Here is a 115343-nt window from a genome sequence, read left to right on the forward strand (position 1 = left end):
CGCCCTTTCGATCATGCTCACTTACTCTGCAGCGAAGTGTTTGTGAGGAGCACGCACAGTAACTATAGGAAGCACTGATAAATTCGGTACAACCATCTTGACGCATCTTTTTTGCCCGCACTTCGGCGGAAAATCCTCCACAGAGCACCACTCTGCGTCCGGTTTTCCACCTCGTTCGGACGAAAAAATCTACGCCAATCTGGCAGACCTCATTTTATCAGTGTTTCCTATATTTTCGCACAAGAAAACCGAGACGGCAAGCCCGTCTCGGTTCTGTCCGATCAATGAGAGATGTTACGGAAGTACGACATCAACCCCCAGGTCTGCGGCAGCGGCACAAATATCGGATGGTGGCTCCGTATCCGTGACAAACCCCGACAGGGAATTGAGCGGTGCATAGTCATAGTTGCCGTCCGCAGCGAATTTGCGCGCCTCTGCGAGTACGTAGGAACGCTTGCTGCGTGCGATAATGGTTGCCTTGTTGAGTCCGTCGTCGATGTCGTAGGTGGAGACACTGTTTGCCTTAACGTTGACGCCGACGGCGCCGACAAAGGCAATATCGGGCTTCAGCTTTCCGATGAAGTCCTGCGTCATACCGCCCCAGAATCCGTCACGTCCGCGGTTGATCTGCCCGCCTGCAAAGATCAGCTCGATGCGGGGATTGCGTGCCAGGACGCCGAGCACATCGACCATGTTCGTGACAACGGTCAAATCACGGTCGCTCTTCATGAGTAGTTCTGCAATGGCAAGGTTGCTCGTGGACACGTCGAGGAAGACCATATCCTTGTCATGGATGAGAGAGACAGCTGCCTGCGCGATGCGCCGCTTTGCCTCGACATCCATGTGACGATGACGGCTTACCTCGATCATGTGAACGCTTTGGGTCAGTTTCACGGCACCACCGTAGGTGCGCTTGAGGCGTCCTTGCCGCTCCAGTGACCCGAGATCCTTGCGGATGCAGTCCTCGGTGACTTTGAATTTGGCGCTGAGCTCCTTGACCTTAACCTTGCCGTCACGCTCCACCATGCGGACGATGAGCTCTTGACGCTCCTCCAGAAACATGATATTCACTCCCTTTACGCAGATGAAAATAGAAACGCTCATATATCTGCGATTCAATGTAGCGTCCATCCTTTGCATTCAGTGTAACGCAAAACAGACAAAATAGCAAGACAATTTTATCTATTGAATTAAATTTATAGGAGTGAAATCACCATTTATATTCTATTATAATAAACAAATTCCTGCATTTCGTAGTATTAAATTATGATTATATGGGAATAACAAGAAAAATCCCCCGATCACGATGATTTCCATTGTCCTGTATACAATGTTGATATCGCAGTAGGACGTATCTGATCGGGGGAATTCTTATTCGAAAAAAACCATTCTGTTTACTAATCGAAAGAAGATGCTTTACGCACCGACTTTCAGCTTATCGCGTCCGAAGACGTGGCGATTGAAACCGATCTCTTCCTGTGTCATGCCGAGTGCGAGCCCAACGAGCTGCTGCAGGTGGAGGATGGGCATGTCGGTCTCACCGCGGACCGCGTCGCGTCCCTCGGGTCCGTACATATCGAGCTGCATCTGGCAGAGCGGGCATGGGGTGGCGATGAGATCGGCATCTGCGTGTGCCGCACTTGCGGCGATCTGTCCCGTGACGGTCAGCACGTCGTGCTCGGCGGTGAACTGTGCGTGGAAGCCGCAGCACTTGCGCCCCGCATCGAACCAGACGGGCTCCCCCCCGAGGCGGCGTACGAGACGCTCGAAGGACTCGGGATAGTCGCCTTCCTCATAGTGCATCTGCGGTTTCGGACGCAGAATGTGGCAGCCGTAGTAGCAGGCGACCTTTGTCCCCTGCAGTGCGTCCGTGATCTTTCCGTCGAGCACCTCGGGATGCTCATCGAGGACCCAGAGGAAATGCGTGATGTCGCTCGTCCCCTGATATGCGTACGGATGACCTGCTTCCTCCAGGATGGCATTCACCTTGTCCTTCAGCCCCGGCTCATGGTCGAGTCGGTATTTTGCCGTGCGCAGCTGCAGCGTGCAGGTGTTGCAGACAGTGAGGATGGGGAGTCCCATATTCTCTGCGATGGAGATGTTGCGTGCGTTTATGGCGAGCATGGCGAGGTCGTTCACGCCCTGCCCGTGGGATGCGCCGCAGCACGTCCAGTTCGGGATTTCTTCGATCTCAATGCCGAGCTTTTCGCAGACCTTCTTGAGCGAGGTATATGCCTCGGCTGCCGCGCCGTCGAGGACGCAGCCCGGGAATAGTGCGTATTTCATTATGCGTCCTCCTTATCGGCGTTCTCCGCCGCCTTGACAATGGCGTCGATGGTCTTGATCTCGGGGTTGATGGGATGTTTGGCGAGCGGATCCATCTTGCCGACGTTCATGAGGCGCAGTGCCATCGGCAGGCGCAGGCTCGACATGAGGTATCCCTCGGATTTGATGTTGAGCTTCGACTCGTCAAGCGTGCCGGAGGTCTGGATGTCATCGTAGATCGCCTTTGCGTGGCGCGCACCGACGTTGTCGTCGAGGTGATGCTTAAAGGTTTCCGCCTTCAGCTTCTCGATGGCACCGGCGGGGTCGAGCCCTTTCGGACATTTTGCTGTGCACTCCTGACAGTTGAAGCAGCGCCACAGCCCGGCCTCGATGACGGCCTTCAGATGCTCCTCGGGGCTTTTGCTGCGCGAGTCGGCGACGAGCTTCTCCGCCTTGACGAAGGCAAAGGGATCGAGGAAGTCGTCCTGATTCAGTGTGTTCTTGTTGCACTCGGAGACGCAGGATCCGCAGAGAATGCAGCCTGCGTATTTTTTGTACTTGTTGAAGTCCTCGGGGGACTGGAGACAGCCCGTTTCCGCCGTGAACTCGTCCTTCGGATGGAGGGAGGGTTTTACCTTTTTGAGGCGCGCGTATTTTGGATCCCAGTCGACGATGAGGTCGCGGATCACGCGGAAGTTGCCGAGCGGCTCGATCGTGAGCTCGTCGCTCTGATAGCGTGCCGTGAGGTCGTCAATCAGCACCTCGCAGGAGAGCTCGGCGTTGCCGTTGACGCGCACGGCGCATGCGCCGCAGATGCTCGAACGGCAGGAGCAGGTGAAGGAGAGCGTCGGATCCTGCTGCTCCTTGATGTAGGTCAGTGCGCCGAGAACAGTAAGTCCTGTGGAGCGCGGCACGGTGAACGTGTCCACCCACGATTTGCCCTCGACATAGCGATGGATTTTGAGTGTTGCGTCCATGTCAATACTTCCTTTCCTTTGGCGGATACTTCGTGATGACGACGTCCTTGTACTCCGCCGTGTACTTCCCGTCGGGCTGCTTGTAGATCAGCGTATGCTTGAGGAAGTTCACATCGTCGCGCTTCGGGAAATCGCGGCGCGAGTGTCCGCCGCGGCTCTCCTTGCGTGCCGCCGCGCCCTGCACGATGGCATGGGAGATCTGCAGGAGATTGCCGAGCTCGACATACTGCTCGAATGCTGTGTTGTAGACATGGGAGCTGTCGCCGACATAGCAGTTCTTGTAGTCCTCTTCGAGCGCACGCAGTTCCTTCGATGCCGCTTCGAGCTGCGCACCGTCACGGAACACGCCCGCCTTGTACCACATCGTGTTGACCATGGCATCGCGGATCTCGGGAACCGTGCGGTTCGTCGTGTGCGGACGTGCGGTCACCTTGTCAAAGTGATCCTTCCACTTCGTGCACGCTGCAGCGAGCTGATCCTGTGTGCCCTCGTAGCTGTGTTCCTTGGCGTAAGCGGCGGCACCCTCGCCTGCCGTCTTGCCAAAGACGAGCACCTCGGAGAGACTGTTTGCCCCAAGGCGATTCGCACCGTGGACGGAGACGCAGCTGCACTCGCCCGCCGTAAAGATGCCGGGGATGCGCGTCGCGCCCGTCTTGTAGTCGGCCATCTCAAGGCCTCCCATGGAGTAGTGGCAGGTCGGGCTGATGAGGACAGGCTCCTTCGTAATATCAACGCCCGCAAAACGCTTTGCGAGGTCGTAGACCTGCCCGAGGCGTTCGTGGATGCGCTCGGGCGGGATCTTTGTAAAGTCGAGGTAGACGCCGGCGGTCAGCCCCTCGCCGATGCCGCGTCCCTGTTCGATCTCCGTGGCGATGGCGCGTGCGACAATGTCGCGCGTCGCGAGCTCCATCTTCTCCGGGGCATATTTCGACATGAAGCGTTCGCCGTTCTTGTTGAAGAGCTGTGCGCCCTCGGAGCGGCTGGACTCGGAGAGCAGAACGCCGTTGACGGAGAGACCTGTCGGATGGAACTGCACCATTTCGGGATCCTTGAACGGGATCCCGACGTTCATGCCTGCGACGATGCCGTCGCCCGTCGAGCTGTACGGATTGGAGGTACGCACCCAGTAGGCACGGCCGTAGCCGCCTGTGGCAATGATGATCGTCTTCGCGGGAATGCCGATGAGGTCGCCCGAGCGCATATCCATCGCGACAATGCCCGCGAGTTTGCCGGCGTCCGTCATGCTGATCTCGAGCATCTGGCACTCGGAGATGAAATCAATATTGTGTGCAAGGCACTGTTCGAAGAGTGCGTGCACCATGGCGTGTCCCGCACGATCCTCGAAGTATGCTGCACGCGGATAGGATGAGCCGCCCATCTTGCGCTGATGGAAGTGACCATCCTTCTGACGGTTGTACGGATAGCCCATGTAGTCCATCTCGAAGATGGTTTTGCCCGCGTTCTCTGCGAAATACTCGACTGCGTCCTGATCACAGAGATAGTCGCCGCCCTTGATCGTGTCGAATGTGTGCGACTCGATACTGTCATTAGGGTCGGTGACGCCCGTCACGCCGTTCATGCCGCCCTGTGCCATCGTCGATGCTGAGCGCGTCGGGACGAGCTTCGTCAGGACAGCGACTTTCAGATCCTTGTTCTGAGCTGCCGCGAGTCCTGCACGCATCCCTGCACCGCCGCTGCCGATGACGAGCACGTCATAGGTCACGTCGCCGCGCCGTACCTGCTCCGGGATGTTCTTTCCCCCGCAGCCGAGATAGGCACCGGACATGAGGACAACGCCCGCCGCTGCTGTTCCCTTGATAAAGGTGCGGCGTGAGATTTCCATTGCCATTGCTTTTCCCTCCTAATGATACATAGAATCTATTTCAATTATAAATAAATCCTATAATAGGTTCCTATTTCGTTCTTGGAGAAAGAACTCCTTCTTTTTGGATAAAAGAAGTACTTTACTGAATATTGCGGAGTATAAGGGCTAAAATGGCACAAAAAAACTCCCCTGACGAAGCGGGGGAGGGGGCTATGCGGTGGCGGGCGTGCTGTGAACGGAGGCTGCGTGTGTGCTGCTGCATCAGAACTGACAGTATGCCGGCATTCCCGTGCTTGCGCAGCGCGCGGGATGTTGCTAGAATACAGGTGATATCAGTACTTCCTTAGCTGCGCAGGGCACGGCGTTTGAGGACGTAGTTCCACACGGTGACGATGCTGGCGGCAATGATCTTGGCGAGCATGTAGTAGACGCTGAGTCCGTCGACGAGCCCCCACATGAGGAGCTGGTTGAGGGCAAGTCCTGCGATGCTCGAACCGAAGAAGAGAATTTTCGCGCGGTGCGTTTCGGCGGATGCGCCATGAAAGACGTAGATGAGGCAGAGACGATAGTTGACAAAGACGGAGATGCTGAAGGAGATCCCCGACGAGAGGAGATAGTAGAGCCCTGCATACTCTGTGAGGATGTAGAGCAGCCCGTAGTCGAGCAGGAAGCAGCCGCCCCCGACGAGGAGGAAACGGAGAATTTCATGAAATCTGGATGGCATGGGTCACCTCGGAGGATTGAACTGCGGCGTGAATATCGTCTGCTGTTTCTGCATGCTGCACAGAGGCACTTGCTCTGCTAAGGTTCACTTAGGAACATGGTGCGCTCTTGCTTCGATATATTGGTGCAGAAGGATGATCATACGATATCGCCGCTGAAGAAAGGAATCCTATATATGATACAAAAGTTTTTCCGGTTGTTCAAGTCGCCCCTTGTTCTTCTGCTCGGCATGGCGCTCTTCCTCGGCGGGTGCGGGGGGGATGTGACAGCGGAGGAGACGCGGATCGTGATGGGGACGGTGGCACGTTTGACCGTGCGTGCGGATGAGATCACGTCGCAGGCGGCGCTGCGGGACGGGATGGCGGTACTTACTGCGGTGGAGGAGGATGCGGACGGTGCGGTGCTCGCCCGTGTGGAGGCGGCGGCAGGGACGGGGGGATGGACGGAGGTGCCGTCCGGGCTCTATGAGACGCTTGCCCTTGCGCAGGAGATGGCGCGGCAGTCGGACGGTGCGTTTGATATTACCTCGGGCACGCTGACGGAGCTGTGGGATGCGGCGCGTGCCGCACAGTATCCGCCGACGGCGGAGGAGGTCGCCGCGGCGCGCGCACACGTCGATTGGCATGCGCTTGAGCTGCGAGAGCGTGCCGCTGATGATGGAGAGCACCCGGAGGTACGGCTTCTGCGCGCGGGGATGAAGATCGACCGCGGTGCACTGATCAAGGGCCTGGCACTCGATGGCATCCACAGCACATGGCAAGATGCAGACATCAAAAATGGGCTCGCCGATCTCGGCAGCAGCTCGATTCTCGCGTGCGGCGTGAATGCGGAGGGGGAGCCGTGGCATATCGGCATCCGCAATCCGCGCGGGGAAAGCCGCAGCGATCTCGCTGCGGCGGCGCAGCTCTCGGATGCCATGCTCTCCACATCGGGCGACGATGAGCGGTATTTCCTCTGCGAGGGGCGGCGGTATCACCATCTCGTCGACCCGCGCACGGGCTGTCCCGCAGAGACGGGACTCGCGTCCGTCACCGTCATTCTGCCGCAGAATGCGATGGAGGGGACCGCGTGGGCAGGGCATGAGGGACAGCTCTCGGATATGCTCTCGACGGCAATCTTCGTCATGGGCGCGGAGCGTGGGCGCAGCCTCCTCTCGGAGATTCCGGGTGCACAGCTCATCTTGATTGGGACAGATGGACATGTGATCGAGTGACAAAAAGGCCTGCCATTCGGAAGCGTATTCCGAAGGCAGGCCTTTGCTGCAGAGAAGGTCACCCGATCTGTGTGACGTGGCTGACGTTGAAGCCCTTTGCCGCGAGACGCTCCCTGACTGTCTCCACATCCGGTATGTCGGCGCGGATGATGATGTCGTAGGTGCCGCTCGGCTGGGGGATGGTGACCATGCTGTCGATACTGATATCAAGATCGGCGAGTATGGTGGCAATGTCGCGGAGGACGCCCTTGCGGTCGGTGACCGCGATGGTCAGGCGCGTCTTGCCGCTGTCGAGTCCCATGATGGTGACGAAGGCGCGGAAGATATCCGTGGAGGAGATGATGCCGACGACTTTGCCGATCTCGGAGAGGACGGGCATGCCGCCGATCTTTTCGCGCGCCATGATGAGCGCCGCTTCCTCGATCGTCGTTGTGTCGGTCACGGTGATGACGTTCTTCTGCATGACGTCGGCGACCTTGATCTTCGAGAGCAGGGTGCGCAGCTCAAAGCGGTCGAGCGTGGTTGCTGCCGAAGGCGAGGCACGCAGGAGGTCGCGGTTTGTGAAGAAGCCGACGAGCTTTCCGTGCTCGACGACAGGCAGGCGGCGGAAATGCCCCTTGTCCATGATCTTTGCCGCCTCGTCGATTCCCACATCGGGGGCAATGGTGATGGGGTTCTTGGTCATGCAGTTGGCAACAAACATAATGCTCCTCCTTGCAGGGATGAATTTGTATATTACTGTAATATTCGCGCTTTAGGGCGTGTTTTCCTTCTTTTCTTATCCGCCCAGATAGGCCTTGCGTACCTCCTCGCTCGCAGCAAGATCCTTTGCGGAGCCCGAGAGCGTGATGCGTCCCGTCTCGAGAACGTAGGCACGGTTCGCGATGGAGAGCGCCATATTGGCGTTCTGCTCGACGAGCAGGATGGTCGTGCCCGCCTTGTTGATGTCAACGATGATGGAGAAGATTTCCTTGATGAGGAGCGGCGCAAGCCCCATCGACGGCTCATCGAGGAGCAGGAGACGCGGACGGCTCATGAGTGCGCGTCCCATGGCGAGCATCTGCTGCTCACCGCCCGAGAGCGTGCCCGCCTGCTGGGAGATGCGCTCCTTCAGACGAGGAAAACGCGTAAAGACCATCTCCATGTCGCTCGCGATGCCGTCCTTGTCATTGCGGATGAAGGCACCGAGTTCGAGATTCTCGAGGACGGTCATATCGGCAAAGATGCGCCGCCCCTCGGGCACCTGTGAGATGCCGCGGCGTACGATGTCGTGGGCGCCGAGCCCCGCGATGCCCTGTCCCTCAAAGTCGACGGCGCCGCTCTTCGGAGCGATCAGCCCCGAGATCGTGCGCAGCGTCGTGGACTTGCCCGCACCGTTCGCACCGATGAGGGTGACGATCTCCCCCTGATGCACCTCAAGCGAGATGCCCTTCAGTGCGTGGATCGCACCGTAGTAGACGTTGAGATCCGCGATGCGGAGTATGGGGGTGCCGTTCTGCGGCTGTGTTGTTTCGTTTGCCATGATTATTCCTCCGACCCCAGATACGCGCGAATGACCTCGGGGTTTTTCTGAATCTCGTCCGGCGTGCCGTTTGCGATAATTGCGCCGTACTCGAGCACGTAGATGCGCTCGCAGATGCCCATAACAAGTGACATATCGTGCTCGATCAGGAGAATCGTGATGCCGAACTCCTTCTTCACCCAGCGGATCATCTCCATGAGTTCGATCGTTTCCTGCGGGTTCATGCCTGCCGCCGGTTCGTCGAGGAGCAGGAGGGACGGCTGTGCCGCGAGGGCACGTGCAATCTCGAGACGGCGCTGTGCTCCGTAGGGGAGGTTCTTCGCCTTCTCCTGCGCCATGCCGTCGAGATGGAAGATCTCGAGCAGACGATGTGCCTCCTCTGTGAGTTTATCCTCCTCCGTGCGATAGCGTCCGACGCGCAGTATCGCCTCGATGAGACCGTAGTTCATGTGGCAGTGATAGGCGATCTTGACGTTGTCGAGGACGGAGAGCTCGCCAAAGAGGCGGATGTTCTGGAACGTGCGGGCGATGCCGCGTGCCGTGATCTGGTAGGGAGATAGTCCGACGATACTCTTGTCCTTGAATAGGATTTCGCCTGTCGTGGGATGGTAGACGCCCGTGAGGAGATTGAACGCAGTGGTCTTGCCGGCGCCGTTCGGTCCGATGAGTCCGATCAGCTCACCGTATTTGATGTGCATGTTAAAGTCGGCGACCGCTTTGAGTCCGCCGAAGACCATGGAGACATCCGTTGCTGAGAGCAGGTTTTTTGCCATTATGCTTCTCCTCCCTTCCGAAAGAAGCGGCGCAGCGGCTGCATCGCCGTGACCTCAACGTAGCCGAAAAGGCCCTGCGGACGGTAGAACATGAGCAGGATGAGCGCGAGCGCATAGATGATCATGCGCGCATTCGGGAAGCTCGCGAGAGCCGCCGAGAGGAAGGTCACGACAAGTGCGCCCGCGATCGAGCCCGTCATCGAGCCGAGACCGCCCATGACGACCATGATGAGGATATTGAACGACTGCATGAAGGTAAAGGATGCGGGGCTGAGGATGTACATGTTGTGCCCGAAAAGGCAGCCCGCCACGCCCGCAAAGAATGCGCCGATGGTAAAGGCAAGCACCTTGTATTTCGTCGTGTTGATGCCCATGGACTCCGCCGCGATCTCGTTCTCGCGGATGGCGAGGCAGGCACGGCCGTGGCGGGAGTTCACAAAGTTCTTGATGATGCAGAGCGTGGCCAGCATGAGGAAGAACACCCATGTGAAGTTCGTGAGGTGCGGGATGCCCTTGAATCCTGCCGCACCGCCGACATAGGGAACGTTGATGATGATGATGCGGACGATCTCGCCAAGTCCCAGGGTCGCGATGGCGAGATAGTCGCCGCGCAGACGCAGCGTCGGCAGACCGATCAGTGCGCCGAGCAGTCCTGCCGCAGCGCCGCCCGCGAGGAGTGCTGCCGCAAAGGGCAGGTGGAAATTCGTTGTGAGCACGACGCCGACATAGGCACCGATCGCCATAAAGCCCGCGTGCCCAAGGGAAAACTGTCCCGTGTAGCCGTTGATGAGGTTGAGGCTCGCCGCAAGGATGATGTTGATGCCCGCGAAGATGAGATTGAGCTGCCAGAAGGCGTTCAGCATCCCCGCACTCGTCAGCCCCATGATGACGGCGTAAATGATGAGGGCAAAGACGAGCATTTTGAGATCATTTTTCGTTGATGGATTCATCGTCACCCCTCCTTAGACCTTTTCCTTAACATTCTTGCCGAAGATGCCCGCAGGGCGTATGAGCAGGACGAGAATCAGGATGGCGAAAGCCGCTGCATCGCGGAACATGGAGAAGCCGAGCCCCGAGATAAACGCCTCGACAATGCCGAGAACGATGCCGCCGACGACGGCGCCCGGCAGGATGCCGATGCCGCCGAACACCGCCGCGACGAACGCCTTGATGCCGGGCATGATGCCCATGAGCGGATCGATCGAGTTGTAGTAGATGCCGATGAGTACGCCCGCAACAGCGGCGAGCGCCGAGCCAATGGCAAACGTGATCGAGATGATGCGGTTCGCATTGATCCCCATGAGCTGTGCCGCTTCCGTATCGTAGGAGGCGGCACGCATCGCCTTGCCGATCTTTGTCGAGCGGACGATGTAGGTGAGGATGAGCATCAGCAGGAGGGTGACGCCCATGATGAGCATCTGCTGGCCGCTGATGATGAGCCCGCCGAGGTCAAACGACACGTCGCTGAGTGTGGCGGGGAACGTGCGCGGCGTCGGTGAAACAATCGCCATCATCACGTACTCGAGGAGGAAGGACACGCCGATTGCCGTGATGAGCACGGAAATGCGCGGCGCGTGGCGCAGCGGACGGTAGGCCAGCCGCTCCACCACGACACCGAGCAGGGACGTGACCGCCATGGAGATGAGAATCGCCGGCACAACGGGGATTCCGAGCGTGATTGCGTAGAAGCCGAGGTATGCCCCGACCATGTAGATATCGCCATGGGCGAAGTTGATGAGCTTGATGATGCCGTAGATCATCGTATAGCCGAGAGCGATCAGCGCGTAGATGCTGCCGAGCGAAATCCCGTTGATGAGCTGCTGCAGAATCTGTTGCAGTACCTCCATAGAAAAACCTCCCTGAGATGATGAAAAGAGCCGCAGGATGCGGCTCTTTGAACGTTTCTGTGCAGATTAGTTTGCGCTCGGCATGATCTTTGCGACCACCGCGCGGTCGCCATCCTTATTCTCGAGGATGACTGCCTGCTTGATCGGGTTGTGGTTTGCATCCATCGTGATCGTGCCCGTGCCGACGATGAGGTCCTTTGTCTCCTCGAGGGCTTTGCGCAGCGCCTCGGGATCGTCGGAGCCTGCACGCTTCAGCGCATCAACGAGCAGCTTGCCGGCGTCATAGCCAAGGGCAGCAAAGACGTTCGGCATGTGGCCGTATTCCTTCTGATAGGCATCGATGAAGGGGCGCACTGACTCATCCTTGTCGGAGTAGTGTGTGCTGAAGTACGTGTTGTTCAGCGCATCCGCTCCTGCGAGTGCGGCGACCTTTGGATCATCCCAGCCGTCCGTGCCGATGATGGGTGCTGTGATGCCGATCTCACGCGCCTGCTTGACGATCTTGCCGACTTCCTCATAGTAGGCGGGGACGAAGATCACATCTGCATTCGCCTCGCGCAGACGCGTCAGCGTCGCCTTGAAGTCCTGATCCTTGCTCAGGAATGCCTCGGTCATGAGCACCTTGCCGCCGCCGGCGGTGAAGACCTTCTCAAAGACCTGTGCGAGGCTCTTGGAATAGTCCGTCGAATTGTCGAGGTAGATGACCGCCGTCTTTGCTTTCAGTGTATCGAGGGCAAACTTCGCCATGACATCGCCCTGCTGCGGGTCGATGAAGCAGCTGCGGAAGATCCACTGCTTCACCTGACCATTCTCGACCGTGACGTCCACTGCCGTTGCATCCGGGGCGATGACGGGGATCTTGTTGTCCGCCGCAATCTGTGACTCGGCGATGACGTTTGCGGTTGTCGCAGGGCCTACGATGGCGCGGACATGATCATCGGAGATCAGCTTTGTCGCTGCATTGACGGACTCTGCCGCTTCGGACTTGTTGTCCGCCTCAACGAGGGTGATCTTTTTGCCATTGATGCCGCCGGCATCATTGGCTTCTTTGATCGCGAGCTTCAGCCCTTCGAGCGTCGATGTGCCGTAGTTCGCAGTGTTGCCGGTCATTTCAAAGTTTGCGCCGATGCGGATCTCGTCCGAGTTTGCCGTATTTCCTCCGCAGCCGGCAAGTGCCGAGCCAAGAAGAGCCGTGCCGACGAGTGCAGCGGCAAGACGCAAGGCTTTTCCTCCGAATCTCATGGATATACCCCCTTAGATAATGCCTATGAAAAATATAGTCCACATTATACGGGAGCGCACGCCGTTCGTCAAGGGATACATTTGACAGAGAGGATTTTTCATTGCTATAATAACGGAACTTCATATATATATCTTTCTCACAGCTATGGGGGAAGAGGGATTTACACCAAGGGAGAATAATATGAATGAGAAGAAATTTCCGCTCACGAAGGAGGAGACGCTGCGTCTCATCGAGCGGTACCCGACCCCGTTTCATCTCTACGACGAGGCAAAGATCCGTGCGAACTTCCGCCGTCTGCGCGAGACATTCGCATGGGCGCCGAGCTTCCGTGAGCACTTTGCCGTAAAAGCACTGCCGAATCCGCGCATTGTCCAGATTCTGCATGAGGACGGAGCGGGCACGGACTGCAGCAGCACCCCCGAACTCATCATCTCTGCCGCAGCGGGCGTCAAGGGCGAGGAGATCATGCTCACCTCGAACGATACGCCGTATGAGGAGTTCCAGAAGGCGATCGAGCTCGGTGCCGTCATCAACCTCGATGACCTCAGTCACCTTGACTATATGGCGAAGCACGCCGGCCTGCCGAACCTCCTCTGCTTCCGCTACAACCCCGGCAACCTCGTCGAGGGCAACGATATTATCGGAAAGCCCGTCGAGGCAAAATACGGGCTCACGCGTGAGCAGATGTTCGAGGGCTATCGGCGCGCCCTTGAGATGGGCGTGAAGCGGTTCGGCGTGCACACGATGGTGATCTCTGCCGAGCTGCGCACGGAGGCATTCCTCCTCACGGCACGTCTCATGTTCGAGCTGGCGGCGGAGCTGAAGGAAAAACTCGGCATCCACGTTGAGTTTGTCAACCTCGGCGGCGGCTTCGGCATCCCGTACCGCCCCGAGCAGGACGGCATCGACTATGACGCCGTCGGTGCGGGCATCGAAAGGCTCTATAATGAGATCATGCGCCCCGCCGGGCTCGGCGATGTCGGCATCCGTACGGAGAGTGCACGCGGCATCACGGGTGATGCGGGCTGGCTCGTCTCCACCGTGCTCCATGAGAAGGACACGTACAAGAAGTACATCGGCCTCGACTCCTGCATGGCGAACCTCATGCGACCTGCGATCTACGGCGCCTACCATCATATTACCGTCCTCGGCAAGGAGAATGCACCTGCCGACCACGTCTATGATGTGACGGGCTCGCTCTGCGAGAACAATGATAAATTTGCTATTGACCGCGCCCTGCCGAAAATCGACATCGGAGACATCCTCATCATCCACGACACGGGGGCGCACGGCAGTGCGATGGGGTTCAACTACAACGCAAAGCTCCACTGCGCGGAGCTCCTGCGCCGTATGGACGGCTCCATCGAGCTAATCCGACGCCCGCAGACCATCGACGACTACTTCGCCACGCTGAAATACGAGGGCTCACTGATCAAGTAATTTCATAATAAGAAGGCGCTGACGAAGCTAAAACTTTGTACAGCGCCTTTTTTATATGAATATTTCTCTCTATGCGTCAGCGCAGCACCATGCTCAGGAGGGCGATCTCGACCATGGCGGCGATGCCGAGGACGAGCGTGCCCATCGTCTGGACGCGGTAGCCCTGATCGGGGGTGAGACCGCTGAACTCGGAGACAACCCAGAAGTACGAGTCGTTCGCATGAGAGACGGTCATTGCTCCTGCGCCGATCGCCATGCAGACGAGCGTCGCCTGCAGCGGCGTATCAAAGCCGAGGACGGTGAGCAGCGGTGCGATGATGCCCGCCGTCGTAATCATGGCAACGGTGGACGAGCCCTGCGCGGTCTTGAGCACCGCAGAGAGCAGGAATGGGAAGAAAATGCCCAGACCACCGAACACATCTGCGTGTGCCGAGATGTATTTCACCATGTCGGAGGTCGCAATTACCTTGCCGAGCACGCCGCCCGCCGCCGTGATGAAGAGGATGGGGCCGACGGTCATGAGGCTGTCATTGCAGATGGCGTAGAACTCCTCCGAGCGTCCGACGGAAAAGAGCTGCATCGTTGCGAATACCATGCCGACGCCAAGAGCGATGATCGGCGTGCCGAGGAACCTGATGACCTCGCCGGAGAGCCCGGTCACGCCCGCCATGGTGACAATGGAGGACAGTGCCATGAGAGCAATGGGGACGATGATCGGGGCAAGCGTGCTGAACCCGGAGGGGAGCTTGCCGTAGGAGGCGATGAGCGCCGTATAGCTCTTCGTCACCTCATCGGGCTGCGCCTCGTCCTTCGACTGTACCTTTGTGCCGATCCAGCGCGCATAGAAGTAGCCTGCGATCAGCGGGAAGATCGAGCAGAGAAGACCAAGCCCAATCACCTGCAGGAGATAGTCGCCGATGCCAAGTGTGCTTGCCGCAGCGATAGGGCCGGGGGTCGGCGGGATAAAGACGTGTGAGATAAAGAGTCCCGAGCTCAGGGCAAATGTCATGGCGACGGCGGAGACTGCCGTGCGGCGGACGAGTGCCTTGCGGATGGGGCTCAGGATAACAAAGCCCGAGTCGCAGAATACGGGGATGGAGACGACCCAGCCCATGAGCTGTACGGCGATGACGGGCTTTGTCTTGCCGACGAGGCGGATCATCATGTCTGCGAGCTTCAATGCGCCGCCCGTTTTTTCGAGCACGGTACCGATCATCGCACCAAGGATAATGACGATGCCGATGCTTGTGAAGGTCCCCGAAAAGCCCTGTCCGATGATGGTGGCAAGACCATGCTGCACTGTTCCGTTTTCGAGTTTGTGATCGACAAGCGGGATGCCGGCAGCAAGTCCAAGTCCCAGTGAGACAAGCATGATGGAGATGAACGGATGGATACGCAGCTTTGAGATCATGACGATCATGATGACGATCGCCAGCCAAAAAGCGAAAATCAGCGGTAATCCGGTCATAGCAATACCTCCTTACTGCGAGAAACCGAGAAAACGGTTCCCGTTCAAATAAAATATCAATGCAGTTTTATTTTAATCCTATGAGAAGCGTTTGGCAAGTGTGAAAAAATAAAAAACGGATGCAATTTCCTGCATCCGTCGTCTTTGCTTATCTTGTTTATCCTGTGATTCCGAGGATCTTGTCCAATTTCTCGCGGTCATAGCTGAGGGCGAAGTCCTTGCCGTCCGCCGTCGTCACGGGAACGATAGTGTCGCCGGAGAGCGCCTTGCACTCCGCGAGGGCGGCAGGGTCGTGCTCGATGTTATGCTCCTCATAGGGAATGCCGCGATATTTCAGGTAGTGTTTCACCTTCGTGCACCACGGGCAGACCGTGATGGAGTAAACCTTTACCATGAAGCCCTCCTTATGCGCCGATGAGCTTGTCGATGGCGGGCTGATCAAAGCCGCGCACGTATTCACCGTTGTCGGCGAGGATGACGGGGCATGCAGCCTCGCCCGTGAGCTTCACGAGCTCGTCGTAGGCGGCGGGCTCCTTCTCAATGTCGCGCACCTTGTAGGCGACGCCCTTCTTGTCGAGATACTTCTTTGCCTTCGTGCACCACGGGCACGCGTCGAACGAGAAAACCTGAATCATGGGAATTCCTCCTTGTTGTTTATATCAAATCGTTCATTACTTCTTCAAAGCCGCGAGATACTTCTCCGCGTGGAGGGCGGCGGTCGTGCCGTCGGCGGCGGCGGTCGTCAGCTGGTGGATCTCCTTGACGCGGATATCGCCGGCGGCAAAGACACCCGGGATCTCCGTGCGGCAGTCCTCACCCGCCGGGATGTAGCCCGCCTCCGTGAGGGCGAGCTGCCCCTTGAAGAGCTCCGTATTCGGGATAACGCCGATGTTGACGAAAATCGCATCGACCGGCAGTGTCTCCTTCGCGCCCGTATCCTTGTGCAGGAGATCGACGGACGTGAGCCGATCCTCACCGTTCAGATGTGTGATCTCCGTCTCGAGCATCACTGTCACCTTTGGATTGGCGTAGAGCGCATCCTGTGAGGTCTTATCCGCGCGCAGCTGAGAGCGGTGGATAAGGTAGAGGTGCTTGGCGTACTTCGTGAGGAAATTCGCCGCATCGACTGCCGCGTTGCCGCCGCCCATGACGGAGATCACCTTGCCCTGATACGTGTGCCCATCGCACATGTGGCAGTAGTGCACACCGTGATTGAAGTAGTGAGGCTCCTGCGGCAGCGGCAGCTTGCGGCGGTTCATGCCCGTGGCGATGATGACGACGGGCGTCTCGTAGATGTACGTCTCCGTCTCCACGATCTTCGGCGTGGATTTGAGGTCGACGCGTTCAATGCGGTCGAACTCGTCAATCTCCGCACCGAAATTCGTCGCCTGCTTTTCGAGCGTCCCGATCAGCTCCATCCCGCTCACGCGTTCGAAGCCCGGATAGTTCTCGATGTCCGCCGCCGTGGCGATCTGACCACCGACGAGCGAGTTCTCGAGGACGAGCGTCCTGAGATTCATGCGCCCCGCATAGAGGGCGGCAGTCAGCCCCGCCATGCCGGCACCGATGATGATAATATCCTTTTCGATATGTTCTTTTGCCATAGCTTCATCTCCCTGTGATCCACGACATTGACTTTTTGATTTATTATAGCATGGCTGTCAATAGGGTATTCCTGTTTTTTGGAGAGTCATTGTTAAAAGATGACACAAAAATAGCCCACACTCCACTGTGGACTATCTTTGCTGTGTATTATATTTTAGGAGAGCTTTGGAAACATCCGAGGATGTTTCCTCAACGAAAGCTTGTATAGAATATAGCACATGTGAGAAAGAAAATCAATAGGTATTTGAGAAAAATTTTCAATAATTTTTTAGGGTAAGCGTTTTTTATTTCTCAGCTACATCGAGAGAGGTGAGCGGCGTCCCCGCGGGACTCTCGGCAAGACGCTGCAGGAGCAGGGCATAGAGTGCCTCGATGGGGAGTGTGCCGCCCGAGAGAGCGCCGAGCTCTGCCGCCCGCACACCGACCTCATAGCGGCGGATGTCCGCGCCGCCCTCAATGCACTGCGTTGTGAGGACGACGGTGCAGCCCGCCTCGCGCGCGAGCTGCAGGGCGGGGAGGAAGCTCGCCTCCGCATCCTCTGTGGGGACGCTGCCGAGGCCGTAGCCCTCAATGATGAGGCCGCGGCAGCCCGCCTTGATGCAGGTTGTGACGGCGTCGGGGGACATCCCCGGGTAGAGACGGAGGACGGCGACGCGCCGCTCCAGTGTCCCATGCAGACAGAAGGGGGCAGATGGCGGGACGGGCGCGGCATCGAGGTCGATCTCTGTACGCCCGATGCTGCGGAAGGCATCGTCGGCGAGGGAGTGAACTTTCTTTGCGGCGTTGCCGTGAATGATGCGTCCGCCGAACGCGATCATGACGCCCGCATGTCCGCTGAGCGCAGCGCGTGCAGCGAGGCGCAGATTTGCCCCCGCATCCGAGTCCGCCGTGCCGAGTGGCCGCTGCGCCCCCGTGAGGACGACAGGGCGGTCGATATGCTCGAGCATATAGTAGAGGGCAGCGGCGGTGTACGCCATAGTATCTGTGCCGTGTGAGATAATGATGCCGTCGTGTGCCTGACGACAGTCGGCAACGCACCGGGCGATCCGCTCCCAGTGCGGCGGGGCGATGTTGGTCGAGTCGAGGGCGAGGAGGTCGAGTGTATCCACGGCGGCGTCTTTCACGCCCATCGCAGCGCGCAGGTCATCTGCGGAGAGTGCGGGACGCAGACCGTGTTCCGTTTCCCGCGAAGCAATGGTGCCGCCCGTGGCGATCAGCAGGATTTTTTTCATGGATGCTGCTCCTTTTTCTCGCGACGTCGTGAACGGTAGTCAATCCACATGTGATGCAGGGTCATGAGCGGGTGATGCAGGAGCATGCGAGGTCCGCTCCAGCGCATCACCTCACGGATTTTCTCCCGCATTTCTCGGCTGTAACAGTGGACGGGACAGGCAGAGCAGAACGACTTGACATCCATGCGCGGGCATGCCGTGATACGGCTGCGGGCATAGGTGAGGAGGCGGCGGCAGTCGGGACAGAGCGAGGGCTCGCTCTCAGATGCAGCACTGCGATTCGCGTGATGGTGTCCGCGGCAGTAGATGCCGATCATCATCGACATCACCTCGGCTTCCATCGCGCGTTTTTTTTCGGTATCCATGTAGCGTAACCTTAGCTAGAATATGCCAGAGGCGGGAGGGTATTGCTGCTTGGCAGACGATTGGCAGTGTGTGTACTGTAAGGGTAGCTTTCCTTATAAACTGCCTCAGGAGCAATGTCAATTGCTCCATTCTGCCATGTGAGAAATCCGTGCTCCAAGCGTGCTGTATCAAATACGCTGCGATCGGACAGCGGCGCGAATGCAGGATAGCGTAGAAGTCCCGAAACATCGAAAATACGCTCCTCGCCTGTTGAAAATGTGACGACCATGTAAAGGTCGTCAATGATGCGAAAACCGGTGATGGTCAGATCCTCATAAGGCTCTGAGGCATAGGCAATCCCATCTCGAATATACATGATGTGTCTCCTATCTGAGCGGTTCGATCTTGTCAAAGTGCATCCCGCGTACGGCGTTGTTCCATGCAGCATAGAGTTCATCCTCGTGGATATAGAGCCATGCTGTGAGAAGCTTTAACTGCTTGTCCGGCAGTTTGCCAGCAAGGAGTTCTCCGTCGATGGCGACGGATGCCTTGAAGTCACCGTAGAATACATGAACGTGTGGTTTGTGATGGCGGTCATCATCGAAAAAGATCATCTTGATGACCATACCCATAAAACGACTGAGTTCGGGCATAAGAAAATGCATCTTTCTATATCAATAGTATAAAGCGGTAGCGTGGGGCTGTAAAGCATTCAAGCGTGTGCGCTTTTCTTTTCCTCCTGCGCACGGCGGAATTTTTCGAGCAGATCCATTTTGTGCTCCATTTTGTGGACGAATTCACGTGCGGCAGCGCGATCCGCTTCGTTTGGATGCTCGGCGGCACGCACCCAGCGCTCCTGCGCCTCGGGGCTGTTGTGGGTGTCGTCGGGATCGGATTTCTTGCGTCGCTCGATGAGGGCGGGCGCGAGCTTTCCCTGCGCGGAGAACGTGCCGAGGATTTCGCAGCCCTTTCCGAGGAGGTAGGCGGCACGCGCAAAGGAGGTAACGGCGTGCTCTGAGCCGACGTCCGTTCCGTGCGTCTGGAAGAGGACAACGCGCGCATCTGCGACCTGCGGCAGGTATGCCTTCATGCGGTCGTCGGGACCGCCGCGCCGTATCCAGTAGCCGAGGGCGACAACCTCGTAGGCGGAGAGATCCATTGGTGCGTTCTGGATGGGGAAGAGGTCAGCTCCTGCCGTATCGGCAATCTCCTCGGCAATTGTTTTGGTGTTGCCGGAGGCGGACGAATAGATGACGGCCCATTTTCTCATGTGACGATACTCCTTTACATTTCCCTGCAGTTTGCTAGAATGATAGCTGTTGGAATTATTACAGCACACTTTTGCGTATTGTGCAAGGAAATCAATCACAGGAGGCTATGAGATGAAATATGAGATACGTCATGCGGCGGGACTGCTCTCGACGGGACATGGGATGGTGGACTTCTATGGAAACTTCCTGCCCATCCTCCTCCCGCTTCTCATGACGCAGTTCGGCCTGTCCCTGACGATGTGCGGCGTGCTCGTCATGGTCTCATCGGTGACGACGAATATGCTCCAGCCCGTCATTGGCTGCGTGATGGATCGACGGAACTTCAGCCCGCTTCTCCCATGGCTTGTGCCTGCCGCTGCTGTCCCCGTGTGTCTGGTGGGGTACGTACCGTATACGGCGCTCCTCTTCCTCGTCGTCGCCGTGACGGGGGTCGCGGTCGCGGCCTACCATCCGCTCTCCTCGATGCTCGTCGGACGTACGGCGGCAGAGGGGCGCGGAAACGGGATGATGAGTTACTTCATCGCAGGGGGGAACGCGGGCATGGCGTTTGTCCCGCTGATTCTCGTCGCTTTTCTCGACTGTTTTCCGCTGCGTGCTCTGCCGCTTCTGATTCTTCCGACGATCCTGATCGCTGCGTTGTTTCTGCGCTCGGGGCTCTGTGCCGTCTCCACCCTGCCCGAACACGCCCCTGCCCATCCGTCGAAGCTCTCGCACGTCCTCTTTGCCCGTACGACGGTCACACTGAACCTTGCGATGGGGCTGCGCTGCTGGACGCACGGTGCATTCGGGACGTTCCTCCCGCTCCTCCTCGTCAGCAGCGGCGAGGATACGCACGCGGCGGGGCTGTTCCTTACGATCTTCATGGTCGGCGGCATGATCGGCGGTCTCGTCGGCGGCAACCTCGCCGATGTGCTTTCGGGGCGCAGAATCATCGTGGGGGCGCTCCTCCTCGGGATTCTTCCATGCGCCTACTACTTCACTCATGTTAGTGCAGACATCGTGGGCGGCATCCTGCTCTTTGCCGCAGGATTTATGCTGATGGCACCGCAGCCGAGCTCGATTATCTGGGCACAGCAGGCGCTCCCCGAGAATGCGGGCATGGCGTCGGGGATGATGCTCGGCATGTCGTTTGGCCTCGGCAGCCTTGGTGTCGCGGCGACGGCGGCACTCGGCGACCACATCGGGCTCGCGCCTGCACTCCTCGTCTCTGTCATCGCGCTACCGCTGGCGGCTCTTCTCGCATTCGTGACGCCGGAGCCGGAGTCGGAGCGGGAATAGCTCTATCTTATGAGCTCATGAGGAATGCTGCGGTCATAGCGGACGGCGACGATACTCCGCAGCAGCCTTTCGTGGGGCAGGCATACAACTGCCTGCGTCGGGAAATTTGCACGGCGGATGCTGTCTGTCTTTTTTGCTGCAGAACCTATATGATTTTTTTATGATTTTCATGAAAAATATTGATATCGTTTATCTTCTGAAATATATTGAAAAGTGAATGCGATTCAAGTATCATAAAAGTACCGAATGAGGGATTTCCTCAATAATAAATAACAGGAGGTATATTATGCTGCACAGCAAACATTGGGATGGATTCACAGGCGGCGTGTGGCAGGAGGAGGTCAATGTCCGTGACTTCATCCAGCGCAACTATACACCGTATGACGGCGACGAGTCCTTCCTTGCGCCGCCGACGGATGCGACGAATCGTCTGTGGGCACGCGTGCAGGGACTCCAGAAGGAGGAACGTGCCAAGGGCGGCGTTCTCGACATGGAGACGGAGGTCGTTTCGGGGCTGACGGCATACGGCCCGGGCTATATCGATCCCGCACATAAAGACCTTGAAAAGGTGGTTGGTCTCCAGACAGACAAACCGCTGAAGCAGGCATTTATGCCGTACGGCGGCATCCGCATGGCGGAGGAGGCTCTTGAGAACTACGGCTACAAGGTCAGCCCGAAGCTTCACGAGATCTTTACAAAGTACCATAAGACGCACAATCAGGCAGTTTTTGACGCGTATACGGACGAGATCCGCGCGGCACGCCGCAGCCATATCATCACGGGACTGCCCGACACCTATGGGCGCGGGCGCATCGTGGGCGACTACCGCCGCGTCGCGCTCTACGGTATCGATCACCTCATCGCGTTCAAGCAGGAGGATCTCCTGAACTATGGCGACGGCATCATGAGCGACGATGTGATCCGTCAGCGCGAGGAGGTCGCGGAGCAGATTCGTGCGCTGAAGGGCATGAAGGAGATGGCGGCGAGCTACGGCTTCGACATCGCGCAGCCGGCGCAGAATGCACGTGAGGCAGTGCAGTGGCTCTATTTCGGCTACCTCGCGGCGATCAAGACGCAGAACGGCGCGGCGATGAGCGTCGGACGCATCTCGACCTTCCTCGACATCTACATTCAGCGTGACCTCGCACGCGGCCTCCTCTCCGAGGAAGAGGCGCAGGAGCTGATCGACCACCTTGTGCTGAAGTTCCGTATGGTGAAGTTCGCACGCATCACGTCCTACAACGAACTGTTCTCAGGCGATCCGATCTGGGCGACGCTCGAGATGGCGGGCATCGGCATGGACGGCCGCCACATGGTGACGAAGAATGACTTCCGCTTCCTTCATACGCTTGAGAACATGGGCCCCTCTCCCGAGCCGAACCTCACCGTGCTCTACTCCTCGAAGCTGCCGGAGAAGTTTAAGGACTACGCGGCGCGCATCTCCATCCGTACAAGCTCGATCCAGTACGAGAACGACGATGTGATGAAGCCCGAGTGGGGCGATGATTACTCGATCTGCTGCTGCGTGTCGGCGACGCAGACGGGCAAGGAGATGCAGTTCTTCGGTGCGCGTGCGAACCTTGCAAAGTGTCTCCTCTACGCGATCAACGGCGGTATGGACGAAAAGAGCGGCGTGCAGGTCGGTCCTGCCTACCGCCCGATCCGCACGGAGTACCTTGAGTACGACAACGTCATCATCAAGTATGAGCGCATGATGGACTGGCTCGCGCACGTCTACGTGAACGCGCTGAACATCATTCAGTATATGCACGACAAGTATTACTACGAGGCGGCCGAGATGGCACTCATCGACACGGATGTGCGCCGCACGTTCGCAACGGGCATTGCGGGCTTCTCGCATGTTGTTGACTCGCTTTCCGCGATCAAGTACGCGAAGGTGAAGCCGATCTACAACGACCGCATCGTCGTGGACTACGAGGTCGAGGGCGACTTCCCGCGCTACGGCAACGACGACGACCGCGCGGACGAGATTGCGAAATGGGTGCTCAAGACCTTCCTCTCGAAGATCAAGGCGCGCCACACCTACCGTCATTCCGAACCGACGACCTCGATCCTCACGATCACGTCGAACGTCGTCTACGGCAAGTACACGGGCGCGATGCCGGATGGACGAAGGGCATGGACACCGCTCGCGCCGGGCGCAAACCCGAGCTACGGCGCGGAGTGCTGCGGGCTGCTCGCCTCGCTCAACTCCGTGGCAAAGCTGCCGTACCACTGGGCGCTCGACGGCATTTCGAACACGCAGAGCATGACTCCTGCCTCGCTCGGCCACAATGAGGACGAGCGCGTGCAGAACCTTGTGAGCGCCATGGACGGATACTTCGATCAGGGGGCACATCATCTGAACGTGAATGTGTTTGGGCGCGAGACTCTCGAGCATATCATGGAGCATCCCGAGGATCCCGCCTATGCGAACTTTACCATCCGCGTCTCGGGCTATGCCGTCAAGTTCATCAGTCTGACGCGCGAACAGCAGCAGGATGTGATTTCGCGTACCTTCCATGAGCATATGTAAAGGCAGAATCAGCACGACGGAGAGCTTCGGCTCGGTCGACGGGCCGGGCATCCGCTTCATCGTCTTTGTGCAGGGCTGCCGTTATCGCTGTCAGTACTGCCACAACCCCGAGACATGGGGGCTAGGGGGCGGCGAGGAGCGAACGCCGGCGGATGTGCTGCGGCAGGCACTGCGCTATCGTCCATACTGGAAGGAGCGCGGCGGCATCACCGTCAGCGGCGGCGAGCCGCTGCTGCAGCTCCCGTTTGTGACGGAGTTCTTTCGCCTGGCGAAGGAGCAGCAGGTCAGCACGGTCATCGACACGGCGGGCGGCCCCTTTACCGAGGATGAGCCTTTTTTCAGCGCGTTTCGGGCGCTGCTGCCGCTCACTGATCTCTTTCTCCTCGACATCAAGCACATCGACCCCGCGCAGCATCGTGCGCTGACGGGCACGTCCAATGCACCGGTACTGGCACTCGCGCGGTACCTATCGGAGCAGGGGAAAAGCATGTGGATCCGTCACGTGCTCGTGCCGGGATGGACGACGGATGCCGATGACCTGCACCGGCTGGCGGACTTCATCGGGACGCTGCGAACGGTCGAGCGCGTGGAGGTGCTGCCCTATCATGCGATGGCGCGGCACAAATATGAGGCACTTCATCTGCCGTACCCGCTCGGGGATACGCCCGTGCCGACGGCCGAGGAGATCGCGCGCGCCGAGGCAATCCTGTGCGGGGGAAATGACCTGCCGCGCAGCAGATAAATAATGGAAGCACTGATAAATTCAGCACCGCCATCTTAGCGCATCTTTTTTGCCCGCACTTCAGCGGAAAATCCTCCACAGAGCACCACTCTGCGTCCGGTTTTCCACCTCGTTCGGACGAAAAAATCTACGCCAATCTGACGGACTTCATTTTATCAGCGATTCCATAAAAAAACTGCGGTATGGAGCACGATGCTCTGTACTGCATTTTTTAGCAAAGTGGCGCGCAAACTCGGAAAATCGCTCTCAATTTTAACTCACATCCCATTCTTCATGAAAAATTCAGGTCAAAGTGGGAAAATACCTCCAACAAAGGGGGGATTCTATGCAGTGGAAAAGCATAGGAACATTTGTGAGAAAGAAGCAGAACACGGTGCTCTGTGCGGCGCTGGCGGGCATGATGCTGATGTCCAGCGGCTTCACGATGAACGGCTTGCCGAAGAATATGCACCGCGTGAGTGTGCATGTCGATGGAGAGACGATCAACGACATGACGGTGCAGACGCAGCCTAACGATATTTTTGCAAAACTTGGCGTTACGCTCGGCGAGAAGGACACCTACGAGGTGCAGGAGAGCAAGGATCCGCCGCGTACGGACATCTCCGTACGGCGCGCCGTGCCCGTCACCATCTCCTTCTGGGGCGATACGCAGCAGGTTATGACGAGCGGACATACCGTCGGCGACGTTGTGGCAGAGTATGGCTACAATATGAACGAGGTTGATGTGAACCCCGGTGTTGATACACCAGTCACCGCAAACCTTGCAATACAGCTCACAGAGAATGAGCAGGCGGCGGAGCAGCGGCGCGCGCGTGAGCGCGAGGCCGAACGCGTAAGTCGGGGGATTCCCCGCTATCGTGCAGCCTATACAATGCACGCATCCGCCTATCTCCCGAGTGACGGGGGCGGCAGCGGCATTACGGCGACCGGCATGGCGGCGCGCCGCGGTGTTGTCGCCGTCGATCCGAACGTCATTCCGCTCGGCTCGCGGCTCTATATCCCGGGCTACGGCGAGGCAATCGCTGCGGATACGGGCGGGGCGATCGTCGGCAACACGATTGACCTCTGCATGGAGAGCTATGACGAGGCAATCCAGTTCGGCCGGCGCTCGGTTGAGGTCTACGTCCTCGAGTAACAAAAGAGAGAATCACTGTGGAATTATTCACACAGTGATTCTTTTTTATTGACAAGAAGTGCTTTCAGTGGTACTATTCTATCGTACCATAAAAATTACATATAGAAATTGGATCAAGTGCAGAGGTTTTGCTGTGCAAAGCCTTAATGCTTCATAGGGAATCCGGTAGGGAGATATGATCTCGTAAGCCGGAGCGGTCACGCCACTGTAACAGTGAGCAAATTCGCACGCCAGCGCGAGCCGGCAGTCACTGGGGAAGCCCCCCGGGAAGATGCGAAGGAGCGATGAACTGGAGCCAGGAGACCTGCTTGATTAACAATCACCGATTGACCTGCGAGTGATGGGGATGGAGATTTTGCGGATTCGTTCGCTTGATATAAAGTTTGGCGCAGCCGCGACCAAACGACACGAGAACTGAGTGACGATACCGAAAAAGACCCATTCTGCTGCTGCGGGATGGGCTTTTTCTATGCAAGGCTCGATTCCCTGCGCGATCCTGCGGAGATCTGTGCGCACGTATGGGAACATGCGCAGAGATTTCCCCGGGATGAAGGAGCATTGCTCCTTGGGGAAACATTGCTCATCTTTTCAGTTCTCGTTTTTCCCTCGTGATGAGGGAACGCTCTGAGGGTGGAAGCTCAGGGCGATTTTTTTTAGGGTTAGCAATCGTGTCCAAAACTTGCATTGGTTGCTTTATCATAATGTCAGTTCATCCATTGAACTGACAGAGCCTTCCCGGAATAAATTAAAGGAGGACGTACTATGCCGGAAGAAAAAGAGCGGTCGAGCGACGAGGAACTTCAGAAGCTTCTGAAGAAATCGGCGGATGTTGAGGATTTCCCCGATGTTCCGCTCGATGAATTCACGCCGCCCACGGATGAGGAGTGGAAAGCCGCCTGTGAGGCACTCCTGAAGGGCGCGCCGTTCGAAAAGAAGATGTTCACGAAGACCTATGAGGGGTTCACCTTTGACCCCATGTACACGCGGAAGCATACGGAGGACATCCTGCCGAAGGGAGTTATGCCCGGCATGGGGGACTATCTCCGCGGCGTGGATGCGGCGGGCTACATCGGCAAGCCGTGGGGCATCGCGCAGGCGTGTGACGAGACGCTCCCGGCGGAGAACAACGAACTCCTGCGCCATGAGAACGACAAGGGCGCAACGATCTACCACATTGTGCTCGATACGGCGTCGCGCGCCGGTGTGGATGCGCGTCAGGCGGAGAAGGTCGGCGACACGGGGACGAGTGTGACGACGGTCGAGGACATGCACGTCCTCCTCACGGGACTTGACCTCGCGAAGTTCCCCCTCTACGTCTACACGGGCGCAAATGCCGTGCCCCTGCTCGCGCTCGTCGCGGCGGCACGCCGTGCAGCAGGCGAGGATATGAAGAATGTGCGGGGCATTGTCGGTGCAGATCCCATCGGCACTCTTGTGACGGACGGGAAACTGCCCGCGTCCCTTGACTCATACTATGACAGTCTCGCGGCGGCGGCGCGCTGGGCGACGGTGAACGCACCGCATCTGCGTACGGTATTCGTGCGCAGCGATGTCTACAGCAGCGGCGGAGCGAACGATGTACAGGAGGTCGCGGCAGTTCTCGCCGCGGCGACGGCGTATCTGCGCGCCCTCTGTGAGCGGGGCCTCACGATCGATGCGGCGGCATCGCAGATTGCCTTTGCGTTCTCAATGGGGGCAAACTTCTTCCTGCAGATCGCTAAGCTGCGCGCTGTGCGCCCGCTCTGGGCACAGATCGTGAAGGCCTTCGGCGGGAATGCCGAGGCGCAGAAGATGCGTATCCATGCGCGCCCCGCACTCTTCTTCAAGACCGTTTACGATCCGTATGTCAACATGCTCCGCAACACGACGGAGATCTTCTCGGGGGTTGTCGGCGGCATCGACTCCTTTGAGAGTGCGCCGTTTGATGAACCCATCCGCAAGGGCGATGAGTTTTCGCGCCGCATTGCGCGCAACGTCCAGATCATGCTCCAGGAGGAATTCGGTCTCCTGCAGCCGATCGACCCCGCCGGCGGCTCGTGGGCGGTTGAGACGCTGACGCACCAGATGAAGGAAAAAATCTGGGCGGCGTTCCAAGGCATCGAGAAAGAGGGCGGCATCGCTGCGGCACTGCGTGCAGGCACGGTTCAGGAGGGCATCGCGAAGGTGCTCGCCGACCGCTTTAAGAATGCCGACCTGCGCCGTGACCGTATTGTCGGCAACAACATGTATCCGAACATGACGGAGACGCTGCTCGAGACACGCGCCGAGGATACGGCAGCGCTCAAGGCACAGCGCACGAAAGATATCGAAGCATATCTCTCCGACATCGACACAAAGCACCGCGACGAGACACTTGCGGCGTTCAAGGCAGATGGTTCCGTTCAGAATGCTGTTGAGGCGGCGCTTGCGGGGGCGACGATTGCCGAGCTGATGGCGGCGCTCACGGCGGGGAAAGGTGCGGAGACGGTCGCGGCGATTGCCCCGCATCGCTGGAGCGAACGCTTTGAGGCGCTGCGCCGGCGCACAGAGGACTACAAGGCAGCGAAGGATGACAATGTGAAGATCTTCCTCGCGAACATGGGCCCTATCCCGCAGCACAAGGCGCGCGCAGATTTTACCACAGGCTTCCTGCAGGTCGGTGCATTCGAGGTACTCGGCAACGACGGCTTTAAGACCGTCGATGAGGCAGCGGAGGCGGCGCGTGCAAGCGGTGCGGATGCCGTCGTCATCTGCTCTACGGATGCGACCTATCCCGAGATCGTCCCTGCCCTTGCACCAAAGCTCCACAAGGTGCTGCCGCAGGCACGCGTTTTTCTCGCGGGCGCCGCGCCGAAGGATCTGCTTGAGACATACAAGGAAGCGGGCATTGACGAATATATCTCCGTCCGCGCGAACTGCTATGAGATCCTTGAGGGTCTCCAGAAACAGAAAGGGATGATTGCGTAATGGCAGGCTTTACGAACCCGGATTTCACGGGCATGAGCCTCGGCGAAAGCCCGTCCGCAGACTCCAAGGAATGGCGCGCCCTTTTCGAAGGCGGTACGGGACGGACGTTTGAGGCACTCACACACAAGACGATGGAGCGCATCCCCGTGAAACCGTTCTACGATCACGATGTCTATGCGCACATGAACCACCTCGACTTTGCGAGCGGGATTCCGCCCTGCCTGCGCGGGCCCTACTCCACGATGTACGTGTTCCGTCCGTGGACGGTGCGCCAGTACGCGGGGTTCTCGACGGCCGAGGAGTCGAACGCCTTCTATCGGCGCAACCTCGCCGCCGGGCAGAAGGGACTCTCGATCGCATTTGACCTCCCGACGCACCGCGGCTATGATGCGGACAATCCGCGCGTGGTCGGCGACGTGGGCAAGGCAGGCGTCTCGGTCTGCTCCATGCTGGACATGAACATCCTGTTCTCGGGCATTCCGCTCGACCAGATGTCCGTTTCCATGACGATGAACGGCGCAGTGCTGCCGATCCTCGCGTTCTTCATCGTTTCGGGCGAAGAACAGGGCGTCGATAAGAAGATCATGGCGGGCACGATTCAGAACGATATTCTGAAAGAGTTCATGGTGCGCAATACCTACATCTACCCGCCGGAGATGTCCATGCGCATCATCGGCGACATCTTCGAGTACACGACGAAGTATATGCCGAAGTTCAACAGCATCTCCATCTCCGGCTACCACATGCAGGAGGCCGGTGCGCCGGCGGACATCGAGCTGGGCTACACGCTCGCGGACGGTCTTGAGTACATCCGCACGGGCATCAAGGCGGGACTTGCCGTTGACGACTTCGCGAAGCGTCTCTCATTCTTCTGGGCGATCGGCAAGAACTACTTTATGGAGGTTGCCAAGATGCGTGCGGCGCGCGTTCTCTGGGCGAAGATTGTCAAGTCCTTCGGCGCGAAGAACAACAAATCGATGGCGCTCCGCACGCACAGCCAGACCTCGGGGTGGTCACTCACAGCGCAGGATCCGTTCAACAATATCGCGCGCACGGCGATGGAGGCGATGGGAGCGGCACTCGGGCACACACAGTCGCTCCATACGAATGCGCTCGATGAGGCGATCGCCCTGCCGACGGACTTCTCGGCACGCATCGCACGCAACACGCAGCTTTACATTCAGGACGAGACGAGCGTCTGCAAGATCATCGACCCGTGGGGCGGCTCCTACTACGTCGAGTCACTCACAAACGAGATCATTCGCCGTGCTTGGGCACACATCCAGGAGGTCGAGTCCCTCGGCGGCATGGCAAAGGCGATCTCGACGGGACTGCCGAAGATGCGCATTGAGGAGGCGGCGGCACGCCGTCAGGCGCAGATCGACTCTGGGCTGGAGAGCATTGTCGGCGTGAACAAGTATCGCCTCGAAAAGGAAGATCCCCTGCAGATCCTCGCGATCGACAATACAGCGGTGCGCCAGGCACAGGTGGAACGTCTCGAAAAACTGCGCGCAGAGCGCAACGCAGACGACGTGCGCCGATGCCTTGAGGGCATCACGAAGGCGGCAGAGAGCCGCGACAACGGCAACCTCCTCGAGGCGGCCGTCGATGCGGCGCGCGCACGCGCCTCGCTCGGCGAGATCTCCGATGCGGTGGAGAAGGTCTCGGGACGCTTCCAGGCGGTCATTCATACGATCTCTGGCGTTTACTCCTCCGAGTTTACGGATAAGACCGAGCTTGACCGCGCCCGTGAGATGGCGGACGAGTTCGAGGAACTCACGGGCCGCCGTCCGCGTATCTTCGTCGCGAAGATGGGACAGGACGGACACGACCGCGGGCAGAAGGTCATCGCGTCCTCCTTCGCCGACATGGGCTGGGACGTCGACGTGGGGCCGCTTTTCCAGACGCCCGCAGAGACAGCGCAGGACGCGGTCGACAACGACGTGCACATGGTCGGGTTCAGCTCCCTCGCAGCGGGACACAACACGCTCCTGCCGCAGCTCGTCGATGAACTGAAGAAGCTCGGCCGCGATGACATCATGGTCTGCATCGGCGGCGTCATCCCCGTGCAGGACTATGACAACCTCTACGAGCACGGCGCGGTTGCGATCTTCGCACCGGGTACGAACATCCCCGAGGCGGGCATCAAGCTCCTGACCCTTCTCATCGCACGCGCGAAGGAAGAAGCCGCAGGATAAGGCAAATAGCGGCGCCGCTCTCTGCATGAGGGCGGCGTTTTGCCGCCATACAACAGAATGGTTGCCGTGCGTGCCCCTTCGCAGAACCCTCGTTACGCAAGCGGTCGGACACTTATCTGCCAAAACACCTGCGGATTCCAAACGCGCTCCGCTTGAACGGTTAAAATCCGCAGGGGGCAGAACGTGTCCTCTTTTCCGCTTGCTTCTCTAGGGTTTGCTCAGGGGAACTGCACGTCTATACAATACAGAAAATATCAACGCCATAATTTTTCCTAGTAGGAAAGGAGGCTTTATGAGCGAAAAATATACCACAGAACGGCCCGACTGGGTACCCGAGGACGCCGACGCGAAGTTTACGACGAGCGTCATGGGCGGCATCGAGGGCATCAAGGATCTGACCGTCGGCAACATCAACCCGAAATTGCTGAACGGGACAGGGATGTCCCACCGCAAACTTGTCCTCAGTGAAGATGACTATGTTGAGGGCGTGGCCCGCGGCGACCGCATGACGCTATCTCGTGCGATCACGCTCATCGAGAGCAACAGCAGCAAGCACTTCAAGCGTGCCCAGCGCGTGCTTCAGCGCCTGCTGCCGAAGACGGGCAATGCTCTGCGCATCGGTATCACGGGCGTGCCGGGGGCAGGCAAGTCCACGATGATCGAGGCGTTCGGCAATATGCTCTGCGATGCGGGACATCGTGTCGCTGTGCTCACCGTTGATCCCACAAGTTCTGTCACGAAGGGCTCGATCCTCGGCGACAAGACACGTATGGGAACCCTCTCGCGCCGTCCCGAGGCGTTCATCCGCCCCTCTCCTGCAGGCGGCACACTCGGCGGCGTCGCGCGCAAGAGCCGTGAGACCATGCTGCTCTGCGAGGCGGCCGGCTACGACGTTATCATCATCGAGACCGTCGGCGTCGGGCAGTCCGAGACGACGGTGCGCTCCATGGTTGACTTTTTCCTGCTCGTCGTGCTGACGGGCGCGGGCGATGAACTGCAGGGCATCAAGAAGGGCATCATGGAGCTTGCGGATGCGATCGTCATCAACAAGGCGGACGGGGATAACCTCATCAAGGCGAAGGTCGCACGCGGGCAGTACGAGCGCATGATCGAGTTTATCCGCCCCGCGACACCGGGCTGGGAGACGCACGCTTACCTTGCCTCCGCGATCGAGAAGACAGGACTTGCCGAGCTGTGGGAGATCATCCGCATCTTTCGCGAGAAGACCACGAAGAGCGGCGTGTGGAAGAAGCGGCGCGACGGGCAGCTGCTCGACTGGATGAACAGTATGATCGACGAGCATCTGCACAACCTGTTCTTCGACGATGCCGTTGTGCGCGGGCGCATGCCCGAGGTAAAAGATGCGGTCCTCTCGGGCGGCATCTCACCGACCCAGGCAGTTGCGGAGCTGCTCAGTGTATTCGATGTGCACCGTGCGGCGGGACGGCAGGTCGACCTCTTTACGAATTGAGGAGGTGTACCCATGACGAAACGCATCTGCCTTTCGGGTGCGGATATGTACGAGCTCGAGGAGGTGTTTCGCGGACGGCGCGGCATCGTCTCCGCCCGCACGGGCTACATCAACGCTGCGCCGCAGACCGCGCACGAGGATGCGCTGACAGGCGTGTCGGGCGGTCGTGTGGGCGTTGAGATCGTTTACGATCCGAAAAAGACGGACATTTCACAGCTTCTCGACCTGCATTTTTCTGTCGTTACGCCGTACAGCATCGACGGGCAGGGCTATGTGCGTGGCCCTATGTACCGCGCGGGCATCTTTTACGAGAGCGCAGAGGACGAGCCGCAGATTGCGCTCTACCTCACCTTTCTCGCAGGCAAGGGACGCTGCCCCGCGACGGGGGAGCACCTGACACTCAATGATCCGAACAGCAGCGCGGCGGCGCGGCGCGTTATGCACGCAACGATGGAGCGGCTGACCTCTTTCCAGCCGGCAGAGGAGGAGCATCAGGGCTATCTCACGCGGCATCCCGAGACGGAGACCTACATCAACCTTGCACGTCTGCGCGAACTTGTTAAACTATAGGAAGTACTGATAAATCCAGCACTGCCGTCTTAGCGCATTTTTTGCCCGCACTGTGTCGGCAAATTGGGCAAAAATCTGCGCTAATCTGACAGATTTTATTTTATCAGCGATTCCCTCAAAAGACCATTGGCCCGTGGGACCAGTGGTCTTTTTTTGGATCATAGACGATTTTTATTTTTATACAGAATTATTTTATGCTATAATCAAAAGAATAAAAAAGTTCTATAGTGTCGTTCCATACGCGCATGTGCCGGATCTTGCGACAGTGTGCAGAATGGACGGGGAAACCAAAGGGGAGACAGGTATGAGCATACGCACGAAACTACAGTCGATTCTTATTCTGCTGTTTGTATTCATCGTGGGATTAGTTGGACTGAACTTCTTTACGTTCAATGAACTCAAGGGGGATGCGCCTGCGGTCAACGCTTCCGGCTCGCTGCGGATGCGCGCCTATCAGCTTTCGTGGGGGGCAGCACGGCTCGTGTCGGCAGATGAGGGCGACGCACAGACGCTGCGCGCGGCGATGCAGAAGAATCTGGAGGACTACGATCGTATTCTGAAGGGGCTGGAGCAGGGCGATGCGGCGATGGGGCTGACGGCACCCGCGGATGAGGCGGTCCAGCGACAGCTCGGCGTTGTGAAGCCGCTGTGGGAGGCGTATCGTGCTGATATCCGTGCCGCTGCCGAGGGAACGGATGAGGAGGCGCGCCGCACCGCAGAGGCAAAGGCAGCAAAAGAGGTTGCGCCCTTTGTGGCAGAGGTCAACAAGTTGGTCGCTGCCTACGATGCCGCCGGACAGGCGAAGATCGAAAGGTCCAAGGACATCCAGCTCGGCGTGATTCTGCTTGCTGTTCTTGTGGTGGGCGGTGCACTCTGGCTGATTCTCACACAGATTCTGCGCCCCCTGGCGGCGCTGACGGATTCGTTTCGCGGCATTTCTGAGGGCGAGGGGGATCTGACGCAGCAGCTTCACGCAGAGCGCGATGATGAAATCGGACGGATCGTCCTCTACTTCAACACCTTCGTCGGGAAACTGCGTACGATCATACGCGGCGCACAGGAGAGTGCAGCGGAGGTTGCACAGCTCTCCGGTGCACTCTCGCAGGCAAGCGGTGAGAGCAGCAAGGCCGTCGAAGTGGTCGCCGGCTCCGTCACCGATGTCGCAGGGCGGGCGAATGAACAGAATACGGATATGCAGGCCCTCGCGGACCATGTGGAACAGATCGCGGAACACATGGCGCAGATGCTCGCGGCTGCCAAACGCTCTGCTGCCCTCTCGGCGGATTCTGAGGGAAAGGCAGCGGATGGAAGGGACGGTGCGGCACGTGTTGCATCCCAGACCGATGGCCTTCGCGATATTGTCATGACGATGGATCGGAATGTGCAGACGCTCACGCAGTATGCGGAGGACATCAATCAGATCATCGATCTCATTAAGGGCATCTCGGGGCAGACGAATCTGCTCGCGCTCAACGCTGCGATCGAAGCTGCACGTGCGGGGGAGAGCGGACGTGGTTTTGCTGTCGTCGCGGAGGAGGTGCGCAAGCTCGCTGAGAGCTCGAGCCTTGCGGCGGACGATGTCACGGAAAAGATGACCGGCATTCGTCAGCAGGTGCATGAGACGCGCAGTGCAAATCAGGAGCTGGTCAGCGAGCTCGAGAAGATCACGGAGGCGGTTGCTGCAGTGCGTGCCTCGCTGAATGCCATCGCTGCGAGCTCCGAGGAGAGCCGCCGTGCGGCAGCTGAGATCGTGCAGCTGAATCAGACGGCATCGACAGGCGCACAGAACGTTGTGGGCACGTCGGGGAATGTCGCATCAGCGGCAAAACAGATTGCGGGGCTCACCGAGGACTCGGCAGCTGCCATCGAGGAGCAGAGCGCGACCATGGAGCAGGTCGTTGCCACCGCAGAGCGTCTCTCCGGTCTGTCAACGAAGTTGGATGGTCTTGTTGGAAAGTTCAAGGTTTGAGATTGATTTCATACGAAAGGCAATGTGTTTTATGCGGATTTGTCAGATGGGGGTATTGCACAGCCTTCTTTCTGCGATATAATAATAGAGAGAATTTTTTCTATTGAGGCGAGAGAGAAACATGACAATCCAAAATAAACTACGAATCACGCTCGTTGCCCTCTTTGCTTTCATCGTCGGTTTGGTCGGGCTGAACTTTGCCACCTTTGCACAACTGGATGGAGATGCTACTGCCGTCAATGCGTCCGGCTCCTTGCGGATGCGTGCCTATCAGCTCGCGTGGCTCTCGGCGCGTTTGGTTCCTGCCGATGCGGATGAGGCGGCAGATCTTCGGCGGACGATGCTCGCACAGATTGAGCAATATGACCGCATCCTTACGGGGCTCCGCCGGGGCGATGCGGAGCTGAATCTCCGCCCGGCGTCAGACGAGGCGGTCAAGGAGCAGCTCCGCACACTGCAGCCCCTCTGGGAGGAGTACCGGACGCATGTGTTTGCCGTCGCGGGTGCTGTGGGTCCGGAGGAGAAGTACGATGCAAATGCCGTTGTCGCCGCTGAGGTTGTCGGCTATGTGAGCGCGGTGGACAATCTCGTCACGGCGTATGACAATGCCAGCCAGGCAAAGATCGGCGTTTCCAAGGAGATCGGCGTGGGCGTGATCGTCCTTGCGTTCCTTGTCTTTGCCGTGTCCTCCTACTGCATCATCATGGAGGTACTGCGGCCGATTGCGGCACTGACTGCATCGTTCCGCGAGGTCGCGGGCAAGGAGGCGGATCTCACCCAGCAGCTCACCACCAGACGATTTGACGAGATCGGGCGCATTGTGCAGTCCTTCAACACCTTTGTCAGCGAGCTGCGTCGGATCATGCAGCGTGCGCAGACTTGCGCAGCCGAGGTCGCGGGGCTGTCGGATACGATGTGGCGGGCGAGTGTTGAGAACAGTAAGGCGGTCGAGTACAATGCAATCGCCGTCACGCATATCGCCGAGCACACAAATGAGCAGGATGAGAATGTCCAGATGCTTGCAACGAGTGTGAACGGCATCTCTGCGCATCTGGAGGAGATGCAGGTACTTACACAGGCGGAGAACGTGAACCGTACGGCGCTCCTCACCTCTATTGAAGCGGTACGCGCCTGCGCACAGGTCGCAGCAGCGGCATCGGAGGAGGTCGCCAAGGCCTCACATGAGATCGCGGGACATACAACGGATGCGGCGGCCGCAATCGAGCAGGAAACCGCCTCTCTCGATGCCTTTGCCGCAACGGCTGAGCATCTCAAGGGCCACGCTGCCGAGCTGGATGAGCTGGTTGGCAAGTTCAAGGTGTAGCACGGTGGATTCTTGCCTCGCATGGAGCAATGCCGTACCATAGGATCGGGATTTGGATGTGCATGAAATAGGAGGTATACCATGGAGGTCAAGGCAGATCTTGCGCAGGATGTGTTCAAGGATGCGGGGGAGAGCGTCATTTTTGTCATGCTCTCGTTGAAGCGTGAGGACATCGAGAAGGAACGGGAGATCATCGCCGATATGGCGGACCGCATCGGTGCGATTCAGCGATCGATGAACATCCGCGTTGCACCGGAGACGGTGAAGCTCACCTTCGGCTTCAGCAACCGCGCATGGGAGTATCTCTTCCCGCATGCCGCGAAACCAAAGGAATTAGAGGATTTCAAGGGCGTCAATGGGAAGAACCATCAGGCCCCGACAACGCCTGCCGATCTCTTCCTGCACGTACGTGCAGATGAGGCATCGACGACCTATCTCGTCGTCGATCAGATCATGGGCTTCCTGCGCCCCATCGTGGATGTTGTGGATGAGACGCACGGTTTTCACTATCGTGAGGGTCGTGCCATCATCGACTTTATCGACGGGACGGAGAATCCCGTCGGTGAGGAGGCGAAGGAGTGGGCGATCATTGGCGCGGAGGATCCCGACTTCATCAATGGCTCCTATGCCTTCGCACAGAAGTATGTTCACGATCTCGATGCGTGGCGTGCCCTGCCGACCGAGGTGCAGGAAAAGTACATCGGCCGTCGGAAGTACAGCGATCTGGAGCTTGAAGACGACGAGAAGGACCCGCGCGCACACAACATCATCTCGCAGGACAACCGCGACGACGAGGAACACAAGATCGTGCGCATGAACGTCGTCTATGCGAACCCGGGCGAGGGCGTGCGCGGTACCTACTTCATCGGCTATGCACGCCACTGGGATGTGACGCGGCAGATGCTCACCAATATGTTTACGCAGGACGATCGTCTGCTTGAGTACTCGACGGCACTGAAGGGACAGCTCTTCTTCATCCCGTCGAAGGAGCTCATGGGGCGCATCGCCGAGAGTGAATTGTTCTAAAACGGAAAATACCGCCGTGCCGAGGATCTCGGTGCGGCGGTATTTTCTATGCCGTTATTCTTTGATCGGTTTTTTGAGCATCGACAGGATGACAGCACCGACGATGGCGCCGATGATGATGCTCACGAGGTACATGAGCGGGTTGCCGATGGTCGGGACGACGAAGATGCCGCCGTGGGGCGCACGCAGCGTGCAGTCAAAGACCATGGTGAGTGCGCCCGCAAGTGCCGAGCCGACGACCATCGAGGGGATGACGCGGACGGGGTCGGCAGCAGCAAAGGGAATGGCACCCTCCGTAATGAAGGAGAGCCCCATGACGTAGTTCGTGATGCCCGCCTTGCGCTGGCTCTCGGTGAAGCGGTTCTTAAAGAGGGTAGTCGCGAGGGCAATCGCGAGCGGCGGAACCATGCCGCCGGCCATGACTGCCGCCATGACGTGATACTCGCCCGAGGCGAGGAGCCCCGTGCCCGTGACATACGCCGCCTTGTTGATTGGGCCGCCCATGTCGATCGCCATCATGCCGCCGACGACAATGCCCATAAGGACGCGCGCTGAGGGATCCATGCTGCCGAGTGTCGCGACCATCCATGTGTTGATGGCGGCGACGGGCGGCGTGATGATGAAAAGGGTGATAAAGCCGATGATGAGGATGCCGAAGAACGGGTAGAGCAGGACGGGCTTGATGCCGTCGAGTGCGGCGGGCAGTCCCGCAAAGCCCTTCTTCAGCAGGTTGACGGCATAGCCGCCGATAAATCCTGCGAGGAGTGCACCGAGGAAGCCCGTGCCGTGTGCACCCGCGAGCGCGCCGCCGACGAAGCCGACGGCGAGACCGGGGCGGTCAGCGATGGACATGGCGATGAAGCCCGCGAGAACGGGAAGCATAAAGCCGAACGATGCGCCGCCGACATCCATGAAGAATTTGGCGAGCGGGGTGTTCGAGCCGAAATGCGACGGGTCAATCGTGTAGTCGTCAAAGAGGAAGGCGAGGGCGATGAGGATACCGCCGCCGACGACGAACGGGAGCATGTGCGAGACGCCGTTCATGAGGTGCTTGTAGATCTGGCGTCCGAGGCTCTCCTCCTCGGATGCATCCGCCCCCTCTGCCGTATCCGCACCGCTCGCGTGATAGACGGGCGCAGAGCCCGCGAGAGCACGGTCGATGAGCTCATCTGCCTTGTTGATGCCGTCCGCAACCTTCGTGATGACGACGCGGTGTCCGTCAAAGCGCGACATGGCGACGTTCTTGTCCGCCGCAACGATGATGCCGTCGGCAGCGGCGATCTCCTCCGGTGTGAGGACGTTCTTCACGCCCGCCGAGCCGTTCGTCTCGACCTTGATGGAGATGCCGCGTTTCTTCGCGTGCTGTTCCAGGCTCTCCGCCGCCATAAAGGTGTGCGCGATGCCCGTGGGGCAGGCGGTGACGGCGAGGATCTGGATGTGGTCGGCGGCAGGTGCGCTCTCCGTGCTCTCCTCTGCCGCGTTCGGTGCGGTGAAGGTGCCGTTTTCCTTCGCGTCGATGAGGCCGCGGAATTCCTCGACGGTCTTGGCGGCGATGAGTGCTTCCTTGAAGTCGGGATCCATAATCATGGTCGCAAGGCTGGAGAGAATGGTGAGGTGCTCGTCGTTTGCGCCGTTCGGTGCGGCAATCATGAAGAAGAGGCGGCTCGGATTGCCGTCCATCGCGGCAAAGTCCATGCCGTCGGGGATGGTCATGGCGGCGAGACCTGCTGCCTTTACGCCGTCGCTCTTGGCGTGCGGGGTTGCAATGCCGTCGCCGAGGCCCGTCGTGCCGCTCGCCTCACGTGCGAGTACGTCCTTGACGTACTGTTCCTTGTTACTGAGGTTTCCACCCTTTTCCATGCAGTCCGCGAGCAGGCGGATGGCTGCCTCCTTGGAGGCGGGGGCGGAGACGCCGAGAGCAATGCTCTCGGGCTTCAAAAGGTCGTTGATATGCAAAGGGAAAACCCTCCTTTTTCATTGTGTTGTATCTGCTGTGCAATATTCCTTGAAAATATCCGCATTGTTTGGAGTGGCGTGCAGTCCTTTAGCAAACCCTAGTGGAGCAACCGGCACAGAGTGTGCGACCCGCCCACTGCGGATTTTAATCGTTCAAGCGCAGCGCGTTTGGAATCCGCAGGTATTTTGGCGGACGAGCACACGACCGCTTGCGCAACGAGGGTTCTGCGCAGGACACACGCCACATGGGATTGCACAGCTGCGATAGGTTTACGTTCATACACGCAGGACGCACGCCGCTCTTACATTACGCGATTGTTTTCAGCAGCGCGAGAGCCTCCTCGCGCGTGGCAAGGTTCTCGGAGAATGCCGAGGCGGAGCCGGTCGCAACGCCCATGTAGAAGGCGCGCTCGTAGTCGCCGTCCGACTCCATATAGCCTGCGAGGAAGCCTGCGACCATTGAGTCGCCTGCGCCGACAGAGTTGACGAGTGTGCCCTTCGGCGCGGCAGAGCGATAGAATACGCCCTCCTCGGTGAGGAGGATCGCACCGTCGCCCGCCATGGAGATGAGGACGTTTGTCGCACCCTCGTCCTGCAGGCGTTTCGCATGCTCGATGATCTCGTCGTCTGTGTTCAATGTCACGCCGAACATCTCGCCAAGCTCGTGATTGTTTGGCTTGATGAGGAACGGGTGATACTTCAGCACACGCCGCAGAAGGTTCTTCGTCGCATCCACGACAATGCGGATGCCGCGCCCGTCGAGGTGTTCCATGATGCGTTCATAGATATCGTCGGGCAGGGTATTCGGAATCGACCCTGCGAGGACGAGGGTGTCACCGTGTGAGAGACGATCGAGCTTTTCAAAGAGGGCGCGCTGCGCTTCGGGCGGAATCTTCGGCCCCTGCCCGTTGATCTCCGTCTCACGCTCCGCCTTGATCTTGACGTTGATGCGTGAGAACCCTTCGTCGAGATGTACGAAGTCCTCCGTCACATTGAATGAGCGGAGCTGCTGCTGCATCGCCATGCCTGTGAATCCCGCGAGGAAGCCGAGTGCCGTTGCATCATGCCCGAGATTTTTCAGTACGATGGCGACGTTGATGCCCTTGCCTCCCGGCAGGATCTGCTCATAGTTCACGCGGTTGATCTCGCCCGGGGTGAACTGCTCCAATCGGACGATGTAGTCAATCGACGGATTGAAGGTGACCGTGTAGATCATATACATCCCTCCTGTCCCATTACAGATGAATCTCTTTCCAATATTGCCATCATATAATGCAGGCACAGTAAAGTCAAGAAAGTCGTTCTCATAGCGGTGGACTTGTCAGCGGATTTTCTTTCCTCTATAATAAAAAAGAAAGGTACAGCGTTTTGGGGGAATGGGAGGACGTATGAACGAAATCGTAGACAGCAGTACTGAGCAGGTGCTCGTGGAGGCACAGGAAAAGCCGGCACCGACGCCGCGCCCCAAGAAGGCAGCTCCGAAGGGGGCATTTTTCTACATCAAAAAATGCCTGCGGCTCATTATCGGTGCCTTCATCACTGCCGTAGGACTCGATCTTTTCCTCATCCCGAACAATGTCATCGACGGTGGTGTTGTGGGTCTGTCGATCATGTCGCAGACCATCACGGGCATGAGTCTCGGTGTGTTTCTCGTGCTCTATAATATTCCCTTTGTCTTTATGGGGTACAAACAGATCGGCAAGAGTTTCGCGCTCTCGACGGTCTTTGCCATCATCATGCTCTCGATCTGGTCGAGTGTGCTTCATGACGTACCGCAGGTGACGAATGACCCGTTCCTCGCTGCGATCTTCGGCGGCGTGGTGACGGGGCTCGGCGTCGGCATCGTCATGCGTACGGGCGGCTGCTTCGACGGGACAGAGATCGTCGCGATCATCATGGATGCGCGGACCCAGTTCTCCGTCGGCGAGGTGGTCATGTTCATCAACCTCTTTATCCTCTCCTCGGCGGGGCTGCTCTACGGCTGGGACAAGGCGATGTACTCGCTCTTTGCCTACTTCGTCATCGCAAAGATGATCGACGTCGTGCTGAAGGGACTCGATGAGTCGTATGCCGTCATGATCGTCACGAACGAGCACGAGGAGGTCACCGCCGCCCTCAACGAGCGGCTCGGACGCGGTGTGACGCTGCTCCACGGGGCTGGCGGCTACACGGGCGAGGCGAAGGAAGTCCTCTACTGCGTGGTGACGCGCCTCGAGCTGGACAAGCTCAAGGAAATCGTCCTCGACAAGGACGAGCGCGCCTTTGTGACCATCAATGCCGTGCATGACATCGTGGGCGGACGGTTCAAGAAAAAGGCGATTCACTAAGGATTCCCCAAAGCCTCCCCCGCACACGCGGGGGAGGGGGACCGTGAAGCGGTGGAAGGGGTACCGTCTGCGGTGTATCCGTGCTTCCCTGGGGGAGATCGATAGGATATGCAACAGTTTCTGAGATATACGGCTCTGCTGAGCGTCTTTCTCCTGCTCCTGCCCACGGCACCTGCGCTGGCAGCTGCGCGTATCGCACAGCTGCCGCTCGTGGTGGAGGGCGTGCAGGGGATGTCGATGCGGAGACGGTGGATGCGCTCGAGGAGATGGTCGCGCGCGATCTCCACATGCCGCTGAACGATACGATGGGCTGGCTCACCTACGTCGATGACCGTGCGCTGATGGATGCGTATGATAGTGCCTGTGGGCAGTATGCCACGCGGCGCGGCTATGACTATCCTGTCGTCCTGCGTGCGATGGCAGATGCCGTGGAGGCAGACCTCGTCGTTCTGCCGATCCTCACGACCTACTATGAGGAGATATATTACACGAGTATCTTCTATGAGGAGAATTTTCTGCACAGCGGTGCCGCCGTCCGCCTACTCGTCTATGACCGCGCAACGGGGGAGATCATTGACCGCCGCGATGCGCGCTTATACGCGGATGAGGATCAGCCGAGCGGCAGGGCGTATGTCCTCGCGGGCGAGGTGGTGCGTAACGTCCTCGCCGCGGCTAATCTCCGTGCACACCTGTGCGACCTGCGCGAGACGGCGCGAGGGGTATCATACCACAAAAAGGGGCTGTTGCACGAAACAAACGTGCAGCAGCCTCAATTTTGTGCAAAAACACCGGCTTCTGGCGTAAAATATGAGTATGCAACAAATTTTACATAAGGATTATACATCCTACGGAGGCACATTTCAACCCAGCCTCCCCCTCAACTTTGAATTTCAAATCAAGAAAGACGATCCCGTTCGTCTCCTGCTCCACTGCATCCATCAAATGGATCTTACCCCACTTTACAGGAGCTTTCGACGTGCCGAGCGGAATCTCGTATCACTGCATCAGCTGCTTGCCATCCTCATCTACGCATACATGAATCAAATCTACAGTTCCCGCCGCATCGAGGAGGTATGCCTAAGGGACATCCACTTCATGTATCTGCTCGAAGGACGACCCGCACCCGATCACACAACCATCGCCCGTTTTCGCAGGGATCACTTTGCCCCCTGCGCCAAGGAGATTCTGTCACAAATGGCGAAGTTTCTTGCATCCGTTGGAGCCATCTCGTTTGAGAACCTCTTTGTTGACGGCACAAAGATCGAAGCAGTTGCGGGCAAGTACACCTTCGTTTGGAAAAAAGGCGTTGCAAAGAACCGTGCCAAACTCATGGAGAAACTCGATGCCTTTCTTGCCGGCGTAGAAAAAGAGTTCAGTATCCACCTGCGCCGTGGCTCTGAGATCCGCCTCCACCATCTGAAACGTCTGCACCGACGTTTGAAACGCATACAAAGAGAGCAAAACATCATCTTCGTTTACGGGCGTGGAAAACGAAAGACCGTGCTTCAGCGTACCATGGGGACACTGGACTCTTACATCAGCCATCTGAAGGACTACACAAAGAAGCTGCACATCTGCGGGGATCGCAACAGCTTTTCCAAGACAGATTATGAAGCAACCTTCATGCGGATGAAAGAAGATGCAATGAAGAACGGGCAGTTAAAGCCGGCATATAATCTGCAATATGGCGTGGAGGCATCCTTTATCGTATGGGCGGGTGTTTACCCGAACCCGACAGATACACGGACACTCATCCCGTTCTTGGAGGATTTTCATGCACACATCGGAAAAAGGAGTCGGAAACTCGTCGCTGATGCAGGATATGAGAGTGAGGAGAACTACCTGTATTTGAGGGAAAAGGGACAGGCCTCCTACATCAAGCCGAACAACTACGAAGTGAGCAAGAAGCGCAAATGGAAGCAGGATATCGGGCGGCGGGAGAACATGAACTACCTTGCGGCGGAGGATGTCTACCAGTGCGCCGAGGGGCGGCGACTCGTTGTGACGGGGACGCGCAGGACAAAGAGTGCGAGCGGGTATGTGAGCGAAAAGACCATCTACACGTGTACAGACTGCAACGGCTGCGAAAGAAAGAAGCAGTGCATCCATGGCAACCACAGCAAGATACCAATGGAGGAACGAACCAAGAGATTGGAGGTCGCCAAGGTCTTTCAACGAGAGCGTGCAAAGAACCTTGCACGGATCAAGAGCACGGAAGGCATCGTTTTGCGGATGAACCGCAGCATCCAGGCAGAGGGCGTCTTTGCACAGATCAAGGGGGCCTTTGGATTTCGCCGCTTTCTTACGAGAGGGCGTGCGAATGTCTTGGGTGAGGCCATTCTGCTGGCACTGGCACACAACGTCTTCAAACTGCACCAGAAGATACAGAGCGAGACGTTGGAGCGGCATCTGGTACCATTGAGAGAAGCGGCATAAGAAGATGTCGGAAAGAAACCAATCAGGGCACACGAATAAGGGCGAGCATTGCAATCGTCCGTATTCGTGTGCCCTATTTCTGTAGGGGGGCAAGTTTTCGTTACCGTTGTTTCGCCGATCTGCCCCTATACGAAAAGATGGACTGTTGCACAAAGATAAATTTACCTTCATGCAACAGTCCCTTTTTTGAGCGATAATTATGTACCATTCTGCAGCTTTGGATAGAGCCGCTCTGCGTTCTCCGTCGTATAGCGTGCGACGTCCTCGATGGTCTCGCCGCGGATCTCGGCGATCTTGGCGGCGATATGCGTGATGCAGGCGGGCTCGTTGCGCTTGCCGCGCAGGGGGACGGGAGCGAGGTAGGGGCAGTCCGTCTCGACGAGGAGTTTGTCTGCCGGAGCCTCGCGGACGATGTCGGGCAGTTTCGCCGCATTCTTGTACGTGAGCGGCCCGTCAATGCCAATGTACCAGCCCATCTTCCACAGCTCACGAGCCATCTCAAGACTGCCCGAGTAGCAGTGGAGGACGCCCGTGAGTCCCGCCCCCTCGGCGCGCAGCATGGCGAGTGTGTCGCCGTGCGCCTCGCGGTCATGGATGCAGACGGGAAGCCCCGCCTCGCGTGCGAGGTCAAGCTGCGCTGCAAGGAGGTCGCGCTGCAGGGCGCGGCGCGACGCGTCCTTTTCCCAGTAGTAGTCGAGTCCGATCTCGCCGACGGCGACGACCTTCGGATGCTGTGCCCATGTGAGGAGCTGACGGCGCATCTCGTCCGTCAGCACACACGCGCTCTCGGGGTGGATTCCGACGGCGGCATAGAGTGCGGGATATTCCTCCGCATCCTGCACCGCCTGCGCAGATGCCGCCATCGTATCGCCCATGCTGATGATCTTCGTTACGCCAGCCTCACGCGCGCGTGCGATCACGTCGCTGCGGTCATCGTCGAATTTTTCGTCGCAGAGGTGGGCGTGCGTGTCGATGAGTGTCATGCCTTCTCGACCTCGATGCGCGGGAAGAGCTGCTCTGCCGTGCCGACCGTATGCCCGTCAGGCGTTGTGCCCCATGCGGCGATGTCCGCCAGCTGCACGCCGTCAAAGTCCGCATGGAAGCCGAGCTGCTCGTGAATGCGGCGTGCCGTCGTCGGCATGAACGGCGCGATGAGGACGCTGACGATGTGCAGCGTCTCGACAAGGTGATAGAGTACAGCGTCAAGCTGTGCCGCCTTCGCTTCGTCCTTGGCGAGCATCCACGGCGCAGTTTCGTCGATGTACTTGTTCGTGCGCGAGATCAGTGCCCAGACGGTCTTTACTGCGGCGGAGAGCTCCATCGCGTCCATCTGCTCCGTATAGTCGCGCACCGTCGCCGCCGTCATCGTTTCGAGTGCCGCGTCGAAGTCCGTGCGCCCTTCACCCTTTGTGATAACGCCCTTCCGATATTTTTTTGCCATGGAGAGCGTGCGGTGAAGCAGGTTGCCGAGATCGTTCGCCAGATCGGAGTTGATGCGTCCGATGAGCGCATCGCGCGAGATGTTGCCGTCCTGTCCGAGTGCGATCTCGCGCAGGAGAAAGTAGCGGATGGCGTCCGCGCCGAACTCCTCGATGAGGGCGACGGGGTCGACGACGTTGCCGACCGACTTCGACATCTTGGCACCGTTGACGATGAGCCAGCCGTGGCCGTAGACTTTTTTCGGCAGGTCAAGCCCGAGCGCCATAAGCATACAGCCCCAGATGATCGTGTGAAAGCGCACGATTTCCTTGCCGACGAGATGCACGTCCGCCGGCCAGTATTTATGGAACATTTCCTTGTCGTGGAGGTAGCCGATCGGCGTGAGATAGTTCGTCAGTGCGTCGAACCAAACGTAGACGACGTGCTTTGGGTCAAACGGCACGGGGATGCCCCAGTCGAACGAGGTGCGCGAGACACACAGATCCTCCAGTCCCTGCTCGATGAAGGCGATCATCTCGTTGCGGCGCGAGACGGGCTGGATGAAGTCGGGATGCTCGTTGATGTAGGCGAGCAGACGATCCGCATACTTGCTCATGCGGAAGAAGTACGCCTCCTCGGAGACCTCCTGCACGGGGCGGTGGCAGTCGGGGCAGCAGCCGTTCTCGTCGAGCTGCAGCCTCGTCCAGTAGCTCTCGCACGGCGTGCAGTAGAGTCCCTTGTACTCACCCTTGTAGATGTCGCCCTGATCGTAGATGCGCTGGAAGATGTCCTGCACGAGCTCATAGTGGCGCGGCTGCGTCGTACGGATGAAGTCGTCGTAGGAGATGCCGAGCAGCCGCCACAGCTCTTGAAAGCTCGCAACGATGCGGTCGACGTACCGGATGGGCGTGATGCCCTCCTTCTCCGCCGCCTGCTGGATCTTCTGCCCGTGCTCATCCGAGCCGGTCAGGAAGAACACATCGAAGCCCGCGAGCCGCTTGTAGCGCGCAATGGTATCCGCAACCGTCGTGCAGTAGGCGTGACCGATGTGCAGCTTCGCGCTTGGGTAGTAGATGGGGGTGGTGATGTAAAATGGAGTCTTTTCGCTCATAAATCATGCCTCGTTTCGATATAATTTCCTGTATATAGTAGCACAGAGTGTGCGGGGTGACAACTGCGGCGGCATTCATATACACAGAGAACTGTATTTATCATATCTACTTTTACAAGAATGATGTGCTCTGGACGAACATCTCCATCAGTATCCGTGCCGCTGCGTACAATCGTCTCCGCTAGGAAAGCACGGATACATTTCTGTATCGGGGATGAACGGCGGTGTCTGTATGTATCGGCATGGTCAAGCGGAGACATTTTTTACCGCGTGAATGACCTTGTCTGCAACCGCCCGATACACGGCCCAACTGCGATCATAGTGATTGCACTCACAGCAGACATAGCCGATAAACCCTGCCAACTCATCAAGAGCAGGGGGATCCCGCCACGGAGGACATCCCTCCAGCCGCTTGCAGATCAAGTGAACCTCATGCTCATATTCGTCCAGCGGCGCACACGGAAACAAATGCAGGGGGTCCCATTCGTCGATGACCTTTTTCACGGCGAGAAAGGTCTCCAACTGTGGTATTGATGCGCTTAAATACAGATTCATGTATCGCATAGCTTCTCCCCCAGCACCGCCTGATACACATTCCGCCGCGAGATGCCGAGTTCCTGCGCGGTGCGGCGCATGGCTTCCTTCTTGTCGAGCCCTGCGGCGATATGTGCTGCATAACGCTCCGTGAGGGACATCTCCTCCCCATCATCCGCGGCGACATTCTCATCTGCGCCCGCGACGACGATCACGAACTCGCCGCGCGGCTCGTTCTCTCGGTAGTAGTCTGAGAGCTCGCCGAGCGGCGCACGGCGGAACTCCTCGAACTTCTTCGTCAGTTCGCGTGCGGCGCACGCCTGCCGCTCCCTTCCAAGGCACTCTGTGAGAGCGTCAAGCGTTTCACGCAGACGATGCGGCGCCTCGTAGAAGATGAGCGTCTCGGGGGAGGCGGCGACGCGTGCCAGCACCTCGCGCCGTTTCTTTTCCTTGCGCGGGAGAAAGCCGACGAAGGTGAATCCTTCGAGTGGGAGTCCCGCGCAGATGAGTGCGGATAGTGCGGCGTTCGCGCCCGGCAGCGGGGTGACGGAGATACCGGCGGCGACGGCGCGGCGCACAAGATCCCCGCCGGGATCGGCGATGCCCGGGAGCCCCGCATCGCTGACGCAGACGATGGTCTCCCCTGCCTGCATCCGTGCGATGAGTTCGGGGCCCTTGGCATCCTTGTTGTGCTCATGGTAGCTGGTCATGGGCGTATGGATGTCGTAGTGCGCGAGGAGTCCGCGCGTATGGCGCGTGTCCTCGGCGGCGATGAGATCCGCCGTGCGCAGCATCTCAACGGCGCGGTAGGTGATGTCGCCGAGGTTGCCGATGGGCGTTGCACAGAGATAGAGCCGTCCGTTTTCGTTCACTGCTGTTCCTCCATTTTGTCATTCCTACCCTGTTTTATACGGGACGGATGCACTATTGTCAAGGAAAACCAAAAGAAAACCGGGGGAAATCGTCATGTCCTTAAAATTTCGATTATATTTTGCTGTTTTCGCTTTTAATTCTTCCTGCATTCATATATAGTATAGGCATTAAATACATCAATAGGGAAATGATGTGAGGTGTTTCAGATGGAAGAGAAGACACATGTCCTTATCGTGGAGGATGAGACGCGAATTGCCCGTTTTTTGCAGATGGAATTAGAGCACGAGGGCTTTACGGCCGAGATCGAGGGGAACGGTACGCGTGCCTATGAGCGCATCATTCAGGAGAATTTCGACATTATCCTGCTCGATGTGATGTTGCCCGGCATGGACGGGATCGAGATTTGCCGCCGTGTGCGCACGGTGTCAAACGTGCCCATCATCATGCTGACGGCGCGCGATGCAGTGGAGGACAGGGTCGAGGGACTCGACATCGGTGCGGACGACTACATCACGAAGCCGTTTGCCGTGCCTGAGCTGATCGCACGCATCCGCAACGCGCTCCGCCGCCGCGATATCTCGACGGACGATGCATCCGACCGCCTGACGGTGAAAAATCTCATCATGTTCCTCTCGCGCTATGAGGTGCAGGTGGATGGGGAGACGGTCGCGCTTACAAAGCGCGAGTATGACCTCCTGGAGTATCTCCTGCGCAACAAGCGTACAGTGCTGACCCGCGATCAAATTCTGCAGGAGGTATGGGGCTTCGACTACACGGGCGAGACCAACGTCGTCGATGTCTACATTCGCTATCTGCGCGCCAAGCTGGATGACCGCTTCCATAAGAAGTACATTTATACGGTGCGGGGCGTCGGCTATGTGGTGCGCGATTAGGAGACGACTGTCGGACTGGGCTGACCGCTGTCTCTATATCCGCATCTCAACCAAGATCACGTTGATGTATGCCGCCATCCTCTTTTTCGTGCTTATTCTTTCTACGACGATTCTGGGGATGGGCGCATACATCTTTTTTTATCGGCAGGCAGAGGTCGATCTCGACCGCAGTATCCGTCATGTGATGAACAACATCGAGAGCGGAAATGCGGCCGAAGCGAAGTTCTGGTTTGAGGGACCCGTGATCCCCGGCGTGATCGTGCGGATAACGGATGATGCGGGGCGCGTTGTTCTCGATACGGATCCGCACTTTCCGTCGAATGCGGCGATCGAGCAGGGCCGAGTGCAGACGCCGTTCTGGGCAAACCCCGAGATGGAGGTCTCCGAGTTCCGCAACGGCTCGGTCTATCATGCTCAGCGTACGATCGAGTACGGCGGCACCACCTATCGGATTCATTTTTTACGCACGATTACGACGGAAAAGGATTTTTTCTACTCGCTGCAGCGGCTGCTCTTCTATACCGTTGCGATCTGCTTTGTGCTCGCGCTCATCGCAGGGCATTTCATCAGTCGGCGCATTCTGACACCGATTCGCGCGATCACGCGGACGGCGGGCAGCATCGAGGTGGAGCGCCTCGGACAGCGTCTCACGATCCCGCGCGCGCGCGATGAGCTCTCGGAGCTGGCGCGTACGTTCAACCGAATGCTTGAGCGTCTGCAGGAGGGCTTTGTCCAGCAGCAGAGGTTTGTCTCGGATGCCTCCCATGAGCTGCGCACGCCGCTGACGGTCATCCTCGGATACTCCGACATGCTCTCGCGCTGGGGGCGTGAGGATAAGGAGATCCTCGAGGAGGGCATCACGGCGATCCGCTCTGAGGCGGAGAATATGCAGCAGCTCATCGAGAAACTGCTCTTCCTCGCGCGTGCCGACCAGAAGCGTCAGGCAGTGCACAAGGAGACGGTGCTTCTTGCGGAGATTCTCTCGGATACGATGGAAAAGATGCAGATGGTGACGAGCTCGCACGAGGTGGTTCTGGATAGGAACGACGAAGCGGTGGTCAGCGCCGATCCCGTTCTCCTGCGTCAGCTCTTCCGCATCTTCCTCGAAAACAGCCGAAAGTACACGCCTGCCGGAGGCCACATCCGTGCGTCGTCCATCATGGCCGCGGACGGCAAATCCGTCACGGTGACGCTCTCGGACGACGGCATCGGTATCGCGCCGGAACATCAGGCGCATATCTTCGAGCGGTTCTACCGCGTGGACTCCTCGCGTACGAAGGAGACGGGCGGCTCTGGGCTGGGGCTCTCGATCGCCCGATGGATCGCCGAGCAGCATGGCATCCGCATCGCGGTGAAGAGCGCAGAGGGGCAGGGGACTGCCATCTCCCTTGTGATGCCGACACTTAAATCATAGTGTATACTGAAAAGGCGTCGCCCATGGGCGGCGCCTTTGTGATACAATAAGAGCAAGAAATCACGGATAATACGCATGGAAAAGAAAGGACGGATTGCGATGAAAATCCTCATCACGGGAGCGACGGGACAGCTCGGCTATGACTGCGTGAAGGAGTTCCGTGCGCGCGGACACGAGGTACACGGCGTCTCCTCGGAGCTCTTTCCGCTGTCGGACGAGAATGTCATGCGTGCCGTCATCGAGGCGACCGAGCCGGACGCCATCCTCCATGCAGCCGCATACACCGCCGTGGACAAGGCAGAGGACGAGCCTGCCCGCTGCCGTCTCATCAATGCGGCGGGGACGGAGATCCTCGCACGTCTTGCCGCGGAGCGCGGGATCAGGCTGCTCTACATCAGTACGGACTACGTTTTCCCCGGGACAGGCACGACGCCGTATGAGACGGATGATATGACGGGACCGCGCAACGTCTACGGTGCGTCGAAGCTCATGGGCGAGGAGGCGGTCATGGCGCATCTCTCCCAGTACTTCATCGTCCGCATTTCGTGGGTGTTCGGCATCCACGGCAAGAATTTTGTCAAGACCATGCTGACCCTCGCGCAGGAGCACAAGAGTCTCTCCGTCGTCGGCGATCAGGTTGGCTCACCGACCTATACACATGACCTCGCTTCGCTGCTCGCCGATATGATTGCATCGGAGAAGTACGGCATCTACCACGCGACCAACGAGGGCTTCTGCTCGTGGGCGCAGTTCGCTGCTGAGGTCTTCCGTGCGGCAGGGAAGGCGGTGAGCGTCACCTCTGTGCCCACGCACAGCTATCCGACAAAGGCGGTGCGCCCGCTGAACTCGCGCCTCAGCAAGAAGAGTCTCGATGCGGCGGGGTTCCGCCGCCTGCCCCCGTGGCAGAATGCCGTGGCGCGGTACATCGAGGAGCTGCGGCAGGAGGAGGAGGGAGGATCTCCGTCCATGATGCAGAATGCAGAAGCCTAATCAGAATACAGTAGGTCTGATGTTGACGGGGGCGTGACAAGACACGCCCATTCTGCTATAATAACGGATGTTTTTTTATATCCCATCATCGATTCCCTAAGGAGGAGATTTTTTGTTCAGAAGTATCAGCCGCAAATACCGTGAGACGGCACTCATCAAGCTCATCGCGGTCGGACTTATCATCGGTATCCTCATCGCGCTCTATGCGCCCGCCGCAATCCCACTCGTCGCCGTGCTCGGCGACGTGTTCGTGCGTGCCCTGAAGGGCGTCGCACCGATCCTCGTCTTTGTGCTCGTCATGAATGCCATGGCGCAGCGTACGGTCGGTGCGGGATCAGCGCTCAAGCCCATCGTGCGCCTCTACGTTATCGCGACGTTCCTTGCGTCCATCGTCGCCGTAGCGTTCTCGTTTGCCTTTCCCTCGTCTCTCCACCTCGTCGTGGCAGAGGCGTCGGTTACACCGCCGAGCGGCATCGTCGAGGTTGTTCACAATCTGATCCTCAACGTCGTTGACAATCCACTCCACGCCATTGCAAACGCGAACTACATCGGCATCCTCGCGTGGAGTATTCTTGCAGGCGTCGCCCTGCAGAAGGCGAATGCAACGACAAAGAATACCGTGCGCGACTTTGCCGTCGTCATGACGCAGATCGTCCTCTGGGTCATCCGCTTTGCCCCGTTCGGCATCATGGGACTCGTGGCGGACGCGGTCGGCACGAATGGCACGGATGCGATTGTCAGCTATCTGCATCTGCTCGCCGTCCTCCTCGGGGCATTCTTCTCTGTTGCGCTTATCATGAACCCGATCATCGTCTGGCTGCACATTCGCCGCAACCCGTTCCCCCTCGTTATCACAACGCTGCGCGAGAGCGGCATCTACGCATTCTTTACGCGCAGCTCGGCGGCAAATATCCCCGTCAATATGCAGCTGTGCAAGCGCCTCGGACTGAACCCTGATATCTACTCCATCTCCATTCCGCTCGGCGCGACGATCAACATGAGCGGCGCGGCGATCACGATCGCCGTACTCTCGCTCGCGGCAGCACATACGCTGAACGTCACAGTCGATCTGCCGACGGCACTTCTGCTCTGCCTTGTCGCCACCGTTGGTGCGTGCGGCGCATCGGGCGTTGCGGGCGGATCGCTGCTCCTCATCCCCGTTGCCTGCTCCTCGTTCGGCATCAGCAACGACATTGCGATGCAGGTCGTCGGCGTCGGCTTTATCATCGGCGTTCTGCAGGATTCCTGTGAGACGGCGCTCAACAGCTCGACTGACGTGCTCTTTACCGCGACGGCAGAGTTTGCCGACCGTGCGCGTGCGGGCACACTCAAGGATGAGGACATGGTACCGAAAGACGAGACCTGATCCTCCCGGTAAGACAAGAACCTGCCATAGATTTTATGACCTATGGCAGGTTCTTTTTGCCTGTATCTTTTTAGAAATAGCGAAGCCGCCGATTAAGTGTCACGCCGAGCGCTGCTGCAGCAACGGCTTTGATGAGATCGCCCGGGATGAACTGGACGAGCGCCATGAAGGCGGCGCTAATGCCGACGAATTTATCGCCGAAGAGAATGGTCAGCCACAGCGTCGCAAAGAGATATGTGATGGGGACGCTGATGAGCGCGCCGACGAGGGCGTAGCGTGGAAAGGACGGCGTATGTCCCTTGAGGAGGCTCATCAGTGTATAGGCGACAAGAAACCCGATGAAAAAGCCACCGCGCGGTCCCATGATGATGCCGAGTCCGCCGACACCGCCCGCAAAGACGGGCAGGCCAATCGCGCCGATCAGTGTGTAGCCGATGAGCACGACGGCGGTCTGGCGCGGGGTCAGGACGAGTGCCGCGAGGCACATGACGAAGGTCTGCATCGTCAGCGGTGCCATGAAGGGGACGGGAATGGCGATATAGGCACTCACGCAGATCAGCGCGATGCAGAGCGCCATCCGCGTGGTATTCCGGACGGAGAAAAAACGATCATCGTACGATATCATAACAATAATGCCTTCTTTCTTATATGGAGAAATTATTTGCGGCACAGGCGGATGATGATGTCCTCGAGCAGTTCGTCGCCCGCCTGTCCCGTCTTCAGCAGGTAGTCGGCATCGGCGAGGGCGAGGACGGCATCCCGCAGCGTGGATTCTCGAAAGCCGCGCGCGTGCCCGCCGAGTTTTTCGGCGATGAAGGGGTGCAGCCCCATGATCTTGCCGAGCCCCTTGGGTGGTGTTCCGCTCGCGAGGAGGCGCCGCGCCTGCCAGAGATGGCGGACGTGCCGCGTCAGGAGGGCGAGCAGTACGGTGAAGTGCACGCCGTCTGCGCGGCAGCGAGCGAGGAGATCCATGGCGCGCCGCACGTCGCGCGCGCTGATGGCATCCATGAGCGCAAAGACGGAGACCTCGGGCATCTCCGAGAACGCCGCGCGCAGATCCGCCTCCGTGAACTGTTTGTTGTCGGTGTAGAGCGTGAGCTTTTCCAGCTGCCGGTCGAGAAACTCCAGTGAGATCGTCTGCATCATGCCGACGACATTCAGAAAGAATGTGCGCGCCTCGCGCTGCATGGAGCGCCCCATCTCGCGCAGACGCTCGTTCAGCCATCCCTCGACATTCCACGGACGCACGGCCTCGCTCTCGAGGATGCGCCCCGCCTTCTGCACTGTCTGATAGAGTTTGCGCCGCTTGTCGGGCTTTGCATTGAGGGTAAATACGACATAGGTCGTCGGCAGGAGGTTCGTCAGGAGGGCGAGAAGACGCTCCGCCGCAGCGTCCTTCGGCGCAGGTGTATCGCCCTCCGCCGCCTTTTTCCCCGCGCGAAAGACGGCGGCGTCATGGACGAGGACGACGATCTTGTCCGTGAAAAAGGGGGCGGTCTCCAGTGACTCGGCCAGCGCGTCGATGGCGGGCATCTCCTCATAGCGGATGAGCGCGTCTGCACGCTCGGCGGCATCGGGCAGGAGACGGCGCAGGATCGCCTCCTCGGCGCGGCGGATGTAGTACGGTTCCTCCCCGGCGAGGAGGTAGATCTGCGGCGGCGTGCCCTGTGCGAGCGACGCCATAAACTCATGAGCGTTCATCGGCGATAGCGTGCCAGCTCATCGCCGACCGTCGTCGGCTCCGTGTGCCCCGAGTAGAGCACTGTATCGGGCGGCAGGGTAAAGACCTGCGTCCGAATGCTCTCCCAGAGTGCCGACGTGTCGCCGCCCGGGAAGTCTGTGCGCCCGACGCTCGCGAAAAAGATCGTGTCGCCGACGAACGCGATACCGTCGTGTGCGCTGTAAAAGATGCAGGAGTCCGTCGTATGCCCCGGCGTATAGCGCACCTCAAGTGACAGCGCAGGATTTGCTGCGAGTGCGATGTGCGCGCCGTTGGCGAACGTCTCCACATCGGCGAGCGTCACGGGCGCACCGCCCCATGTGGAGAGATTCCAGTTCGGGTCGCTGCAGTAGCGCGGGCTCTCCGCAGCGGCACAGACGGGACAGGGAATGTGTGCACGGAAGTCGTCCACGCCGCCGATGTGGTCGAAGTGACAGTGCGTGAGGAGCAGCCGCTCGATCGTCCAGCCGCGCTCTGCGGCGTGTGCAGCGAGGCGGCCGCCCTCTGCTCCTGCGTCGATGAGAAAGCCGTGCTTTGACTCGTCGTCGATGTAGAAATAGGAATGGGTCGGGATCATATCGCCGACGGTGACGCATTCGATCATGGGTGAGACTCCTTTATCCATTCATAGGCGCGACGCGGGGTGCCATCCGCGACATAGATCGTGCCGCAGAAGACGAATCCAGCCGCGCACAATAGATGCTGCATGGGGTGATTGTCCTCGTGTGTATCGGCACGCAGATGGCTGTACTGTGTGCGTGCAAAGTCCAATACGGCGCGGAATGTGCCGCGGTGCGAGCCGTCGCTGCCCACGCGGTGGAGGGTGGCGTACGGCGTATCGTCGCGCCATGCGCCATTCTCGATGTGCGTGTAGGTCGGATCGTCGCCCGCGATGAGGGCAAAGACGGCATGAGGCGCGGCGCCTGCATCTTGCAGGACATAGCTCACGCCGCGCGCGATGTCCGCACGGAGAAGTTCCTCTGCGGGATAGCCGCCGCTCCACTGCGTAGGGTTGCCCACCGCGCGCATCGCTGCGCGTGCCGCGTCGTAGATGCGCAGCATCTCCGGGATGTCCTGTACTGCTGCCTGTCGTATCATGAAATTTCCCCCCATATTTTTCCCTTATTTTACACGATCGGGAGGGATTTTGAAAGCCATGTTTGTCGATGTGTGCTATACTGTCAAGGTTAAGGAAGCAGGGATCAATTCAGCACCGCCGTCTTCGTCCATCTTTTTCGCCCTGTGCCGGCAAATCCTCCGCATAGCCTCTGCTGTGCGTCCGGTTTGCTGCCTCCATCGGAAAAAAATCTACGCCAATCTGAGACACTGTTTTATCAGAGATTCCTTAAATTCCTCGCAGGGAGGGGAAATCCATGCGCTTATGGCTCATCTATGCACTGCTCTCGGCGCTGTGCGCGGCGTTTGTCTCGATCTTCGGCAAGGTTGGGCTTGCGGGGTTCGACAGCAGTGCCGCGACGGCGGTGCGCGCCGTCATCATGGCACTGTTCCTCATCGGCGTGGTCATCGCCGAGGGACATGCGGGCAGCCTGCCGCAGGTCTTCGCCGACACGAAGGCACTTGGCTTTGTCGCGCTCAGCGGCATCGCGGGCGCGCTCTCGTGGCTCTTTTACTTCATGGCACTCAAGGAGGGAGCTGTCTCACAGGTCGCGCCGATCGACAAACTCAGTGTCGTCTTTGCCGTCCTCCTTGCGATCCTGATCTTCGGCGACAAGATCAGCGTCCTGCACGGCGTCGCCATTGCGCTGATCGCGGCAGGCGGACTCATCTTGGCGATATTTCCCTGAGAAATATCATCTGTATTTGTACACAAAAAAGAACCCCACATGCCGATCTTTTGCATGTGGGGCGACTTTATTCCTCTTTTTCATGAATCTTTTTTGCAGCGCGTGCCAAATAGTCTGCGATTTCGCCCGTGTGCTCTGCGGGCACCCAAACGGGAGCCTTCGGTTTCCACATATCATCGCTCTTCTTGCGCCAGAATGGTGTGATGGCAGTATAGCGCCGCCCGCGCGAGCGGATGATCGAGACGCGGATCGCCTGCGTTGCTGAGATCTCGAGCATTCCGATCTCCGTGGTCGCGTCGATGCTCAGCGCAAAATCCTGTGCCTTTTTCAGGTTTTGCGCTCGTGTTGTCTTTGTTGCCATACTTATTTCCTCCCGATAAATTCATTCTCTCCTGTTCATCATACCAATTTTTGGAGGAATTGCAATGTTTTTTATAGGAAACACCCCGCGTGGAAGTGTTCTGTTCCTATGCGGGGTATTCCGTATGGCCATTATTCATCTGTGTACCGCAGGGTCAGCCGCCCCGTCGCGCGCGTTGCAGCGAGATCGATGACGCGCTGGTTGCGCGAGCCGCGAAAATGGAGGGTGAGGTCGCGCTCCTCCTCGCGGTAGTCGCCGTCGACGAGGACGTCGAGCTCGTCTAGGAGGGCATCCACGGCGGGGTTTTTCTGTGCACGCAGCTCCTCAAGGGTGTAGCCTGTGTAGCTCCAGACATCGAGACCCCGTTCGTGCGCCGCGCGTGCGAGAGGAAGCAGTGCTGCAGGCTGCAGAAAGGGCTCACCGCCGCTGAGGGTGAGCCCTGTGAGAAGAGGATTGGCGTCGAGGTCTTGAAGCACCGCGCCGACGGTGGTGACCCGTCCGCCGTCCGTCGGCTGTGTATCAGGGTTGTGACAGCCGGGACAGCGGCGCGGGCAGCCTTGGGTAAAGACGGTTAGCCGTATCCCCTCACCGTCGACGATGGAGTCGCGCGCAATCCCTGCGATACGGATCTCAGTGGAGTCCGTGCTTGACACGCTCATGCTCTTCTGCCTGCTTTGCGTTGTTCCAGCGATCCGTCGTGCCAACGAGGTAGCCCGTGATGCGGCGGATACGCTCGAACTTCGGCTGACGCATCTCGTAGCCGAGGGTGACGCGGCCGTCGTCCGCTCCCGTAATGGAGAGACGGTCGAGCTTCTCGTTGGTCTGCCCCTCGATGTAGGCGATGTAGTTCTCAACCTCGTGCGGGGTGATGTCCGAAAGTCCGTTGACGGTGACGTTGATGTCGTTGACGATCATGCTTCATTCTCCTTTTCCCGCGCGGCGGCGGGTCTTTGTTAGCGTTTGCAGCTCTGTGCCGCGCTGCGAGTAGAATTATACAACATCTTGTGTATGAACGTCAATAGAAAATCTATATATAGTTGTTTGTGCACAAAGTTATCCACAAGGATTTTTAGGAACAGCATGGGACTTTCATAAAAAAACCCGCTGTCATGCGGCTTGAGGGGGCATGACAACAGGTTGTAGTTATCCACAGTTTCCCTAGGGAAAAGCTGTGCATCCTGTGGATAAGAGTGGACGGATGTGTGATGTTCCATTAGATACTATGAGCAGCTGCTTCGCATGGACAACGCGTCATGCATTTTGTGCCTTTGTCGGGGCAGGTGTCTCTGCGGGTGCATCCTCCTGTTCCTGGATGACTGTGCGGATGGGGTAGGGGATGTCGATGCCCTCGATACGGTAGCGATCGGTGAGTGCCTTGATGAAATCGTGGATGATGAGTCCCTGCTGGTCGAACTGGCTCGACGGCAGGATCACGGCGAAGTCGATGGAGGAGTCGTTAAATTTCGTATAGCGCACGAGCGGCTCGGCGTTGGGGTTGTTGTCAACGCGCGCGAGCACTTCCTTTGCCGTCTCGATGGTGACGCGCTCGACCAGCGCGAGATCACTGTCATAGGCGACACCGACGGGGACGCTGATGTTGAGGCTGCGCGTGGGCAGGCTGAAGTTCGTGATGTTCGCGCCTGCAATGGTCTTGTTCGGAATGACGACGGTGTTGCTTGCGCCGACGGGGACGATGGTGGTGAAACGCCATGCGATGTCAGTGACACGTCCCTCCTCGCCTGTGCCGAGGCGGATGTAGTCGCCGATGCGGATCTGCTTCGAGAGGATGAGGTGCAGCCCCGCGAAGATGTTGGCGAGCGTCTCCTGCAGGGCGAGGGCGACCGCCATGCCGCCGACGCCAGCGGCCGTGAGGATGGGCGCGATGGAGATGCCGTAGTACTGGAGGATGACGAGGACACCCATGACGTAGATGACGCCGATGAGGATGTTGTTGAGCAGCGTGGTCTTCGGGAGATCCTTGTTCGACCGCTCAAAGTACATGGTGACGACGCCGTCCACCGTACGCGCAAAGACACGCGTGATGGTGATGACGTTGCTCGTGAAGAGCAGATAGGACAGCATTTTCGTCAGGGTCGGCGAGATCTCGACGGCATCGATCGCCCAGTAGAGGCCGATGATGAAGCTGAAGAAGATCGGCACGCCGTGCATGGAGCGGATAAAGACGTATTTCCACGTGCTCTCATCGACCGCAAGGTGATGGTTGATGTAGCGGCGGATGAGGCGGTCGGTGATGATGCCGACGGTGAGTGCGCCGAGAACGATGCACGTCGGGACGAGAAGGAGCTCGACGAGTGCCTTGACGTCAAGGGACTGCAGAGATGTAAACAAGAGGGACTCCTTTCATGAGAGAAGCAATCAATAGTTATGTAAGAAACTCTTCGCGCGATGCCATGAGCTGCATCGTGCCGGACGGACACGCGATGGAGAGACTGAACAGGGGCGCGGCGGGCACAGCGCTGCCGAGCGCATGGCGCGGCGGGTCGATGATGGAGACGGCAGAGCCGTGCGCGCGCATCTGTGAGGAGAAATGTCCGTTGATGACGTTGAACAGCTCGCAGGCAGCATCGACGGCGAGGTCACCCATGCCGCTGAGGGAGATGCCGCTGTATCCCGAGGCGAGCGCGTAAAATGTGTCGAGCGAGGCGGCGAGCGCGACGATGAGCGGACTGCCGTTCATCGTGAGATGCTGGGATATGGTGATGTAGGGCGGATCTTCCGCTGCCTGTTTCGCCGTCGCCGTGATGTGGGCATAGGCGGACAGCCCCGCAAGAAAGCTCTCCATATACGTTGCATGCAGCTCGGTCATACGTCCTCCAGGCGCCGCCGCATCTTGCCGATGGCGGCGGTGATCTCGCTGTCCGCGTATGGCTTTCGGATAAAGAGGAGCGCGCCGCACTCCTCTGCGGCGGCGATGTTCTCCTCCGTGGCGGCGGTGGAGAGGATGGTGACGGGAAGCTGCGGCCGTGCAGCGTGCAGGCGCCGCAGAACGCTGATGCCGTCGAGCTTCGGCAGGATGAGATCGAGGAATACTGCATCGGGTGCGTCGGCGTCGACGCGCGCGAGCGCCTCCTCTCCGTCGCGTGCCTCGACGACGCTGTGGCCGCGGTCACAGAGCTCCGCTTTGAGCTTCATGCGCACGAGGCGCGAGTCGTCAACGATGAGAAATTTCATCGCTCTCCTCCTTTGCAGGCAGTGCCGCCGCCCCGAAGGCGCAGGGCAATAGCTCGGCGGGGGTCATGACGCGCACCGCACCCGCCGTGTTTGCAAGCAGGATGCGGCGGATGGGGAACTCCATAAGCATCTGCCGGCACATGCCGCAGGGCGCACAGACGTCGGGGCTGTCCGCGATGACGGCGAGTGCTGCAAAACGCCGCTCGCCGTGGCTGACCGCTGCCGCGAGGGCGGCGCGCTCGGCACAGATGCCGACGGGGTAGGAGGCGTTCTCGACGTTGACGCCCTCGTAGACGTTGCCGCTCTCGGTGAGGAGTGCCGCACCGACGGCAAAGCCGGAGTACGGAGCGTAGGCGCGTGCGCGTGCGGCAGCGGCACGCGCGATGAGTTCATCGTCCGTCATGCGGCTGCCCTCCCTCTAGCTCAAGCCCCGCACGCTTGCGCGCGGCATACTCGCGGTTGAGGATGCCGAGAATGACGAGGTTCTCGTAGGCATTTCGGTAGAGAATGGTCTCGCGGATGAGTGCCTCGCGCACCATGCCCTCGCTCTCATAGAGATGGAGGGCGCGCGCGTTGTAGTCCTTGCAGTCGAGCCATGCACGGTGTGCCCCCATGTCCTCAAACGCCCACGCCTTGAGGAGCTTCATCGCCTCGTGCCCGTAGCCAAGCCCCTTTTTGGCGATGACGACGTGCGTCCACTCCTGCTCCTTGGACGGGAGCAGCAGCCCACCAACGTGCAGGTAGCCGACGCGCTCGCCGCTGCCGCGCTCTTCGACAATGATGTCGAGGGCGGCCTTTGCCTGCGTGATAATGATCGTGTGCTCTTCGCGCGTGAACGGAACGATGTAGTTCCTGTTGTCCGCGTCCTCCTGCAGGGCACATATATAGTCGATGTCCTCCTCGGCGGCGCGGCGCAGGATGAGGCGCGGCCCCTCTCTTAGCAGTTCAGCCATAGTATATCCTCCCACTCGTGACAATAATGTTCCTCTATTTTACATGGAAGGGAGGGGAAAATGCAAATCTTTCCTGATGAGCAGGGAATGATGTTGACGATACGGAATGAAAAACATATAATGAAGATTGCAGCTTAGGGAATGTAAACAGCTTAGGGAATGTAAACAGCTTAGGGAATGTAAATAGAAGCGGAGGGCAACCATGGAGGAGCAGAAAAAACTGTCGGTACGCGATGTGCTGTGGCGCAAAAAACACGCGCGGGACAAGGTGCTCGATGCCGTGGGGAAATTGTGCGAAGAGGCGTGGGCTGTGGTAGAGAAGCTCGCCAATGACCGCACATCGTCGGCGAAGGACGCCGCGCAGGCGAGGGAACTGGGGCTGCGGCTGCGCGCGCTCGGCTATCTCATTGAGGGCGAGCACTACATCGACCGCATTGCCTTTGAACTGCGCAGCAAGGAGGTTTATCTCAAGACCAACGAGGTCTCGCAGGCGTATGTCGCGGAGATGGTCGTCTCCTTTTTGGATACGATCATCGCCTATGTCACGCAGAGTACATGGGACGACAGGGACCTGCGCGGCCCGTACACGGATGCACTCAAGCAGTCGCTGAATGCGATCCGCCAGTCGCTGGTTCCGGAAGAAGAAAAGCAGGACGATTCTAAGGAGGATCGTTGATTAGGGGGATTTCCATACATGTTTGGTATGTCAATGGACATAGGAATTGATCTGGGGACGGCAAATGTGCTCGTCTATGTGAAGCGGAAGGGGGTTGTCCTGAAGGAACCGTCGGTCGTGGCGGTCAACCGTGATACGAATCAGGTGCTCGCCATCGGCGAGGAGGCACGGCAGATGATCGGGCGTACGCCCGGCAATATCATCGCCATCCGCCCGCTGCGCGACGGCGTGATTGCGGACTATGACATCACGGAGAGCATGCTGCGCTTCTTCATCGACAAGGTGGTTGGACGCAGCATAGTCTTTCGTCCGCGCATCATGATCTGCATCCCCTCGGGGGTGACGATGGTGGAGCAGCGTGCCGTACAGGAAGCCGCTGAGCAGGCGGGCGCGCGCCACATCCAGCTCATCGAGGAGCCGCTCGCAGCGGCGATGGGCGCGGGCCTTGACATCGTGGAGGCACAGGGCTCGATGGTCGTCGACATCGGCGGCGGCACCTCAGACATCGCCGTCATCAGTCTCGGCGGCGTTGTGACGAGCGCGAGTATCCGCGTCGCGGGTGATACCTTCGATGAGGACATCATCGACTATGTCAAGCGCGAGTTCAACCTGCTCATCGGCGAGCGCACGGCGGAGGAGATCAAGATCCGCGTCGGCGCGGCATATACGGCGGCGCGGCGCGAGCAGATGGAGATCCGCGGCCGCGACCTCCTCTCGGGGCTGCCGAAGAACATTACCATCTCCACGGCACAGGCATCGTCCGCTATCGAGTCCTCGGTCATGCGCATTGTGGACTGCGTGAAAAAGGTGCTCGAGGAGACACCTCCGGAGCTCGCCGCCGACATCATGGATCGCGGTATCGTTCTGACGGGCGGCGGTGCCCTGCTCTATGGCATGGCAGAGCTCATCCTGCGCGAGACGGGGACGCCGACGATTGTCGCCGATGACCCCATGTCCTGCGTTGCCCTCGGCTGCGGCAAGGCTCTCGATATTTTCGATAAATTCGACGGCAAGGCGACGAACACATCGTTTGGACGTAAGAAATAAATAAATAGAGGGAAAACGAAATTTACAGCGAAATTAACATAGGAGAGTATATTTCGTTCGGGAAAAGAGGGAAACGCTATGTGGAGAGGACTCTATATCGCCGCCTCCGGCATGATTACAGAGACGAAGCACACGGATATGATCGCGAATAACCTCGCCAACGCCGCGACGACGGGCTACAAGCGCGACGATATGGCGGTGCGTGAGTTCGAGCCGATGCTGCTGCGCCGCATCAATGACCACGCGGCAGACACGGATGTGACGAGCTTTAAGGGGTTCCGCATCCGCTCGGGTGCGGCGATCGTCGGCACGCTTGGCCTCGGTTCCGCCGTGGATGAGATCGCGACCGACCACATTCAGGGTGCGCTCCAGACGACGGGGAACACCTACGACTTCGGCATCTCGGGGCAGGGGTATTTCATCATTGATACGCCGCAGGGACAGCGCTACACGCGCGACGGCAGCTTCTACCGCTCCTCCACGGGGCAGCTTCAGAATGTGCGCGGACAGGCCGTGCTCTCGCCGCAGGGACAGCCGATCACGATTCCCGCCGATGCGCGAAACGTGACGGTGTCGAGCGACGGGCGCATCTATGCGAACGGCAGACAGATCGCGCAGCTCGGCTTCGTCCAGTTCGATGAGGAAAAGGCGGTCATCAAGGAGGGCGACAACCTCTATAAACCTCAGCCCGGGGCACAGCCGCAGCAGGCGACGGGCGTCATTGAGCAGGGGATGCTCGAGATGTCGAACACGAGCGTCGTCACGGAGATGGTCGAGCTCATCAACAACTACCGCGTTTATGAGGCAGGCTCAAAGGCTGTGCAGACGCAGGATGCCCTGCTCGACAAGGCAGTCAACGATGTCGGACGTACGAGTTAAAAATACTTAAGGAAGCACTGATAAATTCGGCACAACCATCTTGACGCATCTTTTTCGCCCGCTTATCGTTAGCAAATCCTCCACATAGCCCTCGCTATGCGTCCGGTTTGCTGCCTCAATCGGACAAAAAATCTACGCCAATCTGGCAGACCTCATTTTATCAGCGATTCCTTAAGAAATTCATCAAAACTTCCGATATAAAAGTGAGTAAACTGTCATCCAAAATTCTTGGAGGGGGACATCGACTATGATGCGAGCACTTTGGTCTGCGGCGTCCGGCATGAAGGCGCAGCAGTCCCAGATGGATGTCGTCGCGCACAATATTGCCAACGTCAACACCTACGGCGGCAAGAAGGTACGTGCCGAGTTCCAGGATCTTGTCTACCAGACGCTCCGTGAGGCGGGCGCACGAAACGGCGCGGATTCGCAGTACCCGACGGCACTGCAGATCGGTCTTGGAACACGCCTGGCGGCGACCCAGCGCGTCTTTACACAGGGCGCACTTCAGACGACGGATAACCCGACCGACATCGGCATCCAAGGCGAGGGATTCTTCCGCGTCACGATGCCCGACGGGACGACCGCATACACGCGTGACGGCACATGGAAGCTCGACAGCGACCGCCGCATGGTCACGACGGACGGCTACCTGCTCGCCGACGGCATTACGATCGGGCAGAATGCACCGCTGGACTCCATCACGATCTCCGGCGATGGCCGTGTCTCCTACCGTGAGGCAGGGCAGAACCAGCAGCAGGAGGCGGGACAGATCACGCTTGCCCGCTTTGTCAACCCCGCAGGGCTGACGTCCGTCGGCAAGAATCTCTTCGTCGTCTCCGATGCATCGGGCGAGGCGATTGAGTCGAACCCGGGCGAGGACGGTGCAGGGACGCTGACGCAGGGCACGCTCGAGATGAGCAACGTGCAGATCGTGGAGGAAATGGTCAACATGATCGTCTCCCAGCGTGCGTACGAGTCCAACTCCAAGGCGATCACGACCTCCGACTCGATGTTGGAGATCGCGAACCAGCTGAAGCGTTGATTCGGCACAGAATTTTTACAGCCATTCTATTCCTATGGAGTGGCTTATTCGCTTTTTTGTGGACGGGTACGGGGGTTGCTGCCTCCTACGGGTACGGGCAGGCCGTCCGCTTCCCGAACGTCCTTTCCGCCGCACAGCTTGCGGAGCTCGCGCAGCAGAAGATCGAGGAGCAGCTCGCCGCGGTCGGTGAGACGCGCCGCCACGAGGTGCATCTCCAGCACCGGGCGGGGACGATGCGTCTGCCGGCAGGCGAGGTGACAGCCGTTGTCGCCTTCCCGCGCGGCGTTCCCTACGGGCGGGAGTTCCCCGCCGCCATTACCGTCTATGTGGACGGTGTACTGCAGCGGCGCGCCGCGTGCTACTATCAGGTCACGGTCTATGACCATGTGCTCGTCGCGATGACGGACATTCGCATGGACGAGGCGATCACGCCTGCCAATGCGCACGTCGAGGAGAGCGCGGTGGATACCCTGCCTGAGACGACGGTCACGGACTTCGACCGTCTCGCGGGACGCGTCGCGGGACGCTACATCCGCAAGGGCACGGTCATCACGCCAACCCTCCTCGCGATGCCGCGCGTCTTGACTGCGGGCAGTCCTGTGACGCTCGTCGCGGAGAATGGCGGCATCACGATCCGCGCAGAGGGCGTAGCACTGGAGGCGGGACGCATCGGCTATGTGATCCGCGTGCGCAATGCACGATCGGGGAAGATCATGCGCGGGCGTGTAGTCGACGAGAAGACGGTTCAGATTATTGCATGATCTGCAGCAGGATAGAGAGAGTTCCATAAGGAGTTCATCATGCGTAAAGAAAAATGGCTAGCGGGCGTGCTCGCCGCCACGCTTGCGGTGGCAAGTTTTGCACCGACCGCAGCGGCGGAATCCCTGTGGAAAAACGCCAACGGCTATACGACGAAGTCCGTGTTTACCGACCACCGGGCATCGAACGTCGGCGACATTGTGACCATCGTCATCAGCGAGTCGACGACGACCTCGGCGACGCGCAACAGCTCGAACGAGAAGAGCGGCTCGGTGAAGCTCGGCGGCGGTATCGGCATCTTTGATTTCCTCCAGGCGGCATCGGCGAGCGGCTCGGATAAGTTCACCGCAAAGGGATCCGCCTCGGCGACGAATCGTGTCGCGGGCAATGTCACCGTCACGATCTCAGAGATCACGCCGGCGGGCAACTTCGTCCTCGAGGGAACGCAGTCGATATGGCAGAACCGCAACGAGCACAAGATCACGTTCCGCGGCATCTGCCGCCCCGAGGACATCTCCGCATCGAATACGGTGCTCTCGACGCGTGTCGCGGATGCCACCGTGCGCTTTGACGGCAAGGGACCGCTCAACGCGAAGCAGCGGCAGGGCATCCTCACGCAGATCTTCAATATTCTCTTCTGACGGGAGGCGCTCTTTATGAAGAAAATATCCGTCCTTCTGCTCCTCCTTGCGCTCCTCATCGGGGCTCTGCCGGGCGTTGCCGCGGCGGATTCCGCCGTGACGCGCATCAAGGACATCACGAAAGTGCAGGGCGTGCGCAGCAACCAGCTCATGGGCTATGGTCTTGTCGTCGGACTTGAGGGGACGGGCGACGGCTCGAGCTCGGGCGAGACGGTGCAGTCCATCGCCAATATGCTTGTCAGCTACGGCATCAATGTCAATGCGTCGTCCATCAAGCTGAAGAACGTGGCTGCCGTCATGGTGACGGCGACGCTTCCGCCGTTCGTACGCGAGGGCGACAGCCTCGATGTGACGGTCTCCTCCATCGGTGACGCGAAGAGCCTGCGCGGCGGAACGCTCCTCCAGACACCGCTGCGTGCGGGCAATGGCGAGGTCTACGTCGTGGCACAGGGCGCAGTCTCTACGGGTGGCTTCTCCGCATCGAGCGGCGGTAGCAGCACGACGAAGGCATTCCCGACAGTCGGTATCGCCGTGAATGCGGGCATCGTCGAGCGCACGGTGGAGGATGACATCGGCACGGATGGGCATATTGCGCTCTCCATCGCAAAGTCGGACTTCACGACGGCGGCACGCGTCGCAGGTGCCATCAATGCGCAGTACGGGAACATTGCCCAGGCGACGAACCCGGGACGTGTGGATGTTGCCGTGCCCTCGTACTATCGCGGCAACGTGGTCGGCTTTGTTGCCTCGATCGAGGATCTGCCGGTACGTCCCGACAACATTGCGCGCGTTGTGGTCAACGAGCGTACGGGAACGATCATCATGGGAGGCGATGTCTCCGTTGATGCGTGTGCGATCACGCAGGGTGGGCTGACCATCCGCATCCAGGGAAACCCCGATGTCTCGCAGCCGGGACCGTTCAGCTACGGCAATACCGTCGTGACAGACAGTCCTGACATTCAGGCGTCGGAGACAAAGGGGAATACGATTGTCCTGCCGGCGACGACAAACGTCAGCGACATCGTCGGCGCACTCAACACGGTCGGTGCGACACCGCGCGACACAATTTCGATTTTACAGGCGATGAAGGCGGCAGGCGCACTGCACGCCGAGCTGGATATTGTATAAAGGGAGACAGTGATATGACCATACAGCCAATCGGAGATGGTTCACTGCTCGGCAACGCGGCACAGACCTCCTATGATGCGGCGCGCATGAGTGCCGAGGGAAAGTCGTTCAAGGCGACGCTCGATGAGCTGCAGCGCAAGGCAGATGCTGTGCAGAGCCGCACGAGCGAGACCGCGCAGACGGGCTACGTGCCAAAGAATCCCATGACGGCGGACGAGCTGCAGCAGAAGAAGCTGCGTGAGGCGTGCGAAGGGTTCGAGGCAATGTTCCTCAGTATGATGTATAAGCAGATGCGCGCGACTGTACCCGAGAGCGATCTCTTTGGGAAGAAGTCAAACGCGATCAAGATTTTCGAGGATATGCGCGACACGGAGCTGATGAATCAGGCCGCAAAGAGCGGCGGCATCGGTCTTGCAGACATGATGATGAAACAGCTGTCGCCGACCATCCGCAAGAGATGAAAGAGTAAAAAAAGGGGAGCTGGAACAGCATCCCCTTTTCTGTTGTATTCATTGGAATGAATGTGGAGCGATCAATGAAAATTTTTAAGAAAGTCTCTGTCCTCGCCGTCGTCGTCCTCGTGGCGCTGTCCTCCTATGTGGCGGCAGCAGCATCCCTGACGGGACTGCGTTCCTCGAGCACGGCGGCGCGTGACCGCATCGTCTTCGATCTCTCGGAGATGCCGCTCTATCAGGCGCGTCCCTCCGACGATGGGCGTTCCCTCACCCTCGATTTTGCCGATGTGGATACGGCACTCTTCAAGCGTATCGCTGTGCGGACATCTCGCATTGAGGCGATTTCCTACGAGCGGCATCACGGGCATTTCTATGTGACCGTTGCGCTGGCGAAGGGGATGGATTATTCCATTGGGAATCTGACGAATCCATTCCGTATCTTCGTCGATGTTGCACCGAAAGGCGCATTGACTGCGCAGCGGCATGCGAGCGTGCCGCGTCCGTCCGTATCGTCTACGGATACGGACACACCCCCCGCAAAGGCAGAGCTGCCCCGCATGGAGGAGAAACAGCTCGCCGCGGGGCTGACGCAGCGGGAGTACGTCTATGAGGACGAGGATGGGCAGGTGACGGCGTACTTTATCGAGGCGGATCCCGCACGTTATCGCGTGCGCCCCGCGCTTGCCCGCGGCATTATTCCGGGGCGGCAGACAGTGAGCGGCATCGCACAGGATACGAATGCGGCGGCGGCGATCAACGCCTCCTACTTTGCACTCAGCGGAGAGCTCATCGGCATCACGAAGATCGATGGGACGGTCGTGAGCAGTACGTATTTTGACCGCAGTGCCTTCGGCGTGATGCCTGATAACTCCTTTGTGTTCGGTACAGTGTCCTATAACGGCACGGTGAAGCTCGACCAGACGAGCCTGCCCGTCTCGGGCGTCAACGCCGAGCGCGGCGCGGACAACCTCATCATCTACAACCGCGCCTATGGGCGATCGACGGGGACGAATCCGTATGGGCTCGAATACGTCATCCGCAATGGGCGCGTAGCGGAGATCAATACGAATGACTCGCTGATCCCGTCCGATGGCTATGTCGTCTCGGTGCACGGCACGTCGATGGATGCGTTTGCCGCGGCGAGCGTGCGCGTGGGCGATCCCGCCGTGCTGACGGAGGATCTGGGTGAGCCGTGGAATCGCGCTGTGCAGGTGCTCGGTGCGGGGCCGCGCCTTGTCGAGAATGGCAGTGTCCACGTGACGGCGGGCGAGGAGCAGTTCCCGGGTGACATTCGCTACGGGCGTGCACCGCGTACAGCGGTCGGTGTGACGCAGAAGGGGAACATCCTCTTCGCCGTCGTCGATGGGCGGCAGTCGCACAGTCATGGGCTGACACTGACCGAGTTCGCCGATCTGCTCGTGCAGTTCGGCGTGCGCGACGCGATCAATCTGGACGGCGGCGGCTCCTCGGAGATCTATGCGGATGGGGATGTGCTGAACTCCCCCTCGGATGGGTCGGAGCGCGCCGTGGGGAGTGCGCTGATATTGCAGAAGAAGTAAATTGTAGACGAGAAGATTGCAATAAAAAGGGGACTGCTGCGCGTCCCCCTATCGGCTCGCTGTGCTCGCCACTTCCCCCGTTAGCGGTCAACGTCAACCAATCACACATCGCTGACGCTCGTGTTCTTGGGACGTTTTCCCATGCGACCTGTTTCCGAATCAGCTGCGCCCCTTGGGGCTTGCTTTTTCGACAGGTCAGCAACGGGGGAAGCTTTTATGCCGTTATCTTGTAAGCACGGGGAAGGGGGACCGCGCAAGCGGTGGAAGGAGCACAAAAAAAGACGTTGTACGAAGTTTTTAGCTCCGTACAACGTCTTTTTTATATTTTAGGAAAGCACTGATACATTCGGCACAACCATATACCCCTGCCGTGCGTCTGGTTTGCTGCCTCAATCAACAAAAATCTACGCCAATCCGGCATAGCTCATTTTATCAGTGCTTCCTTAGTTCGTCACATAGAGTGCCTTATATGGATTGCTGCTGCTCGGAACGATCTTCGTGAAACCCTCCTCCATGACCACGTTCTTGTCGTAGCTGAAGATCGTGCAGAACTCCGTCAGCCGCTCGTCGATTGCGGCGATGTCCTCTGCGTCCGCCCGTGACACCTCAACGCTCTGAGGGAAGCGGATCGCGTCGCAGCTGCCGCGCAGGAACATCGTCCCGCCGTGCATCCCCGTGCAGGGGAAATTGCTGACGATAGGCCTTTCCTGTGCCGTCAGTCCGAGGACGATGATCGTGCCGCCCGCCTGATACTCGCCGAGGAAGCTGCCGCACGTACCGCCGATGATCATGGTCGGCGACTTGTCCTCATACGCCTTGATGTGGATGCCCGCGCGGTAGCCCGCGTTCCCCTTGACGTAGATCTTTCCGCCGCGCATGGCGTAGCCCGCCGCGTCGCCGATGCTGCCGTGGACGATGATCGTGCCGTCGTTCATCGTGTCGCCGACGGCGTCCTGTGCGTTGCCGTGCACGACGATCTTTCCGCCGTTCAGATACGCGCCCAGCGCGTTGCCGGGCACGCCCGTGATCGAGAGGGAGACGGGCGCCATGCCCGCTGCGATGAACCGCTGCCCGCAGCAGTTCGTCAGCTGCACCGGCGCCTTGATGCCGCGCAGGCGGTCGTTGAGTGCCTTGTGATCCAGATGGTCTGCATCAATAGAAATCATATCGTTCTCCCTCCCCTCATTCGCCTGCGTGCGCGACGCCGAGAATCTCAAGTTCCTTCTCCGTGAGACCGATGCCGCGCAGCATGAGGCGGTTGCCGCGCAGCGCCTCGATGGAGTTGATGCCCATGCCGCCGAGCATCTCCTTGATCTCGTGCCGCCATGCGGTCATGAGATTGACGAGACGCTGACTGCCCTCGTCGGGGTTTAGACGCTTGACGAGTGCAGGGTCCTGCGTGGCGATACCCCAGTTGCAGCGGCCGATCTGGCAGCTGCGGCAGAGGTGACAGCCGAGTGCCATGAGCGCCGCCGTGGCGACATAGCAGGCGTCAGCGCCGAGCGCAATCGCCTTGATGACATCGGCCGCCGAGCGGATGCTTCCGCCGACGACGAGGGAGACATCGTTGCGGATGCCCTCCTCGCGCAGACGCTTGTCGCATGCTGCGAGGGCAAGCTCGATGGGGATGCCGACATTGTCGCGGATGCGTGTCGGCGCAGCCCCCGTGCCGCCGCGGAACCCGTCGATGGCAATGATGTCCGCGCCGCTGCGCGCGATGCCGCTCGTGATGGCAGCGATGTTGTGCACCGCTGCGACCTTGACGATGATCGGCACGGTGTAGTTGGTCGCCTCCTTCAGGGAGTAAACGAGCTGGCGCAGATCCTCGATCGAGTAAATGTCGTGATGCGGTGCGGGCGAGATCGCGTCCGAGCCCTCGGGGATCATGCGCGTACGTGACACGTCGCCGATGCTCTTTGTACCGGGCAGATGCCCGCCGATGCCGGGCTTTGCGCCCTGTCCCATCTTGACCTCGATGGCGGCACCCGCGTTGAGGTAGCGCTCGTGCACGCCGAAGCGTCCCGACGCGACCTGTACGATCGTGTTGTCGCCGTAGGCGTAGAAATCCTCGTGCAGACCGCCCTCGCCCGTGTTGTAGTAGATGCCGAGCTGCTGCGCCGCCATCGCAAGGCTCTTGTGCGCGTTGTAGCTGATGGCACCGTAGCTCATCGCCGCAAACATAACGGGCATGGACAGCTCAAGCTGCGGGGCGAGATTTGACGTGTCGATGCGCCCCGCGGCGTCGCGGACGATGGCGTTCGGCTTTTTCCCGAGGAACACACGTGTCTCCATCGGCTCACGCAGCGGATCGATGGGGGGATTCGTCACTTGCGAGGCGTTGATGAGAAGGCGATCCCAGTAGATCGGCATGCGCTTCGGGCTGCCCATGGAGGACAGCAGGATGCCGCCGCTCTCCGCCTGCTTGTAGATCTCCTTGATGGTTTGATTCGTCCAGTTGTCATCGTCGCGGTAGGTGCAGTTGGTGCGCGCAATCTTGAGTGCCTTGACGGGGCAGATCGAGACGCAGCGATGGCAGTTCACACATTTCTCGTCGTCGGCGACCATTATTTTTTGTGTCGCATCGTAGTGGTGCACCTTGTTGGAGCACTCCTTTTCGCAGAGGCGGCACTTCGTGCAGCGGGGGTGACGCAGCACTTCAAACTCGGGGTACAGATAGTTCAGACTCATTTAGAAACACCCCTCTTTTACGTTGACGATAAACGGCTCGCCGCCGGCGGGCGCGTAGATATTCTCGGCATCCGGCTCCATGGCGCGAATGGCGGCCTCCTCACTCGCGATGCAGACGCAGTCATCCTTGCTGCCGGTCACCATCGAGCGCAGCTTCAGGCGGTCGTTCAGCGCCATCATGCCGCCCGTGTAGCCGAGGATGATGGAGAAGGGGCCCGTGATGAGCAGCCCCGCAAAGACTGTGCGCAGATACGTGTGGATCTTCTGCGCGGCCGGGTCTTTGCGCGCGATTGTATCCCAGAACGGCGCGGCGATGACAGCCGCGAGCTCATGGAGTGAGAGCTTCTGGCGGCGGAGCAGGAAGTCGGCGATGTAGGTGATGACCTCCGTGTCCGTCTGCAGGGTGCATTTGTAGCCGTACATCTCAATAAAGCGGCGGTTGGCATCATAGGACGAGATCTCGCCGTTGTGTACGATCGTGCGGTCGAGAAGGCCGAACGGATGCGCGCCGCCCCACCAGCCCGGCGTATTGGTCGGATATCTGCCGTGCGCCGTCCAGGAGTATGCCTCGTACGTGTCGAGGCGGTAGAACGTGCCGACGTCCTCGGGGAAGCCGACCGCCTTGAAGATGCCCATGTTCTTCCCGCAGGAAAAGACGTAGCAGCCAGAAAGCTCCGCGTTGAGCTTCGTGACCGTGCGCACCATGTACTCCTCCTCGTCCTGCTGCGCGGCGGCGAGCACCGAGCGCAGAGGGGAGACGAAGTACCGCCAGATCATCGGCTCGTCCGTAATGGCAGGAATCTTTCGCGTGGGGATGCGCTCTGCGCGGACGACCTCAAAGCTCTCGCGCAGAATCCCCTCGCAGACGCTGCGGCGATCCTTGCTGTCAAAGAAGATGTGCAGGGCGTACTGATCCCGATGCTCCGGATAGATGCCGTACGCCGCAAACCCGCCGCCGAGCCCGTTGGAGCGGTCATGCATCGTCGCGATTCCGCGGATGATGACATCGCCTGGGATCATGCGCCCCTCCTTGGAGATAAGTGCAGCAATCGCACAGCCTGCGGGGATCCTGACCGATCCTTCCCGTTCCATATCCAACAACCCTTTCTGAAAACGATTCCTATTATATAGGAGTAATGTCCTGTACTGATGGACGTGGGGCATAGACTATCATAGATGAAATGAGAAGTCAATTTGCACACCTGTATACATCTGGAGATGTTGGTTCTGTGATAAAAGTTATGGACGAATCCTCGCACTTGTGCGTATGATGTCATGGTACAGATGTTCCATACATCGGGCATGGCACTTGCGCAATGGGAAAAAAACGAGTAGAATCGGTACGCATGGAAAACTATGGAAAGAGGGATAGCATGACACCGAATATGAACTACAGCAGGCTGAAGGACTCCTACCTGTTCTACAACATTGCGCAGAAGACCAAGGCGTATCTCGCCGAACATCCCGGTACGCATCTCTACCGCATGGGCATCGGCGATGTGTCCCTGCCGCTCTGCCGCACGGTCATCGACGCACTGCACCACGCCGTGGACGATCAGGCGGTGCAGGAGAGTTTTCACGGCTATATGCCCGAGTGCGGCGCACCGGAGCTGCGCGCGACGATCGCGGCGTACTATGCGCAGCGCGGCGTGCAGCTGGCGCCCGAGGATGTATTCGTCTCGAGCGGTGCGAGCGATGAGCTGGGCGACATCCTCGACATCCTCGGCAGAGATCAGCGCGTTCTCATCATGGAGCCCGCATATCCTGCCTACGTCGATGCGAACATCATTGCAGGCAACGAGATCATCCACGTCGCATCGAGCCGCGAGGATGGCTTCCTGGCACTGCCCGATCCGTCCGTGCATGCCGACATCATCTACATCTGCTCGCCGAACAATCCGACGGGCGCAGTCTTCTCACGTACGCATCTGAAAGCATGGGTGGATTACGCGAACAAAACCGATGCCATCATCCTCTTTGATGCCGCCTACGAGGCGTTCATTGAGGATGCGGAGATCCCGCACAGCATCTTTGAGATCGAGGGAGCAAAGACCTGCGCCATTGAGATCTGCTCGCTCTCCAAGACGGCAGGATTTACGGGGACGCGCTTCGGCTACACCGTCATCCCGCAGGAACTCATGCGCGGCGGCCTCTCGCTGAATGCGCTGTGGGTGCGCAACCGCACGACCAAGACGAACGGTGTCTCCTACATCTTGCAAAAAGGCGCGGCGGCGGTCTTTACGGAGGAAGGCCAGCGCGAGATCCACGAGAATATCCGCGTCTACAAAAAGAACGCAGCGCATCTGATGGCGGCGCTCGATACGCTCGGGATATGGTACTGCGGCGGCAAGAATGCACCCTACATCTGGATGCAGTGCCCGAAGAACATGGGAAGCTGGGCATTCTTCGACTATCTCCTGCATGAGATTCAGGTCATCGGCACGCCGGGTGAGGGCTTCGGCAGCGCAGGCGAGGGGTATTTCCGATTCTCGACCTTCGGCTCGCCCGAGGACACCGAGGAGGCAGCGCGTCGCTTGGTCGCTCTGCTGGGGAAGTAAAAAAGAACGGATTGTTTTATCATTATCTAAAGGACTGTTGCACGAAGCTATAAACTTCGTACCAAAGTCCTTTTCTTTGTGCTCTTTTCCTACAATAACAGCATAATAGCTTCCCCCGTTTACGGGGGAAGTGGCGAGCGCAGCGAGCCGATGGGGGGATATATGCAACTGCGCCTTTTTTCATGACAGAAATAATTTTGACGCTATAGATGCAATATGTTAAAATGTGAGGAGATTTGTCTGTGTCACAATGGATGGAAAGCGACGCTCTGTGCGGCGTCGAATGTAGGTGGTAGAACGTTGAAAAGCGACATGTTTGATGTCATACAGGAGGATCTCGCAGCACTTGAGCCTGCGCTGGAGGAGGCGATTGTCTCCGAGACGCCGCTCATCACGGATGTTGGGATGCACCTTGTCTCCTCGGGCGGCAAGCGACTGCGTCCCGCCCTCTTCCTGCTGGCAGCGCGCGGCGGAGCGTCGTTTGACCGTGCGCGTGCGATGCCCGTGGCCGTGGCGCTCGAGCTCATCCACACGGCATCCCTCGTACACGACGATGTGATCGACGAGGCGGATACGCGGCGCGGTGCTGAGACGACGAATGCTAAGTGGGGCAACCAGATTGCCATCCTGAGCGGAGACTATATCTTTGCGCGCGCGTTCAAACTCGTCGCGGAGGAGGGCTATGACTCATCCGTCTATGTCAAGCTGGCGCATCTGGTCTGCACGCTGAGCGAGGGCGAGATCCTGCAGGATCATACGGTCTATCAGATCCCCACGGGGGAGGATGCCTACTATGAGCGCATCCGCAAGAAAACGGCGGACTTCCTTGAGATCTGCTGTGAGCTCGGCGGCTTCATCGGCGGGATGAGCCCTGCCGATACGGCACAGATGGCGGAGTACGGCCGTGATATCGGCATGGCGTTCCAGATCACGGACGATCTGCTCGACTTCCGCCGCAGCTCCGAGGACATCGGAAAACCCGCGGGACATGACCTCGCACAGGGCTATGTGACGCTGCCCGTCATCCGTGCACTCTCCGTGCTTGGCGCGGGGGAGCGGGAGGAGCTCGCGGCACTCATTACGAATCCGAAGAAACCCGTAGAGGAGGTCGCGCGTGCGCTTGCGCTCGTGCGTGCCTCGGATGGGCTGGACTATGCACAGGAACAGGCGGATGCCTATCTGGTGCGTGCTAAGGCGGCGCTGCCTGCGAGCCTTGACCCGCGGATTCGTGAGACCTGCCTCATGGCGGCGGATTTTATCGGTCGGAGAGAGTTTTGAGGAAGTCCTGACAGCGTTAGGGGTTCCATAACGCGTACCTCGATGTACGCATACAGGAGGATGTATTATGTTCGGCATCGGTGCACCGGAGCTGGTATTGATTTTGATCGTGGGGCTGATTGTCTTCGGCCCGGGGAAGCTGCCCGAGATGGGGCGGACGCTGGGCAAGGGCCTGCGCGAGTTCCGCAAGGCGTCAAACGCGCTGACGACGGCGATCAACACACCTGATCCACCGCCTGCACAGAATGCAGCGGCACAGCCGCAGCCTGCCGCAGCACCGACGGCGCAGCAGGCTGCACCAGTAGTGGCAGCAGAGCCGGCTGCACCGGCGGCACAGCAGAGTGCTCCCGCGCCGGCGGCGACCTCGCCGACGACGGAGACCGCAGCTGCTGCGGTCGAGGCACACCGCGCCGAGCAGAAGGCCGCAGAGACGAAGCAGTCCTAAGGAATCACTGAGCTTTTCTAACACGGCTGCGCAGAACATCACGATGATATTGTGCCGAACGGCATGGTTTAGGAGGATATTATGTTTGGATTGGGCGTTCCCGAACTCGTACTTATTTTGATCATCGGCCTCGTTGTCTTTGGCCCCGGCCGTCTCCCCGACATCGGGAAGGCGCTCGGCAAGAGCATCAAGGAGTTTAAGTCGGCAAATAGTGCAAAGGACGAGCCGCCGGCGGAGATCAACGTGACGCATGAGACGAAGCAGCTGCCCGAGAATGCAAAAAAAGAGGAAAAGATCTGATCCATGGCAGAGGAAATGAAAGCGGACGGCGCGGGGGAGGCCTCGGCCGAAGAGACGTCGGTGCCTGCGGTGCAGGAAACAGGGGTCAAGCCGCTGCCGCCGGAGGACGCGGACACGCCGCAGGATGACGACGGCAGCATGTCGCTCATCGCGCATCTGACCGAGCTGCGTTCGCGGCTCATCAAGTGCCTGCTCGCCGTCGCTGTCGGCTCGGCGGTCGGCTACTACTTCATCGGCGACATCATGCACTATCTGACCCTGCCGGTCGGAAAACTCTACTATATGCAGCCCGCCGAGGCGTTTTTTACCTACATCAAGATCGCCGTCGTCGTGGGCTTCCTTCTTGCGCTGCCCGTGATCTTCTATCACGTCTGGCGCTTTTTTCTGCCCGCGCTCACACCGTCAGAACGCATGGTGCTCGCCATCGTTGTTCCCGTCTCGGTGGTGCTCTTCTTCCTCGGGCTGGCATTCTCGTTCTTCCTCGTCTTCCCTGCGGCAATCATGTTCTTCAAGGGGTTTGGCAACGATGAACTCGAGGCACTCTTTTCCGTCAATCGGTATTTTGAGTTCGTCATCATGTTCGTCCTGCCGTTCGGCTTTGTCTTTGAGCTGCCGCTCGTCATTACGATTCTTGGGAAACTGGGCTTTATCACGTCAAAATTCCTGAGCAAGTACGCGCGCATCGTCATCTTTCTCTCGTTCGTCATCGCGGCTGTGATCTCACCGACACCCGATGTGTTCACGCAGTCGATGATCGCTGTGCCGATGATTGCGCTCTACGGCGTGGGGTATTTGATCGTCCGCTTTATCCTCCGAAAATAGGGGATTGACGGACACGTTACGCAGAAGAAACACGATATATTAGGAGGGAATACCTTGGCATATAAGGATCTGCGCGAATACATCGCGGCACTTGAGGAGCGTGGACTGCTCCGCCGCATCACGGCGGAGGTTGACCCCGAGCTCGAGATCACAGAGATCACGGACCGCATCTCGAAGCGCGAGGGCGCGGAGAACGTTGCCCTGCTCTTTGAGAATGTAAAGGGCTCGAAGATGCCCGTCCTCATGAATGCGTTCGGCAGCTACGAGCGCATGGCACTCGCCTTCGGCGTGGAGAAGCTCGACGACGTGGCCGATGAGCTGACGGAGCTCCTCAAGATCCCGCACATCTCCCTGCAGAACAAGATGAACCTCATGACGCTCATCCCGATGGCGCGCAAGGCGATCAATTTCCCGAAGTACGTGAAAAATGCACCATGTCAGGAAGTCATCGAGACGGAGAACCCAAATCTTGACGAGATCCCCATTCTGAAGTGCTGGCCGGATGACGGCGGCCCCTTTGTGACGCTGCCGCTCGTCTTTACGAAGAATCCTGAGACGGGCAAGCGCAACGTCGGGATGTACCGCCTGCAGAAGTACGACAGCCGTACGACAGGGATGCACTGGCATATCCACAAGAACGGAGCGGAGAACTTCCGCGCAATGAAGGCACAGGGCGGCAAACGCATCGAGGCGGCAGTCGCCATCGGCACGGATCCCGTCGTGACCTATGCGGCGACGGCACCGCTGCCACGCGACATCGACGAGATGGTCTTTGCGGGGTTCCTCCGGCATAAATCGGTCGAGCTCGTGAAGTGCGTTACGGTCGATCTTGAGGTGCCCGCGACGGCGGAGATCATCCTCGAGGGGTATGTCGATACGGACGAGATGCGCCGCGAGGGACCGTTCGGCGACCACACGGGCTACTACTCCCTCGCAGACGACTATCCCGTCTTTCACATCACGGCGATCACGCACCGTAAGGATCCCATCTACGCCGCGACGGTTGTCGGACGCCCGCCGATGGAGGACTGCTTCCTCGCGAAGGCGACGGAGCGCATCTTCCTGCCGCTCTTGAAGCAGATGCTGCCCGAGGTCGTCGATGTCAACATGCCGCTCGAGGGTGTGTTCCACGACTGCGTCGTCGTCTCCATCAAGAAACAGTTCCCGATGCACGCGCGCAAGGTCATGCACGCGCTCTGGGGCATGGGACAGATGATGAACGTGAAGATGATCATCGTCGTGGACGCCCACGTCGATGTGCAGAACATGAAGGAAGTCTGGTGGCGTGTCTTTAACAACATCGACGCGAAATATGACCTCGAGATCGTGCAGGGACCGCTCGACGTGCTCGACCACTCCTCGCCCATGGCAAAGTGGGGGTCGAAGCTCGGCATCGACGCGACGAAGACGTGGCCGGAGGAAGGCCATGCGCGCGAGTGGCCGGATGAGATCACGATGTCGAAGGAGATCACGGAGCGCGTGACGGCGCGGTGGAAGGAGTTCGGTCTGGATTGAGCTGGTGGATGGAGCGCCTGCGGGCGCATATGAACAACACAGCGTTTCACCATACCGTGTTCTCTCTGCCGTTTGCCCTCATGGGGGCACTCCTCGCCGCAGGCGGCGATCCGCCGCTCGGGACGCTCGGCTGGGTCGTGCTCGCCATCACGGCGGCACGGTCGGCGGCACTCGCCCTCGACAACCTCGCCGATCTAAAGTATGACAAGCAGCAGCCCCGCCTCGCCTACCGTGCGATGGTGCAGGGGCGCGTCACGAAGAAGGAGGCGCTCGTCTTTATCGGCGTGTGCCTCCTTGTGCTTATATTCGCCGTGCTGCAGGTGCATCCGGTCTGCATCCGTCTCCTGCCGTTCGCCGCTGTGCCCTTCCTCATCTACCCGTACATGAAGCGCGTGACGGGATGGGTACATCTCTTCCTCGGCATCGCCATCGGCATGGCGCCGGCGGGCGGCTGGGTGGCGGTCAGCGGGAAAATCGAGCTGCCGATGCTCGTGCTCTTTCTCGCGGTCGCCCTCTGGATCGCTGCGTTTGACGCAATGTACGGGGCGCAGGACGAGGCGTTTGACCGCAGTCAGGGACTCCACTCCCTCGCGGTGTCGTTCGGTGCACGCGGTGCATTCCAGATCGCGCGGGCAATGCACGTCCTCTCGATCCTGCTCTTTATCGCCCTCGGCGCGATGATGCATCTGCACTGGCCGTACTTCATCGGCGTCGCGATTGCAGCAGCGACCCTCGTCTACCAGCACCGCATCGTGAGTCCGACGGACTTCTCACGCGTGACGCAGGTGTACTTCATGCGCAACGGCATCGTCTCGATTGCGATTTTTGTCTTTACGTGGATCAGTTATATGGTATAAAGGAGAGCATGATGGCACGGATTCTTTCGGGCAAGGAATTTGCCGCACGGATAAAGGAAGATGCCGCACGCGGCGTCGCAGAGCTGAAGGCGGAGGGCGTCTTGCCGCGCCTTGCCGTCATCATCGTCGGCAGCGACCCTGCCTCCGAGGTCTACGTCCGCAACAAACAGCGGACGTGTGAGGAACTCGGCATTCGTTCGGATCACATTTCCCTCCCCGCCGAGACGACGAAGGAGGAGCTCCTCGCGTGCATTGAGGAGCTGAACGTCGATCCGGAGGTGCACGGCATCCTCGTACAGCTGCCGCTGCCCGCGCAGATCGCGGAGGACGAGGAGGAGATCCTCTCCCATATCGATCCGCGCAAGGACGTGGACGGCTTCCATCCTGTCAACGTCGGACATCTGGTGCTCGGCGCACCGGGGCCGCGCCCCTGCACACCGGCGGGCTGCATCCGTATGCTCGACTACGCGGGCATCCCCATCGAGGGGGCGCACGCCGTCATCATCGGGCGCAGCAACATCGTCGGCAAGCCCATGGCGCATCTCCTCCTCGAACGCAACGCAACCGTGACGATCTGTCACTCGCGCACGCAGAACCTTGCCGCGATCGCGCGCACGGCGGACATCCTCGTCGCTGCGGTCGGGCGGCCGCGCTTTGTCACGGCGGATATGGTGAAGGAGGGCGCGACGGTGATCGACGTCGGCATCAACCGCATCGCGCCGAAGAAGCTCGTCGGCGACGTGGACTTTGACGCCGCGGCGGCTGTCGCGGGGGCGATCACGCCCGTGCCGGGCGGCGTCGGACTTCTCACCGTCGCCATGCTGATGGAGAATGTAGTACAGGCAGCCAAAGCGCAGAACCCCTAAGGAGGATACACCATGAAATCCGATGTCGAAATCGCGCGCGAAGCCGAACTTCGCCCCATTACAGAAATTGCGGCCACGCTGGGCATTGATGCGGATACGATCGAGCCGTACGGCAGGTACAAGGCAAAGTTGACGCGCGAATCCCTTGCGGGCGCCCATGGAAAACAGGGAAAGCTCATCCTCGTCACGGCGATCAACCCGACCCCCGCAGGTGAGGGCAAGACGACGACGAGCGTCGGGCTTGCCGATGCCCTCCATCGGCAGGGCAAAAAGACCATCGTTGCCCTGCGCGAGCCGTCGCTCGGCCCATGCTTCGGCATGAAGGGCGGCGCGGCGGGCGGGGGCTATGCGCAGGTCGTCCCCATGGAGGACATCAACCTCCACTTTACAGGGGACTTTCACGCCATCACGACGGCGCACAACCTTCTTGCCGCACTCATCGACAACCACATCTTTCAGGGCAACCCACTCGATCTCGACGTGAACCGCATCGTGTGGAAGCGCGTTCTCGACATCAACGACCGCGCCCTGCGTCACGTCGTCACGGGGCTCGGCGGGCGCGTCCACGGCGTGCCGCGGGAGTCCGGCTTTGACATCACCGTCGCCTCGGAGATGATGGCGATCCTCTGTCTGGCGGAGGACCTCGCCGACATGAAGCGGCGCCTTGGGCGCATCCTCATCGGCTATACGCGCGGCGGACGTCCCGTGCACGCGGAGGAGATCGGTGCGACGGGGGCCTTGACCCTCCTCTTTAAGGATGCCGTGAAGCCCAACCTCGTGCAGACCATCGAGGGGACACCCGCCCTCATCCACGGCGGCCCCTTCGCGAACATCGCCCATGGGTGCAGCAGTGTCGCAGCGACCAAGGCAGCACTGCGCTGTGCGGACTACGTCGTCACGGAGGCAGGCTTCGGTGCGGATCTCGGCGCGGAGAAATTCTTTGACATCAAATGCCGCCTTGCGGGGCTCGCCCCCGATGCCGTCGTCATTGTCGCCACCGTGCGTGCACTCAAGATGAACGGCGGCTCGGCAAAGAGCGACCTCGGCACGGAGAATCTGGACGCCCTGCGGCGCGGTGCGGCGAACCTCGAAAAACACATCGAGAACATCGGCAAGTTCGGCGTGCCTGCTGTCGTTGCCGTCAACGTGTTTCCGACGGACACCGAAGCGGAGCTCGCTCTCCTCGAGGAGCTCTGCGCGCACCTCGGTGCGCCTGCCGTACGCTCGGAGGTCTGGGCAAAGGGCGGCGAGGGAGGACTTGCCATGGCGGATGCGGTGGACGCAGCACTCCGGCAGCCGGCGCATTTTCACCCCATCTACGACGCGGCAAAGCCCATCGCGGAGAAGATCGAGACCATCGCACGGGAGATCTACGGTGCGGACGGCGTGGACTTTACCGATGCGGCGAAGAAGCAGCTCGCGGAGATGGATGCGCTCGGCATGACGGAGACACCCGTCTGCATGGCTAAGACGCAGTACTCCTTCTCCGACAACCCCGAACTCCTCGGACGTCCGTCGGGCTTCCGCATCACTGTGCGCGAGCTGCGCGCCTCCTGCGGAGCGGGCTTCGTCGTCGCCCTCACGGGCAATGTCCTCACCATGCCGGGGTTGCCGAAAGTGCCCGCCGCGATGGGCATGGACATCACGGCGGACGGCGTAATTACGGGACTGTTCTGACATAGTGATATTGTGGGGAGAGATGGGCAGCATGGAAGAAATGCACATTGAGGGGCGCCTGCAGGAACTGGCGGATCGTGGTGCGTATAGGGAACTCTGCGCAGAATCGCGGGCGTATCTGTCACGCGATGCAGAGGGACAGGATGCGGATACTGCCTATACGGTGCGTGTGCTGCTCGGGGAGACCCTACTCGCACTGTCGGCAGAGTCGTTCGACGCTGACGGCTATGAAGAAGGCCTGCGGCTTTTGATGACGGCGTACAATGAGCGCGGCAATACGGGCCTGTTTGAACTGCTCTCGGCTGTTGCTTACCAGCCAAATGAGGCGGCGCTGCGGGAGAACTACGCCGAAAACTGCCGCGCATTTGCCCTGCTGTGCCCTGATGCGGCTCTGCGGGGCTACGATCATCTTCCTGTGCTTTGCTTTCCCATATCCAATACAAGCGCGGTGCTCTTTACGAAGGAGCACCGGCGTTTTCTTATGGGGGAACGGGAAGACGGCTGGCAGATGCTCCATCATGCGCTGCTCTTTTCCCACGATGATGCAGACGAGCTGACGCGGGCGGCAGAACGCTTTTCACGTGCTGTACGCGATACGCGTGTGCAGAAATATGCGGCGGAGCTCATGGATGCTGTGCAGCGGAATGATTTTGGTGCGGCGATGCAGCGCTGTGCCGAGGAGTATCATCGGCTCTGTCCAGAGGGGGAGGAATATGAGATCTTTCGCGGGGAAGAAGCACTATGGCGGCAGGATGCGGATGAGGCCATTGCCTATGGAGAAGCGGCATACGAAAAGCGGAAGATGAGTCGGCGCGTATGTGATTTTTTGTATGGTGCATATTCTAAAGCAGAACGCATAGATCGTGCCTTGTTTTTTTTGATCTTATCGAAGCATAAGGATCATGTCGTTATTCCGGAAGATCCAACGGAGCGTGCCCAATGTGAGCAAATGCTTAGAATTGCTTGCACACAGTTTCAGTTTGCACCGCTCATTATGGATGTGTCCTTAAAGGATGGGCACATGAGAACATACCTTCGGATTGACACAGGAGCGGAACTCCTGCGCTTTTCTGAAGCACTTCCAGGCTATCGTGTTGGTCTTTATAATCCCTATGGGCTTATGTTCGTCAAGAGTGCGGTCATTGATCTAATGAATCCTGCGATGGAACAGCATAATTTTCCGATCATGAATGATTTTGTTTTTGATATTATGAAATCAGATGAACAGCAGGATATCCGTGTGGAACCGAAAGGGCCTTCGCTTCTCCTTCCGCTTGCAGCGAAAGAAAATTTACAGATGCTATATTTTCACAACGCGGAGGTTGACCGCGCGATGAAGCTCAGTCGCGGTGAATTTAACTTCTATCGCGTGGAAAAACCAACGACCATTCGCTCGGATTCCCCCTTCCTCGTCGGGGCGCCGATTGTCCTGCAACACAGCTCACGGCGCAGGAAGTTTGTGCTGAATATTCTCGCTGACGGTCTTGCGTGGAACGCCCTGCGGGATGAGGCAGAAGAGCTGATGCCAAATCTTCTGCATTTCTTTTCCAAGGGAATCATTTTCGAAAACAATTTCAGTGCTTCGGAGTATACGTATCCGTCACTTGCAAGCATCGAGACAGGGCTGTATCAGCATCATACGCAGATTGCACGACCGGGGGTGCCCTTTGCGCTCGACCCATCCGTTGTGACGCTGTCCGAGCAGATGAAGCATCTCGGCTACTACTGCACCAACATTCAGGGGGATGCCCAGGGAATTTACAACGGTGTGACGCGTGGTTACGATCGCCTGATTGTCAATCATTGGATGCTGCACGCGGCGGATGGAGTGGAGCGTACGATTTGTCACCTTCAGACATTTAATGAGTGCGATAATTTCCTGTTTCTTCATTTTGCAGATACGCATCCGTATAATGCAGATGTCAGTACGCCGCCTAATGCTTCGACACATTTACCGCTTGCCGATGTCCTGCAGTCACAAGACTTGGTGGCGTCCGTATTTCTGAAGAATAATCCGCTCAGCCAATATGTCAATCGTTACGAGGTGCAGGCATCAGACCGCCAGCTCGGCTATCTTTTTGATTACATTACCGCGCATTACGATGACGATGAGTACATTGTCCTGCTCTACTCCGATCACGGTGCGCCTGTGTATGCACGCAGTCCGTATCTCCTCAGTGAGGAACAGACGGGGGCAGCACTGATGGCGCGGGGTGCGGGGGTACCGGCGCGCGGGCGCGTGGACGAGCTGACGAGTACGGTGGACATCTACAAGATCCTTGGGAAACTCGCGGGCTATCCGATTGATGCGCCGTATCTTGACGGGAATTTGCCTGCGGTGTTCGGCGGACAGCGGCGTGCCTATACGGTCAGCAACTCCATCTATCCCGGACAGACGTATAAGATCTGCGTGCGCACGGAGCAGCATGCATTTCATCTCGAGACGACGGAATTTACGCGTGAGGATGGGACGGTATCGTTGGATTCATATACCTACCATATTCACGAGCGAAATGATGACTATCGTGAGATATTTGACGATGCACTGGCGCGGCAGTTCCTTGACATCGTGTGGGACTATACCAAGAGCTTTCGGCGATAAATCGATCGGACAACGCCGTACACGGGGCTGCATCTTGCAAAAAACGCTGTTTTGTGCTACTCTTACGAATGCATAAGCGCTTTCTACAGTATTTACGATGAGCGGACGCCTTCGTCCCTGCGGGACGAGGGCGTTTCTTTCGGGAGGAATAGATCGATGAGTCAGGAATCCGGTGCCAATATTCCAAAGACGTACGACCCGCAGAGCTTTGAGCGGAAATGGTATGACTACTGGGAGCAGCATAAGCTCTTTCACGACGAGGCAGACGAGAGCCGTACGCCGTACAGCGTGGTGATCCCGCCGCCGAACGTGACGGGGCAGCTCCACATGGGGCACGCCCTCGACAATACGCTGCAGGACATTCTCGTGCGCTACCAGCGGATGCGCGGCAAGAACGTGGTCTGGATTCCGGGCTGCGACCATGCGGGCATCGCAACGCAGGCAAAGGTGGAGGCGGCGCTGCGTGAGGAGGGTACGACGCGTTTTGACCTCGGCAGAGAGAAGTTCCTCACGCGTGTCTGGGACTGGAAGCAGCAGTACGGCGACCGCATTATGTATCAGCTGCGGATGCTCGGCGCGTCCTGTGACTGGGACCGCGAGCGGTTCACGATGGACGAGGGCTGTTCCCGCGCCGTGCGCGAGGTCTTTGTCAGTCTCTATGAACAGGGCCTGATCTATCAGGGGACGCGCATCACGAACTGGTGCCCCTCCTGCATGACGGCGATCTCGGACATCGAGGTCGAGCATGAGACAGAGGCAGGACACCTCTGGCATCTGCGCTATCCGATTGAGGGCACGGATGACTATGTGGAGATTGCGACGACGCGCCCCGAGACGATGTTCGGCGATACGGGCGTGGCGGTACACCCCGATGATGAGCGGTACAAGGCACTCGTCGGCAAGACGCTGATCCTGCCTGTGGTGGGACGCCGCATCCCGCTCTTTGCCGATGCCTACGTCGATCCTGCCTTCGGAACGGGCGCAGTCAAGGTGACGCCCGCACACGATCCGAACGACTTCGAAATGGGACAGCGACACAATCTCGAACAGGTCATCGTCATCAATGCCGATGGCACGATGAACGAGAACGCGGGACGCTATGCGGGGATGGATCGCTATGCGTGCCGCAAGGCACTCGTGAAGGAGCTCGAGGAGACGGGCGCCCTCGTGCGCACGGAACAGCATGAGCACGCCGTCGGACACTGCTCGCGCTGCAGGACGACGATCGAGCCGCTCGTATCGAAGCAGTGGTTCGTCCGCATGGAGAGCCTCGCGAAGCCCGCGATTGAGGCGGTGCGTGACGGCAGGATCCGTTTTGTCCCCGAGCGTTTCACGAAAATCTACGAAAACTGGCTTGAAAATATTCGCGACTGGTGTATCTCGCGCCAGCTCTGGTGGGGACACCGCATCCCCGCGTGGCACTGTGCGCACTGCGGCGAGACCTCCGTATCGCGCGACGACCTCACGGCGTGCCCGCACTGCGGCAGTACGGACCTCCACCAGGACGAGGACGTGCTCGACACGTGGTTCAGCTCCGCCCTCTGGCCGTTCGAGACGCTCGGCTGGCCGGAGCAGACGGTCGATCTGCGTCATTTCTATCCGACGTCGGTGCTCGTGACGGGCTATGACATCATCTTCTTCTGGGTGGCGCGCATGGTCATGATGGGGCTGCGCTTCGGCGGCGATGTGCCGTTCCGCGATGTCTTTATCCACGGGCTCGTGCGCGACAGCGAGGGGCGCAAGATGTCGAAATCCCTCGGCAACGGCATCGATCCCGTGGAGGTCATTGAAAAGTACGGTGCGGATACGCTCCGCTTCATGCTCATCACGGGCAATACGCCCGGCAACGACATGCGCTTCTACTGGGAGCGCGTCGAGGCGGCGCGCAATTTTGCGAACAAGATCTGGAATGCCTCGCGCTACATGCTGATGAATCTCGAGGGATCGGATGCATCGTTCGTGCCGACGGCGGAGGACTATACGCTCGCCGACCGCTGGATCCTCTCGCGCGCGGAGGAGACGACGCGCGACGTGACGGCAAACCTCGAGCACTATGAGCTCGGTGAGGCGGGACGCACGATCTACGAGTTCCTGTGGAGCGAGTTTTGCGACTGGTACATCGAGCTGACGAAGGCACGCCTCTATGACAAGGAGAATGTCCGCGCGAAGAATACGGCGCTCTATGTTCTGCGTACCGTGCTGGAGCGTACGATGCGCCTCCTGCATCCCTTCATGCCCTTCCTCACGGAGGAGATCTGGCAGAAACTCCCGCATGCGGGCGAGAGCATTATGCGTGCGCCGTGGCCCGAGGTGTCGGAGGCGGAAATCGACGCGGAGGCAGAGGCGTCGATGACGGCGATCATGGAGGTCATTAAGACGACGCGCAATCTGCGTGCGGAGCTCGGCACGCCGCCGAGCAAGAAGAGCGCGCTCATTCTGCGCGTGCGCGACGCGGCTCTCGCCGATGTGTTTGCCGCGCACGAGGACTACTTCTTTGCCCTCGCATCCGCTTCGGAGGTCTCCTTCCTCGCGGCGGATGCCCCCGATCCGGAGAATGTGGTGACGGGAGCACTCGCGGGCGCGGCGGTCTATCTGCCGCTCGCGGGGCTGATTGATGTGGAGAAGGAGACGGCGCGCCTGACGAAGGAGCGTGTGAATCTCGAAAAGGAGATTGCACGCCTGACGGGCAAACTCTCGAATGAGGGATTTACATCGAAGGCTCCTGCTGCCGTCGTTGCCGCAGAGCGCGAGAAGCTGGCGGGTTATGAGGAGAAGATCGCCCTCATACGGACGCGCCTCACGGATCTCGAGAAGCTCTGAGGTGATTCGATGAACTACGAGGAGTCACTGCATTATCTGGATGAACTGAATACCTTCGGCATCCGTCTCGGACTCGCGCGCATGGAGGAGCTGTGCGCGCGCCTCGGACATCCTGAGCGCAGCTATCGCGTCATTCATATCGCAGGAACAAACGGCAAGGGCTCCGTCACGCAGATGATGGACGCCGTATGCCGCGCGTCCGGCATCCGATCCGGACGGTACCTTTCGCCGCATCTCGTCTCCTATACGGAGCGCATGAGCGTCGGCGGAGAGGAGATCGGAGAGGAGCAGTTTGCGGCGCTTCTTACGCGCGTGCGCGCGGCGGCCGATGCCATGACGGCGGAGGGGCATGAACATCCCACGCAGTTTGAGGCACTGACGGCACTCGCCTTCCTCTATTTTGCGGAAGAAAAGGCGGAGGTCGCCGTGGTCGAAACGGGGCTCGGCGGGCTGCTTGACTCGACGAATGTTGTTCTGCCGGAACTGACGATCATCACCAATGTGGCAATGGATCATGCCGACCGCTGCGGCGGTACGCTCGCGGGCATCGCGGAGCATAAGGCGGGCATCATCAAGGAGGGCGTGCCCGTCATTACGGCGGCAGCGGGCGAGCCCCTTTCCATCATTGCGGCACGCGCGGAGGAGCTGGGCGCCGACCTCTTCGTCTATGGGGAGGACTTTTCTGCGCAGATGCTCCGTATGGAGAACGGCGGTCAGTGCGTTTCGTTCCACTCCGTCGTCTCTCGTGCACCGGAACCCTTTGAAATCGCTCTTGCGGGACCCTATCAGGCGGAGAACGCCGCGCTCGCCATCATGGCGGCGGAGCTTATGGCTCCTGAGGATGAGCGTATCACCGAGGACGCTGTCCGTACGGCTCTGCGTACGGTGCATCATCCCGCACGTTTTGAGATCCTCTCCTGCGGGGGACAGACTGTCGTCGTGGACGGCGCGCATAATCCCGCCGGAATGCAGGCCCTGCGCGTGGGGCTCGACGCCTATTTTCCTGCGCAGCCGCGCGTCTTTCTGCTCGGCATCCTGAAGGACAAGGACATCGACCGCATGCTGGCGATTCTTCTGCGCCCCGGCGATCAGGTCGTGACCGTACGCCCCAACTCGGAGCGCGCTGCGGGCGCGGATCTCGTCGCCGCTGTGGCGGCGGGCATGGGGGCAGTCACACATGCAGCAGGTGACCCTGCGGCGGGCCTCTCAGAGGCGCTTGCGCGCGCACACGCAGCGGATGCGCTGCTCGTCGCGGCAGGATCACTCTACCTCGTGGGTGGTATTCGCGCCATGCTCACGGCAAGGAGGTGAGGCGTATGGCAGAGGATATCCAGGAACGCCGCCGCAGGCACCGCCGGCAGCGTTGGGGGGCGCGTCTGGGACGCTGCATGATGTATGCCGTCATCGCCGAGGCGTTCCTTATCCCGCTCCTGCCGCTTGCGGCTCATGTGGCACTGGGGATTGGCTGTGTTGCGATTCTTCTGCGCCTGTGTATTGAGCGAGATTTCCATCTGTGCCGGATGCCGTACGATGCGCCGGCGCTGCTCTTTCTTGTCATCAGCTTTCTGTCAGTGTTTATTGCGCCGGATGTTTCGTTCAGTCTTTATAATTTCTCCCATCTCGTTCCCATCTATGTCTCAACCTATTTGCTTGTCGGTCAAACGGTACGCACATCCCGTGAGGTGCAGCGCGTTGTGATTGCGATGGCCCTGTCTGCTGCGCTAGTCATTCTCTACGGCTTCTATCAGTTCATCTTCGGCATCGACATCTCGGCGATGAAATGGGTGGACGGCGCGGCATTTCCGGAACTGTCGAAGCGCGTTTTCTCGACGTGGGAGAATCCAAACATCCTCGCGGGCTACCTCGACATCGTCGCCTGCCTGGCACTCGGCCTGGCGGTCGGCCTCTCGGGCTGGCGACGCGGCCTGGCGCTCACGATCCTCGTCCTCGCGCTCGCGTGCCTTGGCATGACCTATGCGCGCGGTGCGTGCCTCGTGATCGGTATCCTCTTGGCGGGGTACGGTGTACTGCGTGACTGGCGCGTGCTCCTCGGCATCGTCGCCATTGGCGCGGGGGTCCTCTTCTTTGACCCCGTACTCTCGGATCGCCTGCTCTCCGTCTTTACGCGGATCGACACCTCCTCGGAGATGCGGCTTGCCTTCTGGGAGAGCACCGTGGCGATGATTATGGATCATCCCTTCCTCGGCATCGGCTGGGGGATGTACTTCATGGTCTACCCAGAGTATGACTTCTATCTGCAGGGAGCACCCGTGCAGATCGTTCACGCGCACAATATGTATCTGAACTATGCGGCGGAGATCGGCATCCCGGGGGCGCTCGCCTTCTTCTGGTTCTTCTTCGGCTCGCTGCTGCTCGCCTTCCGCCTGCCGCGCAAAACCCCGCCGTGGGCGGACGTGCTTGCGGCACACGAACACGAGTGGCACGCCGTCGCCGATGTGCGTGAGGCACTCATGGCATGGCGCAGCAAAAAATTTGTGGAGGGCCTTGCCCTCGGCATCGGGCTCGCCATGCTCTCCGTTGCCCTGAACGGGATCACGGATCATCTTCTCTTTAATATACCGTCCTCTATGCTGCTCTGGATGCTCGCCGCGATGGCTGCGGCCGTGCATACGATGGCGGGGGAGATGAAGGAAGGATAACTATGCAGGAACATCCATCGATATCCAAGGCAACCGTCGATCGCCTGCCGCGCTACTACCGCTGCCTGCGGCAGCTCAGTGACGAAGGCGTCAGCATCGCTTCCTCCGAGGAACTCGGCCGCCGTCTCTCGATCAATCCCGAGCAGATCCGCAAGGATCTCACCACCTTCGGACAGTTCGGAAAAAAGGGCGTCGGTTACTACGTCGCAGAGCTCAAGGAGAGTATCGGCGGCATCCTCGGCCTCGACCAGCACCTCAGCCTCGCCATTGTCGGCATGGGGCATCTGGGCGCGGCGCTCGCGAACTATCAGGGCATTGCTCGCCTCGGCTTCCGCCTTGCCGCGATCTTTGACAGCAACCCCGTCGTCATCGGCACGCGTGTCGGGGAACGGCGCGTGGAGGACATTGCCTATCTCGCAGAGATCATCGCCGAGCGGAATATTCAGATCGGTGTGATTGCTGTCCCCGCTGCACAAGCGCAGAGCGCTGCAGATCAGCTCATCGCGGCGGGCATCCGCGGCATCTGGAATTTTGCTCCCGTGAAGCTGCACGTGCCGCCGTCCGTCCCCTTCGTCAGCGAGGATCTCTCGGTGGGACTGAGCGCGCTCTCCTACTACCTGACGCATCGCGGCACGGAAAATGACGTGTTGTCTGAAAAAAATTATAAGGAATCGCCGATAAAATGAAGTACGTCAGATTGGCGTAGATTTTTTCGTCCGATTGAGGAGGCAAACCGGACGCATAGCCAAAGCTATGTGGAGGATTTGCAGGCATTGAGCGGGCAAAAAAGATGCGCTAAGATGGCGGTGCTGAGTTTATCAGTGCTTCCTTACAGGACGAATAAATACTTTTCCTCTTTTTTCACAAATTCACAGAAAATGCCGTCAATGTAATCTTGACGGCATTTTTTTTTCGTGATATTCTTAGGAAAGATATAATTGGCGTAGAGAGGTACGATAATCTACAGTTATTTCGGATACCCCATACAGCCCCTATTTACGGGGGATTTACGAGAAAACAGAGGGATTCAAGATTGCTGTCAAAATTATATGCCGACTGCGTCAGGAGAGTATTCATGGGTGACGGCGGTAAGGGAATCATGAAATAAAGGAAGCACTGATAAATTCGGTACAACCATCTTAGCGCATCTTTTTTGCCCGCACTTCGGCGGAAAATCCTCCACAGAGCACCACTCTGCGTCCGGTTTTCCACCTCGTTCGGACGAAAAAATCTACGCCAATCTGGCAGACCTCATTTTATCAGTGTTTCCTAAAAATCACAGTCATGAGACATGTGCTGTGATAGTTCGTGTGTTCCGCGTACTGTCCGCTGTATCTGAGGGAGGTTATTCTATGATCGATATTTCCGATCGCGTACCGAAGTCCCTGACGGATCGTATTGTAAGTGCGGAGACGGCAGCGGAGTACTTTGCCAACGGTATGACCATCGGCGCGAGCGGCTTCACTCCGTCCGGCTATCCGAAGGCAGTGCCGCTTGCCATCGCTGAACGCATGAAGAAGAATCCGTTCAAAGTAAATATCTGGACGGGGGCTTCGACGGGCCCTGAGCTCGACGGTGCACTCGCAGAGGCAGAGGGGATCAAACAGCGCCTCCCGTACCAGACGAACACGGCACTGCGCAGCGCCATCAACTCCGGCAAGATCAACTATATCGACATGCACCTCTCCGAGGTGGCACAGCAGTCGCGCGAAGGCTTCCTCGGCAAGATCGATGTTGCCCTCGTGGAGGCGGTCGCCATCACAGACGAGGGCATCATCCCTTCCACCTCGGTCGGCAATACCCCGTCGTTCGTTCAGAGTGCAGATGTGGTCATCGTCGAGGTGAACACGAGCCAGCCGATGGAGCTCGTCGGAATGCACGACATTTATATCCCGCTCGATCCGCCGAACCGTCTGCCCATCCCCATCACAAAGGCGGGCGACCGCATCGGCACGACGTTCATTCCATGTCCGCATGAGAAAATCAAATACATCGTCCCCTGTGACATCACGGACAAGACCCGCGCTCTTGCGCCGGTCGATGATATTGCACGCAAAATGGGTGCGTTCACGGTCGACTTCCTCAAGAAGGAGATCGCCGAGGGACGCATGCCCAAGGGGCTGCTTCCGCTGCAGTCGGGCGTCGGCAACGTGGCGAACGCCGTTATCGCGGGCTTTGTGAACTCCGACTTCACCGATCTTGAGGTCTACACTGAGGTCATCCAGGACGGCATGTTCGACCTCGCTGATGCGGGCAAGCTGAAGTTTGCATCCGGCACGGCATTCTCGCCGTCGCCTGAGGGACTCCAGCGCTTCTACAAGGACATCGACAAGTACAAGAAGATCATGATGCTCCGTCCGCAGGAGATCTCGAACAACCCAGAGGTCGTCCGCCGTCTCGGCGTCATTGCGATGAACACGGCGATCGAGGTCGACATCTACGGCAACGTCAACTCCACGCACGTCACGGGCTCAAAGATGATGAACGGCATCGGCGGCAGCGGCGACTTCGCACGCAACGCCTACCTCACGATCTTCTACACGCAGTCCGAGGCAAAGGGCGGCAAGATCTCGTCCATCGTTCCGTTCTGTTCGCACGTCGACCACGGCGCACACGACGTGGACGTCGTCATCACGGAGCAGGGCGTTGCCGACCTGCGCGGCAAATGCCCGCGTGAGCGTGCCCTCGAGATCATCAACCACTGCGCACACCCGGACTTCCGTCCGCTCCTGCTCGACTACTACGAGCGCGCCCTTGCCGCAACGAAGGGCGCACAGACACCGCATCTGCTGGACGAGGCGCTGTCCTTCCATCAGCGCTTCCTCGCAACGGGCTCGATGCAGAAGTAATCCGACGTATCCATCGGTGCTTTCGGGAGCGCGGCATCTGCGCTCCCGTCCACAGTATATATTATATAACCCAATGAGAACTGTAAAAGGTAAAGGAGAAGACTTTCATGAGCAATGAAAAGATCCAGGCGGAGCTTGACAAGTACAATGCTGCCGTAGAAAAAGCCACGGCAAAGTTCCCGGCACGTCCGCACATCCCCGAGCAGGGGCTCTACACCCCGCTCGATATCCAGGAGACGGACTATGCAGAGGACATCAGTTTCCCCGGCGTCTATCCTTACACGCGCGGCGTGCAGCCGACGATGTACCGCGGACGCTTCTGGACGATGCGCATGTACGCAGGATTCTCCACGGCGGAGGAGTCCAACAAGCGCTATCGTTACCTCATCGAGAGCGGTGCGACGGGACTTTCCTGTGCATTTGACCTCCCGACGCAGATCGGCTACGACTCCACGGATCCGATCTCCGAGGGCGAGGTCGGTAAGGTTGGCGTCGCGATCGACTCCCTTGCCGATATGGAGATCCTCTTTGACCAGATCGATCTCGGCAAGGTCTCCACGTCTATGACGATCAACGCTCCTGCATCTGTCCTGCTCGCAATGTATATTGCTGTGGCGGAGAAGCAGGGCGTCTCGGCGGACAAGCTTAAGGGCACCATCCAGAATGACATTCTGAAGGAGTATGCGGCACGCGGTACGTACATCTTCCCGCCGCGCCCGTCCATGCGCCTCATCACAAACATCTTTGAATATTGCTCCAAGAACGTCCCGAACTGGAACACCATCTCCATCTCGGGCTACCATATCCGTGAGGCCGGTTCCACGGCTTCGCAGGAGATTGCATTCACCATCGCGGACGGCATTGCCTACGTTGAGGCTGCGATCAAGGCAGGCCTCAGCGTCGATGCGTTTGCCGGACGCCTCTCCTTCTTCTGGAACGCACACAACAACGTTCTCGAGGAGGTCGCGAAGTTCCGTGCCTCCCGCCGCATCTGGGCGAAGGTCATGAAGGAGCGCTTCCATGCAGAGAAGCCGAAATCCATGATGCTCCGCGTCCATACGCAGACGGCAGGCTCGATGCTCACCGCACAGCAGCCGAACAACAACATCGTCCGCGTCGCGCTCCAGACCGCAGCGGCGGTCATGGGCGGCACGCAGTCGCTCCATACAAACTCCCGTGACGAGGCGCTCGCGCTTCCGACGGAGGAGTCGGTCATGGTCGCCCTCCGTACGCAGCAGATCGTGGCGTACGAGAGCGGACTTGCCGATGTGGTTGATCCGCTCGCCGGCTCTTACTACGTCGAGGCGATGACGAACCGCATCGAGAAAGAGGCGTGGGAGTACATCAAGAAGATCGACGATCTCGGCGGCGCGGTTGCGGCGATTGAGAAGGGCTACATCCAGAAAGAGATCCAGGACAGCGCATACAAGTGGCAGATGGACGTTGAGTCCGGTGCACGCGTCATCGTCGGCGTCAACAAGTTCCAAGTGGAGGAGGAAGCTCCGAAGAACCTCCTCAAGGTGGACGCTTCCGTCGGCGAGAAGCAGAAGGCAAAGGTCGAGGCCATGAAGGCAAAGCGCGACAACGCAGCCGTTCAGGCAGCCCTTGCCGCGCTCAAGAAGGCCTGCGCCGACGAGCACGAGAACCTCATGCCGCATATCCTCGCAGCGGTCAAGACCTACGCGACGCTCGGCGAAATCTGCGGTGTCATGCGTGAGGTGTTCGGCGAGTACGAGGCACACGTCAATCTCTAAGCGGTACGCGCGAACGGCTGTTGGATGAATGCACAGGGGACGCCGCACGAGGAGTGCGGCGGCTCCGTTCAGGAGGAATAGAAAAATGGCAGAAAAAATCAGAGTGCTCGTTGCAAAACCGGGTCTGGATGGTCATGATCGCGGCGCGAAGGTCGTCGCACGCGCCCTGCGCGATGCCGGCTTCGAGGTCGTCTACACGGGACTTCGCCAGACGCCGGAGGAGATCGCCGAGGCTGCTCTGCAGGAAGACGTCAACGTCGTTGCGCTGAGCATCCTCTCGGGTGCGCATCCGCATCTTTTTCCGAAGGTCGTCGAGCTCATCCGCGGCAAGGGAATGGACGACGTCCTCGTCATCGGCGGCGGTGTGATCCCCGAGGGCGACATTCCTGCGCTGAAGGCAGCGGGCATTGCCGAGGTCTTCACGCCGGGCACACCGACGAGCGACGTTGTGAATTTCATCAAGGAACATGTGAAGGCATAAGCTCCTGATTTGTTTGGAGACACTGCCTCGTGCGGTGCTTTCCTGAAAGGATGGATGACAGGCAATCCGATTGTCCGGTCATCCATTCCCTATGTTCTTATGAAATCACAGCGCGAAGGAGGTGGGCGTATGGATATTGCAGCCGAGGTGCTGAAGGGCAGCCGCCTTGCACTCTCGCGCGCCATCACGGCGATCGAGAATGAGCGGGCGGATGCCACCGACATCATGAAGGCGCTCTATCCGCATACCGGTCATGCCTACGTCCTTGGCATCACAGGTCCGCCGGGTGCCGGCAAGAGCACGATGACGGATAAGCTTGCCAAGGAGTACAGAAAGCGCGGAAAGACCGTCGGCATCATTGCCGTCGACCCCACAAGCCCCTTTTCCGGCGGCGCCATACTGGGCGACCGCATCCGTATGAATGACCTGACGCTCGACGAGGGCGTCTTCATCCGCAGCATGGGCACACGCGGCAGCCTCGGCGGCCTCTCCCACAAGACGGCGGATGCAGTCAAGGCGATGGATGCGTTCGGCAAAGATGTCATCTTTGTCGAGACCGTCGGCGTCGGGCAGTCCGAGGTGGATATTGTGCGGGCAGCGGACACGACGATGGTTGTGCTGATTCCGGGCATGGGCGATGACATTCAGGCGATCAAGGCGGGCATTTTGGAGATCGGCGACGTGTTCGCGATCAACAAGTCCGATCTCGACGGGGCAGACAAGCTCGTCCGCGAGATCAACATGATGCTCGATCTGGACGATCACATGTCTGACTGGCGTCCGCCCATCCGCAAGGTCGTCGCGAACCGCGGCGAAGGCATCACGGAGCTCGTCGACACAATCGAGGAGCACCGCAGCCACATCGAGGAGAACGGCGTGCTTGCCGAGCGGCGCACCCGCCGCACGCGCGATGAGATGCTCGACATCCTCCATGCGGGCGTACGGCGGAGCATCGAGAGCCGCATCGTCGATACGGGACGACTGGACGACTATGTGGCGCGAATCAAGGCGCATGAGACCGACCCATACACCGTAGTGGGCGGGGTCATGAGCGAAATGTTAACGAAGTGAGTGAGTGCGCAGAGACGCACTTCTCCAAGGAGGAAGTTTGACATGTTCAAAATTCTTGGTGTAGATCACATCGGCATTGCCGTACAGGATCTCGAAGAAGGAAAGAAACTCTGGTCGGACATCATCGGCATTCCCTGCACGAATCAGGAGACCGTCGCAGAGCAGAAGGTCACGACGACCTTTCATCCGACGCCGAACGGCAGTGAGATTGAGCTGCTGATCGGCACGGCGCCTGACAGCCCGATCACAAAATACATCGAGAAGAAGGGCGAGGGCATCCAGCACGTTGCCCTGCGCGTCGACAACATCGAGAACGCCATTGCTGACCTCATGGCGAAGGGCGTCCGCATGATCGACGAGAAACCGCGCATCGGTGCGGGCGGCGCAAAGATCGCCTTCCTTCATCCGAAGGCGACGAAGGGCGTTCTCCTCGAAATCTGTGAGCATCCGGATCGCTGAGCAGCATACTGCCGCAGTTGATCTCCTCGGGATGTTGATTCTTTGCGCATCTTTGTGAGACAAGTGCGGTGCATTCCCCAAAGCGAACCTTAGTGAAGCAAGCGAGTAAAGCGTGCGTTTCGCCCCCTGCGGACTTCTGCCGTTCAAGCGCAGCGCGTTTAAGAAGCCCGCAGGTATTTAGGCGAATAAGCGCGCGATCACTTGCGCAACGAAGCGTTCGCGTGGGAATGCGCCATCAAGATTCACATTTATGGAACGAATCGAAAATCCGAGGATTTGACAGAGATACAGGAGGGATAGAATGTCCACAGTCCAGGAAAAAATTGAGCTGATGCTGGCGAAAAAAGAGCATCTCATGCAGGGCGGTGGTGAAAAGAGCATCGCAAAGCAGCACAGCAAGGGCAAACTCACCGCACGTGAGCGCCTGAACCTGCTGTTCGATGAGGACACCTTCGTCGAGCTCGACATGTTCGTGCGCCATCGCTGCACCAATTTTGGACAGGAGAAAAAGGAACTGCCCGGCGAGGGCGTTGTGACGGGCTACGGCACGATTGACGGACGTCTCGTCTACGCATTTGCACAGGACTTCACGGTCGAGGGCGGCTCGCTCGGCGAAAAGCACGCACATAAGATCTGGAAGGTCATGGACCTCGCCATGAAGATGGGCGCACCCTGCATCGGCATTAACGATTCGGGCGGCGCACGCATCCAGGAGGCGGTCGATGCGCTCTCGGGCTACGGCGGCATCTTCTACCGCAACACGAAGGCATCGGGCGTCATCCCGCAGATCTCCGTCATCATGGGACCCTGCGCGGGCGGCGCGGTCTACAGCCCGGCGCTCACGGACTTCATCTTCATGGTGAAGAACACGAGCCAGATGTTCATCACCGGACCTGCCGTCATCAAATCCGTCACAGCGGAGGAGGTCACGGCGGAGGAGCTCGGCGGTGCGATGACGCACAACTCCCGCTCCGGCGTCGCACACTTTGCGGCGGAGAACGATGAGGACTGCATCGAGCAGATCCGCTACCTGCTCTCCTTCCTCCCAAGCAACAACATGGAGGAAACGCCGCGCGTGGAGACGGGCGACGATCCGAATCGTCAGGATGAGAGCCTCAACACGGTCGTGCCGGACAACCCGAACGCACCGTACGACATGAAGGATGTCATCCGCAGCCTCGTCGACAACGGCGAGTTCTACGAGGTACATCAGCACTTCGCAACGAACATCATCTGCTGCTTCGCGCGCTTTGACGGACGTACCGTCGGCATCATTGCGAACGAGCCGAACGTCATGGCAGGCTGCCTCGATGTCGACGCGTCGAACAAGTCCTCGCGCTTCATCCGCTTCTGCGATGCGTTCAACATCCCGCTCGTCAACCTCGTCGACGTACCGGGCTTCCTGCCGGGCGTCGATCAGGAGTACAGCGGCATCATCCGCCACGGCGCGAAGATGCTCTACGCATACAGCGAAGCAACCGTACCCAAGATCACGGTCATCACGCGCAAGGCGTACGGCGGTTCCTACATCGCCATGTGCAACCGCGAGCTGGGTGCCGATCAGGTCATGGCATGGCCGACCTCTGAGATCGCCGTCATGGGACCTGCGGGTGCGGCAAACATCATCTTCCGCAAGGATCCCGACAAGGAGGCACGTACGGCAGAGTACATCGAGGAGTTCGCAACCCCGTACAAGGCGGCAGAGCGCGGCTACATCGACATGGTCATCACGCCGAGCGAGACGCGCCCCTACATCATCACGGCACTCAACGCTCTTTCGAGCAAGCGTGAGGACAACCCCGCGAAGAAGCACGGGAACATTCCGCTTTGATTCAGCAGGAGGGATAGAATGGCTGCAAACAATGTGGCGCCCGAAGTCATCGCCGCCATTACCGCCGCCGTCCAGGCGACGACGGGCAACAAAGTCGTTGCTGTAAGCGTCAAACCCGCCGAGGTCTGGACGCTTGCCAACCGCAGCAGACGCTGAGCGTCCTGCGAGATAAAAATCTGTCATCAATTTTAATGTTGGAGGAATCACACATGAAAAAGTTCAACATCACGGTCAACGGCACTGCTTACGAAGTCGAGGTTGAGGAAGTGCGCGCAGCAGCAGCTGCTGCCCCTGCTGCACCGAAGGCCGCCGCTCCGGCAGCTGCGCCGAAGGCTGCTGCTCCGGCTGCTCCCGCTGCTGCACCGAAGGCTGCTGCCGCCGGTGAGCGCTCGGTGGATGCACCGATGCCGGGCAAGATTGTTGAGGTCAAAGTCTCGGTCGGTCAGACGGTCAAGGCAGGCGACACGCTCCTCATCCTTGAGGCGATGAAGATGCAGAACGAGATCGCTGCGGATGCAGACGGCACGGTCAAGGCGATCAACGTCACGGCAGGCCAGTCCGTCAAGGTACGCGACTCGCTCGTGATCCTCGGCTAAGCTCTTTTATCAAAAACATTGGGAGTCCCGCAAGGGGCTCCTTTTTTGATGCTTATGTTGACCGGAGGGAAGGGATTATCTATAATGAGAGCAGAAGATACAAAATGAAAGGAGGGGGCACATGGAAAAGGAATGGGAACGTGAGGCACTGGAAGCATGGAACAAGCTTTCCATTCGGGATAATTTTATCTTTCAGCGCGTCATGCAGAACGAGAAGCTCTGTAAATGGCTGTTGGAGCGCATTTTGAATGTAAGGATTCGCGATATCCACTATCCTGATACGGAGAAAAGTATCGATCTGCGTCTTGATAGCAAGGCCGTGCGTCTCGACGTCTACATTGAAGATGACGCGGGAACCGTCTATAACATTGAGATGCAGACTACAAAGGGGCGGGATGGAGAACTGCCGCGACGGACACGTTACTATCAGGGCATGATCGATATGGATCTCCTCGACAAAGGCGTCTATTACGATGATTTGCGTCAGACATATATCATATTTATCTGCACCTTTGATCTCTTTGGCCGGGACGAGCGAATCTATACGTTTCGTCATCGGTGTATAGAGCTGCCTGAACTCGAACTTGGAGACGGCGCAACGAAGATCTTTTTGAACGCAAAAGGGCTGAGAGGAAGAGTGGACAGAGATCTGGAGGACTTCCTGAAATTCGTTGATGGACAGAAGGCACAGAGCGAACTCGTACAGGAAATAGAGCAGGAAGTTGAGCGTGTCAAACGACAGGACGAAATGAGGCGGGAATACATGACACTCTATATGGAATACCAGAAACAACACCGTGCTGGCATCGAAGAGGGAATGCGGCGCGGGCGAGCCGAGGGGCGAGCTGAGGGGCGAGCTGAGGGGCGTCAGGCTGGCACGCTTCATACCGCATTGCGCTTTATGCGGGCAGGCACACCACTCCATACAGCAGCTCAGATCGCAGAGGTGCCGGAGGATGAACTGCGCGCGTTTGCCCAGGAAAACGGCATGGTTTTCTCCTGATGATCAGGACAAAATCAGATGAGTCGCGTGATGTCCTGTGTATCGTGTCGTACGGAAGAAAGAATGAAAATAAAATAATAGCACATTCTTAAGTTGTCCCTTCCTTTCGTCGATAAAAATATTAGGACGGTGGATTCCGTCTATTTATGCAATCATAGAATGGCATGGACGAACCATAGATAACAGTCAGGGAGGCAGTCTTTATGGCGATGGTGGTCAAAAACAATATGTCGGCGGTGAATACGCTCAACACGTTGAACAAGAATCAGAGCGCGCTGTCACAGAGCCTGCAAAAGGTCTCTTCGGGCATGAAGATCAACAGTGCCGGCGACGACGCCTCGGGGATGGCGATCTCCGAGCGGATGCGCGTGCAGGTGCGCTCCCTCGATCAGGATGATAAGAATACAAAGAACGGTGCAGCACTTCTGCGTACGGCAGAGGGCGCTGTGCAGTCCACCATCGAGGTTCTCAAGACCCTGAAGGAAAAGGCGATCAACGCTGCGAACGATACGAATACGGACGAGGACCGCAGACTCATCCAGAAAGAGGTCGATAAGCTGATCGACCAGATCGATGAGAATGCCTTGACGACGTACAATGGGAAGTATCTGATTGATGGTTCGAAGAATGGCTTAGTTCGTGGGGAAGCCGGATTAGGAACGCAAACAAGTTTCACAAATATGAGTCTGGCAACCGATACGAATGGTCTAACTCAATTAGCGCGTCTCAAACGACGAGATGGAAATGCTGTAGGCATTGATCCAAGTGATACTCTTACAGCCTCTTGGGTAAAAAATGGTGTTACCTATACAGGTACCCTTTCTCCAATCGGTACGGGTACAATCACAAATATGATCGGTCTTATTACGTCTCAGCATGCATCTTTTCATAGTACTGGTCCAGATGTTGGCGTAGATGAATACGGACGAACGGTATATACGCCGGATAACCAGAATGCACTCACCATTCGAGCGTTTGGTGAAGGGGTCGATGGACAGGTTACGGCAATCACCTTTTCTGTCACCGACAAGGCAGGAAAAATGCGCAATGAGGTTAATGCGGTTCTTGATGCCTTTAAGGAGACCGTACGCGCACAGAATCCTTCCCCAGATAACTCACTCGTTCTACAGACGGGAACGCGTGCGAATCAGGCAGTTAAAATTGGCTTCACTGATATGCGCTCAGCGGCTCTTGGTCTGCAGTCCTCGGACGGAAGAGGATGGAATCACGTTGTTCCCACAGTTACACCACCGGTTACAATAGATGTTGTTGGAGGCGGACCAAAGGTACAGGTCACGACAAAGGAAGCGGCAAATGCTGCGATTAATGTCTTTGAAAACGCGCTGATTCGCGCAACTGATCAGGCGGTCGCAATTGGTGCGGTACAGAACCGTCTCAAATATACGAGCAACAACCTCGTCGTTGCCTCGGAGAACGTGCAGGCGTCAGAGTCAACCATTCGCGATGCGGATATGGCGAAGGAAATGACGGCGTACACGAAGAACAACGTCCTCACGCAGGCGGCACAGGCGATGCTTGCGCAGGCAAACCAGAACTCGAGCACAGTGCTCAGCTTGTTAAAGTAAAATATCATGGGCTTGTGTCCACTACCGCTGAGGCGGTTCGCCTCCCCCGCAACAGCGGGGGAGGCTTTTCTCTTTCGATCTTGCACGCAGGAATAGAATCGGCTAAAATAGTCATAGGGGCGATTTGATGGCACGAGATTTGGATGAAGCACGACGCATGCGCTATCAAGAAGTGATTCAGAGTTTTACACTTCTTGATGATGTCTTTATGACCGCAGTCTTTCAAGACAGTCTCCCGTGCGTAGATTTGGTCTTGCAGATTATTCTCGATCAGCCCAATCTTCGTGCAGAGCGTGTTATTACGCAGGATACGGTGAAGAATCTACGCGGGCATGATGTACGGCTCGATGTGCACGCATTTGCTGACGGACGTGAGTTTAACATCGAAATCCAACGTGCAAAGAGCGGGGCAGATCCACGCAGAGCACGCTATCACAGCAGTATCATGGATGCGAATGCACTGCCGGCAGGGGTGGACTATGAGAAACTGCCTGAGTCGTATGTTATATTTATCACGGAGACCGATGTCCTTGGCTTCGGACAACCTCTCTACGTGATTCGTCGTATGATAGAGGGATACAGTAATGTGTTTGACGACGGCTCGCACATTATCTATGTAAATAGTGCGATGACAGACACATCGACACCATTGGGGCGGTTGATGCACGACTTTCGCTGCGCCCAGCCGGAGAAGATGTACTACGATGTTCTTGCACAGCGGACGAGAGCATTCAAGCAGAACGAGGAAGGAGTGAGCCACGTGAGTGCGTTATGGGAACAGCTGCTGAAGGAAGAATATGAGCAGGGCAGAGAAGCGGGGATCGAAAAAGGGATCGAGCAGGAACGTCTATCTTCGATACGCGCCGTGATGACTACTTGCAAACTCACAGCGGAAAAGGCGATGGATATGCTTGCTATTCCAAAGATCAACCAGGAACGCTACAAGGCGATGCTTTGATGAGCACATAACAGATCAATCCCGTCGAATGGTCCTAGGACGATTCGACGGGATTTCTTGTCTTCTTCACGCATCTATGCTATTATAAAATGAGCTATAACTTTCGATAAATATAGATGAGAAATATCGCATCAGATGGGAGATCGGAATCATGGGAAAGTATCGGACACGGGAATTGACACAGCGTGTGCGCTATGCAATCATCGCCGGTATGGCGGGCGCTTTTTTGATTCCGCAGGTCGGCTTTGCCGCGCCGACGGGTGGGAGCGTTGTTAGTAAGAATACTGATAATACGGTAAATGCCACGATTACGCAGGTTGGAAATGATACGAATATCGTTTCGGTTGGCTCAAATCCTAACAAGGTGATCGAGTGGCGGGATTACTCTATCGCAAGCGGAGAACGTGTGCGCTATGACTATGACGTAAACACAAATAATGTCACGCAGACCAACAACTATCTGAATATCGTCACGGGCGCGAACACCTCGAATATCAATGGTAAGATCGAGGGCGGAAAGAACGTCTACATCGTCAATCCGAACGGCGTAATCTTCGGCAAGACAGCATCCGTGAACGTAGGGAATCTCTACGTCTCCACGCAGGATACCAGTACGGTAAACACTGATGCAGATATGGCGAACAACGTATCACCCCTCAGTGCGAGTGCCGCCGGTCTTTCCGATGTCGTCAATATGGGCAAGATCACGGCGAATACCGTCGAGGTGCACGGCAAGAACATCCGCTTCCTCAATGCGGCAAATGTGCATACAACGAATCCCGTTGTGCTCCATACGGATACAGCAAACGGCGGCTATGCCCATATCGGTTATCGAGGCACTGTGCCGACGAACTATAAGGTCAATCCAACGACTGGCAATCCGGCGGGGGTCAGCCCAGAATATTATCAGCTTGTCGCTAATAAAACAGAGTTCCAGAATATCAAGAATGGTCTCACAAAGAATTATATGCTCGAGAACGATATTGATTTCTTGGGTGGATCAATAACCCCCATTGCCGGTTCAGGGACAACACCCTTTACGGGAAAGTTCGATGGGAATTTCTTTAAGCTGCAAAACTTTACGATTACGGGCGGGACATATACTGCTCCATTTGGCCAGGTCAGTGGATCTCGTATTGAGAACGTTGGTGTTACAGGAGCGATGGTCACCGGCGATAAAACTGGAAACCAAGATCGATGGGCGGGCGGTCTTATTGGATACGCGAGCGGAACAGAAATAAAAAATGTCTATATAAAAGATAGCCAAGTAGATGGCGAAGCAGGTAAACATGGCGGTATCGTCGGGCAGACAATGGCAAACACGACGCTTGACGGTGTTTATAGTAAAGCCCGCATCGGTGAAGGCGGCGCTGTTATAGGAACGTCTGGATTAGGGACTGTAATAAGTAATACCTATAGCGATGCGCGCAAGATTGCCGGAACGATAGGGACAGAACTGGTTTATTTCATAGATCCGTCTAATGGAACGACAGTTAGAAATAGCTATGTGACTGGTACTAATCCTAGACTTGCAACGAATCAATCAGGGCTGAACCAAAGTATAGCGACGAATACATATTTAGTTGATACTTCTACGGGATTGGTAACTAAATTCAAAGAGGCAGGCACAATCCCTGTCAGACATACGACCGCAGCGAGTTCTTATGACGGCTTTGATATCAACAACACAGGTGCGCCCGGTGCGACGTGGCGTATCTACGAGGGACGTACCACGCCGATGCTGACGGCATTTATGAGTGGGACAGCGACGGCGACGTACAACTATCGCTATTTCAAGCCGGACGGAACCCCCAAGGACGGTACGGGCAACACGGTCAAGAGTAATGATGGCAAGGATATCACGGCGGAGTACAACAGCTACTATATGAAGGTTGTGGACGGCTCTACGTCGAATCCGACCACCGCAGGGACAAAGGCGAATGTCAGCTTTGGTGCGGGTGCGGATACGAGCCGTGTCAGTGACTACGTCAACAGCAGTACGAAGGACTACGACCGCACGAACGGCATCCGCAACGCGGGGACGAAGGCGATCCTCTGGTCAGATCAGGATGGCCCGAACCTGCGCGGCGTCAATGTTACAATCACGCCGCGAGATGTCCGTCTTGACAGCGGCACTATCAAACCGAAACGCATGTATAACGGCAAGAGCGACGTGACCAAGGCATTTCGTGATGCACTCACGAGCGGCAGTATCACCTCTTCGGGATTTACCCAAGAGGATCGTGATGCGGGCACGGTTCAGCTTGATTTTAATAAACCGGGAAAAATTTTCAAGGCCCGTATGGTTGATTCTGACGGAAATGATACCAGAAATGTCGGCACGCACAATGTTAAGTTCTCGGGGGAAATTGGATTCACCGGCACCGACAAGGACAACTATACGTTTGACGGCAGCTCCCTCAGCAACTTGACGGGCACGGCTACCATTACCAAGGCACCGCTCTATCTCACGATCCAAAAGAAGACGGCAGACGACAAAATCTATGACGGCACATCCGTCGTGAAAGACAGCGCGATGTTCCAGACCAGCGGCTCTGAGAATATCAAACTGGATAAAACGAAGACAGGTCTGACCCTCGCACAGATCAACGCAGGTACGCCGACGATGCCCGACGGCGCGATCATGACGGGCGACGATGATACCACGCGGGATAACGTTGCACTCACGAATGTAGGTGGTCCGAAGTATACGGACGAAGCAGGTGTGGAGCAGCTCCATGCGGGTCCCCACAAGCTCCAGTACACGAATGTCGGGCTTACGGGCAATGACGCGGGCAACTATGAGCTGTACTATACCCCTGCAAGTGGGACGAAGACAGCGGTCACGGGCGGCAACGTGTACCTCGATGGCAAGATCATCCCACGCCAGATCCTCAGGGACGACTTCAACGTCTATGATAAGACGACCCATGCAAAGGTCGATGCGAAAAAGGTATACGACGGCAGCGACGAGTATACGCCGACCTCCAATGTCTATCTATCCTCGAATGCCGTGACCGGCGGCACGACGGGGCTGGTTGAACGCGACCGCAGCCATATCACATTTGCGCTCACAGGCGGCAAGGGACGTTTTGCGCAGAACGACGGCACCACCTACAGCAAGAACGTGCGGGATGTCGAAAAGCTCGCCTATGAGGTGACGGGGCATACGGATGACGCGACCAACTACCGTCTCTCCGACTACTACATCATGGACGGTATGACCAAGAAGGATCTGGGCAGTACGTTCCGTGCAACGGGCGCGGGCAAGATCACGCCAAAGGCTCTCACGGCGACTGTTGTGAATCAGCATATCACGAAGGTCTACGACGCGATGGACGATCAGACCGACGGCAATCGCAATATTACGAGGGGCGATACGCTCGTCACTTTGGATGGATTTGTCACGGTCAATGGTGTGAAGGAATCGCGCACGAATACCTCGACGGCGAAATATGCGACGAAAAACGTTGTGCTCGACGGCAGCGACAATCCGACAACGCAGAGTGTCACCTACACGGCATCCTTTGACGCGGGGACGGGCGTGGAGGCGGATAACTATACCCTCGGCACAGAGGGCGTAACGCCGATCGCGACCACAAAGACGCTCACGGGCGGCTATACGGGCACGATCATGCCGCGAGGTGTCACCGTGAAGTTTGCCAATGCGACGAAGATCTACGACGGCACGGCAGCGAATACGCAGATCACGGCGAGCGATCTCGACGATGGACTGAACAAGGCAGTTTTGAATGCGGACAGTCTCGGTGTCACCAATCTGAATACGACGGGGGTGACCAGCCGCTACGGTGACAACAAGACGGCGATGACATTCGCCGAGAACCGCAATGCAGGCAGCCGCACCGTGGAGTACGCGGGTCTGACGAACGCGCTCGGCACGAACTACAAGCTCGATGCGAAGCAGTACGGCGACGGTACGATCACGCGTCGGCGCATTGATCCCTCGGGCTTCAAGGTGCGCAAATCAGACGGCTCGCTCGCCGATGCGACGAAGGTCTATGACGGCACGGACACCTACAACCTCCCGTCCGGTGCATATCTGACGGGATCGTCGGCATCCGGTGATACGGGCATTGTCAGCCACGATTTCGGCAAGGTTGTATTCGAGCTCAAGTCGAATTCGCCGGGGCATTTCACGAAGGATGCGGCGGGTGCAAACCGTACGTCGCACAAGTCTGAGGCGACCTATATCGCCTACGATGTCAAGGCGAAGACACTGGATCCGACGAACAATCCGCTCAGCAACTATACCTTTGGTGTTGCCGGCTCTCCGCGCAACCTTGAGACGGTCACGGATGCGAACCCTGCGCAGGTAACTGCGGGAGGGTCTATTACCCCTGCCTCGCTGCGTGCGGCGACGCAGGAGATCTCAAAGGTCTACGATGGTCTCACCGCGCATACGGACGGCAACCGCAATCCTGTCAAGGGTGATACGGTCGTCAGCTTTACAGGCTGGGTGGTGCATGACGGTACGACGGAGAAGCGTACGAACAGTTCCACTGCAGAGTACGCGACCAAGGATGTCGCGTACGACGGCAGCGGCAACGTTATCAAGAAGTCGGTCACCTATACGGGGCAGCTGACGGGACAGTATGCGGACGACTATCAGATCGTCGATGCGGGGAACCATGTCATCAGTACGGCGAACGGCTCGGGTGCAGCGAAGACCGTGACGATGAATGCACCCATTACGGTCGCCGATGCGGGCAAGATTACGCCGCGCAAGCTGAATATCAAGATGGGCGATGTGTCGAAGACCTATGACGGCACGGCGGGAAACACCTCCGCGACAGTCACGGGGTTTACGGATGATCCCGCAAGCTCTGTGCTCGCGGCTGTTCTCGGCGTGGATAATGTCACGGCATCGCGTCTCACGACAAAATATCAGGGAATGATGTCTGCCTCGCCCGCCACGGCGACAAGCACCTATGGGCGCGGCACGACCTCCTTTACGGCGAATGCGAATGCGAGCAACGGGACGCAGCATGATGTCCAGTATACGAATATGCGTACGGCATTCAACAACGAGTTTGGTGCGAATGCGGGCAACTATACCGTCGACGAGACGGTATACGGCAAGGGCACTATCAACCGCCGCGAGATCACACCGAACAATTTCCAAGTGAAGGATGCCAATGGAAATGTCGCCAATGCGACAAAGGTCTATGACGGCACGACGACATACACGCTGGAAAATGGATGGCATCTCACGCCCGCAGCGGGTCCGGGGACGGGGGTGATTCCTGCGGACTACGGCAAGGTGGTATTCCGCCTCAACGGGGATGCACAGTTTGCGGATAGCTCCGACAACCCGACGGCGAATGTCGCGAATGCGACAAAGGTGCTCTACAATGTCAAGGCGGAGGGCGATGCCGAGAAGATCAAGAACTATACGCTGAATGGCGTGAACCTTGAGAGCGGTGCGGGCAAGGTCTCGGGCGGCGGCTCGATCACGCGCCGCGTGCTCGAACTGGATCTCGTGCAGAACTCCGGCATCGACAAGGTCTATGACGGCACGACCACGCTCAAGAACACGGCGACAAAGAATTGGAATGCGCTGCGGGACAGCGACAGCACGGGAAATGTGCGCTATGCGACAGGGGCAACGGCCAAGGATAAACTTGTCACTACGGACGGGACGAGTTTCAATATCACGTCGAACTATATGGAAAGCGGCTCTGCAGACAAGAATGTCAAGCGCAGTGGCGGCAATATTGTAGACAAGGATATCCTTTATAAGGTCGCGATCAACGGCAACGCGACGAACTACTCCTTTAAGAAGGGCGGCACGGTCACAAACGCAGAGTCAGGACTCGAACTTTCGGCGACAGGAAAGATCACGCCGAAGGATCTTTCGGGTGCGTTCAAAAAGATCACGAAGGTCTATGACGGTACGAAGACTGTCGACCCGACAAAGGTCGGCTTCAAGACGGGCACGGATGGTGTCATCTCGGGCGATACGGTTACGCTCAACTCGCATTCGGAGGCATTCCAGAGTGAGAACGTGAATGGTGACAACACGATGCAGGTGATTGACGGCACCCCACAGAAGAACTGGATCAACTATTTGAACCTCAGTCTTGGCGGCGCACAGGCGGGGAACTATACGATCGCCTCGACGGCGAAGGGGCTCGGCGAGATCACGCCATATGAGCTGAATGATGGTTCGATTACCTTTACCAAACGTCAGGCGGAGAAGGTCTATGACGGGACGCGGGATGTCAAGTGGACGGACGGTTCGAGCACGACCACCGATCAGAAGAAGTATATTACGAGCGCGACGGTGACGGTCGGCTCTGCTCCTGCGGTGGATATCCTCGGCGATCTAAAGCTCGAGGAGGCGAAGTATGATACGAAGGATGTGGACGGCGGTAGCGCGGCCAACCGCGTCACGTACAAGCTGAGCTATACCGGAACGAATGGGAACTTCTCCCTCGGGACGGGTGTCACCTCGTTCACGACGAAGGGCGACGGCGTTATCACGAAGAAGGATGTCACCGCAACGGTCAGGAATCCGCTATCAAAGACCTATGATGCAACAACGGTAGTGAAGAATGCGGCGGGCAATGTCATCACGGGCAGCGCGCTCAATGATCAGGTGTCGCTCTCAGGGTTGACCGGCAACGATGGCGCAACATACACGACGACCGCCGTGTATGCGGACAAGAACGCGGGCACGGGCAAAACCGTGAACTACACGCTCGCGATCGATGGCGCCAATGCTGGCAACTACAATCTGAAATATAACGGCGCGGATAATAACGGCAATTTCTCGACGACGAATAACACAATCACAAAGCGCAAGGTGGATGTTACCTTTGCGCCTGTGTCCAAAAGCTATGACGGTACACCGACGAATACGTCGATCACACCGTCTGTTTCGGCTGCCGATGCGTCGGTGCTCTCACAGGATAATGCTGCCCGTGTCAGCGGCACAACGATCACGGGGTTGACGGGTGTCACGAGTCAGTATGGGACGGGTACGACCGACGGAACGTTCACCCCCGACGCGAATGCGGGAACGAACAAGTCTGTTCAGTATGCAGGCATCGGCACGGCGATGGGCACGGTGTTCGGTGCGAACAACTATGAGTTTGCCACAAACGGCTACGGCAAGGGCACGATCACGAAGGCGAACATCAATACATCGGACATTATCTTTGCCACCACGGGCGCACACAAGGTCTATGATGGCACCAAGACGGTGAAGTACAACGGCTCGGGTGCGTCCGATCAGGTGAAGAACTATATCACGACGGCGACGGCAAATCTCGGCGGTGGGCATACGGCGGATCTGCGCGGCGATCTCGAGATCGATACCGCAGGTACGAAGTATGCGAGCTCCAATGCGGGCACGGGGATCGGTGTCACCTATAAGTTCCGTCTTAACAACAACAACATCGAAATCTCGGGCAGGAATGAGTTTGAGATGACGGATACGGGCAGGATCGACCGCCGTGTGCTGACGCTTGACCTTGCCCAGAAAACGGGCATCGACAAGATCTACGATGCCAATGCGAATCTCGTGGATACGAATACGCGGCACTACGACAAGTTCATTGACGACGATGCAAAGGGCAATGTTACCTATGCATCCGGCACGACGAATGACAACAAGCTGGTACGCACCGCAAACGGCGCTGCGGTCGATGACGGTGCGTCGATGACGATCACGGCGAACTATGCAAATGCGGGTGTCGCGGATAAGAATGCCGGTGTTAACAAGGATATTGCATATAACGTTAGGATTGGTGGGGCGCAGGGGCAGAACTATACCCTTTCATATAACGGCACGACGGCAAATGCCGAAACAGGCCTTGATCTAACGGGTGCATCGGGCACAATCGCAAAGCGTAAAATCACGCTTGGATTTGGCGATGTGTCGAAGCCGTATGATACGACCCCGAACAACAACACGAAGAACATCACCGCGGTGACGGCGGGCAATACCGATGGACGCGGTGCCGCCACGCTTACGGCGGATGGGATCACGAGTGCGTCGTTTGATACGACCGGCATCGTGAGCTATTATGGTGCAGGCACGACGGATGCGGCCTTCCAGCGCAATCCGAACGTTGTGACGGATGCAAACGGAAATGTCATCCCGAACGGTAAGGACGTACAGTACTCGAATCTCGCGAATACGCTTGCGGCACAGCCCTATGCGGCCAACTATGAGATCACAAATACGGCGTATGGCAAGGGCACGATTCGCAAGCGTACGGTCACGGCGAACGACTTTACCTTTAACATCAACAATGCCACGAAGATGTATGACGGCACGCCGGATGTCTACTGGAAAGATACCGTGACGGGCAAGTCCTACAAGGACATGGATCATGTCAAGAACTATTTCAGCACGAGCAAGCTCGATCTCGGCGGGGGCAATCTCGTCGATATCAATCTCAATGACATCCAGCTGAATTCAGCGAAGTACAATGATTATCGTGTTGCGCACGCTGCGGGTGTCGACTATGATGTGACGATCAATACGCAGAATTTCGAGTTCTCGGGCAGCCGGAACCGCATGATCCATCATGCGGGTGACAAGATCGAAAAACGTGACCTTGCGACGAAGCTCCCGCCGCATCTCATCAAGGAGTACGATGGTGAGGATACGTTTACCGAGACAAATGAGATATTTGCCAATGCAATGGCACGCGCAAATCTGACGGGTGTTGTCGACCGTGACAAGAACAAGATCCAGCTGAAGGTTCAGGGGACGTACAGCAGCCCCGATGCCTCGGTGGAGACGCGTGCGGATGCGGAGGCGCGTATACCTGCACAGGCGGGGCGCAATGTACACTATGACCTCACGCTCTCGGGCGATACCGATACGCTCTCGAACTACAAGATCGGCAGCGTTGAGACGCTCGACGCGAATGGCGAGATGAAGGGCAATGGCTCCGGCAAGGCGGATATCTATAAGAAAACGCTGACGGTCAGTGCAGATCCGATCGATAAGGTCTACGACGGCACACGGACAGTTGTTCGCCCCAATGGTTCGACAACGGCACCGCATCCGGCGGCGAATAAGCTGAAACTCAATGGATTTGCGAAGTCGGCAGATCACTTTGACTTCGACCAGACGGCGGCGGATAAGATTGACGGGCTTTACTCCGATCCGAACGTCAGCCGTGCGGCGGACGGCACGATCCTCGACAAGGATATCGCGTACAGCGGTGTGAAGGCGGCATTTAAGAACTACGCCGACAACCATGCGGGCAGCGCGGCGAGAAACTATCGCGTGGACAGCGACACGGTGTCGGGCAAGGGCAAGATCACACCGCGTACGATCACGCCGAATGATATTGCAAACGGTCTGACGCTCGCAGATGCCACAAAGGTCTATGACGGCACGCGTGCGGTTAAGCATGGTGGTCTGAACACGCCGGACGCGCTCAGGAACTATCTGACGAGTGCGACGGTGAACATCAATGGTACGCCGATTGACATCAAGAACGAGCTCACGATCCGCGCCGACGAGGCATCAACCCACTACGATACCGCAAACGTGGCGGGCGGTGCACAGCCGCGTGTGACGTACACGCTGAACTATACGGGGCACAATTTCGATATTGCGGATCCGATCACAAAGACGGCGAACGGCGTCATCACGAAGCGGCAGGTCACGGCGTATGCGCCGGGGCAGCTGACGAAGGAGTATGACGGGACGACCAAGGTCTATGACAGCGGCGACCCGACGATCAAGACGTACTATCGTGGAAATCAGGTTACGTCGGGTGCGGACATCGTGCAGCTGGAGGAAGAGAACGGCGATCGCGGGCTTCTCACGAATGACGGCGTGCAGAATATCTCGACGGCGACATTTGAGGATAAGAAGGCGGGACGCAACAAGAAAGTCAACTATAATATTGCTGTCGATGCTGCGCACGCGGGCAACTATGAACTCGTCGACCAGCGCGGAAATGTGATCTCACAGACCTCGACGAACAACAATACGATCACGCCGCGCCGCCTCGATATCACGTTCGGTGATGTGTCGCGCGAGTATAATGGGACAAGCACGAACACGGATGTGACTGCGCTCGTGAAGGATTCGGATGCGCGCGCGACATTGCGCCGCGATGGTGTGAATCCCAGCGGCGAACAGCTGATCTTGCGTGATGCGGCAAATAACGACATTACCTTGCCGAGCGACTACGGCTACGGCAGAACCGACAGTGCCTTTACGAAAAACGCCGACGCAAATCAGACCGGCGAGCCGCCGAAGGATGTGCAGTACCGCAAGCTGGGTGATGCGATGCGTACACTGCTCGGCAATGATGCGGGCAACTATGACTTCGATGAAACGGGCTATGGCAAGGGCCGGATTACGAAGGCAAGCGTGCGCGAGAGCGATTTCCGCATGAAGTTCAAGGATGCGGTAAAGGAGTACGATGGCACGAATGCCGTAAACGACGCACGGTCGCGCCTCGATCGATCGGATAGCCGTATGCGCCTGCCCCGCGCGGAGGGATGGAAGCCCTTCGCCCTGCAGGACAAGGATATCGCGGACATTAAGGGGACGTATCAGCCGACGGGTGGAAAACGCAGCAAGGATGCGAGCGAGAACAGCCGCGGTGTGCAGTACGAGGTGCAGCTGAGCAAGCAGAACTTCGATTTTGAGAACGGTTGGGACGGAAAAATCCGTGGCGATGGCGCGGGCAAGATCAACCGCCGAGCGATCACGGCGGAGACACTGCCGTACCTGACGAAGGAGTATGACGGCACGCGCGGCATTGTGAATGCGGCGCGGGATGCCGACGGCAATCTCATCACGCAGAGCGGCGACGGACTCATGCGATTCCGTCATGCCAATGATGCGGCGAAGCGTGCCCTCATCACGGGCGATGATGTGTCGAATGCGACCACAGCAACGTATGACACCGAGAATGTTGCATGGAAGGACGGTGTCTGGAACCAAGGGAACGGCACGACTGCTGATGTCGGTGTTGCCTATGCACTTGGCCTCTCGGGAGCGGATGCCGCGAACTATAAGATCGTGGACAGCAAGGGCGATGAGGTGACAAATGCCAAGGGGCTAGGCAAGATCAGGCCGAAGGAGATCGTGCTGAAGGCTGACCCGCAGGAACGCTGGATCAATGAGGGACTGCCCACCAGCTACACGGGAACGCCACAGGGAACAAACCTTAGTCATAATGAGGTTCCGGAGATTGTACCGGACGAAAAGCTTCCGGGCACGATTGACTATAGTTCGCCGAATGCGCGTCTGCGCGTCGGACACTATGCCGTGAACGGTACGTACCATGCGCCGAACGATGCAAAAGACGGCGACGCGGTGTCGCGGAACTATCGCTTCATCCAAGATCCTGCAAATGACACTGCACTCTACATCGGTCCATACATTCCCGACTATGAGTACTACAAGGCGATGACGCAGGTAAGCAAGATGACGCCGGACGAGTACGCCTACGAAAATGCATCGCTCGACCGCACGAATCACTACAGCCGCAAGCCAACGGCACAGGTTGATCCCGTTCCGCCCTCCGTCAATGTGATGAGGGATGGAAAGGATATCACGCGGAGCGATATCAACGTCCTTGACGATACGGTCTACACCATCGTTGACGAGGTATTCGGCTGAGATTTACAAAACACAAAATAAAGAGCGCCCCATTGACGATACTGTGTCGATGGGGCGCCCTTTTGCTAGGGAATCGCTGATAAAATCAGGTGTTTATCAGGACTTCCCTAGTTCCGCGAGCAGTGCGCGGCATCCTGCATCCACGTCGCGGTAGGTCACGTCAAAGTTCCCTGTGTACCACGGGTCGGCGACGTCACGGTTTTCGCCAATGTAGGAGAGGAGGCGGTGTACCTTGCCTTTGGGATCGCCGCCCGTGAGGCGGGCGAGGTCGCGCATGTTCTCCTCGTCCATTCCGATGATGATGTCGTATGTGTCGTAGTCGGCGCGTGTCATGAGCGCCGCACTGCGTTTCTCGTATGGGATGGTGTGTGCGTCCAGCACGGCACGCGTGCCATGGTGGGTGTCGCTGCCGATTTCATCCGTATGGAGCGCCTTGGATGCGACACGGATGTGATTCGCCAGTCCCGCTTCGCGAACGAGATGTTTCATCACGAACTCCGCCATCGGCGAGCGGCAGATGTTGCCGTGGCAGACGAATAGAATATTTACTTTGTCTTTCGTTTTTTGTGTCATGCAGATTTTCCTCGTGCCAGTGACTCAACCTCGTGTAGGGGAATATCCAGCAGATCAGCGATCTCTGCTGTTGATTTTCCTTTGGACAGCATGCGTAGGATATTATGCCGACGCTCCTCCGTGCGCCCTTTACTAAGTCCCTCCTGACGACCTCTTGCCATCAGTTCTTCCATGATTTCACACACAGAGCTTACCCCCTTTTCCTGTTCTTTGAAAAATGGTGTCCGATCAGCGAGTTCTTTGTAATTCATCTCTGCCGGGTTCGGGCGGAAGATATTCCCATACGTATTATAGCAAATTATGGCTTAAGGAAGCACTGATAAATTCAGCACTACCATCTTGACGCATCTTTTTCGCCCGCACTTCGGCGGAAAATCCTCCACATAGCCTTTGCTATGCGTCCGGTTTTCCTCCTTGTTCGGACAAAAAATCTACGCCAATCTGGCAGACTTCATTTTATCAGCGATTCCTTAATTCCCAAGTTTTACCGTGAACATGTTAAGCTTTCGTATATTATTGACGAATCCTGTATTGAATTGGGACTGCGAAAGTTGAAATGTTTTTATGAAGGTGTTAGAATACAAATGGATTTGTGTGTCTAGTATAATGGCACCTCAGATGAGGAAGAGTGTTCGACAGCATCATGTAGGAGTTGAGTTCGATCGTGCATACTGGAATGTATCATCGCAGATGGAAGAAGGCGCATAGGGGCGCAGCGGCGCTGCTCTGCACGGCGGTGCTCTGTGCGGGAACGGCAGCAGATGCCGCACCGTCGCTTGCACGGCCTGAGGCGGATATTGCAGGTGAGCTGCTGGCGCCGGAGATCGGCGTGGAGGATCGGACGCCGACGTATCAGCAGGATCACTATGATGCGACGTTTACGGTGGAGAACTTCATTCTGGAGGCGCCCGATCTGAATCTAGACAAGGCGCCGCTTGTCACGCTCCTGCAGGAGGGGATGGGCAAGGGCAAGACGATTGCCGAT

102 protein-coding genes, 1 pseudogene and 1 riboswitch (1 of these 104 only partly in view) are annotated in these 115343 nt (G+C 58.2%); of the genes and pseudogenes, 59 read left to right on the forward strand and 44 right to left on the reverse strand.

The window, feature by feature from the left end:
- Positions 1-294: 294 nt before the first annotated feature.
- From HMPREF9166_RS09310 to HMPREF9166_RS09330, 5 genes are all read right to left on the reverse strand, one after another.
- Positions 295-1062: a DeoR/GlpR family DNA-binding transcription regulator gene (locus HMPREF9166_RS09310; RefSeq protein ID WP_039981321.1), complete on the reverse strand. Its 768-nt coding sequence runs from the start codon at positions 1060-1062 to the stop codon at positions 295-297.
- A 354-nt stretch (positions 1063-1416) separates the two neighbouring features.
- Positions 1417-2286, reverse strand: coding sequence for a CoB--CoM heterodisulfide reductase iron-sulfur subunit B family protein (locus HMPREF9166_RS09315; RefSeq protein WP_006690294.1), 870 nt, complete (start codon positions 2284-2286; stop codon positions 1417-1419).
- The gene (locus tag HMPREF9166_RS09320; protein WP_009753769.1) at positions 2286-3242 is read right to left on the reverse strand and encodes a succinate dehydrogenase/fumarate reductase iron-sulfur subunit; all 957 of its coding nucleotides are present in this window, start codon (positions 3240-3242) and stop codon (positions 2286-2288) included. The genes HMPREF9166_RS09315 and HMPREF9166_RS09320 overlap by 1 nt, the downstream gene beginning before the upstream one ends.
- 1 nt (position 3243) lies before the next feature.
- The gene (locus HMPREF9166_RS09325) at positions 3244-5091 is read right to left on the reverse strand and encodes an FAD-binding protein (RefSeq protein WP_009753770.1); all 1848 of its coding nucleotides are present in this window, start codon (positions 5089-5091) and stop codon (positions 3244-3246) included.
- Positions 5092-5410: 319 nt separating this feature from the next.
- Positions 5411-5791 carry a GtrA family protein gene (locus tag HMPREF9166_RS09330; protein WP_009753771.1) on the reverse strand — a complete coding sequence of 127 codons (381 nt, stop codon included), beginning with the start codon at positions 5789-5791 and terminating at the stop codon, positions 5411-5413.
- A gap of 174 nt (positions 5792-5965) precedes the next feature.
- On the opposite strand from HMPREF9166_RS09330, the gene HMPREF9166_RS09335 reads away from it, so the two are divergent.
- Entirely contained in the window at positions 5966-7003 is a 1038-nt protein-coding gene (locus HMPREF9166_RS09335) for an FAD:protein FMN transferase (protein WP_039981725.1), read from the forward strand.
- Positions 7004-7061: 58 nt separating this feature from the next.
- Here the strand turns inward: HMPREF9166_RS09335 and HMPREF9166_RS09340 are convergent, their stop codons facing one another.
- The 6 genes from HMPREF9166_RS09340 to HMPREF9166_RS09365 form a co-directional block, all read right to left on the reverse strand.
- A complete protein-coding gene (locus tag HMPREF9166_RS09340; protein WP_009753773.1) occupies positions 7062-7706 on the reverse strand; it encodes a CBS domain-containing protein in 645 nt (214 codons plus the stop codon).
- 75 nt (positions 7707-7781) lie between these two features.
- A complete protein-coding gene (locus HMPREF9166_RS09345) occupies positions 7782-8525 on the reverse strand; it encodes an ABC transporter ATP-binding protein (protein WP_009753774.1) in 744 nt (247 codons plus the stop codon).
- Positions 8526-8527: 2 nt separating this feature from the next.
- On the reverse strand, positions 8528-9298 hold the full coding sequence (locus tag HMPREF9166_RS09350) for an ABC transporter ATP-binding protein (RefSeq protein WP_009753775.1): 771 nt from the start codon (positions 9296-9298) through the stop codon (positions 8528-8530).
- Positions 9298-10248 carry a branched-chain amino acid ABC transporter permease gene (locus HMPREF9166_RS09355; RefSeq protein ID WP_009753776.1) on the reverse strand — a complete coding sequence of 317 codons (951 nt, stop codon included), beginning with the start codon at positions 10246-10248 and terminating at the stop codon, positions 9298-9300. Before HMPREF9166_RS09355 ends, HMPREF9166_RS09350 begins: the two co-directional genes overlap by 1 nt.
- A gap of 12 nt (positions 10249-10260) precedes the next feature.
- Positions 10261-11145 (reverse strand): branched-chain amino acid ABC transporter permease, encoded by an 885-nt coding sequence (locus tag HMPREF9166_RS09360; protein WP_006690285.1) that lies wholly within the window; start codon positions 11143-11145, stop codon positions 10261-10263.
- A 66-nt stretch (positions 11146-11211) separates the two neighbouring features.
- A complete protein-coding gene (locus HMPREF9166_RS09365) occupies positions 11212-12387 on the reverse strand; it encodes an ABC transporter substrate-binding protein (protein WP_009753777.1) in 1176 nt (391 codons plus the stop codon).
- Positions 12388-12568: 181 nt separating this feature from the next.
- Here HMPREF9166_RS09365 and HMPREF9166_RS09370 point away from each other — a divergent pair, with 181 nt between their 5' ends.
- Complete coding sequence (locus tag HMPREF9166_RS09370; RefSeq protein WP_039981323.1) at positions 12569-13828, forward strand: diaminopimelate decarboxylase; 1260 nt, start codon at positions 12569-12571, stop codon at positions 13826-13828.
- A gap of 76 nt (positions 13829-13904) precedes the next feature.
- Here the strand turns inward: HMPREF9166_RS09370 and HMPREF9166_RS09375 are convergent, their stop codons facing one another.
- From HMPREF9166_RS09375 to HMPREF9166_RS09415, 9 genes are all read right to left on the reverse strand, one after another.
- Positions 13905-15296, reverse strand: coding sequence for a GntP family permease (locus HMPREF9166_RS09375; protein WP_009753779.1), 1392 nt, complete (start codon positions 15294-15296; stop codon positions 13905-13907).
- Positions 15297-15453: 157 nt separating this feature from the next.
- The gene (locus HMPREF9166_RS09380) at positions 15454-15690 is read right to left on the reverse strand and encodes a glutaredoxin family protein (protein WP_009753780.1); all 237 of its coding nucleotides are present in this window, start codon (positions 15688-15690) and stop codon (positions 15454-15456) included.
- A 10-nt stretch (positions 15691-15700) separates the two neighbouring features.
- Entirely contained in the window at positions 15701-15931 is a 231-nt protein-coding gene (locus HMPREF9166_RS09385) for a glutaredoxin domain-containing protein (protein WP_006690279.1), read from the reverse strand.
- A gap of 36 nt (positions 15932-15967) precedes the next feature.
- Positions 15968-16900, reverse strand: coding sequence for an NAD(P)/FAD-dependent oxidoreductase (locus HMPREF9166_RS09390; protein ID WP_009753781.1), 933 nt, complete (start codon positions 16898-16900; stop codon positions 15968-15970).
- A 285-nt stretch (positions 16901-17185) separates the two neighbouring features.
- Complete coding sequence (locus HMPREF9166_RS09395) at positions 17186-18133, reverse strand: asparaginase (RefSeq protein ID WP_009753782.1); 948 nt, start codon at positions 18131-18133, stop codon at positions 17186-17188.
- Positions 18130-18498: a nitrous oxide-stimulated promoter family protein gene (locus HMPREF9166_RS09400; protein ID WP_009753783.1), complete on the reverse strand. Its 369-nt coding sequence runs from the start codon at positions 18496-18498 to the stop codon at positions 18130-18132. Before HMPREF9166_RS09400 ends, HMPREF9166_RS09395 begins: the two co-directional genes overlap by 4 nt.
- Positions 18499-18509: 11 nt before the next feature.
- A complete protein-coding gene (locus HMPREF9166_RS09405) occupies positions 18510-18854 on the reverse strand; it encodes a DUF2442 domain-containing protein (RefSeq protein WP_009753784.1) in 345 nt (114 codons plus the stop codon).
- Between the two features lie 10 nt (positions 18855-18864).
- Complete coding sequence (locus tag HMPREF9166_RS09410) at positions 18865-19131, reverse strand: DUF4160 domain-containing protein (protein ID WP_039981324.1); 267 nt, start codon at positions 19129-19131, stop codon at positions 18865-18867.
- Between the two features lie 59 nt (positions 19132-19190).
- The gene (locus HMPREF9166_RS09415) at positions 19191-19748 is read right to left on the reverse strand and encodes a flavodoxin family protein (RefSeq protein ID WP_009753786.1); all 558 of its coding nucleotides are present in this window, start codon (positions 19746-19748) and stop codon (positions 19191-19193) included.
- Between the two features lie 112 nt (positions 19749-19860).
- Here HMPREF9166_RS09415 and HMPREF9166_RS09420 point away from each other — a divergent pair, with 112 nt between their 5' ends.
- The 11 genes from HMPREF9166_RS09420 to HMPREF9166_RS09470 all read left to right on the forward strand — a co-directional run bounded on the left by HMPREF9166_RS09420 (position 19861) and on the right by HMPREF9166_RS09470 (position 36944).
- Positions 19861-21027, forward strand: coding sequence for an MFS transporter (locus HMPREF9166_RS09420; protein WP_009753787.1), 1167 nt, complete (start codon positions 19861-19863; stop codon positions 21025-21027).
- A gap of 286 nt (positions 21028-21313) precedes the next feature.
- Complete coding sequence (gene pflB / locus HMPREF9166_RS09425) at positions 21314-23563, forward strand: formate C-acetyltransferase (protein ID WP_009753789.1); 2250 nt, start codon at positions 21314-21316, stop codon at positions 23561-23563.
- Positions 23550-24305 (forward strand): pyruvate formate-lyase-activating protein, encoded by a 756-nt coding sequence (gene pflA / locus HMPREF9166_RS09430; protein ID WP_009753790.1) that lies wholly within the window; start codon positions 23550-23552, stop codon positions 24303-24305. The genes pflB and pflA overlap by 14 nt, the downstream gene beginning before the upstream one ends.
- Positions 24306-24630: 325 nt before the next feature.
- Positions 24631-25440 (forward strand): G5 and 3D domain-containing protein, encoded by an 810-nt coding sequence (locus HMPREF9166_RS09435; protein ID WP_009753791.1) that lies wholly within the window; start codon positions 24631-24633, stop codon positions 25438-25440.
- Between the two features lie 98 nt (positions 25441-25538).
- Positions 25539-25767, forward strand: a riboswitch (cobalamin riboswitch).
- Between the two features lie 435 nt (positions 25768-26202).
- Positions 26203-28386: a methylmalonyl-CoA mutase family protein gene (locus HMPREF9166_RS09440; protein ID WP_009753792.1), complete on the forward strand. Its 2184-nt coding sequence runs from the start codon at positions 26203-26205 to the stop codon at positions 28384-28386.
- On the forward strand, positions 28386-30584 hold the full coding sequence (scpA, locus tag HMPREF9166_RS09445; protein WP_009753793.1) for a methylmalonyl-CoA mutase: 2199 nt from the start codon (positions 28386-28388) through the stop codon (positions 30582-30584). The genes HMPREF9166_RS09440 and scpA overlap by 1 nt, the downstream gene beginning before the upstream one ends.
- 292 nt (positions 30585-30876) lie before the next feature.
- The gene (gene meaB, locus HMPREF9166_RS09450; protein WP_009753794.1) at positions 30877-32055 is read left to right on the forward strand and encodes a methylmalonyl Co-A mutase-associated GTPase MeaB; all 1179 of its coding nucleotides are present in this window, start codon (positions 30877-30879) and stop codon (positions 32053-32055) included.
- A gap of 12 nt (positions 32056-32067) precedes the next feature.
- Complete coding sequence (locus HMPREF9166_RS09455; protein WP_009753795.1) at positions 32068-32625, forward strand: peptide-methionine (S)-S-oxide reductase; 558 nt, start codon at positions 32068-32070, stop codon at positions 32623-32625.
- Positions 32626-32929: 304 nt separating this feature from the next.
- Entirely contained in the window at positions 32930-34594 is a 1665-nt protein-coding gene (locus tag HMPREF9166_RS09460; RefSeq protein WP_039981327.1) for a methyl-accepting chemotaxis protein, read from the forward strand.
- 121 nt (positions 34595-34715) lie between these two features.
- Positions 34716-35918 carry a type IV pili methyl-accepting chemotaxis transducer N-terminal domain-containing protein gene (locus HMPREF9166_RS09465; RefSeq protein ID WP_009753797.1) on the forward strand — a complete coding sequence of 401 codons (1203 nt, stop codon included), beginning with the start codon at positions 34716-34718 and terminating at the stop codon, positions 35916-35918.
- 81 nt (positions 35919-35999) lie between these two features.
- Entirely contained in the window at positions 36000-36944 is a 945-nt protein-coding gene (locus HMPREF9166_RS09470) for a Dyp-type peroxidase (RefSeq protein WP_009753798.1), read from the forward strand.
- A 54-nt stretch (positions 36945-36998) separates the two neighbouring features.
- On the opposite strand, the gene HMPREF9166_RS09475 is transcribed toward HMPREF9166_RS09470, so the two are convergent.
- Together HMPREF9166_RS09475 and pfkB are read right to left on the reverse strand one after the other, a co-directional pair.
- Complete coding sequence (locus HMPREF9166_RS09475; RefSeq protein WP_009753799.1) at positions 36999-38900, reverse strand: fructose-specific PTS transporter subunit EIIC; 1902 nt, start codon at positions 38898-38900, stop codon at positions 36999-37001.
- Between the two features lie 307 nt (positions 38901-39207).
- Positions 39208-40116 (reverse strand): 1-phosphofructokinase, encoded by a 909-nt coding sequence (gene pfkB / locus HMPREF9166_RS09480; protein ID WP_039981329.1) that lies wholly within the window; start codon positions 40114-40116, stop codon positions 39208-39210.
- Between the two features lie 172 nt (positions 40117-40288).
- Between pfkB and HMPREF9166_RS09485 the strand changes: the two genes are divergently transcribed.
- The 4 genes from HMPREF9166_RS09485 to HMPREF9166_RS09495 all read left to right on the forward strand — a co-directional run bounded on the left by HMPREF9166_RS09485 (position 40289) and on the right by HMPREF9166_RS09495 (position 43663).
- Positions 40289-41227 carry a YitT family protein gene (locus tag HMPREF9166_RS09485; protein ID WP_009753802.1) on the forward strand — a complete coding sequence of 313 codons (939 nt, stop codon included), beginning with the start codon at positions 40289-40291 and terminating at the stop codon, positions 41225-41227.
- Positions 41228-41335: 108 nt separating this feature from the next.
- Entirely contained in the window at positions 41336-41524 is a 189-nt protein-coding gene (locus HMPREF9166_RS12600; RefSeq protein ID WP_139062658.1) for a hypothetical protein, read from the forward strand.
- The gene (locus HMPREF9166_RS09490; RefSeq protein ID WP_009753803.1) at positions 41476-42060 is read left to right on the forward strand and encodes a hypothetical protein; all 585 of its coding nucleotides are present in this window, start codon (positions 41476-41478) and stop codon (positions 42058-42060) included. The genes HMPREF9166_RS12600 and HMPREF9166_RS09490 overlap by 49 nt, the downstream gene beginning before the upstream one ends.
- Entirely contained in the window at positions 42041-43663 is a 1623-nt protein-coding gene (locus HMPREF9166_RS09495) for an IS1182 family transposase (RefSeq protein ID WP_256359026.1), read from the forward strand. The genes HMPREF9166_RS09490 and HMPREF9166_RS09495 overlap by 20 nt, the downstream gene beginning before the upstream one ends.
- A 197-nt stretch (positions 43664-43860) precedes the next feature.
- Here the strand turns inward: HMPREF9166_RS09495 and HMPREF9166_RS09500 are convergent, their stop codons facing one another.
- The 4 genes from HMPREF9166_RS09500 to rsmI form a co-directional block, all read right to left on the reverse strand.
- Positions 43861-44646, reverse strand: a complete 786-nt coding sequence (locus HMPREF9166_RS09500; RefSeq protein WP_009753805.1) for a TatD family hydrolase — start codon at positions 44644-44646, stop codon at positions 43861-43863.
- Positions 44643-46193, reverse strand: a complete 1551-nt coding sequence (metG, locus tag HMPREF9166_RS09505) for a methionine--tRNA ligase (RefSeq protein ID WP_009753806.1) — start codon at positions 46191-46193, stop codon at positions 44643-44645. Before metG ends, HMPREF9166_RS09500 begins: the two co-directional genes overlap by 4 nt.
- Positions 46194-46439: 246 nt before the next feature.
- On the reverse strand, positions 46440-46748 hold the full coding sequence (locus HMPREF9166_RS09510) for a hypothetical protein (protein WP_009753808.1): 309 nt from the start codon (positions 46746-46748) through the stop codon (positions 46440-46442).
- Complete coding sequence (rsmI, locus tag HMPREF9166_RS09515; RefSeq protein ID WP_009753809.1) at positions 46745-47599, reverse strand: 16S rRNA (cytidine(1402)-2'-O)-methyltransferase; 855 nt, start codon at positions 47597-47599, stop codon at positions 46745-46747. Before rsmI ends, HMPREF9166_RS09510 begins: the two co-directional genes overlap by 4 nt.
- A 207-nt stretch (positions 47600-47806) precedes the next feature.
- Between rsmI and HMPREF9166_RS09520 the strand changes: the two genes are divergently transcribed.
- From HMPREF9166_RS09520 to sstT, 4 genes are all read left to right on the forward strand, one after another.
- On the forward strand, positions 47807-48493 hold the full coding sequence (locus HMPREF9166_RS09520) for a response regulator transcription factor (RefSeq protein WP_009753811.1): 687 nt from the start codon (positions 47807-47809) through the stop codon (positions 48491-48493).
- Positions 48477-49907: a cell wall metabolism sensor histidine kinase WalK gene (locus HMPREF9166_RS09525; RefSeq protein ID WP_039981333.1), complete on the forward strand. Its 1431-nt coding sequence runs from the start codon at positions 48477-48479 to the stop codon at positions 49905-49907. Before HMPREF9166_RS09520 ends, HMPREF9166_RS09525 begins: the two co-directional genes overlap by 17 nt.
- Positions 49908-50006: 99 nt before the next feature.
- Complete coding sequence (gene rfbD / locus HMPREF9166_RS09530) at positions 50007-50897, forward strand: dTDP-4-dehydrorhamnose reductase (RefSeq protein WP_050749722.1); 891 nt, start codon at positions 50007-50009, stop codon at positions 50895-50897.
- Between the two features lie 112 nt (positions 50898-51009).
- Positions 51010-52263, forward strand: a complete 1254-nt coding sequence (gene sstT, locus HMPREF9166_RS09535; protein ID WP_009753814.1) for a serine/threonine transporter SstT — start codon at positions 51010-51012, stop codon at positions 52261-52263.
- 70 nt (positions 52264-52333) lie between these two features.
- Here sstT and HMPREF9166_RS09540 read toward each other — a convergent pair whose 3' ends face one another.
- Genes HMPREF9166_RS09540 through HMPREF9166_RS09555 form a run of 4 tightly spaced genes read right to left on the reverse strand, consistent with a single transcriptional unit; the run spans position 52334 to position 55081 of the window.
- Positions 52334-52888: a biotin transporter BioY gene (locus tag HMPREF9166_RS09540; RefSeq protein ID WP_009753815.1), complete on the reverse strand. Its 555-nt coding sequence runs from the start codon at positions 52886-52888 to the stop codon at positions 52334-52336.
- A 32-nt stretch (positions 52889-52920) separates the two neighbouring features.
- On the reverse strand, positions 52921-53964 hold the full coding sequence (holA, locus tag HMPREF9166_RS09545; protein ID WP_009753816.1) for a DNA polymerase III subunit delta: 1044 nt from the start codon (positions 53962-53964) through the stop codon (positions 52921-52923).
- A complete protein-coding gene (locus HMPREF9166_RS09550; protein WP_009753817.1) occupies positions 53961-54587 on the reverse strand; it encodes an MBL fold metallo-hydrolase in 627 nt (208 codons plus the stop codon). Before HMPREF9166_RS09550 ends, holA begins: the two co-directional genes overlap by 4 nt.
- Positions 54584-55081, reverse strand: a complete 498-nt coding sequence (locus tag HMPREF9166_RS09555) for an N-acetyltransferase (protein WP_254655030.1) — start codon at positions 55079-55081, stop codon at positions 54584-54586. The genes HMPREF9166_RS09550 and HMPREF9166_RS09555 overlap by 4 nt, the downstream gene beginning before the upstream one ends.
- A gap of 275 nt (positions 55082-55356) precedes the next feature.
- Here HMPREF9166_RS09555 and HMPREF9166_RS09560 point away from each other — a divergent pair, with 275 nt between their 5' ends.
- Positions 55357-55788, forward strand: a complete 432-nt coding sequence (locus tag HMPREF9166_RS09560) for an EamA family transporter (protein WP_009753820.1) — start codon at positions 55357-55359, stop codon at positions 55786-55788.
- A gap of 67 nt (positions 55789-55855) precedes the next feature.
- On the opposite strand, the gene HMPREF9166_RS09565 is transcribed toward HMPREF9166_RS09560, so the two are convergent.
- The 8 genes from HMPREF9166_RS09565 to HMPREF9166_RS09600 all read right to left on the reverse strand — a co-directional run bounded on the left by HMPREF9166_RS09565 (position 55856) and on the right by HMPREF9166_RS09600 (position 60294).
- Entirely contained in the window at positions 55856-56149 is a 294-nt protein-coding gene (locus HMPREF9166_RS09565; RefSeq protein WP_009753821.1) for a hypothetical protein, read from the reverse strand.
- A gap of 131 nt (positions 56150-56280) precedes the next feature.
- Positions 56281-56808 (reverse strand): anaerobic ribonucleoside-triphosphate reductase activating protein, encoded by a 528-nt coding sequence (nrdG, locus tag HMPREF9166_RS09570; RefSeq protein WP_009753822.1) that lies wholly within the window; start codon positions 56806-56808, stop codon positions 56281-56283.
- Entirely contained in the window at positions 56780-57064 is a 285-nt protein-coding gene (gene nrdD / locus HMPREF9166_RS09575) for an anaerobic ribonucleoside-triphosphate reductase (RefSeq protein ID WP_006690262.1), read from the reverse strand. The genes nrdG and nrdD overlap by 29 nt, the downstream gene beginning before the upstream one ends.
- 336 nt (positions 57065-57400) lie before the next feature.
- The gene (locus HMPREF9166_RS09580; protein WP_009753824.1) at positions 57401-58498 is read right to left on the reverse strand and encodes a mechanosensitive ion channel family protein; all 1098 of its coding nucleotides are present in this window, start codon (positions 58496-58498) and stop codon (positions 57401-57403) included.
- 34 nt (positions 58499-58532) lie between these two features.
- On the reverse strand, positions 58533-58976 hold the full coding sequence (locus HMPREF9166_RS09585) for a hypothetical protein (protein WP_009753825.1): 444 nt from the start codon (positions 58974-58976) through the stop codon (positions 58533-58535).
- A complete protein-coding gene (locus HMPREF9166_RS09590; RefSeq protein WP_009753826.1) occupies positions 58973-59341 on the reverse strand; it encodes a response regulator transcription factor in 369 nt (122 codons plus the stop codon). Before HMPREF9166_RS09590 ends, HMPREF9166_RS09585 begins: the two co-directional genes overlap by 4 nt.
- Positions 59322-59744, reverse strand: coding sequence for a cytidine deaminase (locus HMPREF9166_RS09595; RefSeq protein WP_009753827.1), 423 nt, complete (start codon positions 59742-59744; stop codon positions 59322-59324). Before HMPREF9166_RS09595 ends, HMPREF9166_RS09590 begins: the two co-directional genes overlap by 20 nt.
- On the reverse strand, positions 59731-60294 hold the full coding sequence (locus HMPREF9166_RS09600) for a GNAT family N-acetyltransferase (RefSeq protein WP_009753828.1): 564 nt from the start codon (positions 60292-60294) through the stop codon (positions 59731-59733). The genes HMPREF9166_RS09595 and HMPREF9166_RS09600 overlap by 14 nt, the downstream gene beginning before the upstream one ends.
- Before the next feature lie 202 nt (positions 60295-60496).
- On the opposite strand from HMPREF9166_RS09600, the gene HMPREF9166_RS09605 reads away from it, so the two are divergent.
- The 9 genes from HMPREF9166_RS09605 to HMPREF9166_RS09645 all read left to right on the forward strand — a co-directional run bounded on the left by HMPREF9166_RS09605 (position 60497) and on the right by HMPREF9166_RS09645 (position 68480).
- A complete protein-coding gene (locus tag HMPREF9166_RS09605) occupies positions 60497-60970 on the forward strand; it encodes a hypothetical protein (RefSeq protein ID WP_009753829.1) in 474 nt (157 codons plus the stop codon).
- 18 nt (positions 60971-60988) lie between these two features.
- A complete protein-coding gene (locus HMPREF9166_RS09610) occupies positions 60989-62017 on the forward strand; it encodes a rod shape-determining protein (RefSeq protein ID WP_009753830.1) in 1029 nt (342 codons plus the stop codon).
- 78 nt (positions 62018-62095) lie between these two features.
- Positions 62096-62896 (forward strand): flagellar basal-body rod protein FlgF, encoded by an 801-nt coding sequence (gene flgF / locus HMPREF9166_RS09615; RefSeq protein ID WP_009753831.1) that lies wholly within the window; start codon positions 62096-62098, stop codon positions 62894-62896.
- 247 nt (positions 62897-63143) lie between these two features.
- A complete protein-coding gene (gene flgG, locus HMPREF9166_RS09620) occupies positions 63144-63938 on the forward strand; it encodes a flagellar basal-body rod protein FlgG (protein WP_009753832.1) in 795 nt (264 codons plus the stop codon).
- Positions 63939-63994: 56 nt separating this feature from the next.
- Positions 63995-64699 carry a flagellar basal body P-ring formation chaperone FlgA gene (flgA, locus tag HMPREF9166_RS09625; RefSeq protein WP_254655031.1) on the forward strand — a complete coding sequence of 235 codons (705 nt, stop codon included), beginning with the start codon at positions 63995-63997 and terminating at the stop codon, positions 64697-64699.
- Between the two features lie 39 nt (positions 64700-64738).
- Positions 64739-65338: a flagellar basal body L-ring protein FlgH gene (locus HMPREF9166_RS09630; RefSeq protein WP_009753834.1), complete on the forward strand. Its 600-nt coding sequence runs from the start codon at positions 64739-64741 to the stop codon at positions 65336-65338.
- A gap of 15 nt (positions 65339-65353) precedes the next feature.
- Complete coding sequence (locus tag HMPREF9166_RS09635; RefSeq protein WP_009753835.1) at positions 65354-66466, forward strand: flagellar basal body P-ring protein FlgI; 1113 nt, start codon at positions 65354-65356, stop codon at positions 66464-66466.
- Positions 66467-66480: 14 nt separating this feature from the next.
- On the forward strand, positions 66481-66927 hold the full coding sequence (locus tag HMPREF9166_RS09640; RefSeq protein WP_009753836.1) for a rod-binding protein: 447 nt from the start codon (positions 66481-66483) through the stop codon (positions 66925-66927).
- A 74-nt stretch (positions 66928-67001) separates the two neighbouring features.
- Positions 67002-68480 carry a phosphodiester glycosidase family protein gene (locus HMPREF9166_RS09645; RefSeq protein ID WP_175279237.1) on the forward strand — a complete coding sequence of 493 codons (1479 nt, stop codon included), beginning with the start codon at positions 67002-67004 and terminating at the stop codon, positions 68478-68480.
- A gap of 443 nt (positions 68481-68923) precedes the next feature.
- Here HMPREF9166_RS09645 and HMPREF9166_RS09650 read toward each other — a convergent pair whose 3' ends face one another.
- The 3 genes from HMPREF9166_RS09650 to HMPREF9166_RS09660 are packed head-to-tail and all read right to left on the reverse strand — an operon-like array spanning position 68924 to position 72260.
- Positions 68924-69646: a glutamate synthase gene (locus HMPREF9166_RS09650; RefSeq protein WP_039981337.1), complete on the reverse strand. Its 723-nt coding sequence runs from the start codon at positions 69644-69646 to the stop codon at positions 68924-68926.
- A gap of 16 nt (positions 69647-69662) precedes the next feature.
- A complete protein-coding gene (locus HMPREF9166_RS09655; RefSeq protein WP_009753839.1) occupies positions 69663-71168 on the reverse strand; it encodes a glutamate synthase-related protein in 1506 nt (501 codons plus the stop codon).
- Positions 71169-72260, reverse strand: coding sequence for a hypothetical protein (locus HMPREF9166_RS09660; protein WP_039981338.1), 1092 nt, complete (start codon positions 72258-72260; stop codon positions 71169-71171).
- A 281-nt stretch (positions 72261-72541) separates the two neighbouring features.
- Between HMPREF9166_RS09660 and HMPREF9166_RS09665 the strand changes: the two genes are divergently transcribed.
- The 27 genes and pseudogenes from HMPREF9166_RS09665 (at position 72542) to HMPREF9166_RS09790 (ending at position 113785) form a co-directional block, all read left to right on the forward strand.
- Positions 72542-73726 (forward strand): LL-diaminopimelate aminotransferase, encoded by a 1185-nt coding sequence (locus tag HMPREF9166_RS09665; protein ID WP_039981340.1) that lies wholly within the window; start codon positions 72542-72544, stop codon positions 73724-73726.
- Between the two features lie 312 nt (positions 73727-74038).
- On the forward strand, positions 74039-75004 hold the full coding sequence (locus HMPREF9166_RS09670) for a polyprenyl synthetase family protein (RefSeq protein ID WP_009753842.1): 966 nt from the start codon (positions 74039-74041) through the stop codon (positions 75002-75004).
- A 67-nt stretch (positions 75005-75071) separates the two neighbouring features.
- Complete coding sequence (locus HMPREF9166_RS09675; protein WP_009753843.1) at positions 75072-75449, forward strand: twin-arginine translocase TatA/TatE family subunit; 378 nt, start codon at positions 75072-75074, stop codon at positions 75447-75449.
- An 81-nt stretch (positions 75450-75530) separates the two neighbouring features.
- Complete coding sequence (locus tag HMPREF9166_RS09680) at positions 75531-75749, forward strand: twin-arginine translocase TatA/TatE family subunit (protein WP_009753844.1); 219 nt, start codon at positions 75531-75533, stop codon at positions 75747-75749.
- Between the two features lie 3 nt (positions 75750-75752).
- Positions 75753-76571 (forward strand): twin-arginine translocase subunit TatC, encoded by an 819-nt coding sequence (gene tatC / locus HMPREF9166_RS09685; protein WP_009753845.1) that lies wholly within the window; start codon positions 75753-75755, stop codon positions 76569-76571.
- 54 nt (positions 76572-76625) lie between these two features.
- Positions 76626-78086 carry a menaquinone biosynthesis decarboxylase gene (locus HMPREF9166_RS09690; RefSeq protein WP_009753846.1) on the forward strand — a complete coding sequence of 487 codons (1461 nt, stop codon included), beginning with the start codon at positions 76626-76628 and terminating at the stop codon, positions 78084-78086.
- A gap of 8 nt (positions 78087-78094) precedes the next feature.
- The gene (locus HMPREF9166_RS09695) at positions 78095-78943 is read left to right on the forward strand and encodes a 4-hydroxybenzoate octaprenyltransferase (protein WP_039981342.1); all 849 of its coding nucleotides are present in this window, start codon (positions 78095-78097) and stop codon (positions 78941-78943) included.
- 11 nt (positions 78944-78954) lie between these two features.
- On the forward strand, positions 78955-79809 hold the full coding sequence (gene folD, locus HMPREF9166_RS09700) for a bifunctional methylenetetrahydrofolate dehydrogenase/methenyltetrahydrofolate cyclohydrolase FolD (protein WP_039981344.1): 855 nt from the start codon (positions 78955-78957) through the stop codon (positions 79807-79809).
- Between the two features lie 12 nt (positions 79810-79821).
- Positions 79822-81486 (forward strand): formate--tetrahydrofolate ligase, encoded by a 1665-nt coding sequence (locus HMPREF9166_RS09705; RefSeq protein WP_009753849.1) that lies wholly within the window; start codon positions 79822-79824, stop codon positions 81484-81486.
- A gap of 22 nt (positions 81487-81508) precedes the next feature.
- Entirely contained in the window at positions 81509-84088 is a 2580-nt protein-coding gene (locus HMPREF9166_RS09710; protein WP_009753850.1) for a sulfatase-like hydrolase/transferase, read from the forward strand.
- Positions 84089-84244: 156 nt separating this feature from the next.
- Entirely contained in the window at positions 84245-86908 is a 2664-nt protein-coding gene (locus tag HMPREF9166_RS09715; protein WP_009753851.1) for a valine--tRNA ligase, read from the forward strand.
- Between the two features lie 9 nt (positions 86909-86917).
- On the forward strand, positions 86918-88219 hold the full coding sequence (locus tag HMPREF9166_RS09720; protein ID WP_009753852.1) for a folylpolyglutamate synthase/dihydrofolate synthase family protein: 1302 nt from the start codon (positions 86918-86920) through the stop codon (positions 88217-88219).
- Between the two features lie 5 nt (positions 88220-88224).
- Complete coding sequence (locus tag HMPREF9166_RS09725; protein WP_009753853.1) at positions 88225-89568, forward strand: O-antigen ligase; 1344 nt, start codon at positions 88225-88227, stop codon at positions 89566-89568.
- Positions 89569-89570: 2 nt separating this feature from the next.
- Entirely contained in the window at positions 89571-90254 is a 684-nt protein-coding gene (locus HMPREF9166_RS09730) for a redox-sensing transcriptional repressor Rex (protein WP_009753854.1), read from the forward strand.
- A 33-nt stretch (positions 90255-90287) separates the two neighbouring features.
- Positions 90288-90398 (forward strand): annotated as a pseudogene (locus HMPREF9166_RS13170) (secretion protein HlyD); the annotation flags it as partial.
- A gap of 522 nt (positions 90399-90920) precedes the next feature.
- Positions 90921-92417 carry an acetyl-CoA hydrolase/transferase family protein gene (locus HMPREF9166_RS09735; protein ID WP_009753855.1) on the forward strand — a complete coding sequence of 499 codons (1497 nt, stop codon included), beginning with the start codon at positions 90921-90923 and terminating at the stop codon, positions 92415-92417.
- Positions 92418-92524: 107 nt separating this feature from the next.
- Positions 92525-94171, forward strand: a complete 1647-nt coding sequence (locus tag HMPREF9166_RS09740) for a methylmalonyl-CoA mutase (RefSeq protein WP_006690227.1) — start codon at positions 92525-92527, stop codon at positions 94169-94171.
- A gap of 85 nt (positions 94172-94256) precedes the next feature.
- Complete coding sequence (locus HMPREF9166_RS09745) at positions 94257-94652, forward strand: cobalamin B12-binding domain-containing protein (protein WP_009753856.1); 396 nt, start codon at positions 94257-94259, stop codon at positions 94650-94652.
- 129 nt (positions 94653-94781) lie between these two features.
- A complete protein-coding gene (gene meaB, locus HMPREF9166_RS09750; RefSeq protein ID WP_009753857.1) occupies positions 94782-95723 on the forward strand; it encodes a methylmalonyl Co-A mutase-associated GTPase MeaB in 942 nt (313 codons plus the stop codon).
- Positions 95724-95765: 42 nt separating this feature from the next.
- Positions 95766-96182, forward strand: coding sequence for a methylmalonyl-CoA epimerase (gene mce, locus HMPREF9166_RS09755; protein ID WP_006690224.1), 417 nt, complete (start codon positions 95766-95768; stop codon positions 96180-96182).
- Positions 96183-96483: 301 nt separating this feature from the next.
- Entirely contained in the window at positions 96484-98013 is a 1530-nt protein-coding gene (locus HMPREF9166_RS09760) for an acyl-CoA carboxylase subunit beta (RefSeq protein ID WP_009753858.1), read from the forward strand.
- Positions 98014-98031: 18 nt separating this feature from the next.
- On the forward strand, positions 98032-98169 hold the full coding sequence (locus HMPREF9166_RS12755) for a hypothetical protein (protein ID WP_006690222.1): 138 nt from the start codon (positions 98032-98034) through the stop codon (positions 98167-98169).
- Between the two features lie 53 nt (positions 98170-98222).
- Entirely contained in the window at positions 98223-98609 is a 387-nt protein-coding gene (locus HMPREF9166_RS09770; protein WP_039981347.1) for a biotin/lipoyl-containing protein, read from the forward strand.
- 121 nt (positions 98610-98730) lie between these two features.
- The gene (locus HMPREF9166_RS09775) at positions 98731-99612 is read left to right on the forward strand and encodes an Rpn family recombination-promoting nuclease/putative transposase (RefSeq protein WP_009753860.1); all 882 of its coding nucleotides are present in this window, start codon (positions 98731-98733) and stop codon (positions 99610-99612) included.
- Positions 99613-99815: 203 nt separating this feature from the next.
- Positions 99816-101198: a flagellin gene (locus tag HMPREF9166_RS09780; protein WP_009753861.1), complete on the forward strand. Its 1383-nt coding sequence runs from the start codon at positions 99816-99818 to the stop codon at positions 101196-101198.
- Between the two features lie 127 nt (positions 101199-101325).
- Positions 101326-102156, forward strand: coding sequence for a PD-(D/E)XK nuclease family transposase (locus HMPREF9166_RS09785; protein WP_039981349.1), 831 nt, complete (start codon positions 101326-101328; stop codon positions 102154-102156).
- A 151-nt stretch (positions 102157-102307) separates the two neighbouring features.
- Positions 102308-113785, forward strand: a complete 11478-nt coding sequence (locus HMPREF9166_RS09790; protein ID WP_009753863.1) for a YDG domain-containing protein — start codon at positions 102308-102310, stop codon at positions 113783-113785.
- A 96-nt stretch (positions 113786-113881) separates the two neighbouring features.
- Here the strand turns inward: HMPREF9166_RS09790 and HMPREF9166_RS09795 are convergent, their stop codons facing one another.
- The 3 genes from HMPREF9166_RS09795 to HMPREF9166_RS13175 form a co-directional block, all read right to left on the reverse strand.
- A complete protein-coding gene (locus HMPREF9166_RS09795) occupies positions 113882-114358 on the reverse strand; it encodes a low molecular weight protein-tyrosine-phosphatase (protein WP_009753864.1) in 477 nt (158 codons plus the stop codon).
- A complete protein-coding gene (locus tag HMPREF9166_RS09800) occupies positions 114355-114543 on the reverse strand; it encodes a hypothetical protein (RefSeq protein WP_039981351.1) in 189 nt (62 codons plus the stop codon). The genes HMPREF9166_RS09795 and HMPREF9166_RS09800 overlap by 4 nt, the downstream gene beginning before the upstream one ends.
- Positions 114544-114663: 120 nt before the next feature.
- Positions 114664-114789, reverse strand: a complete 126-nt coding sequence (locus HMPREF9166_RS13175) for a secretion protein HlyD (protein ID WP_071586108.1) — start codon at positions 114787-114789, stop codon at positions 114664-114666.
- 245 nt (positions 114790-115034) lie between these two features.
- Here HMPREF9166_RS13175 and HMPREF9166_RS09805 point away from each other — a divergent pair, with 245 nt between their 5' ends.
- Positions 115035-115343 carry the 5' end (the start) of a ShlB/FhaC/HecB family hemolysin secretion/activation protein gene (locus tag HMPREF9166_RS09805; protein WP_009753866.1) on the forward strand. The gene runs 1356 nt beyond the window's last position, so only the first 309 of its 1665 coding nucleotides appear in the window; the start codon lies at positions 115035-115037; its stop codon lies off the right edge, out of view.

Origin of the sequence: Selenomonas sp. oral taxon 149 str. 67H29BP, from assembly GCF_000146365.1 — a bacterium.
Classification (GTDB): Bacteria; Bacillota; Negativicutes; order Selenomonadales; family Selenomonadaceae; genus Centipeda; species Centipeda felix.

Excerpts from the sequence above, each read along its gene's own strand:
- HMPREF9166_RS09310 (WP_039981321.1), bottom strand. The coding sequence starts at position 1,062 with ATGTTTCTGGAGGAGCGTCAAGAGCTCATCGTCCGCATGGTGGAGCGT.
- HMPREF9166_RS09315 (WP_006690294.1), bottom strand. The coding sequence starts at position 2,286 with ATGAAATACGCACTATTCCCGGGCTGCGTCCTCGACGGCGCGGCAGCC.
- HMPREF9166_RS09320 (WP_009753769.1), bottom strand. The coding sequence starts at position 3,242 with ATGGACGCAACACTCAAAATCCATCGCTATGTCGAGGGCAAATCGTGG.
- HMPREF9166_RS09325 (WP_009753770.1), bottom strand. The coding sequence starts at position 5,091 with ATGGCAATGGAAATCTCACGCCGCACCTTTATCAAGGGAACAGCAGCG.
- HMPREF9166_RS09330 (WP_009753771.1), bottom strand. The coding sequence starts at position 5,791 with ATGCCATCCAGATTTCATGAAATTCTCCGTTTCCTCCTCGTCGGGGGC.
- HMPREF9166_RS09335 (WP_039981725.1), top strand. The coding sequence starts at position 5,966 with ATGATACAAAAGTTTTTCCGGTTGTTCAAGTCGCCCCTTGTTCTTCTG.
- HMPREF9166_RS09340 (WP_009753773.1), bottom strand. The coding sequence starts at position 7,706 with ATGTTTGTTGCCAACTGCATGACCAAGAACCCCATCACCATTGCCCCC.
- HMPREF9166_RS09345 (WP_009753774.1), bottom strand. The coding sequence starts at position 8,525 with ATGGCAAACGAAACAACACAGCCGCAGAACGGCACCCCCATACTCCGC.
- HMPREF9166_RS09350 (WP_009753775.1), bottom strand. The coding sequence starts at position 9,298 with ATGGCAAAAAACCTGCTCTCAGCAACGGATGTCTCCATGGTCTTCGGC.
- HMPREF9166_RS09355 (WP_009753776.1), bottom strand. The coding sequence starts at position 10,248 with ATGAATCCATCAACGAAAAATGATCTCAAAATGCTCGTCTTTGCCCTC.
- HMPREF9166_RS09360 (WP_006690285.1), bottom strand. The coding sequence starts at position 11,145 with ATGGAGGTACTGCAACAGATTCTGCAGCAGCTCATCAACGGGATTTCG.
- HMPREF9166_RS09365 (WP_009753777.1), bottom strand. The coding sequence starts at position 12,387 with ATGAGATTCGGAGGAAAAGCCTTGCGTCTTGCCGCTGCACTCGTCGGC.
- HMPREF9166_RS09370 (WP_039981323.1), top strand. The coding sequence starts at position 12,569 with ATGAATGAGAAGAAATTTCCGCTCACGAAGGAGGAGACGCTGCGTCTC.
- HMPREF9166_RS09375 (WP_009753779.1), bottom strand. The coding sequence starts at position 15,296 with ATGACCGGATTACCGCTGATTTTCGCTTTTTGGCTGGCGATCGTCATC.
- HMPREF9166_RS09380 (WP_009753780.1), bottom strand. The coding sequence starts at position 15,690 with ATGGTAAAGGTTTACTCCATCACGGTCTGCCCGTGGTGCACGAAGGTG.
- HMPREF9166_RS09385 (WP_006690279.1), bottom strand. The coding sequence starts at position 15,931 with ATGATTCAGGTTTTCTCGTTCGACGCGTGCCCGTGGTGCACGAAGGCA.
- HMPREF9166_RS09390 (WP_009753781.1), bottom strand. The coding sequence starts at position 16,900 with ATGGCAAAAGAACATATCGAAAAGGATATTATCATCATCGGTGCCGGC.
- HMPREF9166_RS09395 (WP_009753782.1), bottom strand. The coding sequence starts at position 18,133 with ATGAAAAAAATCCTGCTGATCGCCACGGGCGGCACCATTGCTTCGCGG.
- HMPREF9166_RS09400 (WP_009753783.1), bottom strand. The coding sequence starts at position 18,498 with ATGGATACCGAAAAAAAACGCGCGATGGAAGCCGAGGTGATGTCGATG.
- HMPREF9166_RS09405 (WP_009753784.1), bottom strand. The coding sequence starts at position 18,854 with ATGTATATTCGAGATGGGATTGCCTATGCCTCAGAGCCTTATGAGGAT.
- HMPREF9166_RS09410 (WP_039981324.1), bottom strand. The coding sequence starts at position 19,131 with ATGCCCGAACTCAGTCGTTTTATGGGTATGGTCATCAAGATGATCTTT.
- HMPREF9166_RS09415 (WP_009753786.1), bottom strand. The coding sequence starts at position 19,748 with ATGAGAAAATGGGCCGTCATCTATTCGTCCGCCTCCGGCAACACCAAA.
- HMPREF9166_RS09420 (WP_009753787.1), top strand. The coding sequence starts at position 19,861 with ATGAAATATGAGATACGTCATGCGGCGGGACTGCTCTCGACGGGACAT.
- pflB (WP_009753789.1), top strand. The coding sequence starts at position 21,314 with ATGCTGCACAGCAAACATTGGGATGGATTCACAGGCGGCGTGTGGCAG.
- pflA (WP_009753790.1), top strand. The coding sequence starts at position 23,550 with ATGAGCATATGTAAAGGCAGAATCAGCACGACGGAGAGCTTCGGCTCG.
- HMPREF9166_RS09435 (WP_009753791.1), top strand. The coding sequence starts at position 24,631 with ATGCAGTGGAAAAGCATAGGAACATTTGTGAGAAAGAAGCAGAACACG.
- HMPREF9166_RS09440 (WP_009753792.1), top strand. The coding sequence starts at position 26,203 with ATGCCGGAAGAAAAAGAGCGGTCGAGCGACGAGGAACTTCAGAAGCTT.
- scpA (WP_009753793.1), top strand. The coding sequence starts at position 28,386 with ATGGCAGGCTTTACGAACCCGGATTTCACGGGCATGAGCCTCGGCGAA.
- meaB (WP_009753794.1), top strand. The coding sequence starts at position 30,877 with ATGAGCGAAAAATATACCACAGAACGGCCCGACTGGGTACCCGAGGAC.
- HMPREF9166_RS09455 (WP_009753795.1), top strand. The coding sequence starts at position 32,068 with ATGACGAAACGCATCTGCCTTTCGGGTGCGGATATGTACGAGCTCGAG.
- HMPREF9166_RS09460 (WP_039981327.1), top strand. The coding sequence starts at position 32,930 with ATGAGCATACGCACGAAACTACAGTCGATTCTTATTCTGCTGTTTGTA.
- HMPREF9166_RS09465 (WP_009753797.1), top strand. The coding sequence starts at position 34,716 with ATGACAATCCAAAATAAACTACGAATCACGCTCGTTGCCCTCTTTGCT.
- HMPREF9166_RS09470 (WP_009753798.1), top strand. The coding sequence starts at position 36,000 with ATGGAGGTCAAGGCAGATCTTGCGCAGGATGTGTTCAAGGATGCGGGG.
- pfkB (WP_039981329.1), bottom strand. The coding sequence starts at position 40,116 with ATGATCTACACGGTCACCTTCAATCCGTCGATTGACTACATCGTCCGA.
- HMPREF9166_RS09485 (WP_009753802.1), top strand. The coding sequence starts at position 40,289 with ATGAACGAAATCGTAGACAGCAGTACTGAGCAGGTGCTCGTGGAGGCA.
- HMPREF9166_RS12600 (WP_139062658.1), top strand. The coding sequence starts at position 41,336 with ATGCAACAGTTTCTGAGATATACGGCTCTGCTGAGCGTCTTTCTCCTG.
- HMPREF9166_RS09495 (WP_256359026.1), top strand. The coding sequence starts at position 42,041 with ATGCAACAAATTTTACATAAGGATTATACATCCTACGGAGGCACATTT.
- HMPREF9166_RS09500 (WP_009753805.1), bottom strand. The coding sequence starts at position 44,646 with ATGACACTCATCGACACGCACGCCCACCTCTGCGACGAAAAATTCGAC.
- metG (WP_009753806.1), bottom strand. The coding sequence starts at position 46,193 with ATGAGCGAAAAGACTCCATTTTACATCACCACCCCCATCTACTACCCA.
- HMPREF9166_RS09510 (WP_009753808.1), bottom strand. The coding sequence starts at position 46,748 with ATGAATCTGTATTTAAGCGCATCAATACCACAGTTGGAGACCTTTCTC.
- HMPREF9166_RS09520 (WP_009753811.1), top strand. The coding sequence starts at position 47,807 with ATGGAAGAGAAGACACATGTCCTTATCGTGGAGGATGAGACGCGAATT.
- HMPREF9166_RS09525 (WP_039981333.1), top strand. The coding sequence starts at position 48,477 with ATGTGGTGCGCGATTAGGAGACGACTGTCGGACTGGGCTGACCGCTGT.
- rfbD (WP_050749722.1), top strand. The coding sequence starts at position 50,007 with ATGAAAATCCTCATCACGGGAGCGACGGGACAGCTCGGCTATGACTGC.
- HMPREF9166_RS09540 (WP_009753815.1), bottom strand. The coding sequence starts at position 52,888 with ATGATATCGTACGATGATCGTTTTTTCTCCGTCCGGAATACCACGCGG.
- holA (WP_009753816.1), bottom strand. The coding sequence starts at position 53,964 with ATGAACGCTCATGAGTTTATGGCGTCGCTCGCACAGGGCACGCCGCCG.
- HMPREF9166_RS09550 (WP_009753817.1), bottom strand. The coding sequence starts at position 54,587 with ATGATCGAATGCGTCACCGTCGGCGATATGATCCCGACCCATTCCTAT.
- HMPREF9166_RS09555 (WP_254655030.1), bottom strand. The coding sequence starts at position 55,081 with ATGATACGACAGGCAGCAGTACAGGACATCCCGGAGATGCTGCGCATC.
- HMPREF9166_RS09560 (WP_009753820.1), top strand. The coding sequence starts at position 55,357 with ATGCGCTTATGGCTCATCTATGCACTGCTCTCGGCGCTGTGCGCGGCG.
- HMPREF9166_RS09565 (WP_009753821.1), bottom strand. The coding sequence starts at position 56,149 with ATGGCAACAAAGACAACACGAGCGCAAAACCTGAAAAAGGCACAGGAT.
- nrdG (WP_009753822.1), bottom strand. The coding sequence starts at position 56,808 with ATGAGCGTGTCAAGCACGGACTCCACTGAGATCCGTATCGCAGGGATT.
- nrdD (WP_006690262.1), bottom strand. The coding sequence starts at position 57,064 with ATGATCGTCAACGACATCAACGTCACCGTCAACGGACTTTCGGACATC.
- HMPREF9166_RS09585 (WP_009753825.1), bottom strand. The coding sequence starts at position 58,976 with ATGACCGAGCTGCATGCAACGTATATGGAGAGCTTTCTTGCGGGGCTG.
- HMPREF9166_RS09590 (WP_009753826.1), bottom strand. The coding sequence starts at position 59,341 with ATGAAATTTCTCATCGTTGACGACTCGCGCCTCGTGCGCATGAAGCTC.
- HMPREF9166_RS09595 (WP_009753827.1), bottom strand. The coding sequence starts at position 59,744 with ATGACGGACGATGAACTCATCGCGCGTGCCGCTGCCGCACGCGCACGC.
- HMPREF9166_RS09600 (WP_009753828.1), bottom strand. The coding sequence starts at position 60,294 with ATGGCTGAACTGCTAAGAGAGGGGCCGCGCCTCATCCTGCGCCGCGCC.
- HMPREF9166_RS09605 (WP_009753829.1), top strand. The coding sequence starts at position 60,497 with ATGGAGGAGCAGAAAAAACTGTCGGTACGCGATGTGCTGTGGCGCAAA.
- HMPREF9166_RS09610 (WP_009753830.1), top strand. The coding sequence starts at position 60,989 with ATGTTTGGTATGTCAATGGACATAGGAATTGATCTGGGGACGGCAAAT.
- flgF (WP_009753831.1), top strand. The coding sequence starts at position 62,096 with ATGTGGAGAGGACTCTATATCGCCGCCTCCGGCATGATTACAGAGACG.
- flgG (WP_009753832.1), top strand. The coding sequence starts at position 63,144 with ATGATGCGAGCACTTTGGTCTGCGGCGTCCGGCATGAAGGCGCAGCAG.
- HMPREF9166_RS09630 (WP_009753834.1), top strand. The coding sequence starts at position 64,739 with ATGCGTAAAGAAAAATGGCTAGCGGGCGTGCTCGCCGCCACGCTTGCG.
- HMPREF9166_RS09635 (WP_009753835.1), top strand. The coding sequence starts at position 65,354 with ATGAAGAAAATATCCGTCCTTCTGCTCCTCCTTGCGCTCCTCATCGGG.
- HMPREF9166_RS09640 (WP_009753836.1), top strand. The coding sequence starts at position 66,481 with ATGACCATACAGCCAATCGGAGATGGTTCACTGCTCGGCAACGCGGCA.
- HMPREF9166_RS09645 (WP_175279237.1), top strand. The coding sequence starts at position 67,002 with ATGAAAATTTTTAAGAAAGTCTCTGTCCTCGCCGTCGTCGTCCTCGTG.
- HMPREF9166_RS09650 (WP_039981337.1), bottom strand. The coding sequence starts at position 69,646 with ATGATTTCTATTGATGCAGACCATCTGGATCACAAGGCACTCAACGAC.
- HMPREF9166_RS09655 (WP_009753839.1), bottom strand. The coding sequence starts at position 71,168 with ATGAGTCTGAACTATCTGTACCCCGAGTTTGAAGTGCTGCGTCACCCC.
- HMPREF9166_RS09660 (WP_039981338.1), bottom strand. The coding sequence starts at position 72,260 with ATGGAACGGGAAGGATCGGTCAGGATCCCCGCAGGCTGTGCGATTGCT.
- HMPREF9166_RS09665 (WP_039981340.1), top strand. The coding sequence starts at position 72,542 with ATGACACCGAATATGAACTACAGCAGGCTGAAGGACTCCTACCTGTTC.
- HMPREF9166_RS09670 (WP_009753842.1), top strand. The coding sequence starts at position 74,039 with ATGTTTGATGTCATACAGGAGGATCTCGCAGCACTTGAGCCTGCGCTG.
- HMPREF9166_RS09675 (WP_009753843.1), top strand. The coding sequence starts at position 75,072 with ATGTTCGGCATCGGTGCACCGGAGCTGGTATTGATTTTGATCGTGGGG.
- HMPREF9166_RS09680 (WP_009753844.1), top strand. The coding sequence starts at position 75,531 with ATGTTTGGATTGGGCGTTCCCGAACTCGTACTTATTTTGATCATCGGC.
- tatC (WP_009753845.1), top strand. The coding sequence starts at position 75,753 with ATGGCAGAGGAAATGAAAGCGGACGGCGCGGGGGAGGCCTCGGCCGAA.
- HMPREF9166_RS09695 (WP_039981342.1), top strand. The coding sequence starts at position 78,095 with ATGGAGCGCCTGCGGGCGCATATGAACAACACAGCGTTTCACCATACC.
- folD (WP_039981344.1), top strand. The coding sequence starts at position 78,955 with ATGGCACGGATTCTTTCGGGCAAGGAATTTGCCGCACGGATAAAGGAA.
- HMPREF9166_RS09705 (WP_009753849.1), top strand. The coding sequence starts at position 79,822 with ATGAAATCCGATGTCGAAATCGCGCGCGAAGCCGAACTTCGCCCCATT.
- HMPREF9166_RS09710 (WP_009753850.1), top strand. The coding sequence starts at position 81,509 with ATGGGCAGCATGGAAGAAATGCACATTGAGGGGCGCCTGCAGGAACTG.
- HMPREF9166_RS09715 (WP_009753851.1), top strand. The coding sequence starts at position 84,245 with ATGAGTCAGGAATCCGGTGCCAATATTCCAAAGACGTACGACCCGCAG.
- HMPREF9166_RS09720 (WP_009753852.1), top strand. The coding sequence starts at position 86,918 with ATGAACTACGAGGAGTCACTGCATTATCTGGATGAACTGAATACCTTC.
- HMPREF9166_RS09725 (WP_009753853.1), top strand. The coding sequence starts at position 88,225 with ATGGCAGAGGATATCCAGGAACGCCGCCGCAGGCACCGCCGGCAGCGT.
- HMPREF9166_RS09730 (WP_009753854.1), top strand. The coding sequence starts at position 89,571 with ATGCAGGAACATCCATCGATATCCAAGGCAACCGTCGATCGCCTGCCG.
- HMPREF9166_RS09735 (WP_009753855.1), top strand. The coding sequence starts at position 90,921 with ATGATCGATATTTCCGATCGCGTACCGAAGTCCCTGACGGATCGTATT.
- HMPREF9166_RS09740 (WP_006690227.1), top strand. The coding sequence starts at position 92,525 with ATGAGCAATGAAAAGATCCAGGCGGAGCTTGACAAGTACAATGCTGCC.
- HMPREF9166_RS09745 (WP_009753856.1), top strand. The coding sequence starts at position 94,257 with ATGGCAGAAAAAATCAGAGTGCTCGTTGCAAAACCGGGTCTGGATGGT.
- meaB (WP_009753857.1), top strand. The coding sequence starts at position 94,782 with ATGGATATTGCAGCCGAGGTGCTGAAGGGCAGCCGCCTTGCACTCTCG.
- mce (WP_006690224.1), top strand. The coding sequence starts at position 95,766 with ATGTTCAAAATTCTTGGTGTAGATCACATCGGCATTGCCGTACAGGAT.
- HMPREF9166_RS09760 (WP_009753858.1), top strand. The coding sequence starts at position 96,484 with ATGTCCACAGTCCAGGAAAAAATTGAGCTGATGCTGGCGAAAAAAGAG.
- HMPREF9166_RS12755 (WP_006690222.1), top strand. The coding sequence starts at position 98,032 with ATGGCTGCAAACAATGTGGCGCCCGAAGTCATCGCCGCCATTACCGCC.
- HMPREF9166_RS09770 (WP_039981347.1), top strand. The coding sequence starts at position 98,223 with ATGAAAAAGTTCAACATCACGGTCAACGGCACTGCTTACGAAGTCGAG.
- HMPREF9166_RS09775 (WP_009753860.1), top strand. The coding sequence starts at position 98,731 with ATGGAAAAGGAATGGGAACGTGAGGCACTGGAAGCATGGAACAAGCTT.
- HMPREF9166_RS09780 (WP_009753861.1), top strand. The coding sequence starts at position 99,816 with ATGGCGATGGTGGTCAAAAACAATATGTCGGCGGTGAATACGCTCAAC.
- HMPREF9166_RS09785 (WP_039981349.1), top strand. The coding sequence starts at position 101,326 with ATGGCACGAGATTTGGATGAAGCACGACGCATGCGCTATCAAGAAGTG.
- HMPREF9166_RS09790 (WP_009753863.1), top strand. The coding sequence starts at position 102,308 with ATGGGAAAGTATCGGACACGGGAATTGACACAGCGTGTGCGCTATGCA.
- HMPREF9166_RS09795 (WP_009753864.1), bottom strand. The coding sequence starts at position 114,358 with ATGACACAAAAAACGAAAGACAAAGTAAATATTCTATTCGTCTGCCAC.